The organism is Wolbachia endosymbiont of Nilaparvata lugens (assembly GCF_007115045.1).
In the GTDB taxonomy this organism is placed as follows: Bacteria; Pseudomonadota; Alphaproteobacteria; order Rickettsiales; family Anaplasmataceae; genus Wolbachia.
In genome coordinates this window covers 1-115,343 of sequence record NZ_MUIY01000002.1, presented here as the reverse complement: position 1 = coordinate 115,343, position 115,343 = coordinate 1, and the positions used below count along the sequence as shown (strand labels likewise).

83 protein-coding genes, 2 tRNA genes and 4 pseudogenes (1 of these 89 running past the window's edge) are annotated in these 115,343 nt (G+C 34.4%); 47 read left to right on the top strand and 42 right to left on the bottom strand.

Annotation, left to right across the window (positions count from 1 at the left end; all coding sequences use genetic code 11):
- From mnmG to BWZ41_RS06180, 6 genes are all read left to right on the top strand, one after another.
- On the top strand, positions 1-1,891 hold the 3' portion of the coding sequence (gene mnmG, locus BWZ41_RS06205; protein ID WP_143689799.1) for a tRNA uridine-5-carboxymethylaminomethyl(34) synthesis enzyme MnmG. 158 nt of this gene lie to the left of the window's left edge; the window shows 1,891 of its 2,049 coding nt (coding positions 159-2,049); its start codon lies beyond the left edge, outside the window; it ends in the stop codon at positions 1,889-1,891.
- Position 1,892: 1 nt separating this feature from the next.
- Entirely contained in the window at positions 1,893-3,689 is a 1,797-nt protein-coding gene (locus BWZ41_RS06200; RefSeq protein WP_143689798.1) for an aminopeptidase P family protein, read from the top strand.
- Positions 3,690-3,783: 94 nt separating this feature from the next.
- The gene (locus BWZ41_RS06195; RefSeq protein WP_143689797.1) at positions 3,784-4,149 is read left to right on the top strand and encodes a hypothetical protein; all 366 of its coding nucleotides are present in this window, start codon (positions 3,784-3,786) and stop codon (positions 4,147-4,149) included.
- A gap of 91 nt (positions 4,150-4,240) precedes the next feature.
- Positions 4,241-4,885, top strand: a complete 645-nt coding sequence (locus BWZ41_RS06190) for an alpha/beta hydrolase (protein ID WP_007302063.1) — start codon at positions 4,241-4,243, stop codon at positions 4,883-4,885.
- 5 nt (positions 4,886-4,890) lie between these two features.
- Entirely contained in the window at positions 4,891-5,670 is a 780-nt protein-coding gene (locus tag BWZ41_RS06185) for an SDR family oxidoreductase (RefSeq protein WP_143689796.1), read from the top strand.
- 91 nt (positions 5,671-5,761) lie between these two features.
- Entirely contained in the window at positions 5,762-6,835 is a 1,074-nt protein-coding gene (locus BWZ41_RS06180; RefSeq protein ID WP_143689795.1) for an ankyrin repeat domain-containing protein, read from the top strand.
- 222 nt (positions 6,836-7,057) lie between these two features.
- On the opposite strand, the gene BWZ41_RS06175 is transcribed toward BWZ41_RS06180, so the two are convergent.
- The 6 genes from BWZ41_RS06175 to BWZ41_RS06150 all read right to left on the bottom strand — a co-directional run bounded on the left by BWZ41_RS06175 (position 7,058) and on the right by BWZ41_RS06150 (position 15,765).
- On the bottom strand, positions 7,058-9,871 hold the full coding sequence (locus BWZ41_RS06175) for a hypothetical protein (protein WP_143689794.1): 2,814 nt from the start codon (positions 9,869-9,871) through the stop codon (positions 7,058-7,060).
- A complete protein-coding gene (locus tag BWZ41_RS06170; protein ID WP_143689793.1) occupies positions 9,852-12,206 on the bottom strand; it encodes a VirB4 family type IV secretion/conjugal transfer ATPase in 2,355 nt (784 codons plus the stop codon). Before BWZ41_RS06170 ends, BWZ41_RS06175 begins: the two co-directional genes overlap by 20 nt.
- A gap of 51 nt (positions 12,207-12,257) precedes the next feature.
- Positions 12,258-12,623, bottom strand: a complete 366-nt coding sequence (locus BWZ41_RS06165; protein WP_063630692.1) for a hypothetical protein — start codon at positions 12,621-12,623, stop codon at positions 12,258-12,260.
- Between the two features lie 104 nt (positions 12,624-12,727).
- A complete protein-coding gene (locus BWZ41_RS06160) occupies positions 12,728-14,110 on the bottom strand; it encodes a DUF350 domain-containing protein (RefSeq protein ID WP_143689792.1) in 1,383 nt (460 codons plus the stop codon).
- 132 nt (positions 14,111-14,242) lie between these two features.
- Positions 14,243-15,238 (bottom strand): NAD(P)H-dependent flavin oxidoreductase, encoded by a 996-nt coding sequence (locus tag BWZ41_RS06155; RefSeq protein ID WP_143689791.1) that lies wholly within the window; start codon positions 15,236-15,238, stop codon positions 14,243-14,245.
- Positions 15,239-15,243: 5 nt separating this feature from the next.
- The gene (locus BWZ41_RS06150; protein ID WP_143689790.1) at positions 15,244-15,765 is read right to left on the bottom strand and encodes a cytochrome b; all 522 of its coding nucleotides are present in this window, start codon (positions 15,763-15,765) and stop codon (positions 15,244-15,246) included.
- A gap of 264 nt (positions 15,766-16,029) precedes the next feature.
- Here BWZ41_RS06150 and BWZ41_RS06145 point away from each other — a divergent pair, with 264 nt between their 5' ends.
- Together BWZ41_RS06145 and BWZ41_RS06140 are read left to right on the top strand one after the other, a co-directional pair.
- Positions 16,030-17,202: an NADH-quinone oxidoreductase subunit D gene (locus tag BWZ41_RS06145; protein WP_143689789.1), complete on the top strand. Its 1,173-nt coding sequence runs from the start codon at positions 16,030-16,032 to the stop codon at positions 17,200-17,202.
- Between the two features lie 358 nt (positions 17,203-17,560).
- Complete coding sequence (locus tag BWZ41_RS06140) at positions 17,561-18,325, top strand: hypothetical protein (RefSeq protein WP_143689788.1); 765 nt, start codon at positions 17,561-17,563, stop codon at positions 18,323-18,325.
- Positions 18,326-18,582: 257 nt separating this feature from the next.
- Here the strand turns inward: BWZ41_RS06140 and recJ are convergent, their stop codons facing one another.
- Complete coding sequence (gene recJ, locus BWZ41_RS06135; RefSeq protein ID WP_143689787.1) at positions 18,583-20,322, bottom strand: single-stranded-DNA-specific exonuclease RecJ; 1,740 nt, start codon at positions 20,320-20,322, stop codon at positions 18,583-18,585.
- A 664-nt stretch (positions 20,323-20,986) separates the two neighbouring features.
- On the opposite strand from recJ, the gene miaB reads away from it, so the two are divergent.
- From miaB to BWZ41_RS06110, 3 genes are all read left to right on the top strand, one after another.
- Positions 20,987-22,309 carry a tRNA (N6-isopentenyl adenosine(37)-C2)-methylthiotransferase MiaB gene (miaB, locus tag BWZ41_RS06125; protein ID WP_143689786.1) on the top strand — a complete coding sequence of 441 codons (1,323 nt, stop codon included), beginning with the start codon at positions 20,987-20,989 and terminating at the stop codon, positions 22,307-22,309.
- A gap of 443 nt (positions 22,310-22,752) precedes the next feature.
- Positions 22,753-25,986 carry an isoleucine--tRNA ligase gene (gene ileS / locus BWZ41_RS06115; RefSeq protein ID WP_143689785.1) on the top strand — a complete coding sequence of 1,078 codons (3,234 nt, stop codon included), beginning with the start codon at positions 22,753-22,755 and terminating at the stop codon, positions 25,984-25,986.
- A 41-nt stretch (positions 25,987-26,027) separates the two neighbouring features.
- The gene (locus BWZ41_RS06110) at positions 26,028-29,051 is read left to right on the top strand and encodes a hypothetical protein (RefSeq protein ID WP_177429467.1); all 3,024 of its coding nucleotides are present in this window, start codon (positions 26,028-26,030) and stop codon (positions 29,049-29,051) included.
- 41 nt (positions 29,052-29,092) lie between these two features.
- On the opposite strand, the gene pheT is transcribed toward BWZ41_RS06110, so the two are convergent.
- Both pheT and BWZ41_RS06100 read right to left on the bottom strand, forming a co-directional pair.
- The gene (gene pheT, locus BWZ41_RS06105) at positions 29,093-31,432 is read right to left on the bottom strand and encodes a phenylalanine--tRNA ligase subunit beta (protein ID WP_143689784.1); all 2,340 of its coding nucleotides are present in this window, start codon (positions 31,430-31,432) and stop codon (positions 29,093-29,095) included.
- A gap of 110 nt (positions 31,433-31,542) precedes the next feature.
- Positions 31,543-31,812 carry a hypothetical protein gene (locus BWZ41_RS06100; RefSeq protein WP_143689783.1) on the bottom strand — a complete coding sequence of 90 codons (270 nt, stop codon included), beginning with the start codon at positions 31,810-31,812 and terminating at the stop codon, positions 31,543-31,545.
- A gap of 200 nt (positions 31,813-32,012) precedes the next feature.
- On the opposite strand from BWZ41_RS06100, the gene BWZ41_RS06095 reads away from it, so the two are divergent.
- From BWZ41_RS06095 to BWZ41_RS06070, 6 genes are read left to right on the top strand one after another with little or no spacing between them, the layout of a single operon-like run.
- A complete protein-coding gene (locus tag BWZ41_RS06095) occupies positions 32,013-32,738 on the top strand; it encodes a F0F1 ATP synthase subunit A (RefSeq protein WP_143689782.1) in 726 nt (241 codons plus the stop codon).
- Between the two features lie 60 nt (positions 32,739-32,798).
- Positions 32,799-33,020 carry a F0F1 ATP synthase subunit C gene (locus BWZ41_RS06090; protein WP_143689781.1) on the top strand — a complete coding sequence of 74 codons (222 nt, stop codon included), beginning with the start codon at positions 32,799-32,801 and terminating at the stop codon, positions 33,018-33,020.
- 10 nt (positions 33,021-33,030) lie between these two features.
- Positions 33,031-33,510 (top strand): F0F1 ATP synthase subunit B family protein, encoded by a 480-nt coding sequence (locus BWZ41_RS06085; RefSeq protein ID WP_143689780.1) that lies wholly within the window; start codon positions 33,031-33,033, stop codon positions 33,508-33,510.
- A 7-nt stretch (positions 33,511-33,517) separates the two neighbouring features.
- Positions 33,518-33,994, top strand: coding sequence for a F0F1 ATP synthase subunit B family protein (locus BWZ41_RS06080; protein WP_143689779.1), 477 nt, complete (start codon positions 33,518-33,520; stop codon positions 33,992-33,994).
- 5 nt (positions 33,995-33,999) lie between these two features.
- Entirely contained in the window at positions 34,000-35,589 is a 1,590-nt protein-coding gene (locus BWZ41_RS06075) for a glycosyltransferase family 2 protein (RefSeq protein WP_143689778.1), read from the top strand.
- On the top strand, positions 35,571-36,566 hold the full coding sequence (locus BWZ41_RS06070; RefSeq protein ID WP_143689777.1) for a COX15/CtaA family protein: 996 nt from the start codon (positions 35,571-35,573) through the stop codon (positions 36,564-36,566). The genes BWZ41_RS06075 and BWZ41_RS06070 overlap by 19 nt, the downstream gene beginning before the upstream one ends.
- Here the strand turns inward: BWZ41_RS06070 and BWZ41_RS06065 are convergent.
- Together BWZ41_RS06065 and BWZ41_RS06060 are read right to left on the bottom strand one after the other, a co-directional pair.
- On the bottom strand, positions 36,549-38,519 hold the full coding sequence (locus tag BWZ41_RS06065) for an acetyl-CoA carboxylase biotin carboxylase subunit (protein ID WP_143689776.1): 1,971 nt from the start codon (positions 38,517-38,519) through the stop codon (positions 36,549-36,551). The two genes, BWZ41_RS06070 and BWZ41_RS06065, sit on opposite strands and share 18 nt — an antisense overlap.
- Positions 38,520-38,580: 61 nt before the next feature.
- Entirely contained in the window at positions 38,581-39,246 is a 666-nt protein-coding gene (locus tag BWZ41_RS06060; protein ID WP_143689775.1) for an ankyrin repeat domain-containing protein, read from the bottom strand.
- Between the two features lie 151 nt (positions 39,247-39,397).
- Between BWZ41_RS06060 and gltX the strand changes: the two genes are divergently transcribed.
- A complete protein-coding gene (gltX, locus tag BWZ41_RS06055) occupies positions 39,398-40,750 on the top strand; it encodes a glutamate--tRNA ligase (protein ID WP_143689774.1) in 1,353 nt (450 codons plus the stop codon).
- A 683-nt stretch (positions 40,751-41,433) separates the two neighbouring features.
- On the opposite strand, the gene BWZ41_RS06050 is transcribed toward gltX, so the two are convergent.
- Positions 41,434-41,889 carry an Hsp20/alpha crystallin family protein gene (locus BWZ41_RS06050; RefSeq protein ID WP_143689773.1) on the bottom strand — a complete coding sequence of 152 codons (456 nt, stop codon included), beginning with the start codon at positions 41,887-41,889 and terminating at the stop codon, positions 41,434-41,436.
- A 371-nt stretch (positions 41,890-42,260) separates the two neighbouring features.
- On the opposite strand from BWZ41_RS06050, the gene BWZ41_RS06045 reads away from it, so the two are divergent.
- Positions 42,261-42,968, top strand: coding sequence for a pyridoxine 5'-phosphate synthase (locus BWZ41_RS06045; protein WP_143689772.1), 708 nt, complete (start codon positions 42,261-42,263; stop codon positions 42,966-42,968).
- Here the strand turns inward: BWZ41_RS06045 and BWZ41_RS06040 are convergent.
- The 3 genes from BWZ41_RS06040 to rplM form a co-directional block, all read right to left on the bottom strand.
- On the bottom strand, positions 42,961-43,272 hold the full coding sequence (locus BWZ41_RS06040) for an HU family DNA-binding protein (protein WP_143689771.1): 312 nt from the start codon (positions 43,270-43,272) through the stop codon (positions 42,961-42,963). The genes BWZ41_RS06045 and BWZ41_RS06040 overlap by 8 nt on opposite strands.
- Before the next feature lie 146 nt (positions 43,273-43,418).
- Complete coding sequence (rpsI, locus tag BWZ41_RS06035) at positions 43,419-43,820, bottom strand: 30S ribosomal protein S9 (protein WP_052264863.1); 402 nt, start codon at positions 43,818-43,820, stop codon at positions 43,419-43,421.
- A 47-nt stretch (positions 43,821-43,867) separates the two neighbouring features.
- Entirely contained in the window at positions 43,868-44,326 is a 459-nt protein-coding gene (gene rplM, locus BWZ41_RS06030; RefSeq protein WP_017532138.1) for a 50S ribosomal protein L13, read from the bottom strand.
- Between the two features lie 104 nt (positions 44,327-44,430).
- On the opposite strand from rplM, the gene BWZ41_RS06025 reads away from it, so the two are divergent.
- The 4 genes from BWZ41_RS06025 to BWZ41_RS06010 all read left to right on the top strand — a co-directional run bounded on the left by BWZ41_RS06025 (position 44,431) and on the right by BWZ41_RS06010 (position 47,804).
- A complete protein-coding gene (locus BWZ41_RS06025; protein ID WP_177429469.1) occupies positions 44,431-45,681 on the top strand; it encodes a TolC family protein in 1,251 nt (416 codons plus the stop codon).
- Positions 45,682-45,691: 10 nt separating this feature from the next.
- Complete coding sequence (locus BWZ41_RS06020; protein WP_143689770.1) at positions 45,692-46,237, top strand: PopZ family protein; 546 nt, start codon at positions 45,692-45,694, stop codon at positions 46,235-46,237.
- A 75-nt stretch (positions 46,238-46,312) separates the two neighbouring features.
- A complete protein-coding gene (locus BWZ41_RS06015; protein ID WP_143689769.1) occupies positions 46,313-46,891 on the top strand; it encodes an RlmE family RNA methyltransferase in 579 nt (192 codons plus the stop codon).
- A gap of 181 nt (positions 46,892-47,072) precedes the next feature.
- Positions 47,073-47,804: an SLC41A family transporter gene (locus tag BWZ41_RS06010; RefSeq protein WP_143689768.1), complete on the top strand. Its 732-nt coding sequence runs from the start codon at positions 47,073-47,075 to the stop codon at positions 47,802-47,804.
- Between the two features lie 589 nt (positions 47,805-48,393).
- Here the strand turns inward: BWZ41_RS06010 and BWZ41_RS06005 are convergent.
- Entirely contained in the window at positions 48,394-49,971 is a 1,578-nt protein-coding gene (locus BWZ41_RS06005) for a lysine--tRNA ligase (RefSeq protein WP_143689767.1), read from the bottom strand.
- 65 nt (positions 49,972-50,036) lie between these two features.
- Here BWZ41_RS06005 and BWZ41_RS06000 point away from each other — a divergent pair, with 65 nt between their 5' ends.
- From BWZ41_RS06000 to rsmD, 8 genes are all read left to right on the top strand, one after another.
- Positions 50,037-50,330, top strand: coding sequence for a type IV secretion system protein VirB3 (locus BWZ41_RS06000; protein WP_143689766.1), 294 nt, complete (start codon positions 50,037-50,039; stop codon positions 50,328-50,330).
- Positions 50,331-50,339: 9 nt separating this feature from the next.
- Entirely contained in the window at positions 50,340-52,745 is a 2,406-nt protein-coding gene (locus BWZ41_RS05995; RefSeq protein WP_143689765.1) for a VirB4 family type IV secretion/conjugal transfer ATPase, read from the top strand.
- A complete protein-coding gene (locus BWZ41_RS05990) occupies positions 52,738-55,311 on the top strand; it encodes a TrbL/VirB6 family protein (protein ID WP_143689764.1) in 2,574 nt (857 codons plus the stop codon). The genes BWZ41_RS05995 and BWZ41_RS05990 overlap by 8 nt, the downstream gene beginning before the upstream one ends.
- A gap of 17 nt (positions 55,312-55,328) precedes the next feature.
- Positions 55,329-57,728 carry a TrbL/VirB6 family protein gene (locus BWZ41_RS05985; protein WP_143689763.1) on the top strand — a complete coding sequence of 800 codons (2,400 nt, stop codon included), beginning with the start codon at positions 55,329-55,331 and terminating at the stop codon, positions 57,726-57,728.
- Positions 57,725-60,613, top strand: a complete 2,889-nt coding sequence (locus BWZ41_RS05980) for a TrbL/VirB6 family protein (RefSeq protein ID WP_143689762.1) — start codon at positions 57,725-57,727, stop codon at positions 60,611-60,613. The genes BWZ41_RS05985 and BWZ41_RS05980 overlap by 4 nt, the downstream gene beginning before the upstream one ends.
- A gap of 81 nt (positions 60,614-60,694) precedes the next feature.
- The gene (locus tag BWZ41_RS05975; protein WP_143689761.1) at positions 60,695-63,943 is read left to right on the top strand and encodes a TrbL/VirB6 family protein; all 3,249 of its coding nucleotides are present in this window, start codon (positions 60,695-60,697) and stop codon (positions 63,941-63,943) included.
- Positions 63,927-64,556, top strand: a complete 630-nt coding sequence (locus BWZ41_RS05970) for a WD_0853 family protein (RefSeq protein ID WP_143689760.1) — start codon at positions 63,927-63,929, stop codon at positions 64,554-64,556. The genes BWZ41_RS05975 and BWZ41_RS05970 overlap by 17 nt, the downstream gene beginning before the upstream one ends.
- A 104-nt stretch (positions 64,557-64,660) precedes the next feature.
- On the top strand, positions 64,661-65,209 hold the full coding sequence (gene rsmD / locus BWZ41_RS05965; protein WP_143689759.1) for a 16S rRNA (guanine(966)-N(2))-methyltransferase RsmD: 549 nt from the start codon (positions 64,661-64,663) through the stop codon (positions 65,207-65,209).
- On the opposite strand, the pseudogene BWZ41_RS05960 reads toward rsmD, so the two are convergent.
- Positions 65,206-65,445, bottom strand: a pseudogene (locus BWZ41_RS05960) (hypothetical protein); the annotation flags it as partial. The gene rsmD and the pseudogene BWZ41_RS05960 sit on opposite strands and share 4 nt — an antisense overlap.
- Before the next feature lie 98 nt (positions 65,446-65,543).
- Between BWZ41_RS05960 and tnpC (BWZ41_RS05955) the strand changes: the two are divergent.
- Positions 65,544-66,896: an IS66 family transposase gene (tnpC, locus tag BWZ41_RS05955; RefSeq protein WP_143689736.1), complete on the top strand. Its 1,353-nt coding sequence runs from the start codon at positions 65,544-65,546 to the stop codon at positions 66,894-66,896.
- A gap of 17 nt (positions 66,897-66,913) precedes the next feature.
- Here tnpC (BWZ41_RS05955) and BWZ41_RS05950 read toward each other — a convergent pair.
- The 6 genes and pseudogenes from BWZ41_RS05950 to icd all read right to left on the bottom strand — a co-directional run.
- Positions 66,914-68,041: pseudogene (locus BWZ41_RS05950) on the bottom strand (alpha/beta hydrolase family protein); the annotation flags it as partial.
- A gap of 89 nt (positions 68,042-68,130) precedes the next feature.
- Entirely contained in the window at positions 68,131-68,721 is a 591-nt protein-coding gene (locus tag BWZ41_RS05945) for a COQ9 family protein (protein WP_017532101.1), read from the bottom strand.
- A gap of 18 nt (positions 68,722-68,739) precedes the next feature.
- On the bottom strand, positions 68,740-70,272 hold the full coding sequence (murD, locus tag BWZ41_RS05940) for a UDP-N-acetylmuramoyl-L-alanine--D-glutamate ligase (protein ID WP_063630667.1): 1,533 nt from the start codon (positions 70,270-70,272) through the stop codon (positions 68,740-68,742).
- A 709-nt stretch (positions 70,273-70,981) separates the two neighbouring features.
- Entirely contained in the window at positions 70,982-71,620 is a 639-nt protein-coding gene (gene nth / locus BWZ41_RS05935; protein ID WP_143689757.1) for an endonuclease III, read from the bottom strand.
- Between the two features lie 21 nt (positions 71,621-71,641).
- Positions 71,642-72,816, bottom strand: a pseudogene (locus BWZ41_RS08730) (molecular chaperone DnaJ).
- A gap of 82 nt (positions 72,817-72,898) precedes the next feature.
- Complete coding sequence (gene icd / locus BWZ41_RS05925; RefSeq protein ID WP_143689756.1) at positions 72,899-74,317, bottom strand: isocitrate dehydrogenase; 1,419 nt, start codon at positions 74,315-74,317, stop codon at positions 72,899-72,901.
- Positions 74,318-74,462: 145 nt separating this feature from the next.
- On the opposite strand from icd, the gene BWZ41_RS05920 reads away from it, so the two are divergent.
- Positions 74,463-74,957, top strand: a complete 495-nt coding sequence (locus BWZ41_RS05920; RefSeq protein WP_143689755.1) for an RDD family protein — start codon at positions 74,463-74,465, stop codon at positions 74,955-74,957.
- A 78-nt stretch (positions 74,958-75,035) separates the two neighbouring features.
- On the opposite strand, the gene purD is transcribed toward BWZ41_RS05920, so the two are convergent.
- On the bottom strand, positions 75,036-76,307 hold the full coding sequence (purD, locus tag BWZ41_RS05915) for a phosphoribosylamine--glycine ligase (RefSeq protein ID WP_143689754.1): 1,272 nt from the start codon (positions 76,305-76,307) through the stop codon (positions 75,036-75,038).
- A gap of 33 nt (positions 76,308-76,340) precedes the next feature.
- A complete protein-coding gene (gene serS, locus BWZ41_RS05910; protein WP_143689944.1) occupies positions 76,341-77,621 on the bottom strand; it encodes a serine--tRNA ligase in 1,281 nt (426 codons plus the stop codon).
- 97 nt (positions 77,622-77,718) lie between these two features.
- Here serS and BWZ41_RS07640 point away from each other — a divergent pair, with 97 nt between their 5' ends.
- Together BWZ41_RS07640 and dusB are read left to right on the top strand one after the other, a co-directional pair.
- Positions 77,719-79,044, top strand: coding sequence for a hypothetical protein (locus BWZ41_RS07640; RefSeq protein WP_241653946.1), 1,326 nt, complete (start codon positions 77,719-77,721; stop codon positions 79,042-79,044).
- 5 nt (positions 79,045-79,049) lie between these two features.
- Complete coding sequence (gene dusB, locus BWZ41_RS05900) at positions 79,050-80,000, top strand: tRNA dihydrouridine synthase DusB (protein WP_143689753.1); 951 nt, start codon at positions 79,050-79,052, stop codon at positions 79,998-80,000.
- Positions 80,001-80,034: 34 nt separating this feature from the next.
- Here the strand turns inward: dusB and BWZ41_RS05895 are convergent, their stop codons facing one another.
- The 12 genes from BWZ41_RS05895 to rpsL all read right to left on the bottom strand — a co-directional run bounded on the left by BWZ41_RS05895 (position 80,035) and on the right by rpsL (position 95,941).
- Positions 80,035-88,554, bottom strand: a complete 8,520-nt coding sequence (locus BWZ41_RS05895; protein ID WP_143689752.1) for a DNA-directed RNA polymerase subunit beta/beta' — start codon at positions 88,552-88,554, stop codon at positions 80,035-80,037.
- Between the two features lie 58 nt (positions 88,555-88,612).
- Entirely contained in the window at positions 88,613-89,014 is a 402-nt protein-coding gene (rplL, locus tag BWZ41_RS05890) for a 50S ribosomal protein L7/L12 (RefSeq protein ID WP_143689751.1), read from the bottom strand.
- Positions 89,015-89,040: 26 nt separating this feature from the next.
- Positions 89,041-89,559, bottom strand: coding sequence for a 50S ribosomal protein L10 (rplJ, locus tag BWZ41_RS05885; protein ID WP_006014692.1), 519 nt, complete (start codon positions 89,557-89,559; stop codon positions 89,041-89,043).
- A gap of 12 nt (positions 89,560-89,571) precedes the next feature.
- On the bottom strand, positions 89,572-90,225 hold the full coding sequence (rplA, locus tag BWZ41_RS05880) for a 50S ribosomal protein L1 (RefSeq protein ID WP_143689750.1): 654 nt from the start codon (positions 90,223-90,225) through the stop codon (positions 89,572-89,574).
- Positions 90,226-90,229: 4 nt separating this feature from the next.
- Positions 90,230-90,670 (bottom strand): 50S ribosomal protein L11, encoded by a 441-nt coding sequence (locus BWZ41_RS05875; protein ID WP_143689749.1) that lies wholly within the window; start codon positions 90,668-90,670, stop codon positions 90,230-90,232.
- Positions 90,671-90,672: 2 nt separating this feature from the next.
- On the bottom strand, positions 90,673-91,509 hold the full coding sequence (gene nusG, locus BWZ41_RS05870; protein WP_143689748.1) for a transcription termination/antitermination protein NusG: 837 nt from the start codon (positions 91,507-91,509) through the stop codon (positions 90,673-90,675).
- Positions 91,499-91,699 carry a preprotein translocase subunit SecE gene (secE, locus tag BWZ41_RS05865; RefSeq protein ID WP_241653945.1) on the bottom strand — a complete coding sequence of 67 codons (201 nt, stop codon included), beginning with the start codon at positions 91,697-91,699 and terminating at the stop codon, positions 91,499-91,501. The genes nusG and secE overlap by 11 nt, the downstream gene beginning before the upstream one ends.
- Before the next feature lie 19 nt (positions 91,700-91,718).
- Positions 91,719-91,791: transfer RNA gene (locus tag BWZ41_RS05860), tRNA-Trp, on the bottom strand.
- An 11-nt stretch (positions 91,792-91,802) separates the two neighbouring features.
- Positions 91,803-92,975 carry an elongation factor Tu gene (gene tuf, locus BWZ41_RS05855; RefSeq protein ID WP_143689141.1) on the bottom strand — a complete coding sequence of 391 codons (1,173 nt, stop codon included), beginning with the start codon at positions 92,973-92,975 and terminating at the stop codon, positions 91,803-91,805.
- Positions 92,976-92,987: 12 nt separating this feature from the next.
- On the bottom strand, positions 92,988-95,063 hold the full coding sequence (gene fusA, locus BWZ41_RS05850) for an elongation factor G (RefSeq protein WP_143689747.1): 2,076 nt from the start codon (positions 95,061-95,063) through the stop codon (positions 92,988-92,990).
- Between the two features lie 21 nt (positions 95,064-95,084).
- Complete coding sequence (gene rpsG, locus BWZ41_RS05845) at positions 95,085-95,561, bottom strand: 30S ribosomal protein S7 (RefSeq protein WP_143689746.1); 477 nt, start codon at positions 95,559-95,561, stop codon at positions 95,085-95,087.
- A gap of 5 nt (positions 95,562-95,566) precedes the next feature.
- On the bottom strand, positions 95,567-95,941 hold the full coding sequence (rpsL, locus tag BWZ41_RS05840; RefSeq protein WP_143689745.1) for a 30S ribosomal protein S12: 375 nt from the start codon (positions 95,939-95,941) through the stop codon (positions 95,567-95,569).
- 753 nt (positions 95,942-96,694) lie between these two features.
- Here rpsL and ltrA point away from each other — a divergent pair.
- From ltrA to BWZ41_RS08120, 4 genes and pseudogenes are all read left to right on the top strand, one after another.
- Complete coding sequence (ltrA, locus tag BWZ41_RS05835) at positions 96,695-97,942, top strand: group II intron reverse transcriptase/maturase (RefSeq protein WP_143689374.1); 1,248 nt, start codon at positions 96,695-96,697, stop codon at positions 97,940-97,942.
- A gap of 91 nt (positions 97,943-98,033) precedes the next feature.
- A complete protein-coding gene (locus BWZ41_RS08300; RefSeq protein ID WP_019078684.1) occupies positions 98,034-98,156 on the top strand; it encodes a hypothetical protein in 123 nt (40 codons plus the stop codon).
- 80 nt (positions 98,157-98,236) lie between these two features.
- Complete coding sequence (gene prmC, locus BWZ41_RS05830) at positions 98,237-99,088, top strand: peptide chain release factor N(5)-glutamine methyltransferase (RefSeq protein WP_143689744.1); 852 nt, start codon at positions 98,237-98,239, stop codon at positions 99,086-99,088.
- 81 nt (positions 99,089-99,169) lie between these two features.
- A pseudogene (locus BWZ41_RS08120) lies at positions 99,170-99,591 on the top strand (transposase); the annotation flags it as partial.
- A gap of 205 nt (positions 99,592-99,796) precedes the next feature.
- Here the strand turns inward: BWZ41_RS08120 and BWZ41_RS05820 are convergent.
- Positions 99,797-100,396 carry a BON domain-containing protein gene (locus tag BWZ41_RS05820; RefSeq protein ID WP_143689742.1) on the bottom strand — a complete coding sequence of 200 codons (600 nt, stop codon included), beginning with the start codon at positions 100,394-100,396 and terminating at the stop codon, positions 99,797-99,799.
- Between the two features lie 256 nt (positions 100,397-100,652).
- Between BWZ41_RS05820 and BWZ41_RS05815 the strand changes: the two genes are divergently transcribed.
- The 5 genes from BWZ41_RS05815 (at position 100,653) to lon (ending at position 106,620) form a co-directional block, all read left to right on the top strand.
- Positions 100,653-100,734: transfer RNA gene (locus tag BWZ41_RS05815), tRNA-Leu, on the top strand.
- 155 nt (positions 100,735-100,889) lie between these two features.
- Positions 100,890-102,233: a trigger factor gene (gene tig / locus BWZ41_RS05810; RefSeq protein ID WP_143689741.1), complete on the top strand. Its 1,344-nt coding sequence runs from the start codon at positions 100,890-100,892 to the stop codon at positions 102,231-102,233.
- Positions 102,234-102,244: 11 nt separating this feature from the next.
- The gene (gene clpP, locus BWZ41_RS05805; protein ID WP_143689740.1) at positions 102,245-102,871 is read left to right on the top strand and encodes an ATP-dependent Clp endopeptidase proteolytic subunit ClpP; all 627 of its coding nucleotides are present in this window, start codon (positions 102,245-102,247) and stop codon (positions 102,869-102,871) included.
- Positions 102,871-104,148, top strand: a complete 1,278-nt coding sequence (gene clpX / locus BWZ41_RS05800) for an ATP-dependent Clp protease ATP-binding subunit ClpX (protein ID WP_010406852.1) — start codon at positions 102,871-102,873, stop codon at positions 104,146-104,148. The genes clpP and clpX overlap by 1 nt, the downstream gene beginning before the upstream one ends.
- 15 nt (positions 104,149-104,163) lie before the next feature.
- Complete coding sequence (lon, locus tag BWZ41_RS05795; RefSeq protein WP_143689739.1) at positions 104,164-106,620, top strand: endopeptidase La; 2,457 nt, start codon at positions 104,164-104,166, stop codon at positions 106,618-106,620.
- 100 nt (positions 106,621-106,720) lie between these two features.
- On the opposite strand, the gene BWZ41_RS05790 is transcribed toward lon, so the two are convergent.
- From BWZ41_RS05790 to BWZ41_RS05780, 3 genes are all read right to left on the bottom strand, one after another.
- Positions 106,721-108,277: a penicillin-binding transpeptidase domain-containing protein gene (locus tag BWZ41_RS05790; RefSeq protein WP_143689738.1), complete on the bottom strand. Its 1,557-nt coding sequence runs from the start codon at positions 108,275-108,277 to the stop codon at positions 106,721-106,723.
- Positions 108,232-109,068, bottom strand: a complete 837-nt coding sequence (locus BWZ41_RS05785; protein WP_143689737.1) for a polysaccharide deacetylase family protein — start codon at positions 109,066-109,068, stop codon at positions 108,232-108,234. The genes BWZ41_RS05790 and BWZ41_RS05785 overlap by 46 nt, the downstream gene beginning before the upstream one ends.
- A 185-nt stretch (positions 109,069-109,253) precedes the next feature.
- Positions 109,254-109,442 carry an ATP-binding protein gene (locus BWZ41_RS05780; RefSeq protein WP_241653944.1) on the bottom strand — a complete coding sequence of 63 codons (189 nt, stop codon included), beginning with the start codon at positions 109,440-109,442 and terminating at the stop codon, positions 109,254-109,256.
- A 576-nt stretch (positions 109,443-110,018) separates the two neighbouring features.
- On the opposite strand from BWZ41_RS05780, the gene tnpC (BWZ41_RS05775) reads away from it, so the two are divergent.
- On the top strand, positions 110,019-111,371 hold the full coding sequence (gene tnpC, locus BWZ41_RS05775) for an IS66 family transposase (RefSeq protein WP_143689736.1): 1,353 nt from the start codon (positions 110,019-110,021) through the stop codon (positions 111,369-111,371).
- Between the two features lie 415 nt (positions 111,372-111,786).
- Here the strand turns inward: tnpC (BWZ41_RS05775) and BWZ41_RS05770 are convergent, their stop codons facing one another.
- Entirely contained in the window at positions 111,787-113,868 is a 2,082-nt protein-coding gene (locus BWZ41_RS05770) for an AAA family ATPase (protein ID WP_143689943.1), read from the bottom strand.
- Positions 113,869-114,099: 231 nt separating this feature from the next.
- On the opposite strand from BWZ41_RS05770, the gene BWZ41_RS05765 reads away from it, so the two are divergent.
- Together BWZ41_RS05765 and BWZ41_RS05760 are read left to right on the top strand one after the other, a co-directional pair.
- Positions 114,100-114,594, top strand: coding sequence for an RNA polymerase sigma factor (locus BWZ41_RS05765; RefSeq protein ID WP_063630520.1), 495 nt, complete (start codon positions 114,100-114,102; stop codon positions 114,592-114,594).
- Positions 114,595-114,648: 54 nt separating this feature from the next.
- Positions 114,649-115,343 (top strand): ATP-binding protein (locus BWZ41_RS05760; RefSeq protein ID WP_143689735.1); only part of this gene is annotated, 695 nt, incomplete at its 3' end.

Below are 115,343 nucleotides of genomic sequence, written 5' to 3'. Positions count from 1 at the left end.
GGGTGTTGTGGTGAGGGAAGTTGATGCTCTTGATGGAATAATGGGAAGAGCTATCGACCGAGCAAGTATACACTCGGTCGTTTTAAATAGCAGCAGAGGCGCAGCGGTATGGGGCCCACGTGCACAGGCAGACCGAAAATTATACAAAAAAGCAATACAGGGAATTATTCTAAATTATAACAACTTGACAGTAAAAGAAGAGTCAGTTGACGATTTTCTTATCGAAAGTGATAGTAATGGAGAATCTTATATAAAAGCTGTAATAACAGACTCAGGTGAACGTATACTGACAAGCAGAGTTGTTTTGACTACAGGGACTTTTTTACGTGGTGTGATTCATATAGGAGAGCAAACAACTCCTTCTGGAAGAATGGGAGATAAACCTGCAATAGAGCTTGCAAATACGCTAAAGAAGTATGACTTTAAATTGGGTAGGTTACGTACTGGAACTCCACCGAGACTCAATCGTGGCACTATAAACTGGTCAGGATTACAAGAACAAGTGGGTGACAATTCACCTACACCGTTTTCTTATCTGACAGAGAAAATTAATCAGCCTCAGGTTCCATGTTTCATTACTCATACTAATGAAAATACACACAGAGTAATTCGAGAGAATCTTCACAGATCGGCTTCTTCATATTTAGATGACGTTATTGCACCAAGATACTGCCCATCGATTGAAGTTAAAGTTAAAAAATTTGCAGAGAAGAACAGTCACCAAATATTTCTAGAACCAGAAGGGGTTGATGATAACACTATATATCCAAATGGAATTTCAAATTCATTGCCCATCGAAGTGCAGTATGAAATGATAAAGAGTATAAAAGGGCTTGAAAATGCAGAAATATTAAGACCTGGATATGCAGTTGAATACGATTATATCGATCCACGAGAGCTATTTCATACTCTCGAAACTAAGAAAATTAAAGGACTATATTTTGCTGGTCAAATTAATGGTACCACTGGATATGAAGAAGCAGCAGGACAAGGGATTATTGCCGGAATCAATGCATCACTCTCTTTATCTCAAAAAAGTTTTGTTCTTCATCGTACAGATTCGTATATCGGTGTAATGATAGATGATCTGGTCACTAAGGGGATTGCTGAGCCTTACAGATTATTTACCTCACGTGCAGAGTATAGGCTGGCGATTAGGTCAGATAATGCAGATAGAAGATTGACACAAAAAGGTTATGACATTTCCCTTGTATCGCATGAGAGATACTCTATTTTGCAGAGTAAACTTAAATCCATTAAGCAACTTGAAGAAAAGATGAAGAGTCTGACAATTACCCCTGAACAGCTTAGATCCTATGGTATTAAAATATCTTATGACGGGATAAGAAAAACAGCACTAGATTTGCTCGGTTATCCAAATATTGACTGGAATAAATTACGAGAAATATGGCCAGAGTTAAACATGGATTCCAGTGTCAGCTACTTGCATAACACCAAAGCACCTCTTCCTGTCATCCCAGTGCTTGACACTGGGGTCCAGTACTTGAATAATGATAGAATGGATGCAGTTGACACTGAAAAAAATGTAGATTCCAGCGTTATGTGCTGGAATAACACTATAACTGATAGCATAGCCAAGAATGAAATATATGAAGCAGTTGCAATTGAAGCAAAATACAAGCCTTATTTAGTAAGACAAGAAGCAGATATGAAGTTTCTACAAGAGGAAGTTAATACTCAAATTCCAACTAATTTCAACTACTCACAGATTAAAGGCTTGTCAACTGAAGTGATAGAAAAGTTGCAGTCAATAAAGCCAGCAACAATTGGTATTGCGAAGCAAATACAAGGTATCACTCCAGCAGCGATAGTTAGCATATTAGTGTACCTTAGGAATAAGAAAACGAAAATAGCTGCTAATTCTGCGTAACATGTCAAAAATCGAAGAATTTCGCTCTTTTATGCACGAAATAAATGTTGATACATTTATGTTGAATACTAAAGACGAGTATTTAAATGAATATTCAAAAGAGTTAGCAGAGTTATGTGGCTTCACGGGAACAAATGGGCTACTTATCGTTACAAAGAGTAATAAGTGCCCATTTTTTACAGATGGACGCTATATCACACAAGCTCGCAGTCAGCTCGATCAGGGCAGTTTTCGAGTATATAATATACAAGAAGAGGATCCACACAAATGGGTAAAAGCAAACTTAACATTGACTACCTCACTGGGTTACTATCCGCAATATTTTACTATGAAGGACATAAGAAAATATGAAGGCATTTGTAAACTAGTACCATACTTAATTAAAAAAGATAGTAGTCATAAAGCACAAACAATAGTCTCACATGTATCTGGTGAGAGTGGTAAGGATAAATGTGAAAGAGTAGCTAAAAACATAGAGGCTGAAGCAGTGCTTCTGACTGATCCAAATTCAATTTCGTGGTTATTAAATTTAAGAAATGAAAGTTCTGAATATACTCCTTGTATATTGGGTCGTGCTATATTGTATAAAAATGCCAATGTTGATTTATTTATTCAAGATAAAGAACATTCAACTATAGAAGCAAATTTTGATAACCATATAAATGTTTTTGATATTAGTGAGCTAGAAAATTCACTACATAAGTTAAATTTGGTGGTGATAGATCCAAGCACGACTCCAATGAGCATTATGAATGCAATAGATCCCTTGTATAACCATTATTTAAATGAAAAATCAGCTTCGGTGTCATTCCAGTGCTTGACCAGAAATAAAAAAGCATGGATCCCAGTGTCAAGAACTGGGATGACAATAAGTAATGAAAGAGGTCTAATAGAAAATAAGCAGATAATTGAGAAGGAGGATCCTTGTTTGATTCACAAAGCAGTAAAAAATCAAACTGAAATAACTGGAGCTATAAGTGCGCACATCAAAGATGGAGTAGCAGTTATAAATTTTCTATATTGGCTTGAAAACAATATTGACAGTGAAATTACTGAGCTTGAAGCTGAAGAAAAAGTTTTAGAATACAGAAAAGAGCAGAATTTGTTTAAGCAACCGAGTTTTCCAACAATTTCAGCATTCAACGAGAATGGAGCAATCATTCATTACCGTGCAAGCAATAAGACAAATAAAGTCATTCAAGAAGATGGGCTGTATTTAATTGACTCTGGTGGTCAGTACCTTGATGGCACAACCGATGTTACAAGAACTATAGCAATTGGTAGTCCAACCAATGAGCAACGAGCTCACTACACAATAGTATTAAAAGCTCACATTGCGATAGCAAGTGCGGTCTTTCCTTCTGGCACTACTGGTGGAGAATTGGACATATTAGCGCGTATACATTTATGGAAATTTGGAATGGATTACATGCACGGTACAGGACATGGAGTAGGAAGTTACCTTTCGGTACACGAAGGACCGCAAGCAATATCAAGAGGAAATAAAGTGGAACTCATTCCAGGCATGATACTTTCTAACGAGCCTGGTTATTATATTCCAGGAAAGTATGGAATAAGAATTGAGAATCTGATGTATATTGAAAGGCGAGAAAACGTCTTTTTAAGCTTTAAACAATTGACCTCTGTTCCTTATGATAAAAAGCTAATAGATATACAAATGCTTACTGAAGATGAAGTTAAATGGATAAATAGCTATCACCAATTTGTTTATAAAAATATAGAAAATGGCATAAAAGATAAGGAATGGTTAAAGAGAGTATGTGAATCTTTAAAATAGTTAATTTGTCATTTAATAAAGTATTAATATAGTTGTTCTTGTATTGTTTTTAATTAAAAACAATATATAATATTAGTTTCAAATAGGTGTAATTATGACAGATAAAATGCAAGATGATGAATTTATGAAGCAGTACATGGATACTTGCAAAGAGCAAATAGAAAAATTGGCAAGCGACCCTAATTTGCTTCAACAGACCTTAAAGCCATTCATGCAAATGTCTCAGCAACTTATGGCTGGTGGTATGCTAGAAGGAAATATGCCTAGCATGATACCTGATATGGGTGGTATGGATATCAACAAGATGATCGCTCAGATGAAGGAAATGTATGATTACATAAAGAGTAATCACAAAGAACTCATGAGAAAAGATGCTTCACAAATTCAAGAGCTTGATGATTCTAGCAGAAGACTGAGAGGCATGGTCAAGAAATTGATAGAGAAAGTTGAAGCTAAGTAGTATTTATTCATATCAAAGAGCTATAGCAGTAGTGAGGTCTTGTTCCTCAAATTTAGTATTACCGTAAATATAAACATAAAGGGATGAAGAGATGATTGAACTTAAAAGCCAAGAAATTTGTCCAAATGGAAATAAGAAAAATTTGATTATTTTTTTTCATGGTTGGGGTTCAAGTGGCGATAATTTCGCTCACCTTGCTAAAGTTATGAGCAAATTTTTACCCGATTCATGTTTTGTGGTACCGAATGCTCCGTTTGAGAGGGAAATAGGTGATGGTTATCAGTGGTTTAGTTTAGAGGATCGTAGTGAAGAAGCACTATATAATGGGGTGAAAAATGCTGCATCAATTGTAAATCATTTTATTGATACAAAATTAAAGGAGCTTAATTTAAAAGATACTCAGCTTTCTTTAGTTGGATTTTCTCAAGGGGCAATGCTTGCAATGCATGTAGCTCTTACCCGGCTTCAGTCTTGTGCATCGGTTATTGCATATTCTGGTAGGTTTCTTTCACCTTCAAAAATTGCACCGGAGATCAAATCAAAACCCAGCATATGTGTTATTCATGGTGACGCTGATGATGTGGTACCTTTTTCTTCCCTTGATTTAGCGGTTAAAGCTTTGAAAGAAAATGGAGTAAACGCTCAAGGATACCCAATTCATGGATTAGGCCATATTATTAATGAAGAAGGAATAAGGTTAGGGGTTGAGTTTATCAAGAAAAATTTTGGAAATTAATTTCCATGCACTTGTTTTGCTTTGGTTACGGATATGTAGCTAAATTTCTATCGAAAAAATTGCTAAATTTAGGCTGGAAAGTTAACGGTACATCAAGAAATAAAGATATACAACTTTTTGATTATGAAAAGGTTGATCAAGATCTGCTTAAAAGCGTAACACATGTTTTAGTTTCTATTCCTCCAGACGGCGATGATGTTATGGAGAGATACGGTCATTGTCTGGAGAATATTAAATGGCTTGGTTATCTGTCTGCAACTAATGTTTATGGTGACCACTGTGGTAATTGGGTGAATGAGGAATCTGAAACAAAGCCTATAGAAATTAGAGGAGAAAAGCGCCTTGAGTCTGAAAAGAAGTGGCTAAGTAGCAAATTGCCTGTACATATTTTTCGTTTGGCTGGGATATATGGTCCTGGTAGAAATGCGCTAATTGACCTGCAGCTTGGCAAAGCAAGAAATGTGAAAAAAATTTTTTCTCGTGTTCATGTTGAAGATATATCTAATATTTTATTTTCTTCCATGCAAAATATAAAGCCTTATGAGATATACAATTGTGCAGATGATTTACCTGCTACGCAATCTGAAGTGGTCACGTATGCAGCCGAGCTTCTCAATATTAGCCCTCCAGAGCCAGTTGAGATTTCTTCCGTACCAAATTACGCACGGGGTTTTTATTTAGGGTCAAAAAAAGTAATCAATACTAAAATTAAAAAAGACCTTGGTGTCTCTCTAGTTTATCCTGATTACAAGGTGGGTTTAAAGAGTTTGTATATATTAGAATAGAGAAAATAGATTGCCAGATGCAAAAAATTTTTCTTGAATGTTCCTTGTTTTGATGTAGTACCACTAGGCATACTATTATATAGAGGTAAATATGTTCAGCACTCAATCGCTCCCGGTTGAAAATATTCTATTAAATCAAGCCGCTTATAACGGTAACATAAATGAAGTTAGGTTATTACTTAATGTAAAAACTGATATCAATATCAAGGATAAAAAAGGATTTACAGCCTTGCATTTTGCCGTTTGTTCAGGACATTTAGACGTAGTAAAGTTACTAATCAGTAAAGAAGCTAATATTCATGCAAGAACTACTAAAGGCAGTACAGTTTTACACTTTGCTGTTGCAGCTAAAAGCAAAGCTATAGTAGAGGAGTTAATTAAAGCGGGAGCTGATCCCAATATAAAAGACTGTACTGATGGTAAGACACCTTTACATATTGCTGCTCAAAATGGACTTGTAGAAGTTGTAAAGGTGTTACTTAATACTCAAGAAATTGAGATTGATGCTAAAGACAATAAATTTGGTATAACAGCTCTGTACTTAGCCTCTCAGAACGGACATACTGAAATAGTTGAACTATTAATTAGCACAAAAAATGCTGATGTTAACATAGTAGATAAAAAAAATAATGTCACACCCTTGTATCTAGCTGCTCAGAATGGGCATGCAGCAGTAGTTAAGTTGCTTCTTGATAATGGTGCTAAAGTCAATGGCTGTGATACCAGTATGAATCCTTTGTGTGTAGCTATTGATAATGACCATGACGAGGTAGCTCAATTATTACTTAGTGTAGAAGGGGTGGATGTCAATATTGGCAATCAGCTTGGCAATACACCTCTACATATAGCAGCTATGAAAGGTAATGAAAAAATGGCAAGATTACTGCTAGAAAAAGGTGCTGATCCTAATATTAAAAACCTTTCAGGAGATACTTCCTTACAAGCTGCTGAATACATAAGAAAAATTAGCTGGCATGATAATCCTCCAAATGTACAAGAAGGATTCTTAGTGTTAGTTGGCTCGAATGGAATATATTCATTTCAGCAATTTTATGAGCAAAAAAAAATTATGGAGCTTTTGGTACAACATATAAAGGACAGCAGACCTAGCTCATCAGTAGATGAAATTGACGTATCTGTTCAGCAGAGTAGCAAAATAAGATAGGTGAGAAGGCTAATTTGTGACATTGGCGTCCAGTTAAATTTACATGGATTCCAGTGTCACGCACTAGAATGACATCTTCAATTTCTATACAGCTGTGCATCATGCACTGAGATGACATTATGGAAGCTGTGATGACAAGAAAAGAAACACTGGTTTCACATGCATCTGTCTTAGTGATGTAAATTCAACTTTACCCCATTTGCAACAATCAGGGTCCTTTTACTATGATCCTAACAATTCGTTTTCGATTTCTTTTTTAATTGTCTCAATAATCTTTTTATCAAGTTTATTTATTAAGGAATCATTAATACCTGTGATGTCATCTGGATTTTGTATCATTTTTTCAATAGCATCATCTATTTTTTTTACTCTTCCTTTATTAATTTTATCAAATATAGGTTTAATCTTCACATAACCAGGAGCACCTTTACTGTAACTTTTGGTGCTTTTGTTAATACAACCGCCAGCACCGTATTTTTTATTCACATAGTTTTTACTACATTTTTTTACATTTTCATACCCAATCTCACCATTTCTTATGTATGCTATTTTATTATCCTCCCCAGAGTTTAGCTTATCTCCTCTTGTAACTTTTTCTTCTAATTTTAAACTTTCTTCATGAATTATTGTCTCTTTATAATCTATTTTTCCATAGGTTCTGTATGTACCACCACCTGCAACAGTAATTAAATCTTTACAAATTATTTCTGAAGGGTCTTTGCACATTTTTATTAAAGTTGGTCCCCCATCTTTGTTAAATTTATAATCTTCTTGCCCACCACCACCTTCTGTTACTTTTACTTTAATGTAGGGATAATCGGGGTTGATTTTTAGTTTAGCTTTAATGTAATCACCTGGCCTTCCTTGCTTGCTTACAGTAGACCGAGCTTTACCAATTATATGACCAGCTTCACCACCTCCCCATGCTTCTATTTCAACATAATCATACATCGATAAGTCATTTGTATAGCCATCTCCAAGCTCATAAGACTCTTTATTACTCTTTTCAAGCTCCTGCTTCCTACCTTTCAATTGTGCTACTATTATTTCACGCAATCTCTTTTTTAAACCGTCTAAATCGAACCTGCATAATTTATCAGCGTAAAAGACTTCTGTTCTATTTGCTTTAATTGGTTGATCTAACTTCTCTACAGCTCCATTTTTATCCTGTGAAACTCTTAAGTAAAATGGCTTATCATTCTTATCTACATACTGTGTTGAGCGACTACATACTTCATTAAAACAGAGGCAACCATCATCACCTTGCTTACATTCTTTTTTGTGTTTCCCATCTGTTAATTCATATACTATCTTGCATTTGTCACAATTTTGTTTTGTATCTACCTCTTTATCCTCTTTTGCCATGCAATTGTCTCTAGACTTATTTTCAGCAGGAATGGAAATATATCCTTTTTTATTGAATATTATTTCATTCAGTGCATCTTGTGGCTTTGCTAAAACCTCAATTGTTTCGTTACAGGGAAAATAATAAAGCTGATTAGACTCCTTTGAATAAACAGTATTGTATTTATTGTATCTTGCCCCCATTGATTTTAGCGATATTAGCTTACTTTCTTTTTTAAGAGCAAACTCCTCTGGTTCTGGTTGCCACCCAGAAAGGCAGAGCATTTTACTTTTAGAATTTTCTTTATATTTTATTTCTACTTTTGGATATCCTGAGCCATCTAGTTTGCACTTACCATTCTGAAGCTCTTTACATTCTGTTTCAATATCGGGAACATATCCATATTTTTCTAGAACTTCAAATTGCGAATTATTTTTTAATATACCTTCTATTACGCTATCGATGTCGCTTTTACTGTTACTGCTATCAGTTGTTTTTGCCACTATTGCTGGCTTTACTACTTTTAAAGGTAGATGGCCAACATATGTAGGAGAATTTTTATTAACATAAAAAGTACAGATGCCATTACTGTGAGTTCCACGTGCGTCATAAATACAAACGTTCTCACTCATCTTCATTTTTACTTTTAGCGTATTTTCGCCTTTACCCTCATTAGGCTTTGGTATGCTCACTTCTTCAATCTTTGGAGCAGGTGGCGCTGGGAAGCAGCGAGCAGGAAATTGTAATTTTCTTTTGGACTCTTCTCTCTCAGTACCATAATATTCAGTGCAGAGCTGACCTTTTTTTCTATAAGTTTTAAAGTGATGGTGGGTATCTTTATCTGGAATAGAGTATGTAGCACTTTGAATGTTTTTATTACTTGAAATAACGCGTGGAAAAGGTAGCTCTCTTCTTTCTTTCAGCTCACCAATAATGACTCCAACTCTTGGATGGAAATAATCATTTTCTTCATTTGTTATAGGAACAATTCTAACTTGTGGTGGTGACATCGCAAGTTGTTCACAAAATGCAGGTGGGCCAGGTGCAAGTTGCACAGGGGCACACTTTACTTTTGTTTGATAGCATGTATCACAAGCTTTTTCCATCTCTCCAGGACGAAAAATATTTTCCCCAGAAAATACTCTAGAGCCCCATGAAGAAATGCCTGACATACAAGCCCCCTTTTGACTACAAGCGCATATTTTAGGGGCATTAGCAAATTTTACTTTTTCTTCATCAGTAACACCATCTGCCCATTCCCATCCAAGACCTTGGGCAATTTCTCCTCCAGCTTTTGTTTTATCTCCTTCCCAATCTATAAAAGCTGCTGCAGAAACTCCAGCTCCTGTACTCTGCGTTCCATATATCTGGCGGCAGAATGTTCCACTGGATAATATATAACAGTTGTCGTTCCCTTCGTAATCGCAGACCTTAATCTTTGGATCGAAGTAACCTTCTGGTCCCTGATTATTTACTGCTGTAACTTTAATAAATTGCAATAATTTTTCGTCAAAATCTATATTGTTCCAATCAAAGCTAATAATCTTCCAAAAGCCTTTACCTACTTTACTTGCATTTGCCTCAATATCAGTATTACTTTCCACAAAACGCGGACAATCAGCATATCCTTGATAAGAAAGACAAAATATCAAGGAGAATATCAATAAAAAATTAAGCTTTACATTTTTCATAGAACACCGGTAACCACTTACTCACTTTTTCGCCTTTTTCCTTCATCGCCTCATACATATACTTTATCGTCTCTTTATTGGCTGAAAGTACATGTATTTCTTTCATATTCTTCAAATCTAGATTTAAAGTTACTAAACCTTTGTATTGCTTTATCAAAAATAAACCTTCCTGTGTTGGTGTTTGCAAAATGACATTCAGTTCCTCTTTCGACAGAGAAAATGCTTTCATGTATAACCTGTTTGCATTTATGTTCGGCATCAGGATCCTTGTATCGACATGCTTATCTAAATATTGAGTAAACTTGCTAGCAAATGCTAGGTTTAAGTTCTCAGTACTTAGAATTACTACAACGTTTAACTCTGTCATCCTCTGCATCCAATTATCAAACTCTTCCTCTGTAGGAAAAATATTACTTATCTCCCATGCTTCATCCAAAACAAGTATTGCAGGTGAGCCATCACATTTTGCTTCGAAAGAGTATAAGAAATAGTAAAGTATCACGGACATACATTCTTTTTGCTTGGTGAGATTTGCAGTATTGAGGGATATATTTTTTGTTCCCCAGTCAATATCTGACTCATCACCATCTTGGAATAAGTAAGCAAATTCACCATCACCACACCATTTACTTATTTTACCCCCAAGAAGTAAAAGCACTTCAGAAATTTGAGAAATAGAGCGCGATTCTCTTGGTATAGCAAATATAGAATCTACAATTTTTTTTGTCTTTTCTTCTACGTCTACCAAACTTGCATCTGCAACCATCCTTTTGATCAATTCAACAAGCATATTGCGATTAGAAGCACTATCTTCAATGTTCAGTGGGTTAAATTTTAGACTTTTATCTTTATATTTTGGATCAATTATGTAATATTGGCCGCTTACTGCTTTAGTAAATATTATTGATTTTCCAGTATTATCCAATATAACAATCCTAGGGTTAAATTTTCTTGACTCCGAAAGTAAGAAATTGATCAGTGAGGTTCTACCTGAATTTGGAGCTCCAAGTATTGTGGTATGACCATTATTTTTCTTTCCATGAAAGTTAAAAAAGTAAGGACTGCCTTTTTTTGAAAAAAAAACTGTTACTGCTTCTTTCCATCTTCCTCCTTTTAACGTACCTGATGTAAAATCATGCAACATAGCAAAGCTGCAAGCATATTTTTCTAATATATTTTTTGGTTGTGTAACAAAAGCAAAGTTTCCAGGAAGCTGTGCCCAAAAATGATTTTCCATGTGCAGATCAGTTCTAAACATCATCAACCCGATTAATGACATTACAGAGGATAAATCACTGATATTTTTAGCTAACCTATTCTTATCATCTGCAAAGATTGTAACAATAATTTTCTGTTGACAAAAATCCATAGCAGAAATTTTTTCAAGCTCTATTATTTCATTTATTCCTGAGTTTTGAAGTAAGGTATTGTCCTCACTGATTTGCAGTATATTAATTTGTTTTTTAAATTCTTTTACTGCTTTATTATTACTAGTAAATATTATTATTTCTGTGATGATAAGCTCAGAGTCAAGTTGCAAACACCTATCTATATTTTCTAAGGGGATTTCTCGATATTCCTTTATGCAAAAAATAGAACCAAACTTCTGTTGACCTTCAAACGATGTTTGAAATTTATTGAAACCAAAAGCTACTTTTAGGTTTTTCACATGCTGCGATAGATCCCTTTCACATATTGGATAATCTTTGTGCGTTAATGTAATAATGTAATGGAGAAATTCCATCATTTGAGAATATATTTTGCCTTCACTAGATCTAAGGCCCATTTTTTTAGCTCCAAAAGGTTCTAAATCTTTTTGAATCAGGTCAGTTATTTTTTGTAATTCTTGATGATTTTTTTGTAAAAATAACTTGTGCCTATTCTTTATCCCGCCAAAAAAAAATGTATTATTAATATGTTTGCCAAAATCACTAAGTAACACCACAATGTATAGCTCATTTATATACTGTAGTTTACTATCAACTAGTTTATTAAACCACGTTGAGTGTAGCTGATCGGAAAAGTCTGCAGTTTTATTCCACTGTAAGCTCAGTTTATTGCGTGTGCGGACAGTGTGAATCCAAACGGTAAAATATAAACTCTTGATATTTTTTGATATACTTTTTCTAATTTCAGTTCTAAGATCACCATAGTTATCAACTGAAGAATAGTCTTCTAATTTGATTATTTTTAATAATTCCCCCTGTTTTGTTAGTATAGTTTCTTCATCGTAGTGGCAAGCATAAGGGATAAAATCTAAATTAATACTTTCTAGTAACGCTAAATTGTTCTTTTTTTCAGAATTAGAGCTAGTGGCTGGTACTTTTGGTTGCATACAATATCATTCGTATTCAATAAAAAGATAATAAAGAATCATCTATCTTACTTAATCCTTATCTTCTTTTTTGTTATTGGATTGTAACTGTATGTCCTTTGCAAAGTTGAATTTTTCTTTCAGGTAATCTGTTGCCTTTTCTGTGCTTCCAAACATCATGACCAGTACGCCAAACATTATCATGAAAAAAATTAGGCCTCTGAACACTACTGCAAGTATCACTGTAGCTATACATAAACCTATAATTGTTGAGGGACTCATATTTTCTACAGTGTCTTTAACTGAAAATGAAGAAATAAGTTCTTTCAACGTTCCTGGTATATTTTTCAATTCATCACTTGCTTTGCTAGAACATGACATGAAGATAAAACTTAACAGGGCTACAATAGCAAAAACTCTACCCAATTGAATATGCATCAGCTAAATACCTTTAAGATACTCCTCAAATGTAACAATTTTTACATCAATAGGCAAGAACCGAATTCACTTGCTCACCATAAGTAACTCATATTTAACTTTTATCACTGTGTTAGCTCTTTATTATCAACAAGAGGACTCACACTAATGGATGTCAATTTACTTGACAGAATATTTGAACAAAATTCAGCAGCAGCTGCTGTAGCAAACACTGCAGCCACCACAAACAGTCCTGCTCCTACTAATCCTGATGTCATTGCTCCTGCAACAATGCACCCTATTGCTAAGAGAGCAGAACTTGTTACAAGTGCGACGTGAAGATTTTTGTTTTTGATTTTACTATTATTTTCATAATTATTGGATTGCATTGTATCTTTTACCTTACTGCCTGTCACTGAGATCACACAATGAGGCCCTTCTTCAGTCTTCTTATAATATTTAGAAGGGGATCTTCTTCCGCTTGGCCCTTTGGGCCTTGTTTTGTTCGGATGTGCTAATTTTGTTTTTCCTTCATCTTCTAGTTGCAAACCATTATCTTCCTCAGCAGGGTTTAATTTTAAGTGTACACTTTCCTCAGATGAAATTGAAGTTAAGCTGCTCCTTCTGCTACTTGATGCCAAGCCAGATGAATTTATTCCACTATCTGAGTCATTGCCACTACTGAGTTTAGAAGTATTTGCACCGCTTGGCACTTCTACAGCATTCACAGTTATGTTAGGCTTTTCATTTTTTAAATCTTTACTATCAATCGAAAGATCAGATTGACTACTCAATTGTGATTGTGCGATCTCCTTTCTTTCTTGCAGTTGTTTTGATATAAGAGCTGTTGAAGCATCATAACGATCTAAACTTCTCAAGGGATTATATATTCCAGGGGTTCCTTTTCCACTTACACCCTTAGCTAAAGAATCGCTTTCTAGAGCATTAACAACCGAATTTTCAGCAATTACAACTTCACTAGGAAAATTTTTTTTCTTAAATAATCCTATAGCATTATCTTGTCTATCTGTTTGATGACTTTTTTGATTTTGAATAGTGCTACTAGAATGATCTTTATTGTTGCTCTTTTTAGTAATCTCTGAAATTATTTTTAATATTTTTCCTTTTATTGTTGGTGATTTTTGTGATGATTTTTCTTCGTTGTTAAGTACTGAAGGTTTCATTAATTCCTCTGACTCTATCACTTTTGTTTTCAATGCTGGAAGGAAGTTGTCAATATAATATTTATAATATTCTTCTTGTTTTCTCAATGACTTTTCTAATTCAATTAATACGTTGGGATCAGCTCCTTTGTTGAACAACTCTATGCATTTTGCGATAGTTCCATCTCCCTTTTTTAGATTTTCATGATTATGTGTTTTTTTTGTGACCTTTTTGTATATATTGGTGAACAGTTTACGATCTTCTTCATTACTCAAAGATTGAATAAGCTCTTCTATTTGATAAGGTAAATCATTACTTCTAGATTTTTTTAAAGTACCTAGCATAACATTCCTCTCATACAAATAAAATGTATGAATACCTCTTTAGCGTTAATTTTACATTAAAACTGGGCAGTTATGCCTTATTGCGGATAATTATAGCAATTTGCTAACTATTTTCTTTGCTGATTACTGATTTTACATTTCAACATAATTGCTTGCCTGTTGAACTAGCATATCTATCACTTCTTTTACAGGCTTTTCTCTATCAACCATGCCAACACTTTGACCGGCCATTAAAGATCCTGTTTCAATGTCCCCTTCAATTACAGATCTTCTTAAAGCACCAGCCCAGAACTTCTCTATTTCAAGTTGCCCCTCTTCTTTTGAGATTTCTCCATTTTGATATTTATCGATAATATCTCTTTGATGCTTCATAAAATCGTCACTTGCTTTGTTAGCTATAGCCCTTACTGGAATTACAGGGAAATCAGCACTGATCTGTATAGAAGATACTGCATTACGCGCAGCTGATTTGATAAACACTTCTTTAAAATTTTTATGAGCGATTGACTCATTCGTGCAGACAAATAATGTACCTATTTGACAGCCACTTGCTCCCATCTCTAGGTAGTTCATTATCATTTCGCCTCTTCCTATTCCACCTGCAACAAAAATTGGTGTTTTCTCATTTTTAAAATAAGGTAGTATCTCTTGTGCGAGAACAGAAGTGCTAACAGGACCGATATGTCCTCCTGCTTCCATCCCTTCTATTATCAATGCATCTACTCCCATTTTTACTAACCTTTCCGCAAGGCTTAATGCTGGTGCAAAGCACATAACTTTAATACCTGCATTCTTGATTTTTTCTATATTAGGTTTTTTTGGTAATCCACCAGCGAGAACTATGTGGCTTACTTTTGTTTCAATGCATATATCTATTAACTCACTCAAATTTGGGTGCATAGTAATTAGGTTTACACCAAATGGCTTATGAGTTAATTTTTGTGTTTCTATGATTTCTTTTTTCAATAAGTCTGGAAACATTGCGCCACATGCAATTACGCCAAAACCACCGGCATTTGAAATTGCTGAAACTAAATTTCTCTCTGAAACCCAGCTCATAGCGCCACCCATTATGGCAAACTCACTACCGAGAAAATCTGTTCCTTTTTTCCAGAGGCTATTTAACATATAACCTATATCATACGTTTAAAAATATTTTGTTTATCTATGAATGTGTGTTTCAAAGCGCCAAGTATATGTAAGATTATAAAGAGTACCATAAAATACGCAAGTATCGAATGTAGCTGATTAGCTGCACTAGCTAGCTCTTTGTTTTCATTGATTAACAAGGGGATATGAAAAAAATATTTGATTTCTTTGCTAGAAGCAGAAGACATGACATAACCAGATAGTGGCATTAGCACCATCAAAGCATATAAACAAAAGTGTATCGTTTTGCTCGCATTGATTATGAATCGAGAAAAATTGGCTGGTAATGGAGGAACATAAGTAAAGACGCGAAAAAATATGCGTACTATAATTAGTCCAAGAACAGTGATACCGCAAGCCTTATGAATAGCGTATATGCTAAATTTAATTTCACTGCTAATCGGCAAACTTTTCATGTACAGCCCAGAACAAAGCATGCCAATGATTAAAGCAGACATTAACCAATGAATGATCCTTAAACCTAAACTATATTTATTGTCTTTCATTAATTTTGATTACTCTAAAGTAGAATTTATATAGTAAAAAAACTATTTCTCAATCAAAATTACCTATACATAATTTCGCTGTCTTAATCAACATAAGTATAATAATTGTACGTGCAACATAAACATTGTCTATCAGATCATAAGTAGGTGATGAAGTTTGTAAGGAGTTTTTCTATTGTAACGATAGTTATGCCGGTGCAAGAAGCCTATTGACTTTAAGCACATTTTACCCTATACAATTTCAATACCTTAAACTACCAAAGCATGCCTGATCTAAAGACAATGATGTTAAACTTTGGTCCTCAGCATCCAGCTGCACATGGGGTGCTACGCCTTGTTTTAGAGATGGATGGTGAAGTGATCAAGAGAGCAGACCCCCATATTGGGCTTTTGCACCGTGGCACTGAAAAATTGATAGAGCATAAAACATATCTTCAAGCTTTGCCTTATTTTGACCGTCTTGATTATGTGTCACCAATGTCACAAGAGCATGCATATTCGTTATGTGTAGAGAAATTATTGCAGTGCGAAGTTCCGATTAGGGCAAAATATTTGCGTGTTCTATTTTGTGAGCTGACAAGAATACTAAATCATTTACTAAATATCTCTTCCCAAGCACTTGATGTTGGGGCAATGACTCCTCTCTTATGGCTCTTTGAAGAGAGAGAAAAAATACTCGAGTTCTATGAAAGGGCCTCAGGTGCAAGATTTCACGCAGCTTATATAAGGCCAGGTGGACTTGCAGCAGATATCCCAGAAGGTTTGATTGAAGATATTGCAAAATTTATAGAGCAATTTCCAAAGTATATAGATGATGTTGATGATCTTCTGACAGAAAATAGGATATGGAAGCAACGCACTGTAGGAATTAGTGAAATATCAATAAAACAGGCGCTTGATTGGGGCTTTAGTGGACCAATGTTGCGCGCTGCTGGGCTTGCTTGGGATCTGCGAAAAAGCCAGCCATACGAGATATATGACCAATTAGATTTCGATATACCAATTGGCCAAAATGGTGACTGTTATGATCGTTATTTAGTAAGAATGGCAGAGATTAGGCAGTCTGTTAGCTTGGTGAAGCAATGCATAGAGAAAATCCCTGAAGGGCCAATAAAAACTGAAGATAGAAAAATCTCTCCACCGCCAAGAGCGGAAATGAAAGAATCCATGGAAGCTATGATTCATCATTTTAAGCTTTATTCAGAAGGATATCACGTGCCAGAGGGTGAGGCTTACGTAGCTGTTGAGGCACCAAAAGGCGAGTTTGGAGTATACATAGTTTCAGATGGTACCAATAGACCTTACAGATGCCGAATAAGAGCACCTGGCTTTGCGCATTTACAGGCCTTAGATTTCATGGCAAAAGGACACATGCTTGCTGACATTGCAGCAATTATCGGTTCACTCGACATAGTCTTTGGTGAGATTGATAGATAAAGTATTCGCAATTTCATATTCATTACATATTAACTTTCACCCTCTATATTGCACCTAAATAATTTATGAGAGGCTAATATGAGTTTTTTTTATTGATGAAATAAATCTTTTTTCAAGTATAGACCTTTTTAAAGTCAAACCAGACTATCAAGCAAGAGATGATATTGAAACTAAAATAAGCGCAATTCTTCCATCTAAACATACAATTAATGTTGAAGGAAGTGATATTAAAGTAGAGTTATTTCATTCAGATATCACTGATGCACAACTAGAAGAAATTGAAAAAGTTATAAATGACACTTTTAAACTATGTCAGAAATATAAAATTGTTCCAAACAATACAGATTTTAACTTCCGTATGTTTCTGTTTGAAGATAGTAGTCAATACAATAATGTACGTAAAGTATATTTAGGAAGGGAGGAAGATACATCGGACGAGATGGGACTTACTATTAGTAAACTAAGTGAACCATTTGCACTTCCTGATGTGTTAATGAAGTTTCTTCCCTCGTCTGAAATTAACTATCTTACTCTCTCTCATGAGTTTGTACACTGTATGCAAGAGATGACAAAGCATAAAGATTTACCTCCGTTAAAATTGCTGGAAGAGGGTACTGCAATGGGAATTTCATGTGAGCTCTTAGATGAAAATGTATGCAATACTCCATGTCAAAAAGGAATAATGGATGGTATTAAGACAGTCTTTGCTAAAGATATACGTTTTATAAATAATTCCCCATCTGATCTCACGGAAAGTGACAATTATTCAGTTGGGTTAGTAATGTTCAATTTTCTTCAAGATCAGCATCCTGAAATTATCAGCAAAATTTATGAGAATTACTTAACAGGAGGTACTGCTAAACTTACTAATATGTGGCAAAGGTTACACTGCATTGATTCAGAATTTCGATATTGGTTGCTTGGCACTACTGCAAAGAAAATACGTAGTCAAGATAAAATAAACTATGATCTAGAAAAAGAAATACTTCGTGATATTGAAGAGCATTCTTGTACACAAAATCCTGAATTTAAAAATATAGTGGATAAACTTTCTAAAATGTATAGCGGAACTCATGAAACATTAGAGTGGGCAGAACAGATCCTTGAAACTTATTTCATTTAATAGAAAGACTTCTAAACTTGATGTTACCTTGAGTTAAACTTTATAGATTTACAAAAGGTTAAAGGATAGAAAAAATGAGCAAAGCTGACAAGCATTTTTTATGTTAGCTCTGCTCATAGGAGCTTATCAAAAAAAAGCTAAGATAGGTCCATTTTCACTAATTTTTCCTATGAATTCATCGTCCATGATTTTTAGCTTTTACGATGAACACCTTGGACGTTAAGATGCTTAGTAACAGGATTTGCTTGTGAGATATGTTAATTACGTGTTAGCACATCTTCTATTAAAAACTGCACAAATTCATTGCCATTCCAGTAATTCATAGAGATTTTACCCAAAATGGCTTTAACATTACCCTGCATAATAGCAGAGCCAAGCTCAGTATTTGCACAGCGAAACGCAATAGCTTTGACCATAACATTATCGTCAGCAATAAAACATTTTATATGATCAACTCCTATAACTTCCGGCTTTCTTATCTTTGCTCCTTGGATGATAAATCTCGGTTCAGGATTGCCAACACCAAATGGCTCTAAGCGTTGCAATTGATTCCACAGGGATAAGTTTATTGCTTTAGCTGTTACTATACCATCAGCTTTTATGATTTTGTCATTTGTAGAGTTTGCAAATCTTTCAGTAAAAAAATCATGTAGATCACTTATTTTGTCTTCCTTAATCGAAAATCCCGCTGCCATACTGTGACCGCCACCTTCAATGATTAGGTTGGTAAATTTTGCAGAAAGAACCGCAGCACCAATATCTACTCCAGAAATTGACCTGCAACTTGCTTTTCCTATTCCATTGTTTAAAGATATCACTATTGTTGGTAGGTGAAACTGCTCCTTTAGTCTTGATGCAATGATACCAATTATTCCTTGATGCCAATTGCCACTTACCATTATAAAATTTACACCTAATAAGGTAAATTTTTCTGCCTGTGTTGTAGCTTCTAAGAGAGCCTCATTTTCTAACACTTTTCTTGCATTATTTAAATCTATTAATTTTAGCGCGATTGAATGCGCCTCTTCTTCATCATCGCTGGAGAGCAACCTTGCACCGAGTGATGCTTCTCCAATTCTTCCTCCGGCATTTATACATGGCCCAATATTAAACCCTAACCGTGAATCACTTGGTTTTTCAAGGATTCCCAAAGCGTCAAACAAAACACGTAAGCCAACATTTTTTCTTGCTGACATAACTTTTAATCCTTGTAAAACAAAAGCCCTATTTAGGCCTGTGATCTGCATAACATCGCAAACAGTTCCAAGTGCAACAAGGTCCAGTAGATCAAATAAATCTGGTTCTTTTTTGTTGGTAAAAAATCCTTGCTCACGTAGGCTTCTGTTAAGGGCAACAATTAGCAGAAATGATACTCCAACTGCTGCAAGATTAGTATAAGGAGAACTCTCATCAAGGCGGTTGGGATTAACAACTGCTACAGCACTTGGTAATTTTTCTATACCAAGGTGATGATCGACAACTATAATATCAAGTCCAAAAACCCTTGCCTCTTCTATTGGTTGATATGCAAGCGTACCGCAATCAACAGAAATACATAAATCAATACCATTCTTTTTAAGTTGTAATAAAGCATCTGTGTTCAATCCATAGCCCTCATCAACACGATCTGGAATATAGATTATAGAGTGTGTCCCAATCGCTCTTAGGTACCTATTAATCAATGCTGATGACGTTGCGCCATCAACATCATAGTCACCAAATACTGCAATATTTTTATTATTGTTTATTGCTTTTATTATGCGAGAAACAGCTTTATCCATATCAAGGAGGTGAAAGGGATCTGGTAATAGCGATCTGATTAGTGGATGTAAGAAGTCATGTGCATTTTCGATGTTAACACCACGAGCAACTAATATTCTTGCTAATATTTCTGGCAACTCAAATCTCTGTATAAGAGTTAAAATTTCCCTTTGATCTGCTTCTTGTAACTTCCACAGTGCATTTGTTATACTGCGTTTTTCAATATCAAGTAGCATATCCTTTGTAAATAAAACTACTTTACCAGAACTTTTAAGCTTGTTCTATAATTGTATTAGACTTCTGCGTAACCTAAAGAAAGATATAGGAGGGTGTCACCCGAAAGGAATCACATTTATTTTGACAAAGAGCATCTACAAAATCTGATACTTCTTCTTACATAACATGCTCTTTAATTAGTATTATATCTATATTAGCATATAAGTGTGAATATTATATTAGTGTAATTACTTTTTAGGTATGCATGGCAAATTTATGCCTGGAAATGGTTTTTAATTACTCGAACCTTTTCTACCTTTATTTTATATTCTTTAAAGTATTTCTATTTTTTACACTTTTTTATAAAAGCAATAGGCGCCTATTGTTTTTTTTAACTTAAAAATAAAAGTTAAGTATCTGGAATTCTAGACATAAAATCCTCCTGAAGATTAGAAAAAAATGCAGCGCACATACAACAGAATTTGAACGTGTGCTGAAGAATACGTTTTTTGTTGAAAAATTGACTGAAAAGTCTGCAGACGAAGATAGATTTTGAGCTCTTAAAATATCTCTGCTGTTGTAATAAGGAAAGCGAGAAGGTTTGTCAAGCAATCTTTATTGGCTGTTGTACTAGAATCCAGTTTTTCGTATAATTTGCTAGAATTTGTGTGAAGAATTTTAAATATGAAAGGCCTATACATTAAAACTTACGGCTGTCAGATGAACGTTTATGACTCTGTTTTAATGGAGAATATAGTTAAGCCTCTAGGGTTCAGTGTTGTAAGTGATGCAGAAAAAGCTGATTTGGTGATATTAAATACTTGTCATATTAGAGAGAAGGCAGCAGAAAAGCTTTACTCAGAGCTTGGAAGGATTCATTCATCACAAAAAAATAAAGAAATGACCATAGTGGTGGCTGGGTGTGTAGCACAAGCAGAAGGAGAAGAAGTGTTCAGAAGGGCTCCTTTTGTTGATATTGTTGTTGGTCCGCAGAGTATTGCTGCTTTACCGGAGTTGATAGTCAAAGCAAGTAGAAGTAAAGGTCATGTAATAAATACTGATTTTCCTGAAGTTGCGAAGTTTGATAAATTGCCAGACGAATGTTATGGTAATAATCAAGGGTCTTCTTCGTTTCTTGCTATACAAGAAGGTTGTGATAAATTTTGTACGTTTTGTGTGGTGCCTTACACTCGCGGGGCTGAGTATTCACGACCAGTAAATGAAATATTCCGCGAAACATTGAAGTTAGTTGTAAATGGAGCAAAGGAAATTACTTTGCTTGGTCAGAACGTCAATGCTTATCATGGGGAGTGCGAAGGAGAAGTGTGGGATTTAGGAAAATTAATTAGTTACATTGCTAAAATTGAGAAGCTAGAGAGGATTCGTTATACAACTTCTCATCCAAGAGATATGCATGAATCTCTCTACTTGGCACATGCGGAGGAATCAAAACTCATGCCGTTTGTTCATCTACCTGTGCAATCAGGTTCGAATAAAATATTGCACGCAATGAACAGAAAGCATACGGCAGAGGAGTATTTGGAAATAATAGACAGATTGTGCAAATTGAAACCTAAAATTGAATTTTGTTCTGATTTTATCGTTGGTTTTCCTGGAGAAACTGAAAAAGATTTTGAAGAAACTATGAAATTAGTAGAAAAAGTAAAATATGCTCAGGCTTATAGTTTTAAATATAGCCCAAGACCAGGTACACCGGGAGCAGAAAGAAAAGATCAAGTAACAGAAGAGGTTAAAACAGAGCGCCTTCTTCGATTACAGGAATTAATTAGCAAGCAACAACTTGAATTTAATCAGAGTATGGTGGGGAAAACTATTCCTGTTTTGTTCAGCGATAAAAAAGGTAAACACCACAATCAAATTATTGGTAAAAGCACGTATATGCAATCAGTATGCGTTGATGACCCTGATGATGAATACAAAGATAAAATAGTAAATGTAAGGATATTGGAAGCTCGGCAAAATAGTTTATTGGGATGCGCTGTCTAATAGAAGATGGTTTCTATGAAGAAAAAACGCTTCTATGTTGCTATTGTTTAAAGTTTTTCAGTTACTTAAGCTAATAATACTCAAAGAGCTATATTCCTTTATTCTACAAGTGCAAGAGGCCTTATCTATATAACTTCCAGGACTATTAGCTGTTTTTGGTCCCCATTTAAGGTGTGACTTTTTAATCTCTCCAGAATCATTGTATTCATAAAAACGTGAGCTCCAAGTAGGATTGTTTCTACTATTGCTTTTACTGGTATCATGAAATTTCTGATAAGGCCAATTGTTATTGTTTCTGTTCATCTTCAACTTAAGTAAATAAATCTGATCAATTAATATCTTGTACACGACAATGTCAATACCTTTTTATGTTTATAGAAATAGAGTTTTTGAATTTGTAATTTTCTGGAAAGCTCTATATTCTTTGATTTTATCCAGTTAAAATGAACATGAAGCATTATCCTGATACAAGCAGTAGTCCTGATTTTTCATTACTAGAAAAGGAAATCATAAAATTTTGGCAGGAAAATAAAATTTTTGAGCAGTCAGTCAAGAAACGTTCCAAGGATCATTGTTTTGTATTTTATGATGGGCCTCCGTTTGCAAATGGACTTCCGCATTACGGACACTTACTTACTGGTTTCATCAAAGATGCATTTGCAAGATATCAAACTATGCTGCAAAAAAGAGTTGAACGTAGATTTGGTTGGGATTGTCATGGACTGCCAGCTGAGATGGGCGCAGAAAAGGAGCTTGGAATATCTGGCAGAACTGAGATAGAAAAATTCGGGATTAAGAAATTCAATAATCACTGCCGTACTTCTGTGATGAAATTTTCATCAGAATGGGAGAGGTATGTAAATAGACAAGCAAGATGGGTAGATTTTCACAATGACTATAAGACTATGGATAAGTCATTCATGGAGTCGGTCATGTGGGCATTTAAGCAGCTTTATGATAAAGGTCTGGTGTATGAATCAATACGCGTTGTTCCCTATAGCTGGGCGTGCGAAACTCCACTCTCTAATTTTGAAACAAGGCTTGATAATGCATATAGAGAAAAAGCTAGCAAGGCTGTAACTGTTGCATTTGAACTTTTAGAAAACCTAAAGCAATTTAAACAAAAATGTAAGTTGCTTGCTTGGACTACAACCCCTTGGACGTTGCCAAGCAACCTTGCACTGGCAATAGGGAAAGATATTGAGTATTGTGCAGTGTTAGTAAATGATGAAATATACATTTTCGCTAAAAGCTATCTAGAAAAATTTATTGATCACTGTACAAAGAGCAATATTCAATATGAAAACTGTAATACAAAACTTAAAGCGAGTGATCTTGCAGGTCTTTCCTATAAACCACTGTTTGATTACTTTAAAGATACAAAGAATGCGTTCCGTGTTTTCATTGCTGGTTATGTTACAGGAGAAGATGGTACTGGTGTTGTGCACACTGCTCCTGGATTTGGTGAAGAAGATTTTTACCTTTGCCAAAGCCATGATATTCGAGCTGTTTGTCCAGTTGATAACGCTGGAAAATTTACTACTGAAGTTTCAGATTTGGCAGGAGTTTATGTTTTTGATGCCAATGATACAGTAATCAAGAAATTAAAAAGGCAGGGGAGCTGGTTGAAAACTGAGCAATATATTCACAATTATCCACACTGCTGGAGAACTGACACTCCTTTAATCTACCGCACTATGCTTTCTTGGTATGTTGCTGTGACAAAGTTTAAGGGAAGAATGACAGAGCTAAATAAGAGAGTTAATTGGATGCCAAATCATATAAGAGATGGTCAATTTGGAAAATGGCTTGAAGGAGCGCACGACTGGTCTATTTCACGCAATCGATTCTGGGGTACTCCAATTCCTGTGTGGAAATCAGACGATGCAAAATATCCAAGAGTGGATGTGTATGGCTCAATAGCAGAACTAGAGCGAGATTTTAATGTTAAAATAGATGACTTGCACAGACCGTTTATCGATACTTTGACGAGACCAAATCCTGATGATCCAACAGGAAAATCAGTTATGCGTCGTGTGCCTGATGTGTTTGACTGTTGGTTTGAATCTGGATCGATGCCGTTCGCGCAAGTTCACTATCCGTTTGAAAATAAAGAATGGTTCGAGAAAAATTTCCCTGCGGATTTTATCACTGAATATATAGCACAAACAAGAGGATGGTTTTATACGCTTTTTGTGCTTTCCACTGCTTTATTTGATAGTGAGCCATTTAAGAATTGCATATGCCACGGTGTGGTTCTTGATGTGAAAGGTCAGAAATTATCCAAACGTTTGAATAATTATGCAGATCCAATGGAGGTTTTTGACAAATATGGTTCTGATGCGCTGCGTTTTCTTATGCTGTCTGGTTCCATTGTTTGCGGTGGTAATTTACTACTCGATAAAGAAGGAAATTTAGTGCGTGATGTTCTAAAAAACGTAATAAAACCTATTTGGAACAGTTATCACTTTTTTACTATGTATGCAAATGCAGATGGAATTAAAGCTGAGATTTGTCAAGATTATCAAAGTACTATTGATCGCTACATGATTTCAAAATGTTTTGAAGCTGTGGAAGGTATCCAAGCTTCTATGAACAACTATAACTCCCAGGAGGCTTGCAAAATCCTGACAGATTTCTTTGAAGTGCTAAATAACTGGTATATTCGTCGCAGTCGTGAGCGTTTTTGGAAAGGTGATTTAGATCAAGACAAAACCGATGCTTATAATGTTCTGTACACAGTTTTTTATTACATGCTTCGAGCTGCAGCTCCTTTGTTGCCACTCATAACAGAGACTATATGGCAAGGGCTTAAGTACAAAGAAACATCTGTTCATTTGGCTGATTTTCCACAATCAGATAGATATGACAGTGAACTCATTGCCAAGATGGATTTGGTAAGAGAGATATGTAACTCTGCATTATCCATCAGAAATACGTTTAATATACGCATCAGGCAGCCACTTGGCAGTATGACTATCTACCATCAGTCTTTCTGTAGTTTTTTTGAAGGTGAGCCGTTTTCTGTCATCCCAGTGCGTGACACTGGGATCCGGTGTACTGCAGATTCAAATGAATACCAAGAGATGATAAAAGATGAGGTAAATGTAAAAAAATTAGAATTAGTAAATAGACTTGAAGATATTGCATCACTAGAGCTGAAACTAAATTTCCCTCTACTTGGCAAGAAGATTGCAGATAAAATCAAGAAACTAGTTCAATATGTCAAAGAAGAAAAGTGGAAGCAAATTGAGAATGAGCAAATATTTCTGGGGGATGAAACAGAGAACTATACTTTAGAAAAAGGTGAATATGAACTATTGTTAAAAGCAAACAGTGAATATTCTTCTGTATTTGATAACAATAAAGGGATTGTTGTTCTGAGTACTGAGCTCAATGACGAACTAATTCTAGAAGGACTCGCAAGAGATGTTGTGAGGCTTATTCAAGAAACTAGAAAACAAGCTGATTTTCATATATCAGATAGAATTAGAGTAACAATCAAAACAGAAGATGAAAAAATTAAGGAAGCAATAACTACATGGAATAAATATATAAAAGAGCAGACCCTTGCCTTATCTTTGGACACTAATAAAGAGATCGAGGCCGATTTCTATTCTAAGGAATATCAAGATTTGATAGTTAGTATTAAGTTAATAAAGTTGCAAAGTTACTAATGTTTATGCTATACTTAGATTGCTTAGTGTAAGGTAATAATATGAATCAAATTGTTGCAGATAGTCATAAAGAAGTTGACTTAAATGATAATAGTGATGGTTTAGATAAAGTACAATCTATCACTACTTTGGAAGAGGGAGAAGAGTTTTTCGATGCTATGGAAGCTGTTTCTAGTATAGAAGAAAGGAGTGATTTGGATCTTACTACTTTAGAAGAGGAGGAATTTTTTGATGCTGTGGAAAGGCAAGAACCGTTAGCTAATACTACTTTGGAAGAGGGAGAAGAGTTTTTCGATGCTATGGAAGCTGTTTCTAGTATAGAAGAAAGGAGTGATTTGGATCTTACTACTTTAGAAGAGGAGGAATTTTTTGATGCTGTGGAAAGGCAAGAACCGTTAGCTAACCTTAACATTCCACTGAGTATATTTCATTATAAAGATTACAATTCCGACTTTTTTACTTCTTGGTATAATATATCAAGCAAAATATTTAAGGAAATAAATAGAGCTTGCCCAGAAAGGAAAATATTAAATTTAGCTCTATCAGTTTTAGTACTTCCTTACATTGCTTTTACTGCAGTGGGGTTAGCCATATACAGTGGATTTAAAGTAGACAGCAAGGAACAAGAAGGTGTAGGTGAAGATAAGACAAAAAAGGGTAAAATAAGTGTACCAAAAAGATTGGCATATGGCTCTCTTGCTGCAATGGCAATTTTTGTTAATGTGACTGTGCTTGTAGCCTTAATCGTTCCTGCAACAGTTGCTTTGGCTACTTTTTATCTTTTGAATAGGGATTTATCTCACTCTTTAGTGGCTGCTCTTAAAATAAGTATGGGACAGTATTCTAATAAGCACCAAAATATTGAGGTATCTTTTCATGAAACAGAAGTTTCTGAGTCAAGAATTGAATATGATATGGAAATAAAATTTCCACCACAATTTAAAAAATTACTTAGAGATTTATGTGAGAATGAAAATAATAAGTGGTTTAGTGTAACACGGGATTCGGAGCATAATATTATATTGAAACTATCAACTAACATCAATTTAAAAAACGGTCTTAAGCCTTTACGTAATGAAATCAATGATGTGCTTACAACTTCCATAAAAGAACTTGCAAAAGCCATGGAAGAGCTGATGAAGCTAGAAAAGAAAGATATTACACATGATAAATTGAAGGAATTATTGAACGAATTCAGGTTGAAAGTGGTGAGTAGTATAGGTTCTAAGTTGACAACTCATTTGATAGAAAATGCTTATCAAGTTGCTTTTATACAAGCAATTAAATTTGCACAAAAAAGAAAAAAAGATTTTTCATTAGAAGATGCGCTAAGAGATATGTTAGTGAAACAAGAGTTGGAGAGTCAAGGTAAGGAATTACCCACTGAAAGAGAAATGATAATAAAAGATCTAAAAGGACTGCTATTAGGTGATGATGACCTTCTTGTGCTTAAAGCAAGGTGGAAACAGTTCATAGAAGAAGATGACATAGATGAAAGGAAAGTAATTGATATATATAAAGGTATGTATCCTAAAGAAACAGAGAAAGCTCTAGATAACGCTAAAATAGAGATTGAGTGTTTAGAAAAAGAAGGACAAAAAAGATATATTAGAGTACGCGAAAAATTGAAAGAAGTATATGATGAAGAAAAAAATAACTTCATAAACGATGATTTAGAAAAGAAATTAGAAGATTTTTTAGAAGAGGAGGAACCAAATGGGATATACGAAAAATTGAAAGAAATATATGAGAATATAAAAGGGAATGGTTCAACATATGGTGTTTTAGAAGGGAAATTAGGAAATCTTTTAAAAGAAGTAGGAGAAGGTGAGAGACATGAAAAATTGAAAGAAATATACGAGATTATAAAAAAGAATAGCTTAGCGGAGGATAATTTAAGAAGGAGATTAGAAGGTCTTTTTAAGTTCGAGTATGATAATCAAGAGGTTAAGCAAAAGCTAGTAAAATCAGTAATGAGAAAAGCCAAAGATGAGTTAAGCCAATTAGGTATATTAAGCCTGATAGAGGAGCAGTTTGTAAATTTAGAAAAGAAGATAAAAGCTTCTTTAAGTGAAGAAGCTTTAGATGAAGTGAATGATTTTGTAGAAAAGGTGTATTTAGAAATAACGAAATGTAAAATGCTAAATTTATTTAGAGGTCAAGCAAAGTCTATGAAAGGATTATGTGACCTATTAAAAGAAGATAAGCCGGAGCTAATAGAAAGTATTAATACACATCGAATAGAAATTGCAGAATGCTTAGAGCAACGTATATCGTTAAAGGAAGAAATAGAAGAAAATGAGAATTTATTAAACAAAGATTTAGAAGGTGAGCGAAAGGAAAAAGGAGAAGAGCATCCAAATACAAAATTAATAGAGAAGCACTTTAACAATAACCAAGAAATTCTAAAAGTACTAAAACAATTAGAATTAGAAGGATTATTGATAAATGAAAAAACAATAAATGATTATAGAGAAGAACTGGAATCTCGTGAAAAAATAAAATTTGCAATAATAGAAGATGATTTACTTAAAGCGTTCGAGCATGAAACTTTTGATGAAGAAGAAATTAAGAAGTTATTAGAGGAAGCGGAACTTGAGTACTACTTGGCAGAAAAGTGCATAAAAAGTCCTGTAATTAAAATGAAAGATAATATCAAGCACTTTTGTCAAGATTTATTGTCTCCTCTAGTAGATAGATTAGCAAATCTTATAATAAATAATGTACCAAAAGATAATGAGAGTGGTTTGTGGAGGATTTGGAACTCTTTCAAAGTTGGTTTTAATTATAATGTGATTGGATGGTCAGCTATTGTAAACAAAGATAATAGCACAGAAGGGAAAGCATTGAGTGTGGCACATGATACTCATAAGGAAGTAGAGACATTTCTTCAACATTTTCAATCAAGTTATGAAGGAGTTGGAGGCTTTTTAGGCAATTTATTTTCTGATGATGGAACGACATTTAAAAATGATGTCTGGCCTAAAGTAGAAGAGCATTTGCATGGAATGTGGGATAGGTTTTTCAAGGATATTGAATTCAAGATAGGGAATAAATTGGATTAAGTAAACGTGACACAGCAAAATCAGGAAACGGCGATTACGGCTTAATGATGAGCTCTCAAAGTTCCTTCAGTATTTTCACACACTAAGTTGACTATCATATTTGATTCTTTTTGGATTTCCTCTTCAGTTAAAGTGTGAGTTGGAGAGCAGAAAGTAACTGACAATGCTATAGACATCTTATTCGGCTCTATGTTATTTCCATGGTATACATCGAATATCAAAACTTCTGTGATGAGCTCTGAGCTTTTTTTCACCATATTGATTATACTGCCTGTTGCTACATCTTTATTTACAATAAATGCAAAGTCGCGTTTTACACTTTGATATTTATAATCGATAAATTTTTTTCTACTTATAGGTAAATTTTCGATATTTTCTAATATCAACTCAAAGCCTACAATTTTTTGTTTGATGTTAAAAAAATCCAATATACTCGGATGCAATTCTCCAAAATAACCAACTATTTTACTTCTAAAAGATAAGGAGCCTGATTTTCCTGGGTGATAATATTCTTTTTCTGCTCTCTCTATTGCTAAATTATCACAATTGACATTAAAAAGTTCCAAAGCTGTTATGAGGTCAGCCTTTGCGTCAAAAATATCTATTTTTCTATCAGTGTTATAGTGGTTTTTCGGCGAATTATTTCCTGATCTAATTCCACTTAAAACGTACTTAGATTGAGCTTCGTTATTATAAATTGGCCCAATTTCAAAAATTGCAAAATCAGGTGTACCATGGGCAGTATTATCTGCAGTAACTTTTAACAAATTTGGTATGATGCTTGGTCTCATTATATTAAAGTCATTATTAAATGGGTTGTCGATAATAAATAATTTATTCAAGTAACCAAACTTCTTAGCTGTTGATTCACTCATAAAAGACCAAGTTATCACTTCATGAAACCCTCTGCTTGTCATTAAAATGCGCAAATCATCTTGTGTCTCTTCTTCTACTGTAACGTCTTCTGCTAGTTGCTCTTCCTTTATTTTATCATAGCCGTATATTCTTACTACCTCTTCAACTAGGTCAGCAGGTATGGTTATGTCTGGTCTCCAGCTTGGTACATGTACGCTCCAATTATTTTCAGTTCTTTTATCAATACTAAACCCTAATTTTGTTAAAATATTGAGTACTTCATCAGGTGATGCAGATACACTTCCAAGTTTGTTTGCATTCTGATAATCAAAATTTATCTTGGCATCAGCCTTATTCAGATTACCAGCAGACACTACACTTGACACTTCTCCACCACATAACTCCAAAATCACCTGGGCTACAAGATTCAGCCCATCAAGAATGAATCCATGATCAACTGAGCGTGCAAACCTGTAACTTGAGTCTGTGGAGATGCTGAGCTGCCTTGAAGATTTAGTGATAGAGATGGGGTCAAACCAAGCAGACTCTAAAAAGATATCAGTAGTCTCAAGAGAGCATTCACTGTACTTACTGCCCATAATTCCAGCAATTGCATGAACATTTTTATTATCAGAAATAACGATTATGTCTTTGTTTAATAAGTACTCTTTATCATTTAAACCAATAAATTTTTCTTCGTCATTTGCTTTGCGTACTATGAGCTCTCCTTCTATTTTTTTTCCATCATACGCGTGCATCGGGCGCCCGAAAGATATCATAATGTAATTAGTAATATCAACTATTGAAGAAATGGAGCGCATTCCTATCGATTCCAATTTATCTTTTAACCATTTTGGGCTCTCTCTATTTTTTACATTGGTGATATATACTCCACTAATAAAACTCTCCCCATCGATGACTTTGACGTTTATTAGTGAGTTCATAGAAGCGGTAAGTTGTGGAATGATTAAAGTCTTTAACGTTCCAATTCCAGTTGCTGCTAGATCACGTGCTATTCCATAAACACCTAAGCAATCTCCACGGTTTGGAGTGATGTTTATGTCAATTACAGGATCGCAATTGAAAAATTTATCTCCTGTTTTATAATCATCAGAAAGCTCGATTATTCCTTCACTTTCATCTTGAGTCAGCGAAAGCTCAGAGGCAGAGCAGAGCATCCCTTCACTTAGCACTCCTCTTATTTTTGTAGGCTTAATTGTAAAGTTGCTTTCTGGCAATGTGCTACCAAGAGATGCAAGTACAGTCTTTATGCCTTCTTTAACATTTTTTGCTCCGCAGACTATCTGCAGAACTTTACTTCCATCATTTACTCTACATAATTTTAATTTATCAGCATTTGGATGAGGTGCGACTTCTAATACTTCTGCAACAACAAACCCGGCCAATCTGGAATTGTCGATCACATTCTCTACTTCCAACCCTATGTGAGTTAATTTATCAGTAATTTCTTCTAAACTAGCATTGGTTTTTAAGTACTCTAATAACCAAGATAATGTGAACTTCATTTATCTAACAAGAAACAAAAATTCATTGTAATGTAAAATGTGATGTTTTTAAAGTTTGTTGTAATAAGTGGCTTCTATATTGCAAGAAACAACAGAGAAGCCTACTCTTTCTACAAAGAAAGAATTTTCTTTATATCACCTTTGCAGTCCATTTCCATGCAGAGTTGAATGTTCATATTGTGATCATCTATATGGAAATTATAAATGTAAGCATCACCAGTGAAATTTCCTATAACATCATGGCTTTCATTTAGCATTTCACCTGCCATGTGGAAAAGACCAGTGTCTGAGTTAGAAGAATGATCTGTAAACTTGATGTACCCGTTACCACATTCCTGTTCTAAATTTAAAGGTGGATGAATAAAATCTATTTCGTTCATAATTGCCTCATATTAAAATTAAATTATAGTTAAAATAAGATGTTAAGTCAAGAATTTAGAATAAGATTGGTAGCTGACTATAATTTGCATTTTAATTGTATATTTTGTTAATAATACAGAGCTCCCTATCTTAACTCTTGACTTTATTCTATAAAATTTATACTTTATTTACTGCTGCAGTTTAAGTATACAGGGCCAAAATGGCGTTAAATCCGCTAGAACAATTTAAAGTATATACAATAATAGAGCTACCAAAGTTATTTGGATATGACATAAGCTTTACCAATTCATCTCTTTTTATGATGATTTCGGTAATATTGGCAGTACTCTTTTTGCTTCTTGGAGTAAGAAAAGGGGCAGTAATACCAGGGTATTTGCAGGCCGCAGTTGAATATGTATATGATTTTGTTATTTCAATAATAGAAAATAACACTGGAAGTAAGAGTCTAAAACATATTCCATTGATATTTACAGTATTTATTTTCATTTTATCATGTAATTTAGTTGGTGTTCTGCCTTATAGTTTCACGGTCACAAGTCATGTAATAGTCACTTTTGCTTTGTCGATGGTGGCTTTTATTTATATAACGATTGTTGGGTTTAAAGAAAGGGGAGTAGAGTTTTTACGCATATTGCTACCAAAAGGAACTCCTTGGTGGCTTGCACCTGTAATAATTATTATTAAGTTGTTTGCTTATTTAGTAAGACCGATTAGCCTATCAATAAGGCTTGCAGCAAATATGATTGCTGGCCATACAATCATCAAAGTAATAGCGGGGTTTATCGTAAATATGAACATATTTTTCACTCCTGCACCTTTTTTGTTTATAATTGCACTAATAGGGTTTGAAGTGTTTGTTGCAGTTTTACAAGCTTATATATTTACTATATTAACGTGCGTATATTTGTCAGATACAGTAAAGTGAGTGCTTGACTTACCTGTAGAACATTTTATAATATTATTAAGGAATAGTTAAAGGTAGTATATGGATTTAGTAGCTTTAAAATTTGTAGCAGTTGGTTTGATGGCGTTTGCTATGTTAGGTGCTGGTTTGGGTGTAGCTAATATTTTCTCTACTATGCTAAGTGGGATTGCGAGAAACCCTGAATCGGAAGGTCAAATGAAAACTTACGTTTATGTTGGTGCTGCTATGGTTGAGATTATGGGATTTCTTGCATTTGTAATTGCGATGATATTAATATTGTAGTGTTTGACACATGCCGCAGCTTGATGTTTCCACTTTCTTTTCTCAAGTTTTTTGGTTTTTAATTTTTTTCTCTTCACTTTTTTTTGTAGTAAGTTGTTTGTTCTTACCAAGGTTAGATGAAATAATAAACACTAGGAGTAAAGGGGTATTAGATTCTTTTAATAGTTCTGTTCACCTTTTAAGACTTACAGAAGAACAAATTGCCAAGTATAATGCAGCTTTAAACCAAGCTAAAGTACGGGCAAAAAAAATCATAGATGATGCACTTGCTCAGGTGGAAGAAATGAGAGCGAGTGTTAAGAATATATTAGAAGAGGAAGACAAAAAAATAGTCAAGCTTGTTGAAGAAAGAGTGGCGAAATTTAAATCTAAGCATATTAGTGAGTTAAAACAAATGGCTACTAGTATTGCTTTAATTTACTACACTAAGTTAACTAATTCTGAAATTGAAGAGGAATTTGTTGCTGACTTGGTATCCAAAGAATTTTAGGGTTTTTATGTCTACATTACTAGTTATCAGTCTTGCTTTTTTAGTAGGTTTTATCCTTTCGTATAAATTGCTAAGGAAGGTAATAAAAAACGCACTTAACAATAAACGTAACAAAAGCAAGTTTTCAAGTGAAGAAACTGAAAAATTCAGAAAAGATATGTTGGAGTATTACAAAAAATCTTCTGAAAAATACAAAAAATTAGATGCAGAAGTTAATAAAATGATGAATGAAGCACTTGATAAGGCTAATAGTATTATTAAGCATAATAGACAGCAACTCGATCAAACGTTAGATGAAAATACCCATTCTAATTTGAAGAAAGTTACTGACCAAGTTGAAAAAGCTCTTGGGGATTTACAAGCTAACACAGCGAGTATAGCTGCTGATGCTGTAAAAAAAATAATGCATGAACGTAAAGATGATAAGCGTAGTAGTGAGGTTATATCTTCGTTTTCACGTGACTTGAGCAAAAAGTTGCATTAAGTTTAATGCTTGTACTTCAAACTGATAATGTAGAAAAAATTAAATTTGATTCTAGTTTATGCAAAGAACAAGAGAAACTTTTCTACTATAGGTTTAATATAATTCCTTGGCAAAAATTAAATGATACTACTTTTTTTATGGTTGAAGACATAAGCCAAGATATCAATCTTTGGGTCGAATCTCATTACGGTATTGAATATGTATTGATAAAAGTAGATAGCAAACAGATTTTAAATCTTCTTAACTCACACTTTGGTATTTCAGAATTCGCAAGTAACTACTTATATTATAAGAATCCTAATTTTTCAGCTAAAAGCATTAGGCTCAGTTCAATCTTTTTTTCCTCTTTCTTTGTTATGATTTCGACTTTAACACTGACAAAAAAATATGCATATTTTGCTTTGATGTTGATATTTATAATCGAATGTTCTAGTTCTTTATTCAAATTTGTAACTAAAATTTTTGGCTTGCGTAAAATTTCTAACCAAAAAGCAGGTTATGATAAGATGAATGAACCTATATATACTATTTTATTGCCTGCTTTTAAAGAGAATGCGGTTATAAAGCAATTGATTAAGAGCATTGAAAGTTTGAATTATCCAAAATCAAAATTAGATGTAAAGCTTGTGATAGAGAGCGATGATCAAGAAATGTTGGCAGCTATAGAAAAATGCACTTTACCACAGTATTTTGAAGTAATAAAAGTGCCTCATTCTCTGCCGAGAACAAAAGCTAAGTCATGCAATTATGCTATGAGCTTTGCTAGAGGAAAGTATGTGGTAATATATGATGCAGATGACAAGCCAGATCCGTTCCAGTTAAAAAAAGCACTAATTGAATTTAATAAGGGCGACGAAAAGTTGGCTTGTGTACAGGCGAAATTAAATTACTATAACTTTGGTTGCAATTTTCTTACAAAATTCTTTTCTCTCGAGTATATGAACTGGTTTCAATATTTTTTGCCTGGATTTCAAAAAATGAACATGCCAATACCTTTGGGCGGTAGCAGTAACCATTTTTCAGTGGAAATTTTAAAGAAAGTGCTTTTTTGGGATGCTTACAATGTCACTGAAGACGCTGACCTTGGTTTGAGACTTGCGCAAATGGGATATAAAACCAGGATTATTGATTCAGAAACATTGGAAGAATCACCAACTACTGTGTTTGCTTGGATCAAACAAAGAGCACGCTGGATTAAAGGTTATATGCAAACTTATGTCGTTCATTTAAAAAATATAAAATTACTTTTTAAGCACACTGGGCTTAAGGGAGTTTTGCTATTAAACCTTTTTGTTGGTTCCTCAGCTTTTATATTTTTCACGACTCCTTTTTTGTTACTTTCATTGGTGCTGACTCAAATTTTGAATGAATTATTCTTATATTATTTTATAATAGTATACGGTATTAACTTGATTTTTTTGATAATAGCTATCAGACAACAAAAAATGCCTTTTTATTTTTATATAGTATCAATATTTTTTCCCGTCTATAGTCTACTACATAGCGTTGCAGCTTTTCTCGCTTTGTGGGAATTTGTTATTCACCCTCAGCAATGGAATAAAACTCAGCATGGATTATGGAAGCAAAACCTGTAGCTATTTGGCTTTTTCTCTGCTCTCTCATGGTGATTTGCATGGTGGGAATTGGTGGATTTACCAGACTTTCAAAAGCAGGATTGTCAATCACGGAATGGAAACCAATTACCGGAACATTGCCACCGCTGAGTGAACAAGACTGGCTAAAAGAAAAATCAAAATATGAAGCTACACCTGAATATAAAGCATTTAATTATGGTATGAGTATGGAAGAGTTTCGCACCATATACTTAATAGAATATGTGCACAGGTTAATTGCAAGGCTGACAGGTTTAGTTTTTATCTTACCATTTATATACTTTACACTAAAAAAAAGAATACCTAAAAATGCAGTAATAAGGTTATCTACAGCACTATTATTTGGAATTTTACAAGCTTTTGCTGGTTGGTATATGGTAAAAAGCGGTTTGGTAGTCAATCCTCATGTTAGTCACTATAAGCTCGCACTTCACTTACTGCTTGCATTGGTTATTTTTGCATTATTGTCATATCAATTTTTTGATTACCAAATCAAACCAAAACAGATAATTAAAATTAATAGCAACATTACATGTTACATATGGATAATTTTAATCCTAGTTACAATACAAATAATCTTCGGTGCATTTGTTGCAGGGCTAAATGCTGGTTTAATTTACAATACCTTTCCACTGATGGATGGACAAATTGTTCCAGAAGATTTATTTTACTTACATCCTGCTTGGCTAAATATCTTTGAAAATAGAGTAACAGTGCAATTCATACACCGGGCATTGGCATTGCTGGTATTAGTTCTGACAACAATACTCACAATAAAAAATGCCAGTATAAGACCATTATATGTTATGCTATTCTCTGTCATCATTCAGGTAATTCTAGGAATAGTCACTTTGTTGCTGCATATACCAATGGCTATTGCTATAGCCCATCAAATGTTTTCATTTATCTTATTTGGCTCAGGTTTATACTGCTTGTGTTATTTAAGAAACCAGATCTAATACTAAATCACCAGCCTGTACATTTTTCCCTTCTTTAACAGAGATATTTTTTATTACCATTTCTGATTCAGCACATATAATGTTTTCCATTTTCATTGCTTCCACAACAAATAAGGGTTGTCCTACCTCTACCTGATCTCCAGCATTGACGTGTAATTTAACCAATAAACCAGATATTGGAGATTTCACAGTATCTACTGAAATCCCTTCAGTTTTGTTGTTTAGCATTAATTTGCTTAGTTTAGCTATATGAGGTTTCAATACACAACATTCAGCTCTCATACCTGCGTGTCTTATGAAATATTTGCTGTCTTGTCTTTCTATTTTAAGTGCTATATTGGTATCATCATTAATTGTGATATATAGTAATCTGTAACTTGATTTCCACTTACCCACCACGGAGTATTTATTGTGGTTATATACTGTTGTTAATGTGTTATCTTGATACTTTGCATTTGCGGAGTACTCATTGTCATCTATTTTCACTGTGAATACTTCTTCTATTGACTTACTGTAATACCTTCCCTCATTTTCTAAGTGAGCATACAGTGCAGTAAAGATAAATATTTTAATATATTCTTCTGTAATAAAATCGCCGTGAAATCCACTAGGGTAATGATCTGGAATGAATCTCGTGTGGAGCTTTACTGCAATAAAATTTGGATGATGGAAGATGGATTCTAGAAATTCTATGTTGTTTGTTACTTCTCCTATATAGCACTCAGATAAAGCTCTTTGCATTCTGCTGATTGCTTCTATTCTATCTTTTCCATAGGTTATAACTTTTGCAATCATTGAGTCGTAGAACATGCTGATTTCTGAACCGCTAGCTACTCCATCGTCTATTCTTACATCATCCGGTTTATCGTAATATTTTATTCTTCCGCTAGAAGGAAAAAATTTTTTTGATGGATCTTCAGCGCAAATTCTGCTTTCTATTGCAGAGCCAGTGAGTTTAATATCATCCTGATTGAATCTCAATTTTTCTCCGCAGGAAATTCTGATCATTTCTTCTACTATGTCTATTCCTGTTACGAATTCTGTTACTGGGTGCTCAACTTGTAATCTAGTATTTACCTCAAGAAAATAGAAGTTTTGGTCTTTATCAACAACAAACTCGACAGTGCCTGCTGAAAAATAGCCGACTTGTTTTGCAAGAGAGACACATTGGGCATACATTTTTTGTCTTACTTCTTCACTAATAAATGGGCTTGGTGTTTCTTCTATTATTTTCTGATTATTTCTCTGTATCGAGCACTCTCTCTCTCCAAGACATACTACATTGCTGTATTTGTCTGCGATAATTTGTATTTCAATGTGTCTTGGCAGCTCTATATATTTCTCTATAAAAATACTACCATCTTTAAAACTTTTCTCTGCTTCATTTGTTGCTGATGTAAATGCTAGTTCAATTTCTTTTTTGGAATGTACAATTCGCATTCCTTTGCCACCACCACCTGATGCAGCTTTGAGCATAACGGGAAAACCAATTTCTTCAGCAACCATGGATGCATGGTCAGCGTTTTCGATCTTACCCATATATCCTGGCACTACATTTACTCCAGCCTTTCTTGCCTCTTCTTTTGCTGTTATTTTATTGGCTGTAGCTTCTATTGTTTCTGCACTTGGACCGATAAAATCTATATTATATTTTTGGAGAGCACGTGGAAAATCTGGATTTTCTGCTAAAAAACCATAGCCAGGATGAACCGCCTCAGCACCTGTTTCAACTGCTACTTCGCATATTTTTTCAATATTTAAGTAACTGAGGTAAGCAGGCGAAGGACCAATGTGCCTCGACTCATCTGCCTGCCTTACATGCACAGAATTTGCGTCTGCATCTGAATACACACATACACAAGATATACCCATCTTGCGCGCAGTCTTGATTATCCTGCAGGCAATCTCTCCTCTATTTGCTATTAAAATCTTACTATACTTCTTTCTTATCATCTTATAAGTATACTTTCTTAAGTTAAGAAAGTAAATTTCTATATTATTGCTTGCAAGTACTTCATGCTAGAGCTAAACCACCATCTACAAGTTGCATAACATCAGGATCTGTCAATGTAGTACTTTCGTTATTAAAGCTATATATCTCGTTACATGCCTTAAATAGCAGATATGAAGATCCTCCAGAAGCTATTGTTGCTATTGAAGCCAATGCAAGAGATTGAGAAGCTGAAAATAGAAGATACAAAGATATACACATAGCGATAGCACACACTATAGCCCCTACTATGTATAAGAATAGATGAAACTTTTTACTACATATAAAGCTGCATTTTATGTCTGCAATTTGTTTAACTTCCTTCCGCTCTGCAGGATCCAAGAAGTAAAGAGGTGATACTGCCTTACTTCCGTTATCCTTAATATAGCTTTTATCGCAGAGTGCTTCCTTAATATATTTCTTATTATTCTTAAGTTCTGCTTCTAATCTTTTTACTTCTTTCCAATCTTTAGCTTCTTTTGCTTTCTTAACTCTGCTCTCAGTATTTTCTTCTAAATCCCTCATAATCTCCTTGAGTGCAGGTAACAGAATTCCTTTATCTGCTGCTATATGAAATGGGTTCCCATCTTCATTGAGACTATGCTTAGCTACACAAGCAACTCTTTTCTTACAAGCGTTAACGAATTCATCTTTATTTCCTTTTCTTGCAATTTCAAATAAATTATCCATATATACACCTCACTGCATTCACTAATACTAAATTATACAATGCAGTTTGTTAAAAATAAATGTAAATTGATCTTTCAAATTTACTATAGTTCCACATTGTTGCAAGCACAAATTTTGGCTATCATAAATTACATTATTACAATAGATAAATATGCCAGGTATAGTCACTAGATTCGCTCCATCACCAACAGGATTTTTACATATTGGAGGAGCTCGCACAGCTTTATTTAATTGGCTCTATGCGCAGCGTCATGGTGGCCAGTTTTTACTAAGGATTGAGGATACCGACAGAAAACGTTCAACACAGGAAGCAATTGATGCAATAATAGATGGGTTAAAATGGCTTGGAATAAACTATGATGGGGAAATAATATATCAATCAAAAAAAATAGAGCAGCACATTGAGGTTGCAAATCTTTTAGTTGAAAAGGGTAGGGCGTATCATTGTTACTGCCCCGAGAATGAAGTTGCGGAGAAGAAAATAAGAGCAAGAGAAGAAGGAAAAATATATAAGCATAAGTGTACTCATTCGACATCAAATGCAGAGCCTGTTGTTCGCTTTAAAGTGCCAGACTCAGAAAATATTGTTGTTGACGATAAAATATACGGCCAAGTTAGAATAAGTAGCGATCAGCTTGATGACATAGTAATCTTGCGCTCTGACAATACTCCAACATATATTTTTGCTGTAGTGGTTGATGACCATGATGCCGGAATAACTGATATTATACGTGGCTCTGATCACCTCACTAATACCTTTAAACAATTGCTGATATATCAGGCTCTTGATTTTGATGTCCCACGCTTTGCACACGTACCCCTTATTCATGGAGAAGACGGGAATAAGCTATCTAAAAGGCATGGGGCTACAAGTGTTTGCGATTATGAAAAAATGGGAATATTACCAGAAGCAATGCGTAACTACCTGCTTAGACTGGGTTGGAGTCATGGTAACGATGAAATTATTAGCGATGAGCAAGCAATAGAGTGGTTTAATTTAGAAAACATCGGTCGTTCACCTGCACGGCTTGATTTTAAAAAATTAGAGCATTTAAATAATCATTATATTAGTAACATGAGCAATGAAGATATCCTTACTCTTATTTTTGAAGAAAATGCTCTAACTGATAAGAAAAAGAATTATTTATTACAAGGACTAACAGAGCTAAAAAAAAGAGCAAACTATCTGACTGAATTATTGGATTTAGCAAAATTTTATATTCAAGTTGATTTGAGTGAAGAAGCTCAGCAAATTGTCAAATCTAACCTCAATGTAATTAAGTTACTTGCATCATTTCTTTCGAGTGTAGGTAGTGAAGATTGGAATAAGAATTTTTTATCTTCTCAGATTAAGGAATTTTCAAAATTACATAATATAAAAATGAGCGATATATACCACTCATTACGCGCCCCTATAACAGGAGTAATGGATGCGCCTGGAATCATTGATATCATGGTAATTTTTGGTAAAGATGAGTGTATAAAAAGATTGCAACAAATTTAAATAAAAAATTACTTGACAGACTCTGTTGGCTTCATTATAGTGGAAAATGAAGGTTTTTTAGGATCCAAAATCTATCTTCACCTGCAGGTTTTTTCACCAAATAATCAAATTTCAGCAAAAAATATATAAGTTTATTTTTGCTAGCTCTTTATTCATATAGGAGGGTTTATGTCTAGAATTCCTGATACTTGACTTTTATTTTTAAGTTAAAAAAACAATTGGCGCCTATGGTTTTCACATTAAATCATTTTAAATTGTTAAAGTTAATACGGCCTTTTTTTATTGGTATTTTTTTCATATTTTACATATCTGTTCAGCAAAGTGGCAAAAAAGACAAGTAAATGAGTATCATGAAAGTAGCTTACACGTAGCTGTAGGAATATTCATTTTTTAAGGTAAATTAAACAGCAAATATTGTCATTCAAGTAGCTATTCCAGCTTCTATAATGTCATGCCAGTGCTCGACACTGGCATCCAGCAAAATTTATCACAAACAAGACAACATTTTCAATTAAAAAACCAGTGTCTGGATGCTAAGATGACACCTTCATAAGGAAGCCAGCATCAGCTACTTTCATGACACTCATTTAGTTGTCTTTTCTCGTTTACCTTATTTTGCCACTCTGCTGAACAGATATTAAAATAGCAATCCTCAAGGTCAGAAGCCTGCTATTACTTACTGGTTACTTTACATCAATTTTCTTGATGTGTTTCTCTGACTTAGGTATGGTTACATGCAATACCCCATCTAAAAAGTTGGCAGATACCTTATCTTGCTCTACATTTGTTGGAAGCTGAATGGATCTATAGAAAGAACCATAGTACCTTTCTTTATGGTAAAACTGCTTATCTTTTGATTCATTATCACATGTTTTTTCACCCTTCACTATTAAGTTATCGCCAGATATACTAATGTCTATGCTTTCTTTAGGAATACCTGGTAACTCTAATGATAGGCAATAGCTTTCCTTTGTTTCATAAAGGTCACAAACTGGTAGTAGGCTACTGCCTCTTTTAGAAAGCTCTGGGTTCCATCCTGTAAAGAAGCTATCAAATATGTCATCAACGGCTCTTTGTAACCCTCTTACACTAAAATTATCACGGTTATTGTTTTTATTTAAATGAACTATATTACCCATGTTGTACCTCCTTTTACTAATACATGAACTACATAATCACTCCACTTATTGATTTCAATCCTAAATCTAAAATTTTTGAGATGCGAAAAATTTTCCCCGTTTACTATAACCTGATTATGAAAAAAATCTTGTTTGGATTACCACGAGTAGTTCTATAAACTAGATTAACTGTAAAAAAGGGCAAGTGTACGCAAATTTATTACTTCTCTTTCCACTTCCACAATCAAACAATTTTGAATGTTTCTTATTTGACTTGCCAACAATGAGAATTGGTATAACTGCTAGCTCCGTCTTTCAGCTATGGCATTAAACAATGATATGCATAAGATCTAATAATATGTATAATTTATAAATAATTTTTGAGGTAAATTGTGAAATTGGGCGTTAATATTGATCACGTTGCAACCCTTCGCAACGCACGTGGAGCTTCTTATCCAGATCTATTAAAAGCAGCAAGAATAGCTATTGATGCTGGAGCAGATTTTATCACTGTACACTTACGAGAAGACAGAAGGCATATCAGAGATGAGGATGTATTCAATCTAAAACAAAACATTAGCACTGAGTTGAACCTTGAAATTGCAGCTACGGAAGAAATGCTCAAAATAGCAAAAGAAGTAAAACCCTACTCGATTTGTATAGTACCAGAAAAAAGAGAAGAATTAACAACCGAAGGTGGCTTGGATATCGTGAATATGCACAGTAAACTTTCTGGTATAATAGAGGAAATGCACAGCTTTGACACAAAAGTCTCACTGTTTATCGATCCAAATATTAATCAACTAAAATATCTTGAGAAGCTAGAAAGAAAGCCTGACATAATAGAAATTCACACGGGGAATTACTGTGATAATCCATCAGAAGAAAAATTAAAACTTATTACTAACTCTGCAGAATACATTAATAAGCTAGGAATAGAATGCCATGCAGGGCACGGCATAGATTATAAACATGCTAAAAGAATAAAAGAGATACCTCACATCTCAGCTCTTAATATAGGCCATTCTTTAATCAGCGAGGCTATATTTCATGGCTTACACAGTGTAACTAAAAAGATGAAAATGACTATATCTAAATAGCTCGTGCTTTCTCTTTGTTATTTAAAGCACTTGAAAGAGCTTGACTTGCTTTAAACTTTACCCTTTTCTTTTCAGGAACAGTCATAATCTCACCATTTTGAGGATTGCGGCATTGTCTTTCCTTACTTATAGCAGTAGAGAATGTCCCTATTCCATGCAAACGTATTTCACCTTTACGATTTAGATCGTTCTTGATTGTTTCCATAAAAATATCATGAAGCTTACTCAAACTAGCTTTTGTTATATCTATACCTTGACTAGAGCACTCTTGACTCAGTTGGTTTACTATATCTTCTTTACTCATAAATTACCTTAATATTGAAAAATTACATAAACAGCATATTATGCTAATACCAATAGTCAACTAAATTCGTCATAAAAAGAGAAAATGTCATAAACCCTTGTAAGAACTTGTATAATATTTACAAAAAAAATACCATTATGAAATAATTATCTCTTAGAAAACTGACATTTTTTTCGAGCTTTATGTTGACCATATTTCTTACGCTCAACAACACGTGAATCTCTAGTTAGGAACCCACCTTTACGTAATATAGAGTGTAGATCTTGACTTATACTACTTAAAGCTCTGCTTATTCCATGAGCTAAGGCACCTGCTTGGCCAGATAGTCCTCCACCTTTTACAGTTGCAAACACATCATACCTATCTAACATAGAAGTTACTATGAATGGCGCTTTAATCATTTGACACACTGATTCTCTTTTAAAATAAGAAATTAAATCATCTTTTTTATTAACACTAAATTTTCCACTTCCTGGCTTTATCCATACTCTTGCTACAGATTCTTTCCTTCGACCTGTGGCATATGAACGACCAAGTGAGTCAATCATTGCCTTTTTTGGCTGATCATTATTATTTATTTTCACTTTTTACTCCATTATTTCTTATTTTTACGATTTAAAGAGGCAAAATCTATTTTTTCAGGTTGCTGTCCTTGATGCTTATGTTCTGAACCAGAATAAACATACAAATTTTCAAACCGTCTACGTGCCATAGGACCATCATCAAGCATTCTTTTTACTGCCATTTTTATCACACGCTCAGGGAATTTGCCATTTAAAATATTATCTGGAGTAGTTTTCTTTAAACCACCAGAATAACCTGTATGCCTATAGTAGATTTTATCTTTAAGTTTCTTTCCAGTAAAATGTACCTTTTCTGCATTAACAATGATTACATTATCACCACAGTCCATATGAGGTGTATATTCAGGTTTATGTTTTCCACGCAACAGCATTGCTACAAATGCTGCAAGCCTTCCTACTACTAATCCTTCTGCATCTATAACAAGCCATTTTTTATCAATTTGCTTCTCTTTTAAGAAAAAAGTTTTCATATATCAATACATAACAGTAGATTATGATATACTAAGTTGCTTGATAGTGTCAACAACATTAGTTATTGATTATTAAAGTAATTTATGCTAATAACTTAAACAACATGCTAGAAAGCAAAATGTTTCGATTGATTATTATATTTGTAATTGCTTTTTGTACCATAGGTTGCTATGCAATTGATTTGGAGGAAGCTATAAGCAAAGCTATCAAAAACAGCTCAAAAATAAAGTCTCAATTTTACCAATATAAGAGTACTGAAAAACAACTAAAATCTTCCGGATTGGCTGGGTTTTTACCTGACATTAATTTACAATATAATTTCGATAGTAATTTTAATATTATTAACAATCTAGAAAACTCTGGAAAACGTCTAACATTAAGTCAAAGAATAATAGATGGTGGTGGCACTTTTGCTACATTCAGCCGATCAAATCATCTTCTTAAAGCAGCAAAAATTAGATTTCAGCAATCTAAGCAAGAAGTTGCACTCAGCGCTGTGAAAGCATATGTTAATGTTTTACAAAAGGTAGAAATATTAAAACTGAGAGAACATAAAGAGCGTGTTTCTTTAGAGCATTTGTCAGCTATGAAAAAACGCTTTTCCCTTGGAGAAGTTACTAATGCTGAAGTTTTATTCGCAAAAGCAAAATTTTCATCTTCTATATCCAAAAGAGTTGATGCTGAAGGTGAGTTGAAGCTGGCTAATATTGCTTACTATCATTTAATTGGTGAAGATGCCGATAATCTTTATGAGACTAATGGTAAACTACCTTCTATACCAGAATTAAATGAATGTTTACAGTTAGCAAAAACCAATAACTTATCCCTAAAAGCAGCAATTTATAAAAAAAGGGCTGCTGGAATGGAAGTGATTGCTGAAAGTTCCAAATGGCTTCCTTCTTTGAATCTAAGCGCAAGTAAAAATTTTGGAAAGGACAATATAAAATTAGACACGTTACTAGAGAATGCGAGTGTTGTCTTTACTCTTGATATTCCGATCTTTAAAAGAGGAGTTAATACCTTTGGTGTCAGTAGAGCTAAAATGGATGCAAAACAATCCACTTACGATTATTACGAAGCAGTAAAAAATATAGAACAAGCAGTTATAAATGCTTGGAATAACGTGCTGACAGCAAAAGCTATTATTAAAGCAAGTCAAGAAGCAGAAAAAGCGGCAGCTTTAGCATTAGAAGGAGTTGAGCAAGAAGTAAACTTGCATTTAAAGAGTACAACTGATCTTTTGGATACTGAAGATGAATTATTTAAAGCACGTTCCGATCTAATTCAGGCAAAAAGCAATTATGTAATTAGTGTTTACAACTTGCTTTTTATGATAAATAGTATAAACCTTTAAATTTAATGGTATGAGCGATAATCAATCTGTAAAAGATATACTAGAAGATATAAAAAAAGCTATATCGGGTAAAAATCCAAGTGGCGATAAAGCAGAAGTAATGGATGAAGATGATGAAGTATTATGCCTTGAAGAGGAATACCTAGAAGAAATTGAAAAAGATGTTGATGATAAAAAGGAAAATAGTGAAGAAGAGAACGATTGCCAAAGTGAGAAAATAGCTTTTAACAATAATCAATCTAACAGCCATAGTTACAACTCAGAAGAAAAAAATTTGTACAACGATATACAAATTAATAATAGCAAAGCGAGCCATCAAGTACAAAATAACGAGCATCTAATTTTAAAAGAGAATATGGAGGAAATTAAAACATTGCTTGAAAAGATGCAAAGCGAACTACGGCATAAACAACAAAAAAGAGCGGATCTTACTGTTGAAGAATTAGTTGTATCTCTTTTAAAACCTCAGCTTTCAGAGTGGCTGAATAAGTATCTACATGCATTGGTAAAAGAAGTAGTTGAAAAAGAGCTCAAAGATATAATTAATAATAAGTAGGTTATTAGTATAAAGACCAGAGTAAAAACAGCTAGAGGTAGAAAGTTATCTTCAACAAGATGGCTACATCGCCATTTGAATGATCAGTATGTGCAAAAAACCAATAAGGACGGTTATAGATCGCGCTCGGCATATAAGTTAATAGAAATAGACGATAAATTTAAACTACTCCAACAAGGGCAAAAAATTATTGATCTTGGCGCTTTTCCTGGTGGGTGGTCACAAGTTGCATCTAAGAAAGGAGCGAGTGTGATTGCTGTTGACATAAAACCAATAAACGCTATTAGTGGAGTAGGGTGTATACAGTGTGATATTATCAGCGAACTTGAAATTTTAAGAGAAAAATTCAAGGATCACAAATTTGATGTAATTTTATCTGATATGGCACCAGAATCTTGCGGTTTAAAATCGTTAGATCATATCAGAATTATGCTTTTATGCGAAGCAGCGCTCAATTTTGCAAAGCATTTTTTGAATCATGATGGCAAGTTCGTAGTAAAAATTTTTCAAGGAGAATCTGATAAAGATTTCTGCAATGAGCTAAAAAAAATGTTCAAAACAGTAAGATACTTCAAACCAAAGTCAAGTAGATCTGAATCTACAGAAATGTATTTAGTAAGTTTAGGCTTTATTGGTGGCAACTATTCTGTATAGCAGGTACTTACAGAAACGTTGACGAATCTTGCTTCCTTATTCCTTATAAAACTGAAGATTAATAACGCTCGTACAAAAGCCTCTTTTTCTTGTTTATGATACCTAGGTATAATTATTAAATTCTTGACTTTATTACTAAAACATACAATAATTAAAGTATATTATTACAGGAAAAGTTAATATGTCAAGGTACGAAGATTTAACAGAGAAGCAAAAGGAATTATATAATAAGTTAGAGGATGCGATAAAAGATAAAAACGATATTACTCCTATTCTTAAAGAAATTAAAAAAGAAGGCGCATTAAAAGAAGTTCTTACTACTGCAAATATAACTAAAAAGTTAGATGGTACGGAGTATAATCTAACACCGCTTGGCTATGCTATGAATTTCAATAATTTTGAGGAAGAAATCAAAGTTATTTTAGATGTAGCTCAAAAAAATAGTGTATTAGAAGAACTGCTTAATAGCATGCAGGAAAGTGATCGTGCAAATCTCAAGAAGATTTTAGAATCATTAAAAAGTAAAGAGCAAGATGAAGGGCAAGAAACTAAAATTGATAATTGGCTAGCAATAGTTGCAGATAGCATATCTAGTTGTGAAAGTAATGAAAAGCCTTTAGTGCCTGAAAGTAGCGTGCCTAGAACTGAAGAAAATATAGTAAAAACTACTAATAAATCAATAATGATTGGTAGTGTTTGTGGTGTTGTAGCTGCATTAGCAGTTGGTGGTGGATGTTTTGCTGCTGGTGTTGCATTACCAATATTGGCTTTAATTGGTATAGCTGTTGCTGCTTTCGTACTTACAGGACTTGTTACTGGTGGTATTACGTATGAAGTGTGTAAGCCTTGTAATGAGCTAAATGAAGTTGGTTCACAACTAGAAGTTTCTTCAAAGTTAGGCGCAACAGTGTAGTTAAGTAGAAGGAAGAAGTCCCTTCTTCCTTTTCAAGTAGCTGGCACTGATTTTCATCCAAAATAGTTTCATTCAAGTAGCTGACACTGGTTTCTTACCAAGAAAAACTTAGCATAACTTTTGTGCTCAAAAAAACTTCTGGATTCCAGCATCAAGTGCGGGAATGACATGGTGAAATATTATTAAAGTAGCCTCTGTCCCAGTGTCCATTTGGTGTCATTCAAGTCAGCTCTCTTCTTGTCATCCCAGTACTGGGATTCAGAAAACTGACCAGGTTGGTCACGCGCTGGCTCTCTAAAATTACTTTAGCTACAAATATTAAGAAATTTACTAAATAAAAAAAAGACAAAAGAATCCCCGTATAGCGAGTTTTAATAATGTAAATTGATAATGTGCTAACAAGCGCGATTTGGCTGAATGTAGAAAAAATAAAAAAAGCTGCTATAATTTTATGTAATTTACCAATAAACACCTGAATTTTGTCGTTGAGCCCAAAAACAAGGATAAATACTGTTATTGATATAATAAGGAAAGTGGGAAGGTTTGTCAAGTAATAAAACTAGAGAGCTCAAATGGAAGAAGGTAAACTCTAAAGTGTACGTTCAGTAGCACTTTCTATAAGAGAGATTGTATTATCTATCCCATAAAGCTTGATAAAAGATCCCATTCTTGGACCAGTTTTTTGGCCGAGCAGCGTTTCATACAGCAACTGAAACCAATCACGTAAGTTGCTGTAATTGTGCTTTTTTCCAATGGAAAAGACCTGAGATTGAATCTCTTCAGCAGTGGCGGTAATAGGCAAGGAATGTAGGTTATTCTTTAAATCTAGCAACGCTTCTTTCTCTTGTTCGTTTGAGGTTTTATATGCTTTTATTGGCTTGATAAAGTCATGATAATACCTAACTGCAAAATCCGAAAGCCTATCTAGCATTTTGTTGCTTTCTGTTGTAACGTTTGGTGCATAAGTTGATATAAAACCCCAAAGAATCTCTTTATTTTCAGCATTACAAGCTGCTGCCAGGTTTAAAAGTAACGAAAAATTTATGCCTGAAGTTTCTATGTTTGGAACTTTACCTTGATGGATGTGCCATACAGGACTGTTTACATCCTTTTCTTTACTTTCATTATAACGCTTAACAAACTCCAAATATTCATCAGTTGATTTTGGTATCACATCAAAATATAAACGTTTAGCTTTTTTAGGACTCTGAAAGATGTATAACGCTAAACTCTCTGTGGGTGCGTAAGTTAGCCACTCCTCAATTGAAATACCATTTCCTTTTGATTTTGATATCTTCTTTCCTTCTTTATCAAGAAATAACTCATAGCAAAACAAAAGCGGTGGCTTTTCTCCAAGTATTTTACATATTTGACTTGAAAGCACAGCAGATGGAGTCAAATCCTTTCCATGAGCTTCGTAATTAACTCCGAATGCAGCCCACCTCATCCCCCAATCAGGTTTCCATTGCAGTTTACATTTTCCTTTAGTCACTGTAACTTCTATTTTTTCCCCGTTTGGGTCTTCATACGTGATTGTTCCTTTATCTGTATTTGTTTCAATTACTGGAACTTGTAAAACTTGGGAAGTTTTTGGGCATATCGGCAAGAATGGACTGTAAGTCTGCTGCCTTTCTTCCCGAAATGATGGAAGCATTACTTCCATCACTTTATCATAATTTTTCAGCAAGAGTAAGAGCTTTTCATCGTAAACACCAGATCTATAACACTCTGTAGCGCTTCTAAATTCGTATTCAAACTCAAATAAATCAAGGAATTTGCACAGCAATGAATTCATATGATGGCCATAACTCTCATGAGTGCCAAATGGGTCAGGTATCATAGTTAATGGCTTGTTCAGATTCTCTCTTAGCATTTCCTGATTTGGTACATTATCTGGTATTTTTCGCAAACCATCCATATCGTCGGAAACTGCAATGATTTTGGTTTTTATACTAGGAGCTATTTTTTTTAGAGCGTTTGCAATGACTGTGGTACGAAAAACTTCCCCAAAAGTACCAATATGTGGCAAACCTGATGGCCCATATCCAGTCTCAAATGTTATCTCTTTTTTATTAGGGAATTCTTGTAGTATTTTTTCTGCTTCTTGAAATGGCCAGTTTGTCATAGTTAGAGTTAAATTGGTTATCTTACCTAAAGTGCTATTCATTTCAATAGATTTTTAATTAATGATGTAGTATTAGTGTTAGAGCTATTAATTAGAAGATCAAGGGTATGTCCACAGGTAATATACAAACGGATCCATTATTTAAAGGTCTTACAAGACCCGCGATGCTTTTTGGTGTGAGTTATATGTTTGCAATATTAAATGTTCTAATTTGCATGCTAATTTTCATTAATACAAATGATCTTAGAACTTTCTTGATGTTATTTGGGGTACACGGACTTGGTTATATAGCTTCTGCAAAAGAACCATTGTTTATTGAATTATTTATGGTAAAATTGGGAAAATGCTCCAAATGTTTAAATCGTTTTTATCATGGAGCTAATTCTTATGATATTACTTAAAGTAATGTGATGCTGAGATTTAGAGCTATTCAATCGAAGAATAAATCTACTCTAAGCAGGGAGGTTCACGCTGCTGAATTTATACCTTATTCTTGCTATTGGAATAGTACGACCCTAATAACAAAGCAGAATTGGTTGGTTAAGTTTATCAAATTAAATGGCTTTGCGTTTGAAACGGCCGATGATGAAGACTTGGCGATACAAAATAATATCAGAAATCAGATGCTAAGAAGCATTTCATCTCCAGCATTTAGTTTGTACTTTCATACCATCAGGCGTAAGAAGAATATCTTTTCTGATGAATTTGCAAACCAGAGTTTACCAAATTTTTTTGCTAACCATGTAAATCTAAAATGGAGAGAAAAACACGCAACTAGGCAATCTTTTATTAATGATTTATACATTACGATTATTCGTAGAGCAGATACAAAGGGAGTAGAATTTTTATCACATCTACTGAAAAAATTTGGGCATGTAACTTCAAAACATGCTTGGGAAAGTGATATGCGTGATACCTATGAAGATTTAGAGGAAACGACAAATCGTATAGTAACAAGCCTTAGGAATTATTCGCCTAAAGTCCTTGGAGTAAAAGAAACTCCAAACGGACTGTTTTGTGAAATGATGGAGTTTCTGTCTAGAATTGTAAATTGTGGCTTTGTTACAAATACGCTTTTTCCACTAAAAACTGAAATATCAAGATACTTACCAGTTCATAGGTTATTTTTTGGCCATAAGATGATACAGGTTGTGACTCATAATGAAAGTAAATATGCTGGAATAGTTAGTATCAAAGAATATGGAAATAATACTTCTGCAGGAATGCTTGATTCTTTTTTACAACTTCCTTATGAATTTATTATCACGCAGTCTTTTCAGTTTACAAATAGGCAAATGGCAATTGCGAAAATGCAGATACAGCAAAATCGTATGATACAATCTGCAGATAAAGCTATTTCTCAAATAGCAGAAATTTCTCATGCGCTTGATGATGCAATGAGTGGTAAAATTGCGTTTGGTGAACACCATTTAACTATCTTATGTATAGAAAAAAGCCCTAAATCATTGGACAATGCTTTATCATTGGTTGAATCGGAGCTTTCTAATTGTGGTGTTTATCCTGTTCGTGAGAGGGTTAATCTAGAACCAGCATTTTGGGCGCAAATTCCTGGTAATTTTGATTATATAGTAAGAAAAGGTACAATAAGTAGTCTTAATTTGGCCGGTTTTGCATCTCAACATAATTATCCTACTGGTAAAAAATTCAATAACCACTGGGGAGATGCTGTTACAGTTTTTGATACAACATCTGGCACTCCATTTTTCTTCAACTTTCATATAAGGGATGTTGGACATACTATGATAATTGGTCCAACAGGTGCTGGCAAAACTGTTTTAATGAATTTTTTATGTGCTCAAGCAATGAAATTTTCTCCAAGAATATTCTTTTTTGATAAAGATCGCGGTGCAGAAATTTTTTTAAGAGCACTTGGTGGTATCTATACTATAATAGAACCAAGAACTAAAACAAATTTTAATCCTCTGCAACTTGACGATACTCCTGATAATAAAACATTTTTGATGGAATGGATAAAATCTTTAATTTTAGTGTACAACGATAAATTCACTTCAGAAGATATTGCTAGAATTAATGATGCAATTGAGGGAAATTTTAAATTAAAAAAAGAAGACAGATTTTTGAGAAATCTTGTACCATTTTTAGGACTTGCGGGCCCTGATACTCTAGCTGGAGCAATATCTATGTGGCATGATGATGGCTCTCATGCTGCAATATTTGACAATAAAGAAGATTTGCTAGATTTTTCAAAAGCAAGAGTGTTTGGCTTTGAAATGGCTAGCTTGCTAAAAGATCCTGTTGCTCTTGGGCCGGTCTTGATTTATTTGTTTCATAGGATTAGTATATCACTTGATGGCACTCCATCTATTATTGTTCTTGATGAAGCATGGGCGTTAATAGATAATCCAGTTTTTGCACCTAAGATAAAAGACTGGTTGAAAGTGCTGAGAAAGTTAAATGCTTTTGTGATTTTTGCTACTCAGAGTGTTGAAGATGCAAGTAAAAGTGCTATTAGTGATACACTTGTACAGCAGACAGCAACACAAATTTTTTTGCCAAATCTGAAAGCTACTAGTGTCTATCGAGATGTTTTTATGTTAACTGAACGTGAGTACATACTGATCAAACACACAGATCCAAGTACTAGATTCTTTTTAGTAAAGCAGGGAGTTAATGCTGTAGTAGCTAGAATAGATCTGAAAGATTTGGATGATGTGGTCAACGTGTTATCTGGACGTGCAGAAAGTGTCCTATTGTTACATGATATACTGAAAGAAGTCGGAGATGATCCAAAGATGTGGTTGCCTGTGTTTTATCAAAAGGTGAAAAATGTTTAAAACTAAACTGTCATTACTGTTAGTTGCGATATTTTTGTTAAATATAGATTTTTTGCTCTCATATCCAGTGTTTGCAGATACAGTAAGTGGTACTGACAAAACGGAATTTGTTAGCAGATTTAATTCTACTGGCAGCTTTAGTCGTGCTTCTAATCCTGACTGTAAGGCGTTTGAAACAGCTGCAGCAGTTGCTGGGATAGCAATTGCTATTGGTGCAATATTTACTGGTATTGTTTTGATTGTCTCTTCTGCTGGTTTATTTACTGCTCTTGTTATCGTTGGAATGATAGCTGCAATTGTTGGAGTCTGGAAGGCAGTGGGGGGACTTATTGTTTGTCAGCATAGTTTTGTTAGGCATCCAGTTGCATACGATAATGATGGGAGATATAAAAATTTTAAACTAAAAGATACAGGTTATAGTGGTGACACAGATAAAAATTATCGAACAGAAGATGAATATTTTTCTGCATTACAGAAAAGATCAGGAAAAGATGGAAAACAAACAGAGAAAGATATTTTAAACTTTACTGATTGGGATGTTGTGAATGTTGATAGGGAACACTACTACTGGCCAAAAAATGGTGTGCAATATAGTGAATACATAGAAGTATGTCATCGCAATCCTTTAACATTTGGCAACCTTTTCAAGACGAATGACTTTAATTTCAGAGGGGAAGATGGATACATAGACTTTGATATCAGAGAGAAAGATACTGGATATGAAAGTGGGTCATGGTCTCCGAAGGTTGATGGCGATCTAGAATGTAAAGTGCTTAAAGCTGGACAGAGCGAAGACATATATGGATCAACGTTCAGGGCACTGAGAAAAATGGGTAGGTTATGTGTGGAATTGGCTGAAGTTAGGGCAGCTGGAACTGCTTGGCCGCAAGGAATTGATATAGGATGCACGGAATTACCACCTGATCCGATTGCTCCTATGTGTGAACAATCTGTGATATTATTCAAAAATAAAGATGGTACAGGTGGTGAAGAAAGGAGTTTTATCAACAGGGATGACGATTATAAAACTCTTATCAGGAAAAAAGAAAAAGAAGGAAAAATTTTTGTAGGTTATGACAATAAAAGCTGTTTTAGCTCGTATGTCTCTGAAGCTTGCTACAATCAAGCGGGAAGTAAGTCATTATCTCCTATTCCCATAACTTCTATGATAGTGCAATGTATTAAGGAGTCGTTAGATAATTTAGTGGCAGGTATTGATTCAAGTGGTAACTTACTTACAGACAAAAATGGACATGCTAAGGGTAGTTTTTTGTCTGTAGCACAAGGAAGGTTGAAAAATACTGTAACTGCTGTTCTAGTTTTAGCTTTAATACTGTTCTCTATAAAAGTTATGTCTGGTGGAGTGCGTAGTCCGCAAGAAATGTACATGTTGATCATTAAATTCGCTTTAGTGATTTACTTTACGACAGGTAGCACTATGTCTCATTATTACGGGGAATTAACAAAGCTTTCAAATGGTTTGTCAGAGATAGTGCTTAAAGCGTCATCTGAAAGTAAAAATATATGTAATTATGAGTCAGGTACAGATTATGAATACGATCGCGCAGGAAAGAGGGTATCCTACAGTTATCTTGCACCTTGGGATAGGCTTGATTGCAGAATTTTATTTTATTTAGGTGCCCCTTTAGATGGAATTGGTGGCAAAATTGGTACTGGAGGTGTTGCAACGTTAGCGGTTTTGCTTGGCGCTGCTCCTGTCTTGTTAGTTGCAGGTTCGGTGATTGGTATTATTTTCGCTGGTGGACAGATCTTAGTAGCTCTTGTCTGTATATTTATGGCCATTTTGATGATGATGGTTATTTTGTGGATGTGCTATGTATTTATCTTATCTTTAGTTGCGCTTAGTGTAATTATCATCTTATCGCCTTTATTCATTCCTATGGTTTTGTTTCAACATACTAAGGGATATTTTGATGGTTGGCTAAAAGAGTTAATTACCTACAGTTTATACCCAGTTATCCTTTTTGCGTTTTTATCCTTTATGTTCATAGCATGTGATAAAATCTATTTTAAAAATTTAAATTTTAAACTGGACGAGTCATATAAAAATGAACAACCAGACAAGTCATATGAAAAGAAACAAGCAGAAATCTCATATAGTAAGAAAAAACAGTGGTTTAAGTTGAAAGATAGGGAATGTGATAAAAATGAAACTACTCTCGCATGTATGATGCAAAATTATAGCTTTAAAAAGAGCAGCATACTTGGTCTATTCGACTTTACATACATGGAGTTTGGCAGCTCTCTAATCGGAGAATTATTAAAATTGTGTTTAGTATTATTCCTCTTTTACCACTTTTTAAACGTTCTTCCCGGCATGGCTGCTGAGCTTGCTGGTAATCACAGAGCAGCACTTGGTTCAGGTAGCACTCCTGCACAAATGGTGAATAAAGCTTTATCTGCTGCCAAAACTGCTGCTGGAGGTGCTGGTCAAGTTGCTGCTGCGGCTGTAAATAAGGCAAGAGGGGCTATTGGAGGAGGTGGAGATGATAATAAGGGATCGGGATCTTCCTCTAGTGAATCTATAAAATCCGGTGGAGAGTGAGCGCAGGTGAGTAACAGATGTTTGAACATTTGAGCAACCAAAATTTGGTTAAGCTATGCATAAGTTTTGTGATACTCTTTTTATTATCTGGGTGCGGGTGTATTAAGCCAGAAGATTCATCAGGCTTGCGTGAGAAATTGGATATAGTGTCAACAGAGCAGAAATGGGTTGATTCTGGAGTCTATATTTCGGATAAAATAAAAGTAACAGAGATTAATATAGTACCTAATAAGGTTAATTTTTGTTCGCAATATAAAGATTTTGCAATTGAACCTGGAGTAAGAAACGTTACATTACCGTTTGCGCTTAAAGCTGGCGATGCGATAAGCTTTAGTGTTGTTGGAAGTAAAATGTGTAAAAACAATAATGGCATGGTCACCTGCAAAAAAATTGACGAAAATTGCGGTGAAGGAGAGACGGAGTATTTTGCACATGTTTTAAATCAAAATGAATGTCAGGCAATATGGCAAAATGGAGAATACAGGTACACAATATGTCCTAATAAATATGAAATAGGCAATGCACAATGGTTAAATGGAAAAGAGTACTGGTCTTCAGAATTAGATCAAAGTGAAAGAGAGGAAATTAGAAATGTCATCGACTCTATAAAACAGCAAGGGGAAAATGTAGACTGTAGCAAGCTTTCAGAGAGCAGTGCAAGTAAGATGGATACGCGCATTTTAAATTTACTCTGTGGACGTATATGTAGATTTTCTTTCGGCAGCGGAGAAAAAGGTTGCGTATATATTGAATACAATAGTATAGAAGGTGAGATATTCAATACTTTAAATTCTAGAGGTGAATCTGTTATTGCTGAAATTATTGATAACGTATTAAAGGAAAAACGGGTAAAAACTGACATTACACTATTACGTGTTCGCATGGATAATGAGGAATTTGAACACATTCCAGGAGGCGGTATATGTATTAACTGTGATCATAAGATAGATCGTAACCATCCAAAACCAGAGTTAACTTTTAGTTTAGGTGATGGTAAGGGCAAGGGTGGTTTCAACATAAGAGTAACAAGAATCCCTAATTTAGAAAAAAGCTTATATATAAGCGTTTCTGACAAATTTCCTGAGCGTGAGCCCGATGAAACTCAGGGAGATATACCTGTAGACATTAGCAAAGTTTATAATACTCAATATATGGAAGGCTTAAAAGAAAAGCTAAAGGACAAGAGTGGCACTATATATTACGGAATAAGAGATCATGGCTGTGATTATAAGAAAAATGAGGGTCAGTTTAGCATTAACCTTACAACTAAAGAGCCACCTATAAGAACTTTTAGTGCGATATATAATTTTTTTGATGAAAAAGTAAAAACTGCATTTTTCGGTTCTAGCTACAAAGACACTAACGCGATTCACTCTGATACTAGCCCTGTGAAGTCTCTTTATCAAAGTTTTGTAGCATCAAATAGAACAAATACCATCAGATCTACAATAGTGTCGTTATTAGTATTATATATAGTTTTATACACCCTTTATTACTTTTTTGGATTGTCTCATGCTTCTATATATGAATTTTTAATTATATGTGTAAAGATAGGAGTTATTACCCAATTGCTGAACGATAACAGTTGGAGTTTTTTTTATAACAATGCATTTTCTATTTTTGTTAATGCTCCAAAACAGTTAATAGAAATAGCAAATTTCAGAGGTACAACATCAAATGTTTTTGAATTTCTTGATTTACCGCTCAATAGGTTTTTATCAGCACACTCAGTGTTACTAATAGTATCTCTTATATTCTCCGGTCCTTTGGGTATTGTATCGTTTTGCTTGGTGATTTGGGGTTTGATAACAGTGAGCTTATCGATGTTTAACGCCTTATTTTCTTTTATCACATCTATAGCAATAGTTGCATTATTGCTTTCCTTGGCGCCTCTTTTTATTATTTGCCTTCTATTTGGATATACTAGACAGATGTTTCACAATTGGATCAAAAATTTGGCAAGATCTGCAATTCATCCGGTAGTGCTTTTAATTTTTATATCATTAATAAGCCAGGTTATGGATTATATTGTGTATTCGGTCTTTAATTTTGAGGTCTGCCCTACATGTATACTTAATCTTAACTTAAAGATTTTTAATCCTTGTATTATTTATGGTTATGCTTCCAAACATGCACCTAACATCACAGCTATGATGGCTTTTGTGATTTTGGGACATGCTATGAAAGCTTTAGTTGAGGCATCTTCAACAATATCTGATTCGTTGTTTGGTGTTTATGTAGCAAGCGAACCAGGAAGGCAATATCAGCAAAGCTTAATGGGAACAGTAGGTTTAGATGAACAAAGTATCCAAAGAAGAGCAGGTCAGCAATCTGGTACACCAAGTCGAAGACCTCAAATACCACAATCAGCTCAAAGATCAGCACCTAAAATACCGACAAACACAGGAAATCAATGATGAGCAGAAAATCATTATTATTGATACTATGTCTTGTAATTACTGGCTGCACAATGGATTGTGTTGAACCTGGGTTGCAGAGCAGAAATACTAGTGTCAGTATAGATGTTCCAGTTCGTGAAGCTGGCGAAGGAGTTAAAATTCATTGGGTTGATTCTGGTCAAGTAATTAGCAAGGATGAGAAAATCAAATTTACTCTTGGTGGGTCAGTAAATCTTTGTCCTCTTAAAGAAGGGAAAAATCCAAAGAGAGTACTTGTGCCCGCTGTATTTTGTGCTAATGATTTAATACCAAATTACAGTAATAAGTTAACTGATAATGCTAGTCTTGATGAACGAGAAATATGTGGGGACATAGGCTTTGGAAATAATGAATTCTATAGCAATAGACGTTATGTAGATACTGGAATTAAAGCAAATCCTGGTGATAAGTTAAGCTTTAGCTTAATTCCCAGAGAGATAACGATTGATTATGACAATCCACAAGGAAAAGGAATCAGTTTTGATGACAATTGTTATAGAACTGAAAGAGGGGATGAGAAAGATAAAGTTACAATAAAAGACATGTTTGGTGGAGGAACATTCTTTTGTGGAGAAATTGGTAAAAGGACTAAAGTAGAATTTCCGTTGCTTAGCAAAGAAAAAATGAAAGTGTTAGTTGGTAACGGCTACACTCCATACGATAATAAAGTACATTTTAATGATAAAAGTCCATGGATGAATGGTGCGTTGTTAGATCTACGACGAACTAAAATAGGACTGAATGAATTATGTAATGGGAAAAGGTGTGATTTTAATGAGCTGAACAAGTACAGTTCTTATGAACTTAATTGTTACTATCAGAATATATGTTACAACGCAAAAGGTATAGGGGAGGATTGCGTCTCTTCTATAAGGTATGAGAAGTATGATGAAAGAAATACATGTGACATGTATTCTCACCTTAAAGGTATTGAGGATGAACTAAAAAAGATTGAAGAAAATAAGAGGGATTCTAAGCAGATTGACATTAATTTAATATCAAATTCTAAATTAAACTTCAAAGAGAACAGAGGAGATATTTCTTGGGCTGAGGCTCTTGTTGCAAAAGTTGGCGATCTTGATAATCAGAATACAGCTAAAGGTATTCAATGTTTTCCAAATGAGAAAGGTGCGGAAGGAGATAATGTATGTTCACAGATTAATTATAAATTTGAAGATTATTCTCTGAGATTAAATCATTACTATACAGTGAATAATAACGTAGTACCTGATAAAAATAGTCTGATGCTTGCTATTGCAGATTATGGTAATTATGGAGCTAACAGGGGAGGGTATCATGTTGAAGTGACTAGATCATGTGAATATATTAATGGCGAAAAACTGTATGTGTATTTGGGTGATGATCTACCTAAAGATTTGCATGTTGTAGGAACTGATAATTTTAAAGTAGTAGGAGTGAGAACAGCAAAAGATGAGTATAAGATATTAGATGTAATAGAAGGAAAACATCTTCAGGATGGAGAATCTAAAAAGATATATTTCGGTATCGATGTAAGTAATGTGGAGAAAGATGATATTACGGACAAAGACGGCAAATATTATGAAAATAATAAGTACACAGTAACTTTATTTGTCAAAAGAAAAATTAATGATTTTATTTCATCGAATGTAAACGAGGTATTTAAATTTATAAAAGAAGAAGTAATTGGGGACAGCGTTAAAGATTCATACAAAGGATATGCAAGAGGTCTTCTGCAAGGAGTAAGAGCTTTGCTTATTCTATACGTTATATTTACTGTTGTTGGCTATATGCTAGGAACAATACAGCTAAGTAAATTTGACTTTATTGTAAGGATGATGAAGATAGCATTTATAGCTTTTGCCTTTAGCGATAGAAGCTGGGAACTTTTTGGTACAACTTTATCCAGACTTTTTATAGATGGTAGCACTTATTTAGTTGATAGTTTTTCTGGCTATATAGGAGAAGGAGGTAAAAAATTTGCATTCTTAGATTTAACAGCGGGAGTATTATTTACAGGAGAAACATGGCTGAAATTTTTATCTTTAATGCTATCAGGACCTTTTGGCTTTATTGCATTTTTGGCAATACTTTATGCTACTTTTGTGTTTTTAAGATGCATTATTAGTGCTACGTTTAAGTATGTAATATCTACTGTTTTAGTGGCATTTTTATTGTCATTGGCACCTTTATTTATCGTATTTATTCTATTTCAACAAACTAAAACATTATTTGATAATTGGATAAAAACGCTGGCTCATGTTTCATTGCAACCAGTCATTTTATTTTCATCCTTGTCTCTTTTAAACCAGTTAATGTATTCAGTTCTATACAACCTCACAAATTTTTCTGCATGCTATCAATGCTTAATTAGTGTAAATTTTTTATCGTATGATCTGTGTCTTATGAAATCAATATTACCTCTTGGGTATAGTCCTGGTACTAGTGTTGATGTTGCGCTCAGTACTGGAGAAAGGGCTGGTGGGCACTTTGCAGCATTACCTATAGATCTAATCCAGGCATTTATATATCTCATCATTGCTAGTGCAATGGAAGCTTTTGTTTCTATATCAGAAACTATGGCGCAGGCGTTGTTCAGCTCTGGTTATGGAGTTGCCCAAAGTGTTAGTCATATTTCTAGGAGCGCATCACAAGCTATGCTGTCAACTGTTGGCCTTGATGATAGAACCCAAAATGTGATACATAACATCAAGCAGGGAATGAGTAAAGATCGTAGCAAAATTGAAGCTAAATTGCCTGATACACCAAAGCAAGCAGATGGGAAAGCGAGTACTGGCAGAGAAATGAGCAAATCTGAAACACTAAGCCAGCCAGATAAGCAAAAGGATTCTGATAAAACAAAAGGACAAGTCAAGGAAGATTGATAAGATATATGGAGTAACTAATTAAAAAGATATTTGAAGTAAGGTTTTAGAAATTTATTCTGTATTGGAAAAAGTTTAGGTATGCAATCACGCTTAGGCAAATGTTGGTTTAGGTTATTAATTTTGGTAATCTGTGTGCTGGTTACAGGTTGTAGTAAGAATGATATGCCTTTTCCAAGATGTATATCTGCTGATTATTTTGGTCCTGAACCGGTTGCAGTTGGTGCTCATTTTTCAAGAGATCATGATGCTTTTGTTCCAGAAGATAGAGAAATTATTGATCCTAATACTGGCGAAATTAATTATGGTTTTCACTCTAATCAAGTGGTGAAGTGGAAAGATACTGGATTTGAAACCAATGGAGATAGTTTAGTAGTACGAGTAAATTGTGCATGGACATCTTGGAGCAATAGTAATAAGAAGGAATCTCAAAATAGTTATAGTTTGGAAAGTTTGGAGCAGTTAAAATATGCAACCAAATTTGAAAGAGGGGAAGGTGACAACAGTCTGCCTGACTTTCACTTGGTTTGTAATGATTATAAACCTAGCATACAAAAATTTTCAAGTAAGCCTAATGCAAGTTGCACTGTAAATTGCAAATGCATTAATGAAGATGATAGCGCAAATACAGTATCACGTGGTGCTCCATGTTGGTTTACTAACGGCCATGGTGCTTATCTTTTATTTAAAAGGCCTAGCGATTCTAGTCCTAACGAAAATTTAAAATCCATGCGTAACCCTGAGTCTCCTACTGTACATCTAGGTTACAATTCCGTAGCGGAAGATGGAAGTGGGCTTTTTACTTTAGACAGAGATAACACCACATTACAGGACAGGAATTGTAATACGGTGAGGTTAGAAAAAGGATGGAAAATATATGTAAAGATATTAGATAGATATTATCTAGATAATGCAGGTGGCTACTCTTTTGAATTTTTGAGCGGAGTGCAGAAACCAAGTAACTTTGGATTTTTTGATTACGTTTATAACTATCTAAAATGTGTATTATTGATTAACGAAAATTGTAAAAAGCATTTTGATAGCAATGATCCTGCATCTGCACAGGCGATGTTCGAAAATATAGCTGAAAAAAGTACGAGCTTTCACAATTTTGTTCTTTCCTTGCTTGTTCTATTTGTAATGATTTCATCGCTTCTTTATCTTTTTGGCATGATACGAGAAACTAAGCATGATATGCTCATCAGAATGATGAAAATCACTCTAGTAATAGTGCTTATATCTCCTGGAAGTTTTAGATTTTTCTATGATCATTTTCTTGTTTTATTTGTCAAAGGTCTTGAACAATTGATAAGCATAATTACTAATTTTGCTCCCAACATGAACACCGGAGGTAATTCAAACGTTGCTCAAGGAAATGAAGCTAAATTGTTTAGCTTTATGGAGGATATGTTTAATAAGTTTTTTGCTTACTCTGTTTGGAAAAAGTTTGCAGCATTCTTACATTATCAAATGTGGGCAAGTCTCCTTATGATACCGGCAATTTTTATAGGGATTGTCTTATATTTCCTGCTGTGTATGTATGCTTACATAATATTCCTTTCTGGTTTTATGGGTATAGCTTTTCTTGTAGCTATAATGCCGCTATTCCTAATCTCTATTTTATTTTCACCACTGAAAAGTCTATTTGAGGGTTGGATAAAATTCTGTATTAGTTTCTGTTTGCAATCAATTATGATATTTACCCTGCTGTCATTACTTGCTGCGATGATAATGAATACCTTTTATAAACAGTTAGGCTTTACTGTGTGCTATAATAAATGGCTTGAAATAAAGTTATGTGCTCCAAAATGGGTATTTGGTGGTTTTTGTATAATTGATAAAGAATACTTTAGCTGGACTCCAGGGCAAATTTTTGTACCTTATGCTATTGGAGAGGCTTCTCCATTGAACGTAGATAAGAACATAGAAGGTATAGAAAAACTAAGCAGAATAGGTGGTACAGTAAAGTTTACTGGTGGCGCTGGATATATCCCTCTTCCACCAGATTACATTAATAAAGGTTTTCGTTATATAGATTATCCTTTCTTTAATCCAATTCCTGGAACTAAAGATAATCCAGCAGACCACTATATTGCGGAAAGTGATATGATAGTTAGTAATGGCTGTAGTGCAAAAGATCTAGTACGCTTAACAAATAGTTTATCTCATGCATCAGAGAGGGCTGACATTATATTACTGATCAACAATATAGAGAAAAGGATAGGTGATGTTAGTGAAATAATAAAACGCTACTGTCAAGATATAAATAAATGCAATAGTTATAGGGAAATAATTAATGAAATAAGATCTTTAGTGCGGAGTGCGGTAGAAAAACAAGGTTGTAGAATACTGAAACTTCATGATTTATATAAGGATCCCAACAGTGAATACTGTCAGAAATGTAAGGATTGTGAGGATTGCAAAAATTATCAAGAAAATAGTGATTACCAAAGGGTGCAAGACATACAGAGAGGTTATTTAATCAACGCAGGAGAGATCTTTGTATTGTTCTTGCTTTCGTTTTTGATGTTTTCTTTGAAGGAGTTTGTACAACAGATGGGCTCAAGCATTGCCGGTGGTGGGTTTGGTGTTTACAATATATCTAGTATGTATCAAGCATCACCTCTAACTGGTGTCACAGAGGGATTAAAGCAGCAGTGGCAGAACTTTGCTGGCGGAAAGTTAGAGTCTTTAGGCAGTTGGGTTACTCATTTACCAGATAGATTAGCTAAAGATGCGGCTAATCAGCTAGGTAAAATACCAAGAGTTGGAGGAGTGCTGAAATATGCTATTGATGTACCGCGTAAGCTTGTAGGTGCTACTATTGAAGCAACAAAATTTGCAACATCGCCTGAAAATGACGTCGATAAGCTTGAGGAAAAAATCTACAGGGCGTTTGGAATTGATAAAGAAGATATTGCACATAGAAGAATTGATAAATATTTAGAATATTATAAAGGATATGTAGGATCACATTTGGGCTATACAATAGAAGATGCTATGAAGTTTACTTGGGAACATGGTCTCGACTCTATAGGAATTAACCCTGCTACAGGAGAAAAGGATGGTTACCAGCATAATCTACTCTATAGAGCAAAAACATATAGACGGGAATTTCTTGAGAAGCTTCATGACTACACTATTGGCCGCAAGAGAGAACCAAAAGAAGATGAATCATCAAAAGAAAATAAGCCTAATCAATCAAATCGAAAATTAGGTGCGGAACCAGAAACCCTAAAAAATACTACAGAAGCTATACGTGTCGGAGAAGATAGAGAGCGTCAAGATAATGAAAGGAATGAGAACATAGAGAATGATGAAGAATCGTAATTTCAAAGGGCTAAGTTATTATGGTCTTCAGCAAGACGAAGATGGTAATATCAAGTTAAACGATTACAATGATGTTTTAAATGCGCGCAGAGCGAGGGTAGATTTGTTACTAGATAGCACTAAGCAAGGTGATGTTAGTCTTTCAAAGCTAAATAAAGCTCTGAATGAGAGACTTATAGATGATAAAGGGCTATCGTCAGAATTTGATAAAGAAGACAAAGAAATTGCACAGAAGGAGCTTAAGATGTTCTCTATTTTAGACGATCTTGATAATCTTGCAAACATTGAAAGTGAAGATCTATTAGAGGTTAGTTTGTTACTATCAGATCTTAGTTTTATAGAGAGAAATATTGTGTTGAATGCCGATCAGAGTTCTGATTTAGTAGGATTTAAAAGTCTATTTATAGAAAAAAAAGCATCTGGTGAGGAATATAGTGATGAAGAGTGTTACAATTTCCTCGATAGTATAGAGAAAATCAATACTTTAATTAAGTTAGAGTTAGAAAGTAGAATTGAAGGGATGGGTCATGATGAAAAAAACAACCATGATGATTTACAAGACGAGATTGGTCGTGCAATCAGTATAGAAAATAAATCAAAGAAAAGCGATTGATCTTGCGTTCCTCCACAAGCAACCTTCTTTCTATTAGACTGCTGAAGCTATGTTGACATTAAATGTGTATTATAAATAATTAGTTAACTTCGAACTTGTTTTATATGTTACGTGTTATTGCGGGTAAATATCGTGGAAGAAAAATAACTACAGGCAAGAATTTAGCTGCACGGCCCACTATGAGTATTGTCCGAGAAGCAATATCTAGTATACTTTCTTCAAGAAAACCTATTTATAACCTAAATGTACTTGATTTATTCTGCGGAAGTGGCTCTTTTTCATTTGAAGCACTTTCTCGAGGTGCTAAACATGCATTCATGGTAGATTCAGATTATTACAATTTGCAACTGCCTAAAAAAACAGCAGAAGATTTTGGAATTACGAACGATATCACGCTAATTTGTTGCAATACTAACGGATTACCAAGACCTATTTCAAAGTGCGATATAGTTTTTATGGACCCACCTTATAATAGTAATCTAGTTAACTCAACTTTAGACAGGCTAGCTCACTCAGGCTGGTTAAATGATGATGCATTAATAATTCTAGAGATTAGGAAGAACGAAAATTTTGAGTGCAATAAAAACTTCAGTGTAATTTTGGAGCGTACCTACGGTATTGCAAAAATAACTTTTCTTTCTCTATCAACTTAAACTTGTATAGGCTTTTCATTGACGAGTTTCAGTTCTATTTTCGTCAAGTTTCCGGAGAAATTACTTATTCTGTAGTGCCCTAGATCAAAATTTTTATTAAATTCAGAGTCTATTAAATATTTATGCGCTTCTTCAATAAATTTATTTTCTTTTTCTTCGTAACTGGTGTATTTTTTTATATCATTATTATCCTCACGATAAACTAAATGTTCTTTATGATCAGCATGAATATTTTTGTATCCATTCAGAGGTGTGGCAAGGATAAAAAACAATTGACATAATATATTAAAGTAGTAATAACACAAAATGTTGATAGTAAAGTAAGGCTAAATTGTTGATCAGTATTGTAGAGTTATGTAAAAACTTAGAGCAGAAAGTAGCAAAGCTTGAAGAAAAAAATAAAATCTTAGAAATAGAGAATGCTGAACTAAGAGAGAGACTCGGCTTAAACTCAAGGAATTCATCTTTACCAAGTTCAAAAGAGCTGTACAAAATAAAAAAAGACACACCAGAAGATAAGTCAGAGAGCGGCAGGAAGATAGGTGGTCAAGTTGGACATAAGGGAAATTGCCGAGCTAAAATGGAAGCAGATGAGGTGGTGAAGGTAGAGTTACCAAATAGATGCGAGTGTGGTGAAGAAATCGCAATATCGGAAAAACCATATGTCTATCAAAAAGTTGATTTACCAGAAATTAAGCCTTACGTAGTTGAGTATCAATTAGAACATGGTCGCTGTCGTAAATGCGGAAAAAGAAGGAGTAGCAAATTACCAGAAGGAGTTACACCGGATACCTTTGGTCCTAGAGTTAAGTCAGTAGTTGCATCACTAAGTGGGTTTTATAAGAATTCAAAGCGAGAAATAGCGAATATTATGAAAGACATCTTTAACATGAGTATAAGTGTTGGTAGTGTGTCCAATAGTGAAGCAAGGGTTTCGTCAAAATGTAAAGAAGCCTATGAACAAATAGAGGAAGAAATAAAAGCAAGCGAAATTTTGCATATTGATGAAACCAGTCACTACAACAAAGGCAAATTGGGATGGTGCTGGATGTTTGCCAACAATAAAGCAAGTCTTATGAAGTTAGCAGATACAAGAGGAATGAAATTTTTAAAGAATAGTGCATTTTGTGATTACAAAAACCTGGTAATTACCGACAGATATGCAGTTTACAACCACTTCAGTGATGAAAAACGACAAATTTGTTGGGCTCACTTATTGAGAAATTTCGAGAGGTTATCTCATAGTTGGAATAGTGAAGTAATGAGACTTGGCCATTGTTTAAAAGACGCAGCTAATGGATTGTTTGTATTAAAAAACGCTTTGTCAGAAAATGAAATTAGTATTTCAAAGTTCACTAAGCAAGCTAAAGAATTACGAAGATACATACAGTACTGCATGATAAAAATATCTTATATACTTGAAGCAAAAGGAGCTTCACGAACGGTAAAGGGTATTATAAAATCCGAGTCAATGATGTGGACATTTTTGGATGACCCAGAGAATATTCCATTAACGAATAACCATGTTGAGCGACAGATACGGCATTATGTTGTCTATCGTAAGAATTCATATTTTGCACAGTCAGAGCGAGGGAATAGATTTCTTGAGCGGATAATTTCGTTGTATCTGACTTGGAAACAAAAGGAATTAAACCCTTTTCAAAACCTGCTAGCTGTTGTTTCTTAAACCACACCTCTGAACGGATACATATTTTTGCTCTTACACTCCGTGTCTTGAGGATCGTGTTCAAGTACTATATTCCATCTAAACCATTCAGATGTGGATGAATCTGGAAGTTTAGCAACGAGTTGTGCTTCCTGTGGAATTACAGTATCGCCTTTCCTGCCAGCAATTAATACAGGGCATTTTGTATTCTCTATAATCTCTCGTGAATTAAATTCCAATCCGCAACGATTAAACCAAAAATTCAAGAATTTTGCAGGAAGCCGTCTCATGAAAAAATTCCCTATCCCATGAGGAAAGTTATTAGTTGCATCCTTAAGTGAGCTATAAGAATTACTATGAATTAATGTTAAATAGATACCTTGTTTTTCAAATCTTTTTAAAACTTCTGCTGCAATTCCTCCTCCAAGAGAGTTAGTATCCAAAATTATATTGTTTGGATGCACACCTTTTACAAGTAACGTGTTTACCATTGCCATTCCAGCTTGAACTAACTTTTCACCGTTTGTTAGAAACTTGTATAATGCTACAATTTTCTTTCTTTCCAAGAGGAACTCTACAATATCTTCTACATCTTTATTTTCTCCTAACTCTTGATCGTGAGCTTCTGCATCCACTTCCTTATCGTCACCTACAAGTTCTTTTTTGTAATTCTTTATCCACTCAGGGTTGACTTCATTTTCCAAAAAGTTTTTCATTCTATATGCAACAAACCTTCTCTTAACAAAGTCAAAAAACATCCATAAGCAAAGTACGACAAAACATATAGCAGCCAAAATTGATAGCACTACTGATGCAAAAGCTAACCCTGTAAGTACCTTTTTTGATTTTTGATTCTGGTATGCCAAGTATAACGATATAATAGAAGTAGTGGATAATATAGCAGAACATAACCATAATGATAATATTATCCTATTGAATTTTCTTTCTTCATCATTCAATTCTTTTTGAAAGAATTCTGGATTAACGATTCTAGAGAAATAAGGATAGTCAAAATAATGCTTAACTAACTTGCTTTCTTGTCCCTTAAGTGGATTTTTACCACGAGCATTAACCTTAATACACCCAAGTACTCCAAAAAAGTTTACCACGTGTTTTGTATTTTCTTCTCGCTTGATATTACCACTGGTGTAATAAATAACTTTCATTTCCTTTTTAATAAACATTAAATATTTGCACATAAAGATAAAAAAAACAAGATAATCTTAGAATATAAATAACCAGTGTGATGGAAAGCTTATAAGAAGTTTCTTATGATTCCTTTTAAGCGAGTTTTGAATTTTTGAAACGTCATGACATTGTTGATACGCCTGTCAAGAAATGAGAGAGTATCCACAAAATCTTCTGAGTAATCATTGATAAAAAAAAGTATCGTACTTAAGTACACTCCAGCTAATATTGCCCTTTTTGTATAATAATTAAAATCTGTTGATTGATCGTAAATACCGTACCAAATTGTGCTCACAGTTTTGTACAAGAGTTTACTAGAAAAGTATGTATTTTGGGGTAATATGGAGAATGATAAAACATTTTTTAAACACTCTCTGTAATTTGGTAACTTAGCGTAGTTTGAAAGGCGTATTTGAATAGCTAACTTTACCCGCTCTCGCACTTTCATATCTTCTAAATTGGAATTTCTTAGTTCAGCTTCCATTGAGCTATTTAAGTTTTCTGCTATGTACTCCAAAGCACTATATATTCCATTTTGAAATTTACAAAAACTATTGGCTAAGTTAAGGTTCGTGCACGCTTTCAATAAGGTTGCATCACTTATTCCTTCAAATGGAATAACCTTAATCAGCTCATCTACTATTAACTTTTGCTCCATACAACATTATACTAAACACTACATGTAATTGTACCTGAGATTTTCAAACATTCTGCAAAATGCTTCACCGCGTTCTTCAAAATTTTTCCACTGATCAAAAGAAGAACATGCAGGAGAAAGTAATATCGCTACTTCTTCTTTGCTATTTATGGCCTCTTCAAAAGCCAGTTTAAATGCGTTTTCTAGATTATAGCACTTCATATAATCTATTTTGTTCTCCATAATGTTTGCAAAAACTTCAGTTGATTCTCCAATAAGAAAAGCTTTTCTAATCTTGGTGAAATGCTTGCTTAATGATTCTATTCCGCCTTTTTTGCTTTTTCCGCCAACAATCCAATATATGTTTTTATAAGATAAAATTGCCTTTTCGGTCGATTCTGCATTGGTTGCTTTGCTATCGTTGATAAAAAGTACATTATGTATTTTGCCAAGAAATTCATTTCTGTGTCTTAGCCCTGGAAAGGATTTGATTTCATTGACAATAGTGCTGCTATCTACTCCAAGTAACTTGCACACAGCGTGTGCAGCTACTATATTTTCTACATTGGATACTAGGTTTACTTTCATATCACTCATTGATAAGTTGTGATTCTCTAGTTTTAGCGAGATATCCTGGATCTCAGCACTCCTTTTGTCATCCAAGTAGCTGACACTGGGATCCAGATAATTTCGATCTATACCAGTAATCTGTTCACTATAATCAAGCAAATTGTTATCTGCCAATGATATTAGATCTCTTGCACTACCCTCTATCATCTGAGTAGTTGGCAATGGTTTTTCTTTTCTGGTCATGCGCTGGAATGACACCAGGGAATATGTTACTGAAATTGGAATTTTGTTCCCAGTGAATTTATTGAATACATCAGCGGTAATTTTGTTATCACATCCTATCACGGCAATCTTGCTACCATTTATCAATTTTAATTTAGTTTCTATGTAGTTATTCATACTTCTATGTCTATCTATGTGGTCTGGTGTGATGTTGAGCAATACAGAAATGTCTACATTAATTTTATTTATTAGCTCCAATTGAAAAGAGGAGAATTCAATTACATAAATTTCTGCGTCTCTTTCTAAATCCAAAATAGGCACACCTAAATTCCCGCCAATAGCTACTTTTTTGCCTGTGGATTTTAATATGTGCCCTATTAATGACGTGGTGGTTGATTTGCCATTTGTTCCGGTGATGCCTACAACCTTCTGGCTTGTAGTTTTAGTTTCAAGAAATAGCTCAATGTCTGATTTTATTTTGCAGTTAAAGTTTCTTGCAAGTTTTACTATCCAATGTGGCTCTGTTGGCACTCCAGGGCTCAAAATTAGTGTGCTTATCTCATGCCAATTATACTCATTGGGATGAATAAAGTTACACTCTTTATATATTATTTTTGCATTTGCTCTTTGCTCTTCATTATCATCCCATGCATATATTTTTGCACTGCTTTTTGTTAGGGCATTAATGACGGACAAACCAGTTTTACCAAGGCCGAAAACCGCAACACTTTGATTTTTGTATTTGTTTAGTTGCACTTCTAGATAACTTATGCGAACCATTTTATAAAGATATAATACAAATTCTAATGACTTCTTCCATAGTTTTTGGCAGCGCTTAACTTTATTGTCACAACCTTAGCCAACAGAAAATTCCTTGACAGACTTCGCCAACTCCCTTACTCTTACAATAAGAGTATTTATTCTTGTTTTTGATCTGCGCAGATTCAATGACAAAATTCAGTAAAAAACTCAGATATTTATTGGCAAATTACATAAAATTATAGCGGCTGCATGTTTTTTAAATTTTTTCTACTTCAGCCAAAACACGCTTGTTAGCACATTATCTATTTACATTATTAAAACTCGCTATACGGGGATTCTTTTGTCTTTTTTAAATTAGTTAAATTTCTTAACATTTGTAACTAAAAGAGCAGCGCGTGACGCACAGCTGTACGAACATTGTGATTTGGGCTAAAAAGAGGGTGTCATGCGAGTAGCCCCTTAGGCGTCATCCCAATGCGTGACACTGGAATTCAGAAATTTTTGAGCACAAAAGAGGCCATCTTATGGTAAGTTTTTGTTGGTAAGAAAGGCTGGATCCCAGTGTCAAGCACTGGGATGACAAGAAGGAGAGTACCCTGATGATATTCCACCATGTCACTCAAGTAGCTGACACTGGAATCTAGAAAAAAAAGAACCAATATCTGGGAACTGTCATCATAAAGGAACCAACTTGGATGATAAAAGTAAGGAATATCGGAGTAGTGTGCTAGACTTTATATCTCTTGCATTCAAACTCACATAAATCATGAATTATGCACGTTTCACACGAAGGTTTTTGTGCTTTGCAAACATATCTACCATGTAAAACTAGCCAATGATGAGCATAAAGTAGGTATTTTTTTGGAACCACATTCAAAAGAGACTGCTCTGTTTTAAATACATCTTTTTCTTTCACAAGCCCAATTCTATTGCTTACTCTAAAAACATGAGTATCAACTGCCAATGTTGAAATACCAAGCCCTGAATTTAAGAACACATTAGCGCTTTTTCTCCCAACCCCTGGTAAAGATACCAAATCATCGAAATTAGTAGGCACTTTGCTATTGTACCGCTCAATCAATATTTTACTGAGCCCGATTATATTTTTTGCTTTGGAATTATATAAACCAATACTGCTTATGCATTTTCTCAGCTCACTTTGCCCAAGATTCAACATCTTTTCTGGCGTATCAGCGATACTAAATAGCTCCTTTGTAATTTTATTAACACTTATATCGGTCGTCCGCGCTGACAGAACTACTGCAATTAATAACGTAAAATGATTGGTATAATTTAGCTCTATTTTTGGCGTAGGATTTGATTGCTTGAATTTTTCAAATATCAATTCTACTTTTTTTGAATCCATGCATAGAGCTAAAAGCTTATACTACACTGTTTGTTGTGTAAATCCAATTTCTTGAGGTTTAAATTGCTGCTCAGTGTTGACATCAGACACATTAGTGTTCACTTCATCAAAATTCCTCTCAGCAAATTCACTTGCCACTTCTGCAAAACACTTTCTAACAAGAGGCATGATAATTGGCATTAACAGTTTTCGTGGATCATACCGTCCTAACAGATCAGTTTCCTTTTGCACTCTATCTTTTGGATCCTCTTCTAGTAAATCTTTTGTGTGCTTGTCGGCATATATTTCACAGCCTTTTGAGAAAACAGAAGCTAACGCTTCAATTAATACTGCCAATAACAATAGTGGACCAAGTATAGCCCCACCAACAGTTAATCCATTAGCAATGAAGTTTGTTGTAAGTAGATAAAAAGAAAAAGTAGCTAAAGGATAGAGCATAAGAAGCTTACTGCTTAGCATGATATAGCTCATTTTACTTGTGAATTCATCAGTGGAAATTTCTGAGTTTTTATACTTCTCCATATAATAATTTACTAATGAACCAATGACTTTATTACAAATGATATTAAATGCTATGATCCACCATGAAAAATAGCAACCTACAGTAACTGTGGTTAATAGACTTAAAGGCAGAAAACTTATTTTTGGGACAAGCAGTAGAAAATTTTTATACCCTATAAATTTCAATGCTAATTGTTTTTTATCCTCATTACTAGATCCTTTTTGTTCCCTAGAGGAGAAATATAAGAGCGTAATTGCTCAGTATCATCATTAGCACAACCCTCATAAAGTTTTTTTTGCAATATAGAATTCAATTTTTCGTAATCCCCACCTATAGCTTCTTCACCAATCCCTAGTGTACTAAATAGCTTCTTCCTATAGTGAAACTCTCTTGCCGTTAAACGTCCATCACTTTCAGCATCAATACTGACTTTAAAACAAGGATTTCCTGATTCCAAAGGCTCAATATATTTTTTTAGTTCTTGATAAGCTTTATAAATTTGATCAAATCTATTTTTATCTCCGCCCTTGTCAGGATGATTTACAAGAATTAATTTCTTATGCTGCTTCTTCAAAATTGCGCTAAGCTCTTCATAATTCTTGTCTACAACTTGCTCAGCTTTTATTTCTAATACTTTAAACAGGTCAGCGTTATCATAAAACTCCTGACTAGTTAACTTAAAATGTTGATTCATTACTGTGCCTCACATAAATATACCATGCTATTATCATACTACATTTTGTATTTTACACAAGCATAAACATGTTTAACTCTCATTAAGAGAAAAAACCCTCTTTCCCATCGTATAAATACAATTTGTCCATTCTCACTACATCAAAATTATGTTCCTCAAATTTGACTAGCAAGTTATTCACATCACTATTTGTAATTTCATTATTTGCAATGAACCTGCAGGTTATTTGGTCACTTAAAAATTTTGAGTTTCCTGGCGAAATCGCTAGCCCTTTTGAGTATATTGCTATAATTTGCAGATTACTTGATTCAAACAACTTCACTATTTGGTCAAAATCAGCCGGCTTACTCCAGGCAAGCGTTATATCGCTACCAACTAGCTTTCTAACTTTGTAGTCCTGTTCGTAGCTATTTTGTATTTCACTTCTTTTGCTATTTGTACTGCTACCGACTGTAAGCTCAGATAATATTGCAGACTTCTTTCCTAGATTATCTATAACAGCCTCTGCAAATTCTTTTGTACCAACTTTCTGTTTACTTTTTTTCTCTTTATATAAATCAGCAGTATGTATTCCATCCTCCAAAGTCTTCAGCCACGCATCATAAATTAGTTTTGCAGTACTCACTTGACCAATATAGACCAACATATGCACTGCAGCATTTAAAAGACCAGAAGGATTAGCTATGTCTTTTCCTGCAATATCAGGAGCAGAACCATGCACTGCTTCGAACATCGCATATTCGTTGCCGATGTTACTACTTCCGGCAAGCCCTATAGAACCTGAGGTTTGTGCGACTATATCTGATAATATGTCGCCATATAGATTCTCGGTTACTATAACATCAAAATTCTCGGGTTCTGTGGCAACACGTGCCATTCCAATATCAACTATATAATGTTCTGTCTTTATATCTTGGTATTCTTTTGCAATACGATCAAACGCTGCATGAAAAGCGCCGTCAGTCATTTTCATTATGTTGTCTTTAGTCAGGCAAGTTACTTTCTTTCTGTTGTGTTTTTTCGCATATTCAAAAGCGTACCTGCATATTTTTTCTGAACCAGATCTAGTAATAATTTTAGTGCATTGGTACGAGTCACCAGTGAGCCTATGCTCTATTCCGGTGTAAACGTCCTCTTCATTTTCACGTATTACTACAATATCAAACTTATCAAATTTATTTTCTATGACAGGATGATATGAAATGCATGGTCTGATATTTGCATACAACCCTAGATTTTTTCTGAGTGCAACGTTCAAGCTTTTGTGGCCTTTACCTTGCGGAGTTGTTGTTGGAGATTTGAGTAATATCTTTGTCCTTTCGATAGATTCCCAACCACTCGGAGAAATTCCATGAGACCATTCCTTACTATAAACACGCTCCCCTATTTCAATAATATCTATTGAGATCTCTGCTTTCGCTTCACGCAATATCGACAGCACCGCTTCCATAATTTCTGGTCCAATACCGTCACCATACGCAACTGTGATTGGTGTTGACATAACTTTCCTAACTATAAATAACTTAATGTTAATTCAAATAATAGAGTGGCACAAGCAGCTAGTATTGCCTGAATTAGAATATTTATGATTATTTAATAACATACTTTTATATTAGTTGGTAATATTGCAAAATGTAGGTGGGGTTATGGATACTGAAACGAATATTAAAGTAAATTATGCGAAAATTACTAAACGCGTTACAGCGTATGTAGTTGACCAAATAATATTTCTAGCCTTTTATTTATTCATTTTGTTCATGTTATCAGGTAAACACTATGCTGACTTTTTTAGCGATTTCTTTTCTGATACCAAGACAGCCCCTTCAGTGCAAAATGAAGTACTAGAAGCATTAATATATATAGTATTAGAAGTATTAATGATAATAAAACTTGGCTGGACTCCAGGAAAATTGTTATGTGGTATATATATAAAAGATGCAAATACACCTAAAAATGTTGCTTTAATGCAAGGAGTAATAAGAAGTACTTTTAAAGTGTTTTTATGGGTACCTTGCTATATTTCTGGTTGGTTTTTTATTTTACCAATTTTTGTTTTAATATTTGCAGTATTTGATCGACGCAAACAAACTTTCTATGATAAAATCGCAAAAACAGTAGTAATAGACTATAAACCTAGTTGATATTTTTCTTTAGTTGTCTTTATTACTGCTTGTAAAGTGATTTTTTTCGTTTCTATATTAGCTACCTGCTAGCTAACGTTAACTACCAATATCATATCTGAAGAACCCCCCTGGCCATTCTAGAGAATTTAACGCTGAGTACACTTTACTTTTAGCTTCTTCCACAGTGTTTCCTTCTCCTACTATATTTAGCACTCTTCCGCCATCGGAAATCCAATTACCACTTTCATCCAACTTAGTACCAGCATGAAAAACTAGCACACCAGGAATGTTTTCAATTTTATCCAATCCTTTAATTACCTCTCCTTTTTGATAATCACCAGGATAGCCTTTACTTGCAACAACTACACAAACTGTAGTTTTGTGATTAAACTCCACCATTTTTGTATTTAACTTGCCTTCTGCAACTGACAACATCAACTTTAGCAAATCACAATTTGGATCAAGTCTAGGTAACATAGATTGTATTTCCGGATCCCCAAACCTAACATTATACTCAAGAAGCTTTGGACTATCTTTGCAAATCATTAAACCAGCAAAGAGTACTCCTTTATAGGATGTTCCCATGTTAGTCAGTGCTTGAATTGTAGGATATATTATTTTTTGGATAATTTTTTGCTCCATCTCCTTACTTATAATCGAAGGTGATGAGTATGACCCCATGCCTCCAGTATTTTGTCCCTCGTTATTTTCACCAACTCTCTTGTAATCTTTTGCACACCCAAGGGTTACTACCTTCAACCCATCAATAAGAGCAAAAAAACTTACTTCCTCTCCAATTAAAAACTCTTCTATGATTATTTCTTCACCTGACTCACCAAGATTTTTCTCCACTAGCATTGAATCTATTGCTGAAAAAGCCTCATTTTCTGTGTGGCATATTATGACACCTTTCCCTGCTGCAATTCCATTTGCTTTAATTACAAGCGGCAATTTTATTTTATTACTACGGACAAAATTTTTCGCTAACCTTTCATCAATAAAACGTTCATACTTGGCGGTCGGTATACCATATTGTTTACATAGTTCCTTCGTAAAAGACTTTGATGCCTCAAGTTTTGCAGCTGCTTGACTTGGAGCAAAAACGTTTATCCCCTCCGCAGTTAAATCATCAGCAAGTCCATTAATTATTGGTTGCTCTGGACCAATAATTACTAGCTCTATATTTTCTTTCTTGCAAAATTGTGTAACATCCACTGAATCTTGAATATTTATATTCACAAGAACTCCAAAATTCTCCATGGCCGGGCGACCAGGAGTAACATATAACTTAGTCAAGATAGGAGACTTCTTTAGAGCCCAAAGTAAAGCATGCTCACGCCCACCAGAACCTATAACCAAAACCTTCATCTTTATTTCCTCGCTTTTCTATATATGTCAAAATTATTGTTTGCTTATAACAGTATCATTACTCATGTATCTTTGCAACACGTTTGGTATTGTAACTGACCCATCGGAATTTTGATAATTCTCCATTATGGCAACAATTGTTCTTCCTATGGCTAAAGCTGAGCCGTTTAAAGTGTGAACGTATTTTTTTGTTTTTCTGTCATTTTCTAAGAAGTATTTAGTGTTCATTCTTCTTGCCTGGAACGTACCGCAATTTGAGCAGCTTGATATTTCTCTATATTTATTTTGCTCAGGTAACCATACCTCTATGTCATAAGTCTTTTGTGCAGCAAAACCCATATCGCCACTGCAAAGTAGCATTACTCTGTACGGTAATTCTAGTTTTTTTAATATCTCTTCGGCAACACTAGTCATACGTTCAAGCTCGTCTTTTGACTGGTCTTCAGTTGTGATGCTTACCAACTCCACTTTACCAAATTGGTGTTGCCTTATCATACCTCTTGTATCTCGTCCTGCACTGCCAGCTTCTTTACGAAAACATTCTGAATATGCAGTAAAACGAATAGGCAGTTCTTTTTCTTCTATTATTTTGTCAGCAACTAAATTTGTTAAAACTACTTCACTTGTGGGAATTAATCTTAATTTATCGGTAGTTAAATATGAGTCATCAGAAAATTTTGGTAGCTGACCAACGTTATACATCGCCTCGTTTTTCACCAGGGCTGGGTGATACACCTCAGTATAGGCAAATTCATTAACATGTGTTTCCAGCATAAAATTTATTAATGCTCGTCCAAGCTTAGCTAACTGTCCTTTTAGTATTGTAAACCTTGATCCAGAAATTTTTGCTGCTTGTTCAAAATCCATCAAGCCTAACCTTTCTCCGAGTTCATAATGAAATTTTGGTGTAAAATCAAATTTTCTTCTCTTTCCATATTTTCTGATTTCTACGTTGGAGCTCTCATCTTCACCTGTTGGTACATTTTGTGCAGAAATATTTGGTAAGTTAGATAAAATATCCACTAACTTATTTTTTTCTGTTTGCTCCTTGAGGCTGATTGTCTCTATCTCACTTGTGATGCTTTTTGATAACTTTACTTGTTCTTCACATGGGCTTTTGTTCATTTTAAGCCTCTTTATTTCTTCCGTGACCTCGTTTCGTCGCTTATTTAAAGCTTGCAATTTAGTAGTCAGTGATCTTTTTTTATGGTCAATCTCTAATATTTCTTCTGTAGTAAATTCTTTCACCCCTCTGCTTTTTATTGCTTTTTCAAATCCTTTAGGGTTTTTGCGTATATGTTCTATATCATGCATATGTTGTGCTATTACTAACATCATTACTCTACTTCAAAAGCTTTGAATGCTCAATATTTTTACATATAAATGCTAATATTGATTTTACCTTCATAATTTGCTAGAATTAATAAACGTAAAATATAATATGTTAGCCATCATAGAAAGATACAATAAATCTAAAGAGAGTACTCACTTCACCAAACTTAAAGCTGGTGGAAGATTTGCCATTTATGCGCTTGGTATATACTTGGCAGCTACAGTTACTATTGGCTGTTTGGGATTAATAATAGGATCTACCTTCTTAACTTTACCACTTGCTATGCTAATTTTTCATCCTATAGCTTGGATTTTAATGGGAATAGTGCTTACAGTGACATACAAAATGGTCGTTGAGCCTTTATTTCACTTGGCAAAGAGTTACATCAATGAAAAAGTAGCTGTAAAGGAAGAAAAGAGTCCAAAAGAGCAAAAATTCACAAGAAGTAAATCACTGGATAGTGGACTAGATACCATATCAGGAAAAACAGATGATTCAGATGATAAAAGACGTAGAAATTCTTACTCTCCATCTATAGATAGTGGTGTGAGTGTGGGCTCAATAGAAAGTGAGCAACCTAAGCAAACAAAAATTGTTCGATATAGTACTGCAGGTGATGGCAATTGCTTTTTCCATGCAGTGTTTGGTGTCAACAGCTCTGGTACATATAAAGCTGAAAGAGCACAAGATATGAGAATTGAATGGCACAAATTTTTAAGTCAATTTAACTCTTTGAGTGATCCAAAGATGCCTGAGTTATTGAAAGAACAGATGCAGAAAGTTTTTGGTGCATTCTTAGAAAATCCAAATCATTTGATTGGTAGGTCTGATTCAATAAAAGATTTGGCTCAGCATACAAACAGACGAATAGAGAAGATTGAAAAAAAGACTAATAAATTAATAAAAAAGTTATGTTGTCTTACTACATTAGAAAAAAATGAAGTTATAGGTGATTTAAGAAATATTAGTGTTAGTAACCTCAATATTAGTGAGAAAAAATATGATAGAAATTACAATAGTGATACTGCAGCAAATTCTTTTCTCAATGGCAAATCCATTTATAGATCTTATCTAGAGGCAATTAGCAGTCAAAGTTACTATATTTTCATAGAAGAAATTCCTATCTTAGCTTCGCTGGCTAATATTGAAATTGACGTCTACTATAAAAATAATGGTAATGATGTAAATACATTGTTTAAGCAAAATGCAGGAATGATAAATGAAGGTTATCAGCGGAACAACGAACTATGGAGAAATAAAAAACAAGAAACTATACACTTAATACCTGGTCATTACGAGAGAGCTGAGGTAGTAGAAGTAGAGCCTTCTCTTATGGAAAAAGTAAGTTCGGCTATACAAGGTGCCGTAACAGTATGCGTAAATGCGCTAGGTTTGAACACATAGAATATATGTCTCTCCAAGTAGGAAATCTAACTATTGATTATCCAGTTATTTTAGCGCCAATGTCTGGAGTGACTGACTATCCATTTAGGAGTATTGTAAAGAAACTTGGTGCAAGTTTGCTAGTCTCAGAAATGATTGCAAGCAGAGCTATGATCATGCAAACTCGCCAGAGCATGCAAAAAGCAAAAGTCGATGAACTAACCGCTGTACAACTTGCTGGTTGTGAGCCTGATGTTATGGCGGAAGCTGCAAAGTTAAATGAGGGCATGGGTGCAAAAATCATAGATATAAATTTTGGTTGTCCAGTTAAAAAAGTTGTAAACGGTTACGCAGGGTCAGCACTTATGCGTGATGAAAAAAAGGCTGCTGAGATAATAGAAGCTGTAGTCAAGGCAGTGAGTGTGCCAGTTACAGTAAAAATGCGTACTGGATGGAATGACGAAAATCGCAATGCTCCGCGCTTGGCAAAAATTGCAGAAGATTTGGGAGCAAAGATGATTACTGTACATGGAAGGACAAGGGCACAGCTTTATAATGGTCAAGCAGATTGGAAATTCGTTAGAAATGTTAAAGAGCAGGTAAAAATTCCAGTTATAGTAAATGGGGATATTAAGAGCTTGGATGATGTTCAAAGTGCACTTAAAGAATCTGGGGCAGATGGAGTAATGATAGGTCGCGGTGCTTACGGCAAACCTTGGCTGATTAATCAAGCAATAAACTTTTTGAGTGGAAATAAAGTTTCTGAGCCAACAGCTTCAGAGAGATTAAGCATAATACTCAATCATTATGACAGTATTCTTGAGTACTATGGAAGCGACATAGGAATAAAGATGGCCCGCAAACATATAGGATGGTACAGTAGCGGGCTTCAAAACTCATCTGAATTTCGTGTAAGAGTAAATAATATAATAGACAGCACAGAGGTGAAAGAAAATATAATTGATTTTTTTAGTTAAAAACAGATTAAACATACTACCTCATTAGCTATATTCAACTTGACTGATCATAGTGCGATGCCACCACACTCTCTTCTTCATCAGAATGTAATTGATAACTATTATCACTCAGCAATTTTTCGTCATAAGTCTCAATATCAAAATATTTTTCATATTTATCTATATTTTCACAAAGCGAAAGTGCTTTCACCTTATTCATAACTAAACCCGTACCAGCAGGAATTAATCTTCCTACTATAACATTTTCTTTTAACCCATTCAAAGGATCACTCTTTCCACAAAATGCTGCTTCCGTAAGTACTTTTGTTGTTTCTTGGAAAGAGGCAGCAGAAATAAAGGAATTAGTTTCAAGGCTTGCTCTAGTAATTCCCTGCAGAATAGGAAGATAATGAGCAGGTCGTTTTCCAGAGTTATTCATAGCATCATTTTCTCTATCAATTTCCAGCCTGTCGATATTTTCTCCAATTAAGTACATAGTATCACCAGGATCGGTAATTTCTACTTTTTGTAGCATTTGCTTTAAGATCACTTCTAAATGCTTGTTATCTATGCGCACACCTTGCAATCTATAAACTTGCTGTATTTCAGAAATCACATAGTGTGCTAACGCTTCTAACCCAAGCACACGTAAAATATCATGAAGATCAGGATCGCCATCCATCAATAAACCACCTTTACGCACAAAATCACCTTCATTGACTATTACATGCTTACTTCTTGATACTAAATACTCAACTGGAGAAGCTTGCTCATCTACAGGTTTAATTACTATACTACGTTTTCCTCTACGATCTTTTTCAGAGAACGTTACATAACCGTCTATTTCGCTAACGATAGCATGCTCTTTAGGACGACGTGCTTCAAATAACTCTATCACCCTTGGTAAACCACCAGTAATATCACGAGTTTTAACTGACTCTCTTGGCGTTCTTGTGATAACATCACCTGCATGAACTTTTTGGCCATCCTGTACATTAAGCACTGCACCAACTGGTATAAAGTAACATGCTTCCACACCACTTGCAAGCGTTATTACTTTTTCATTATCATCAAGCAGTGCAATACGAGGACGTAAATTAGCTACACCAGAGTGCAATTTCCAATCTTTTACTACTCTATTTGATATTCCTGTAGATTCATCCATCACTTCAGTGATCGAAATTCCATCTTTTAAATCCTGGTAAGATATTGTACCACTCTTTTCCGTAATAATAGGTAGTGTATACGGATCCCATTCTGCAACTTTATCACCAATTTTTACTAACTCACCTTCATTTACATAAAGTTTAGCACCATAAGGCACACTGTGCTTCAATTTTTCACTACCAAGGCTATCAATTAAGATGACTTCACAGGAACGGCTTATAACAACTTTATTTCCGTTTTTATCTATAATTATATTACTGTTGTTTAATTTTATTCTAGCGTTAATAGAAGCTATAATATTTGAGGATTCAATACCTCTAGTCATTACTCCACCTATATGGAAAGTACGCATCGTTAACTGAGTACCTGGCTCTCCAACAGATTGAGCAGCGATAACACCAACTGCTTCACCTATTGAAACAATTTTACCAGTTGCAAGGTCTCTTCCATAACACAAAGAACACACACCATGACTTATTTCACAAGTTAAAGGCGATCTAATTTTTATAGCATCAAGACCTGCAATGTTGATTTGCTTTACTTTATCTTCATCAATTAATTCCCCTGCTTTTAATAATAACTCTTTGGTTACTGGGTTATATATATCATTTGCAGATGTTCTACCCAGTACAACACTCTCTAGAGATGCAACTATAGTACTCCCTTCAACTATAGCTCTTACAATAAGGCCATTTTTCGTTTTACAGTCATGTTTTATAACTATGCAATTTTGAGATACATCAACCAAGCGACGAGTTAAGTATCCAGAGTTTGCAGTTTTAAGTGCAGTATCAGCTAAACCTTTACGCGCTCCGTGAGTAGAATTAAAGTATTCAAATACATTCAATCCCTCGCGAAAATTAGAAATTATAGGTGTTTCTATAATTTCACCAGAAGGTTTGGTCATTAACCCTCGCATTCCTGCTAACTGCTTCATCTGGGAAGTAGAACCTCTTGCACCGGAGCTAACCATCATATATATTGAATTGTACTTACTATTTTCATCATACACAGATATCGCTTTTAACATATCATTCGCTATTATATCTGTGCACTTAGACCACTCATCTATAACTTTATTATACCTTTCACTTTTAGTGATTAGCCCGTCTTGATACTGTGCAGAGAATTTCTTAATTTCACCCCTTGTATAGTTAACGTGTGTAGCTTTAGTTTCAGGTATGACCATATCGCAACGACTAAAAGAAGTACCAGAAAATGTAGCATACTCAAAGCCAAGTGTCATCAATTTATCAGAAAATATCACTGTAGCACTTTGACCGCAGCTACGATATACTAAATCAACTATGCTAGTTATTTCCTTAACTGTTAATACCTGATTTATTAAATCGAAGCTTAGATTCTCATGTTTAGGAAAAATCTGCCATAATATTAAACGTCCAGGAGTTGTACAAATAGTTTTATACTGAATGTTTCCATCGCTATTGATGTATTCCATTTTGTACTTTATATGAGAATGAATATGTAGAGTGCCGTTGTTTAAGGAATGCTCAACTTCACAAAAAGCACAAAAAAGTAGTAAATCATCCTCCTTCAGTTGCTGTAAAGTTAGGTAGTATATACCAAGCACTATATCTTTACTAGGAACTATAATCGGTCTTCCATTAGAAGGACTTAAAACGTTATTAATTGACATCATCAACACTCTAGCTTCAAGTTGAGCTTCCAATGAAATTGGCACATGTACTGCCATTTGATCACCATCAAAGTCAGCGTTAAATGCTGTACAAACAAGTGGATGAAGCTGTATTGCTTTACCTTCAATAAGGACTGGCTCAAAAGCCTGAATACCAAGCCTGTGTAGCGTAGGCGCTCTATTTAGCAAAACAGGATGCTCTTTTATTACTGCTTCAAGCATATCCCAGACTTCTGGCTTTTCTGCTCTTATTAACTTGCTAGCATATTTTATAGTTGGAGCCATTCCATATATTTTAAGTCTTGAGTAAACAAAAGGTTTGAATAACTCAAGAGCCATTCTTTTCGGTAATCCACACTGATTTAGTTTCAAAGTTGGACCAACAACTATTACAGAACGTCCAGAGTAGTCTACCCTTTTTCCTAAAAGATTCTGACGGAAACGACCTTGCTTTCCTTTCAGCATATCGCTAATAGATTTTTTATATCCAGTAGCGCCAGCTTTATTTACCAGAGCATTACGACGACTATTATCAAAAAGAGAATCAACTGCCTCTTGTAACATTCTTTTCTCATTACGAATCATAATCTCAGGAGGATTTAAACTTAATAATTTTCTCAATCTATTATTCCTATTAATAATAGTTCTATAATGATGATTTAAATCAGAAACTGCAGGTCGACCACTTTCAAGCGATACCAAGGGACGCAAATCAGGTGGTAAAATAGGTATAGCTGTAAGTATCATCCACTCAGGTCTGTTTCCAGACTTGATAAAATTTTCAACAATACGTAATCTCTTTATAATTTTCTTTCTTCTTATTTCAGAAGCAACAGATTCTAACTCCTGTCTTAAATTCTTCCTAATTTCATGTAAATCAAGGCGTGTTAGCAATTCTCTTATAGCTTCAACACCTTGCATAGCTATAAAGCTATCGACCCCATAGCTATCTTTAGCTTCATTATAAGCTTTCTCACTAATAATTTCACCTTTTTCAAAAGAGGAAACAAGAGGATCTATTACAACATAATTATCACTATATAGAATACTTTCGATATCTCTAAGAGACATATCTAATAATGCTCCAATTCTTGAAGGAAGTGACTTCAAAAACCATATATGAGCAACAGGAGATGCAAGCTCTATATGACCCATTCTTTCTCTTCTTACTTTAGAAGATGTAACTTCTACTCCACATTTTTCGCATATACGGCCCCTATGTCTTCTTTTTTTGTACTTTCCACATAAACATTCATCATCATTGACAGGACCAAAAATTTTAGGACAAAATAATCCACCTTTCTCAACTTTGAATGTACGGTAGTTTGCAGTTGAAACATCTGTTATCTCTCCATAAGACATACGTTTAATACTTTCAGGGCTAGCAATGGAAATGCTAACCTCATTAAAAGATTGTGCGATATTAGTGTGAGATATATCTTCAATTACTATGTCATTTTGCTTCAAATCCACATTAAAACACAAGGAACGCAACTCTTTTATCATGACATTAAAGGATTCAGGAATTCCACATTCAAAGTTACTGTCACCTTTTATTACCGATTCATAAATCTTAACCCTGCCATTAATGTCATCAGACTTCACAGTTAACATTTCCTGCAAAGTGTAAGCAGCACCGTAGGCTTGCAATGCCCAACATTCCATTTCACCAAAACGCTGACCACCAAAATGAGACTTTCCTCCAAGAGGTTGTTGAGTAACCAAACTATAAGGTCCTACTGAACGCGCATGAATTTTACCATCTACTAAGTGATGCAACTTAAGCATGTACATGTAACCAACTGTAACTTTGCGATCAAACTTCTCACCCGAACAACCATCATATAATACAACTTGCCCAGAGTTATCCAATCCAGCAAGTTCAAATAGCTTTACTATTTGTTCATCTTTTGGACCTTCAAATACAGGTGCAGTAACAGGAATGCCATCACGCAACTTATACGCAAATTCAATGAGGTGATTATCATTAATATCGCGAATGTTATTACAAATAGATAAATTACTGCCACAACTATAAACCTCAATCAGGAAGTGACGTAAACTACTGTGTGCATCTTTACAAGAGTTGAAATAATTCTCTACTAATGTAGTCAATTCATTATTTAATTCATCCTTATTAGGCGTATCTAAAATAGAAGCCATTATTTCATCATCATTAATATCCTCAAATTTTTTATTATCAAGATATAATGCTGCAAATTTTTCAAAATCATCATCACTGAGAGATCTAATTGCCTCACAAAAAGCACGTTTGATTTTATTGATCTCATCAAGAATATTGCCTACTTTTTCTCCTAATTTTTTACAAGCCCAACCTACATGCGTTTCCAATATTTGACCTACATTCATTCGCGAAGGAACGCCAAGAGGGTTAAGAATAATATCAACAGGAGTACCATCTTCTAAATAAGGCATATCTTCTACTGGAACAACTCGAGAAATCACACCTTTATTTCCATGTCTACCAGCCATTTTATCCCCTGGCTGCAAACTATGTTTTACAGCAATAAAAACTTTTACTGACATCGACACACCTTGAGGCAGATCATAACCTTCATGCAATTTTTCTACTTTTCGCTTAAAGTTTGTTATTGCATGTGATACTTTTTCATCAAAATCTTTTTTTAAGCTCTCAACTTGCTTAGAAATAGATTGGTTTTTCAATCCTATATCCCACCATCTCTCACGTTCAATAAAATTAATACTTTCTCGATCTTGAGAGCCAGAATTAATAAGAATTTTTCTTAATTCATCATAGAAATATTGATTAATAACATTGATTATATGGTCTCGTTCTTTCTCAAAGTCGTTTGCCTCTTTTTGCTTAATAAGAAACGCCCTTTCGTTTTCTTCTTCCCCTCTGCGTGTAAAGACCTGCACATCAATCACTATCCCTTCAATATCTGGAGATGTATATAAAGAGGAATCCACACAATCGAATGACTTTTCACCAAAAATTGTCATTAACAATTTTGTCTCAGGAGGCAATGAAAGAGAATGCTTAGGTGTAACTTTCCCCACCAAAATATAACCTGGACCAACTCTTGTACCAACCTTTACTATACCACTATCATCCAAGTGATAAAGATTTTCTTCATTAACACCGGGTATGGCACGAGTTATTTTTTCCGACCCTAAAGGAGTGTCATGTACAACACATTCAAATTCTTCTATATGAATAGAAGTAAATAGATCTTTTTTAACAACTTCACTAGAAATAATGATTGAGTCTTCAAAATTATAACCTTGCCAAGACATAAAAGCGACTAGCAAGTTTTGGCCAAGTGCCAATTCACCGTTATTAATAGCAGGACCATCAGCTATCACATCACCTTCCTTAACACAATCACCTACATGCACCAGTGGTTTCTGGTTAATACAAGTATTATGGTTAGAACGCTGAAATTTTCTTAGATGATAAATATCTACATCCAAGTAGTTAATTCCTCCTTTGTCAAAAGCACGTATAACTATAGAGTTACTATCTGAGCTGTCAACTATGCCACCACGTTTTGCTAAAACTACAGCACCAGAGCCAGAAGCTACGAAAGACTCCATGCCAGTAGCAACCAAAGGAGCAGTAGGCTTCAATAAAGGTACAGCTTGACGCTGCATATTTGAACCCATTAATGCTCTATTAGCATCATCATTTTCTAAAAATGGAATTAAAGAAGCAGCAACCGATATTACCTGCTTAGGAGATAAATCAATGTAACTTACTTGATTACTATTTACCATTACAAAGGTACCAGCATACCTACAGTATAACATATCATCAACAAAGCAGTTGTTCTCATCAAGCTTTGCGCTGGTATCGGCTATATAATATAAACCTTCATCTATAGCAGACAGATACTCAATTTGATCAGTAACAACCTTATTAACTACTTTCCTATAAGGACTTTCAATGAACCCATATTTATTAATACGAGCGTATATAGCTAAGCTGTTAATTAAGCCTATATTCTGCCCCTCAGGAGTTTCAATAGGGCAAATTCTTCCGTAATGAGTTGGATGAACATCACGCACTTCAAATCCCGCCCTCTCTCTTGTTAAACCACCAGGACCTAACGCTGACAACCTTCTTTTATGTGTTATTTCAGATAATGGATTAGTCTGATCCATAAATTGAGATAATTGGGAAGAGTTGAAAAAATCTCTTAAGACATTGGTTAACACTTTTGGATTTATAAAATCAGATGGAGAGACTTTATCTAAACTAGAAGTAGACATAGAATCAACTACTGCCCGTCCCAATTTTAATAATCCAGTTCTAAATTGATTTTCTATAAACTCTCCAACTGAACGGACTCTTCTATTTGCTAAATGATCAATATCATCTACAGATCCTTGACCATCACGTAACAATACTATTTTTCTTATAATTTCAATAATGTCTTCATGTGTTAAAGTAGTTAAATTTTCCTCATAATTTAACCCAAGGCAAGAGTTAAGTTTCAATCTACCAATGTTAGACAAATCATAATATTCCGGACTGAAGAAAAGATTACGAAAAAACTCCTCTACTATCTTTAAAACAGGAACTTCACCTGGACGCAAAACCTTATATATTTCATATAGAGCGTTCTCATAAGACATGTTTTCATCTAAGAAAAGTGTGTTTAATATGTAAGGTCCAACAGAAACATTATCTATGTTCAACACTGATATTTTATCTATAGATAATAATTCAAGCTTTTTTATATCCTCTAATTTTATAGATTCACCAGCAGATAAGATTTTTGTAGAACTAGCACTATCTATTAAATCTTCTGCAAGAAATAAACCACATATAGAATCATAAGGAATTAGATACTCTTTCAACCCGTTATCATATAGATTTTTAGCTAATTTTGAAGTAATACGAACATTAGCTTTAAGTAACACATTACCTTCAACATTCTTTAAATCAAAAGGAAGCCTCACTCCCTTGAATTTATCAGGGAAAAAAGGTACTTTCCAGCCACTTTTATGTTTTATATACTCTATTTTTTCATAAAATTTATTAAGTATGTCATTATTTGATAAGCCTAAAGCCTTTAATAAAACTGATATTGGCAACTTTCTCTTTCTATCAATACGAAAATACAAATGATCTTTAACATCAAACTCAATATCAAGCCAAGAACCTCTATAAGGAATAACTCTAGCAGAATAGATCAATTTGCCAGAATTGTAAGTTTTTCCCTTATCACTATCAAAAAACACTCCAGGAGATCTATGCATTTGTGAAACGATAACTTTCTCTACGCCATTGATGATGAAAGTACCTTTATCAGTCATCATAGGCAGTTCACAAAAGCGAACCTCCTGCTCTTCAGCAGATTTTATAACAGTTGCAAGCTTAGAATGATCATCATATTCTTTAATCTCTTGATATTTTTCAAGAGAAACACCATCCTGCATAATAACAAGACGTATAGAAGCAATAACCTGAGCAGAAAAAGTTATACCACGTTTTATACATTCAGATTCACTATACTTAAGATCATCTACCCTACAATTCAAAAATTCGATAGTAGCCCTATGCAAAGGATCAGATATTGGAAAAATTGTATGAAAGATAGCTTCAAGTCTTTCATTACTCTCATTATTAGGAGTAAAGGAATTATATGACCCCTTTTGGACTTTAACCAAATCCAACAAAGAATCTTTTAAATCAATCGACCTGGAATAAGAAACTCTAGGAACAAAAGCACTAGAAGCACACATATAAGAAGAATCAACCATTAAAATACCTTCACTAATTAAAAGAGCTATATCAACATAAAATTAATATACTAACATTTTATTCAAGCTCAACTTTAGTTGCTCCTGCTTCAATAAGTTTTTGCTTTATTTTTTCTGCTTCGTCTTTAGAAACATTAGCAGTCAAATCTTTGGGTAAAGATTCAACTAATTCTTTCGCTTCTTTTAAATTCAATGTAGAATTAACTTCTCTAATAGCTTTAATCACTCCTATTTTTTTGCTTGCATCAATCTCTTTGATTACAACTTTATATTCAGCTTTTTCTTGAGCAACAGGAGCAGTAGCATTATCACTAATAGGCAACCCAGCACCAACAGCTCCACCAAGAAAAGAACCACTAGGCAACCCTATTTTTTCTTCTAGAACCTTTACAAGTTCAGAAGCCTCTAATAGATTTAAAGATAATATTTTATCAACCAAATCACTTGTTACATTATTCATACTTACCACCTTATTTAACAACAAATTTATTTTTTAGAACTACAGTAATCCAAAACTCTCATAAGCCTCATAGAAGATGAATTAATAGACAATGCTAACCTAGCAGGAATATCATAAGATATTAAACGCATAATTTTAACACGCAATTCATCCAAAGAGGGAAGCTTAGCCAATTTGTTAACATCTTCCACTGTTAACAATTCATTTATATGAGCCGCACAAATCACAGACATTTTTTCTTTGTTAGCATTAATAAAATCAACTATTAACTTTGCAGCTTCTACTATAGCGCTAGAGTATATAATAGCAACAGAACCAGAAAATTTATCTGATAAATAAGAAAATTTACCAGTCCTTTCCAAAGCCAAGCAAGCTAGAGTATTTTTAACTACTAACATCCCACCCATTACAGATTTTAGACTATTCCTAAGAATTAATGAATTGCTAACATTCATAGACTTGAAATTTACCAATATTAAGAAATCATTATTTACAAACACATTCATTATGTTTTGTATAAATTCATCCTTATCTTTACGCTTCACAACTTTGCTCCCTTAAATTATATCTTCTACTTTGTTTATTTTATGAGCTTTACCCATAGTTGAATTTAAAAAAACGCTTTTAAAGTAAACTCCTTTCACAGAAGCAGGTTTATTGTCTCTAATTACTTTAAGAAAGGCTTTTAAATTTTCCAGCAAATCATCAATATCAAATTTAATACTTCCTAATTTGCCATGAATAACCCCATTTTTATCCGTCCTGAATTTTATTTGACCAGACTTAATGGTTTTAGTAGCTTCCGCAATGTTAGAAGTCACAGTACCAAATTTAGGGTTAGGCATCAGCCCTTTAGCACCCAATACTTTTGCAATAGGAGTGATTTTTGCCATGAAATCAGGAGTAGTGATGCACCAATCAACATTCAACTTTCTACCTTTTTTTATCTCTTCAACTAAATCTTCTCCTCCTGTAATATCAGCACCAGCTTTTTCAGCTTCTAATAAATGTTTATCTTGAGCAAAAATAGCTACTTTAATATTCTTCCCGATACCTTTAGGCAAAACTACTGTACCACGCACCTGCTCTTCAGATTTACGTGAATCTACACCTAAATTGACTGCGATATCAACTGATTCATTAAATTTTGCTGAAGCAGACTCAACAATCTTCTCCAAACACTGCTTAGAATTATCATTATATGTACTCATTTACCTAACCTTCCACAACTTCTATACCCATAGATTTTGCAGTGCCTATAACCATCTTCACTGCTGAATCTTCATTATCCACTTTCATATCAACCATCTTACACTTTGCCACTTTAATGATAGCAGACATAGATAATTTAGCCACTAATTCTTTACCAGAATTACCAGAACCTTTACTTAATTTAGCTTCCTGCTTAAGCAAATAAGCCACAGGCGGACCGCTGACAGTAAAATCATGAGAACGATCATCCTTTATGGAAATTCTTACTGTTACTAAATCACCTACTTTATAACTAGCGTTAGCAGCGCTAGTGGCTTTATTAAAAGCTTCACAAAATTTAGGAACAGGTATACCACGCGGGCCAAGTACTGAAGCAATTTTCGGTCCTGGAACTGCTTTCCCAGCTTCCATAAGTAAGTTAATCTTAGCAACTATATTACTCATAATTAATCCTCTATTTTCTCTACTTGAGCCAAATCAAGCTCTATTATTGTTGGCTTACCTAAGATTGATACTTCAATATTAATAATTTTTTTCTCGTCATTTACCATATCTACCTTACCAGTAAAATTTTGAAAAAGACCATCATTAATTTTTACTTTTTCACCTTTCTCATAACCATAACTCAACTTTTTCGTTTCTTGAGCATTGTAAAGCGCACTACACATTGAGCGAATCTCATTATCCTCAATCACCTTTGGAACATTACCATTTTTCAAAAATCCATAAACCTTAAGAGATTTTGGTATATTATTAATAAAATTTAATACCTCATCGCATAAATTCATGTATAAAAAGACATAACCAGGAAAGGACTTCCTTCGTTTAGCATTTTTTTTAGATTTTAAATCCATCTCACTTAATTCTTCACAAGGAATAAAAACCCTATTAAAATAATTATTAATATTCAATCTCATAGAATTTTCTAATATATATTGGCGCACTTTCTCTTCATAATTAGAGGCAACTCTTAAAATGTACCACTTATATCTATTAAATTCCTTACGTTTTAAAATTACCTCATCATCTGAAATCATCTCAAAATGACCAGACTCATCACCACAAAACCCAGTCATTTGATTCAAAATATTTTTGCTTTCATCACACAGATGCATACATATATATACTTCACATAACTCTTTTATATCAGATTTTACATCACATACTGTCTGATAAGGAACAAACACCTCCTTAAAGTAAACAGTATTGGTTGCCAACTCGCATATATCCTTCTCATACCCGTAATCGACTTTAATGATATACCATTTATACTTATATTCCATAAATAATTCCAAATAAAGTCTTAATTACGTAAAGAGACATAAAATCTACGAAGCAAAAGAAAATCGAAAAGCATAATATAACAATTATTACAGTAAACAAAGATGACAATACCTGCTGTTTCTTTATCCAAGCAATTCTCCTTATTTCTTGCTTTATATCGCAAAAAAAAACATACAGGTTTTTTAACATTTCTACCATAACATTAATGCAGGAGCGATAGGAATTGAACCTACAACCTCTGGTTTTGGAGACCAGCGCTCTACCAATTGAGCTACACTCCTATAATTCAAATTTACTCTAAAATTTCCGAAACAACACCAGAACCAACAGTTCTACCACCTTCTCTTATCGCAAAACGCAATCCTTTATCCATCGCTATTGGTACTTGCAATTCCACTTCTATACTTACATTATCCCCTGGCATTACCATCTCCTTTCCATCTAGCAATTTTATGCTCCCAGTTACATCCGTTGTCCTTAAATAAAACTGTGGCTGATAATTTCCAAAAAATGGTGTATGCCTTCCTCCTTCTTCTTTCTTCAATATATACACCTCCGCATTAAATTTCTTATGCGGAGTTATTGTCCCTGGCCTTGCCAATACTTGCCCTCTCTCCACCTCTTCTCTCTTTGTTCCTCTTAGTAGTATTCCTACATTGAGTCCTGCACTTCCCTTATCTAGCAACTTCTTAAACATCTCAACACCAGTACATATCGTCTTTTGCGTCGCTTTCAAACCTATTATCTCTATCTCATCCCCTGTCTTTATCTCCCCCTTCTCTATTCTTCCTGTTACTACCGTCCCTCGGCCCGATATTGAAAATACATCTTCTATTGGCAATAAAAACGGCAAATCTATAGGCCTTGGAGGTACTGCCACATACTCATCTAACTTCTCCATCAATTTATCTATTGATTTCTTTCCATACTCACTACCATCATCCTCCAATGCTTTTAACGCAGATCCGACTATCACAGGCACTTCATCACCTGGAAATCCATACTTACTTAGCAATTCTCTCACTTCCATTTCCACCAAATCTATCATATCAGCATCAGCAACATCAGCTTTGTTTATATATACCACGATATATCCAACACCCACTTGTTTTGCCAGCAATATATGCTCTCTCGTTTGTGGCATTGGCCCATCAACCCCCGACACTACCAACACTGCTGCATCCATCTGTGCTGCACCTACTATCATATTCTTTACATAATCAGCATGTCCAGGGCAATCAACGTGTGCATAGTGTCTCTTTTCTGTTTGATATTCAACATGCGCTGTTGCTATTGTTATCCCTCTCTTTCTTTCTTCTGGCGCTTTATCTATCTGGTCATATGCTACAAAGTTACCATAATGCTTTGTTATCGCCGCTGTTAACGTTGTCTTCCCATGATCCACATGTCCTATCGTTCCCACGTTTACATGCGGCTTTCCAAATGCTTCTACTATCGCTGTCATAATTACTAACCTTTAATTATACTTTAACTTTAACTCATCAACCACATATTGTGGCACTTGCTCATAACAAGAAAAATGCATACTATACTGAGCTCTTCCCTGAGATATAGAACGCAAAACATTTATATAACCAAACATATTTGCAAGAGGAACCGAAGCAGTAATTATTTTGCTATTATTACCTAAATCCAGCATATCAACAACACTGCCTCTTCTACTATTTATATCACCCATAACATCACCCATATATTCTTCAGGAGTAATGATTTCCACTTTCATTATAGGTTCTAGCATTTTTGGACCAGCTTTATTTGCCATTTCCTTAAAAGCACCTTTAGCAGCAAGTTCAAAAGCCAAAGGACTAGAATCAACATCATGAAAAGCACCATCAAGAAGAGTAGCCTTAAAATCAATCAATGGAAAGCCAGAAATTATACCACCTTCTTTTATCAACTCTAAGCCATTTTGCACTCCAGGTATATACTCTTTTGGAATAGCACCGCCTACAATTTTACTTTCAAACTGAAAGCCAAAACCAGGCTCAAGAGGTTCGAATTTTATTTTAACTTTAGCAAACTGACCAGCACCACCTGATTGTTTTTTATGAGTGTAATCAATTTCAACAGATTTAGTGATAGTTTCACGATATGCAACTTGGGGCGCACCAACGTTAGCTTCAACATTAAACTCGCGCTTCATTCTATCAATAATAATCTCAAGATGCAGCTCACCCATACCTTTCAATATAGTCTGCCCACTCTCCGCATTTACTGACATCCTCAAAGAAGGATCTTCTGCAACTAATCTATTCAAAGCAACACCTAATTTTTCCTGATCTGAGGTAGTTTTCGGTTCTATAGCAGTTTCAATAACAGGATCAGGAAATTCCATACGCTCTAATAGTATAGGAAAATCAGATGAACATAAAGTATCACCAGTAATTGTTTTCTTTAATCCAACTAAGGCAACTATATCACCAACTTTAGCTTCGTTTATATCTTCTCTGTTATTTGCATGCATAAGTAACATTCTACCAATTCCTTCAGTCTCATTCTTTCCAGCATTTAACACAGCAGATTTAGATTTTAACTTACCGGAATAAATACGAATAAACGTCAAGCTACCTACAAATTTATCCGTCATCACTTTAAACGCAAGAGCAACGAATTTCTCTTTTTCTGAAGGTTTGATCTCAATTTTCTTTTCTGAATCTTTAGGATCAGTTCCAATAATTACATCAACATCAATAGGAGAGGGTAAAAAATCAACCACACCATCTAAAAGTGATTGCACGCCTTTGTTTTTAAAAGCTGACCCACATAATACAGGGACAAATTTTCCTTTAATGGTGCCTCTTCTCACACACTTTTTCAATAAATCAGTTGGCAGATCGTTAGATTCAAAGTAAATATTTATCGCCTCATCATCCATTTCAGCTGCAGCATCTAATAAAAGATTTCGATACTCTTGAGCCTTATCAAGCAAATCAGAAGGAATATCTTCATAAGAAAATTTAGCGCCTAATGTTTCTTCTTGCCATATAATAGCTTTCATAGAAATAAGATCGATTATGCCTTTAAAATCTTTCTCACTTCCTATTGGCAACTGAATAACTAAAGGTGATGCGCCAAGCTTCGTTTTTATCATATCGACACATCGATAAAAATTTGCCCCTATTCTATCCATTTTATTAACAAAGCAGATACGAGGAACGGTATATTTATCAGCTTGACGCCAAACCGTCTCAGACTGAGGCTCAACTCCAGCAACTCCATCAAATACAGCAACTGCACCATCCAAAACCCTCAAAGATCTCTCAACCTCAATAGTGAAATCAACATGACCAGGAGTATCTATTATATTAATCCTATGATCATTCCAAAAACATGTTGTTGCAGCAGAGGTAATTGTAATGCCACGCTCCTTCTCTTGCTCCATCCAATCCATAGAAGCCGCACCATCGTGCACTTCACCAATCCTATTTTGTTTACCAGTATAAAATAAAATACGCTCTGTTGTGGTGGTCTTGCCAGCATCTATATGAGCCATTATTCCTATATTTCTATACCTAGATATTAAAACTTCCATACCACAATCAATCAGCTAATATTAAAAACGAAGATGAGAAAATGCCTTATTAGCTTCAGCCATTTTATACTTTTCTTCACACATCTTAAATGCACCACCACATTTATTATAAGCATCTAATATTTCAGACTGCAAACAATAAACAGTAGTTCTACCACTCTTTTTTCGAGCAGCAGAAGTTGCTCTAGCAATCCACCTTAATGCCAAAGAAATTGCTCTATCTTGACGAATTTCAACAGGTACTTGATAAGTTGTACCACCAATACGTCGAGAACGCACTTCTATAGAAGGAGTAACATTTTCTACTGCTGTTTCAAAAATTGATAAGGCATCTTTGCCTATTTTCTTTTCAGCTAAGGACAAAGCACTATAAGCAATCTTTTCTGCAATAGATTTTTTACCACATTTCATAATTATATTAATAAAACGCATAAGCAAGACACTACCATAACGAGAGTCAGGGCTTGTTCTTTTTTTTGCTTTATTACGACGTGCCATAAATTTTAACCAGATTTCTTTACACCATATTTTGAACGAGCTTTCTTTCGATTTTGCACACCACGTAGATCAAGAGCACCTCTTATTATGTGATAACGTACACCCGGCAAATCCTTAACTCGCCCACCACGTATTAAAACAACGGAATGCTCTTGTAAATTATGACCTTCGCCAGGTATATAAGCCGTCACTTCACCGTATCCACTAATCTTTACTCTAGCTACCTTACGTAGTGCTGAATTAGGCTTTCTAGGAGTTGTAGTATATACCTTAGTGCAAACACCCCTTCTTTGAGGATTGCATTTTCCCAAAGCTGGTACCTTCTTCTTGCGAGCTAACCCTGATCTACCTTTACATATTAATTGATTTATCGTAGGCATATACTGTAAATTTAAAACTCTGAAAATAACTAAGTCTTAATTATAAAATAATAAACCTCAATAGTCAATATAAAAATAAACATTACTACTCTAATAATCTCAGCCTAATTGCTTTGAAAGCTACTGATAATTATATGCTAAAGCGCATATTGGTTTTAATATTAAGAAATTATCACTTGCTGTGGTCGAATTAATATAGATATGGAACAAGTAATATACTGAGATGACAGTGCGCTGTAGAGACACGGGAAGTGTTGAAGCTATGCAATAGATGAGGGAGGGTCCCTCGGAGTCGTTTTGCAAGAGCAGGCTTCAAACAGCCATAAGCTGCTGTGGTAAAGAGCTATGGTAGTGAGCGTTATGGAAAAGGTGCAATTATGCATCATGTGTAAAATAGAGAGGCGAATGAAAATGAACCACTGATGAAGTGTCGAAATTCCAAAGACGACGTCAAAACCATGGGCTCCTGAATCTCTTGGGATAAACCTATCAGGAACTTGTTTACTGGATAGGTGGCGTCCGGCATAGAGGTGGCGTGAACCTATTTTAGGCTATTGTGTGGAACTGCGGGAACCTGTCGTTTCGATGATAAGGAAGAAGTCCAAAGAGCCGATCTCTGAGGATGAGAGTACCGATGCGAAAAACAGGGGCGGATTAGCTCATAGTAGTGAAGAAGTTTCTGTAATGGAAATGGAGCGAAGGAGCTGAGTTATTTAGTTTTAATTATTTTGTCAACCGTAATGGGAGGAATTAATGAATAAAACAAAGTCTTTTGATATACCGAAACAACTTATTTGGAGAGCTTATAAACAAGTATCGAAAAATAAAGGTGCTGCAGGTGTAGATGAGGTTTCGATAACAAAGTTTGAGGAAAATCTAAAAGATAATCTATACAAACTATGGAATCGGATGTCATCCGGAAGTTATTTTCCAGAGCCAGTAAAAGCTGTAGCAATACCGAAGGATACGGGAGAAGGACAAAGAATTTTAGGTGTTCCTTCAGTATTCGACAGGATAGGGCAAACGGCAGCTTCTATGTATCTTGAGCCGCTAGTAGAGCCAAAATTCCACGAGGATTCATATGGTTATAGACCGAATAAATCTGCACTGGATGCGGTAAATACAGCACGCAAGAGATGCTGGAGGTACGATTGGACGATAGATCTTGATATATCTGGATTTTTCGACAATCTGGATCACGAATTAGTTTTGCAAGCTATCAAGAAATATACAAACTGCAAATGGGTCATACTGTATGTTGAGAGGTGGATGAAAGCCCCTATTCAACAAGCAGATGGCACTAGGGAAGTGAGGAATAAGGGAGTTCCGCAAGGAGGTTCAGTTAGCCCAATCATCTCTAATATATTCATGCATCATGTGTTTGATATATGGATGAAAAAGAACTACCCGACAGTACCATTTGAGAGGTATGTGGATGATGCGATAGTGCACTGCAGAACTAAGAGACAGGCAGAATTTATGAAAGTAATGATCGAAGAAAGATTGGCTAAGTGTAAATTGAGGTTACATCCCGAAAAGACACAGATAGTGTACTGTAAGGATGGTAATAGGAGAGATGAGTTTCCTACACAAAACTTTGATTTCTTGGGCTATACCTTTAGAGCTAGAGGAGCAAAGAGCAAAATAGGAGAATATTTTGTTGGATTTCTACCTGCAATTAGCAATAAGGCCAAGAAAAAGATCACTCAAACCATAAGGTCATGGAAAATACATAGATTTACAGGAAAGAAGTTGGAGGAAATATCAAAGGAAGTAAATCCAATAGTCAGAGGCTGGTGTCAGTATTATGGCAGGTTTTACCAAACGGAGATGTATACATCTCTCAGAAATATAGAGAGATACCTCATAAGATGGGTCAGAACCAAATATAAGAAACTTCGAGATCATGGAAGACTAGCAAAGCAATTTCTAGGAAAAGTGAGAAAGAGGTCTCCAAATATTTTCTATCATTGGACACTTGGGTTAGGATCAAAGGGCTAAATAATGGGAGCTGTATAAACCGAGAGGTTTCCGTACAGTTCTGCGAGAGACTGGTGGGGAAGTTCCGCTGGTCTACTCTCCATCAAAGAATATGCAGAAAATAATGCTTATAATAGAGCCAAGAGCTTCTAACATTAATGCAAAAATACCAACCGAACTAACCGAATTACCAGTAAAGCCGGATGATTTTTATAATCCTACTCTTGACACTTAGATTTAATGCAGCTACCCTAGGTTCAGAATTCTATACTCAATTTTGCTGTTCTTGCATACAAGGAACACGTTTTTAGAATAATGAAAACAATCAGCACTTTAATTAAAGAAGGGTCAAAGCTACTATCATCACATAGAATTGAATCACCACATTTGGATTGTGAAATCATCATGCAGTACGTACTTGGAGTAGAAAGATCATTCACAATCATGAATCACATCAATCAGGTACCAAGAAACAAAGAACTTCTATTCTGGAAATTAACAAAAAAAAGAGCAGAAAGATATCCAATATCGCAAATAATAGGTAATCGTGAATTCTGGAGTAAAAATTTTATAGTTAACCAACATGTTCTAGATCCAAGACCAGATAGTGAGACAGTAATTTCAACAGTGTTAAAATATTACCAAAATAAGAAGCAAAAAATAAAAATTGCAGATTTTGGCACAGGCACAGGCTGTTTGTTGATCTCCGTACTTAGTGAGTATGAATATGCTATTGGAGTTGGTTTTGAAAAAAGCCTGGAAGCATACAAAATTACCTGCCAGAACACAAAGAAACATAATCTTCTCAACAGAGCTAAAATATTTCCAAATTCGTGGACAGAATGCAGAGATTTATTTGATCTCATAATAAGCAATCCTCCATATATTAAAAGAAGTAAGTTAAAAGATCTGCAAGCTGAAGTGCAAAAAGAGCCAAGAATTGCTCTTGATGGCGGTATCGATGGATTGAGCTGCTACCTGAGTATTTTTCCAATATTGAAAAAGTGCCTTAAAAAAGATGGGTTTGCGATATTGGAAATAGGCGAAGATCAAAGCAATATTGACAAAATAATACCCTTATATGGACTGGCTTTTCAGGAATACGTATACGACTTGGCTGGAATGAAAAGATGCATTGTTGTAAAGCAAGATAAAGAACATAACTAGTAGAACGCTAGCTTTCTAAGAACCTGTTCATAATCTCAAGAAAGGCATAAAGTAAGAAATAGAGTGTATAAATTAGGATATATGAGGAGTGTATACCCAAGTGACATAAGTCGAGAGAAGTTTGAGATTATTTCACCAGATCTGGAGTCTTGTGGAAAAAACAAAACCAAAAAAACTTGATTTGTATGATGTATTTTGCGGAGTGTTGTATGCCCTAAAAAGTGTTTATCAGTGGAGGATGCTACCAAAAGAGTTTCCCAAAACGGCGCAATTGTTATGATTATTTCAAAAATGGAGTAAAAAAGTAAAAGGAAATAAAAAAAGTATTTTGGAGTGCATGTTAAAAAAATAGTTAGTGTGGTCCGACAAAACAATGTTTGGAAAGAAAAAACCAGCTTTTGCATAATTGACGCTCAGAGTGTAAAGAACGCAGACACTGATGAAGAAAAAGGCTATGACGCTGGTAAAAAATCTCAGGAATAAAACGCCATATCGCACAAGATATAGATGTTTGCTATTTATTCTTAAGCTTATTTAAATAGCATTTTACTTTTTTAGTATGTAGAGATTTTCTAGAAATTATTCTATTGAATTCTATGATATTATTTTTTGTAGCATTGTTATACATACCATAAGAGTGAACTGACGAAATTTGTAAAGTAGCTTTATGGCTTAGCTACATGATACTAACACTCAAGTAAATTTTCATCAATGGCGCAATTTGCTATGTCTATATCTCACATAGCTTACAACTTGCTTTACTCCTTTTACTTTTCTTGCAATTGCTATTACAGCTTTTAATTCCACCTTATTTTGAGCTATACCCATCAAATAAACGACTCTATCAACTGTATTAACGCTATAATTAATTGATTTAATATTTCTTTTTCCCAGAAGCCTCGTGCTTATCTCTGCTGTTATCATACCATCTACAGTAACATCTAGCATAGAAGCCATTTTAATTGGTGTGACTCTTATTTCATTTATCACTTCTTTAATCTCTTTTTGCTGCCAAGCTATTTTCTCTGCTGTGAGTTGCTTTTCATGATTATCAACATTTCCAATGAGTAATACTCTTCCTTCACTCACTTTAACTTTTATAGATGAGAACAGTCCGTGTTTTAAGAGTCCCTTATTGATTCTTATTACTATAGTTGTATCATCAATAATGTTTCCCAAGGATTTATCTTGCATTGTTATTGATGTAGCCGCTGCAGTTGCTGTTACCACTATACCACTTACAAGAGCCGTACAGCCACTCTGTGTAATCAGAAAAATTGCGAGTAAGAAGCTTGCTATTAATCTCATTATTAATTTCCAGAGTTTAGAGCCTTAATTAAAGAATATTAATAAGCTTTTTTTATTGTGTAAATACTATAAATTGAATAAGCCTTGAATATTTCTAAGACAGTACTTATCTTAATGGTGTTAGTTAAAGTAATTCAGGATTAGATTCATAGTGGAGTTAACCAGTATTATAAGTTCAGTCTGTGGTACTAAGATCTAATCTTTAAATTGTATAAGATGACAGAAGTGGTTATCTATAAGTTAATGAAGGGCTCTTGCGGATATGGCGAAATTGGTAGACGTGCCAGGTTTAGGTCCTGGTGAGCTTGCTCGTGGGGGTTCAAGTCCCTCTATCCGCACTTAAAGTCATGTAACTCAGGTTTTAAGAGAAAATTTATAATCACTAAGTACACTTTTGTTTGTATAAGAACCTGTTCTTAAGGATTGTATTTAACTTAAATTCTGGTAAAGTGGCTTTATTAAAACATAAATAAAATATTGATAACAGGTTGTAATGTCTAGTAATATACCTCAAAATGCAGTCGAAGCAGATACATTAAGTAATATATATACCTACAAGGAACTTAGTGTAGATAAACTAAAGTATGAGTATGAAATCACAGTTAGTAGTGATTATATAGAACAAAAGATAAACTCTAGATTACAAGAAATAGCGAAGAATGCAAAATTGCCTGGATTTAGATCAGGAAAGATGCCTTACGATCTTGTTGTTACAAATTATAAAAACGAAGCTTTGGAATATGTGATAAACGATACGATTGACTATTGCTCAAGTGATTTAATGAAAAAAATCGAAGTTAAGTCTCACATCCATCCTAAGGTTGATATTATGTCATTACCAAACCTGGATAAAAAGGATGAAAAAGGCGACTTTCTGTACAAATTATCTTTTGAATCGATGCCAAAAGTGCCAGTGATAGATCTTGATAAAATAAATTTGAAGAAAGTTAAGGCAAAAATCAAAGAGGGAGACATACAAGAATTTATTGATTCTATAAAAACAAAATTTCCTAACTTTGTCTCTGTTGATGATGTTTCTTATCAAGCAAAAAACGAGGATAAACTGATAATTGACTTTGAAGGGCGAATTAGAAATAAGCTCTTTCAAGGTGGAAGTGGCAAAAACTTTACTGTTAATTTAGGATCTGGAACATTTATAAATGGTTTTGAAGATCAATTAATTGGCATGAAAAAAGGGGAAACAAAAAGCTTTAAGTTGAGATTTCCTGAAGATTACCAGGTAATTTCCCTTGCGGGGCAGGAGGCTGCTTTTTCTGTTCGAATTAATGATATTCAGATTGCTGAAGACTTGCAAAGTGATGATGAAATAGCCAGGAGAATTGGTTTTGAAGATCATTCTTCGCTAATAAATCATATAAAAGAAGTAATTGATAATCAGTGTAAAGAAATGGGAGATCTCTTAATTAAGAAAGAGCTATTTGATTGTTTGGATGCTAGTTATAGTTTTGATTTGCCTATACAAGTAGTAAAACAGGAACAGCAGAGAGTTGAAAGAGAGTTGAATGCTAAAGGTGATTCTTGTAAAGAAGCTGAAAGACGTGTAAAGCTTGCAATGCTATTTATGGAGTTCAGTAAAGAACATGAAATATCATTAACTCAAAATGATATTATGAACGTTATTGTAAATCAATATGTCAGTAAAGATGTATCATTTGACAGAGTATTTAAACATTTTAAATCAGATGGACAATTTCAGGAATTAGTTAGAGGGCAAGCGCTTGAGTATAAAGTGACAGATTATATGATAGAAAAAGTTAGTAAAGAAGAACAGATTGTTTCTGTGAAAGAATTAAAGGAATTATTTGATAATATTTGATAGGAAAAGGTATGACTCTTATACCAATTGTAGTTGAACAAACTAGTCGCGGTGAGCGGGCTTATGACATATATTCAAGGCTAGTAAAAGAAAGAATAATTTTCGTAACTGGCCCTATTGAAGACAACATGGCCAGCGTAATAGTAGCACAGCTTTTATTTTTAGAATCGGAAAATCCCGATAAAGACATTTGTATGTATATTAACTCACCAGGTGGTGTTGTAACTGCTGGTTTGTCGATCTACGATACAATGCAGTATATAAATCCAGACGTTTCAACTTTGTGTATAGGTCAAGCTGCATCTATGGGTTCTTTGTTGCTTACAGCTGGTGCGGAGGGTAAACGTTACTCGCTACCTCATTCAAGAATTATGATACATCAGCCATCTGGTGGTTATCAAGGTCAAGCAACTGACATAGAGATACATGCTAATGAAATTTTGCGAGTTAAGAAAAAACTAAATCAAATTTATGAAAAACATACTGGAAATTCACTAAAGAAAATTGAGGGAATGATGGAAAGAGATAAATTCATGGATCCTGAAGAAGCAATGAAAATTGGCTTGATTGATAAAGTAATAGCTGAGCGTAAAGATATGAAGATTGAAAATATTAAAGTTAAACAAAAGGTAGTTTAATGGATAACAATAATGATTTACACTACTGTTCTTTTTGTAACAAGGCACAAAACGAAGTAGATAAATTGATTACTAACTCTTCAGATGGTTTAAAGGTGTTCATTTGTAATGAATGCATAGAGTTATCCCATAAAGCAATAAGTCAAAAGAAAGAGAGAGCCTTTAATTCAGATCATATATCTGATATGAAGCTATTACTAAAGAAACCTGAAGATATAAAAAATTTTCTTAGTAAGCATGTTGTAGGTCAGGAACATGCGCAACACGTTTTATCTGTGGCTATGTATAACCATTGTCAATCCATGGTGCAACTTCATTCTATAAGTGATATTGAAATTGAGAAGTCAAATATAATGCTTATTGGCCCTACTGGTTCTGGTAAGACTTTGCTAGCAAAAACACTTGCTAAAGTTTCAGATGTGCCATTTGCTATGGCCGATGCGACAACTTTGACTGAGGCAGGTTATGTAGGTGATGATGTAGAAAGCGTGTTGTCACGTCTATTACAAGCTGCAAATTATGATGTTGCAAAGGCACAGCATGGTATAGTGTTTATCGATGAAATAGACAAGATCACAAGAAAGTCTGAAAGCGCTTCAATAACCCGTGATGTTTCAGGTGAAGGGGTCCAACAAGCTCTACTAAAAATCATGGAAGGTACGGTTGCTTATGTTCCTCCACAAGGAGGGCGAAAACACCCGCAACAAGAGTTTATACAAGTAGACACTAGTAACATACTATTTATTTGTGGAGGAGCTTTTGAAGGCCTAAATAAAATTATTGAGGCAAGAAAAAAGGGAACATCAGTTGGCTTTGGAGCAGATATAAGTCAGTCTAAAGCACAAAAGAAAAAAAATGCTTTACGCGATGCTCAACCTGAGGACTTAATCAAATTCGGTTTGATACCCGAATTTGTAGGACGGGTTCCAATAACTGCTGTTCTAGATGAGCTGGATCACGAGGATTTAATACATGTGTTGACAGAGCCAAGAAATGCGCTAGTAAAACAATATAAAGCATTGCTTGCATTTAGTAAAGTAAACCTTGAGTTTTCAGATGAAGCAATATCAGCTATTGCTAAAAAAGCTATAAGCTATAAAACAGGTGCAAGGATGTTACGTGCTATCTTAGAGTCACTTTTACTTGATGTTATGTATATATCCGGCAACGGAGGTTTTGAAGGTAGCACTATAACGGTTACTAAGAAAATGGTAGAATTAGGCAAAGCGACGATTAATCATAATAATAAGGGTAGTGTTATAACGGTTAATGATTAATTTGAGGCATATATTATGAGTATTGGACGTGCTGTAAACTTTAATTCTACTGTATTACCAGTATTACCTCTAAGAGATGTAGTAATTTTTCCAAATATAATGCTGCCTTTATTCGTAGGTAGAGAAAAATCTGTTCATGCACTAGAGTATGCAATAAGTAGCAGTAGTCACCAAAACGAGATTTTTCTCATAGCACAAAAAGATGGTTCTATTGATAATCCAGAGCCAGAGAATCTTTATGAAGTAGGCGTGTTAGCAAACATTATACAACCATTAATAAAACTGCCTGACAATGCAGTAAAAGTCATGATTCATGGGGTAAGAAGGGGAAGAGTTATAGAATATATTAGCTCTCACACTTTGTTACAGGCCAGAGTAGCGTTAGATGGTCATTATGAGTATGGAGAAAATGAAGATAATATTGATTTAGAAGCTTTAAGGCGTTCTGTTATAGATGCATTCGACAATTGGTGTAAACTAAGCAAGAAAAGTCGACCCGAGATTATTATTGACCCCATTGATCAAGTTAAAGAGGTTAATCAAATTGTAGATATGATAGCTTCGCACTTAAATATAAAGGTATCAGATAAGCAAAACATACTTGAAGTTTATAACCCAAAAGAGCGTTTAAAAAAAGTTTTTGCTCTTATTGAGAGAGAAATAAGTATTTTGAGTGCACAAAACCGCTTGTATAAGACAATTAAATCACAGGTTGAAAGTACTCAAAAAGTTTACTACCTTAATGAGCAATTAAAAGCTATACAGAAAGAATTAGGTGAGTTTGAAAATGGAGATGAAGGGAATATACTCAATGAATTTGAAAAAAAGATAAATGAAACAAAGCTTTCTGAGGAAGCAAAAAAGAAAGCCATAACTGACTTAAAGAGATATAAGAAAATGAATCCCATTTCTCCTGAAGCAACAGTTATATCTAGTTACTTGCATTGGTTGCTTGATTTGCCATGGGGAAAGTACAAAGATGCAAAAATTAACTTAAATGCGGCTAAAAAAATCTTAGATGAAAATCATTATGGCATAGAGAAAGTAAAAGATAGAATAATAGAATTTTTAGCAGTATTAAAGAGAGTAAAAGAGATAAAGGGTCCTATACTTTGCTTAGTTGGACCACCTGGTGTTGGTAAAACTTCTTTAGCTAAGTCTATGGCAAAAGCAGTAGGAAGAGATTTTGTTCGCATATCTCTTGGTGGTATACGTGATGAGTCTGAAATACGAGGACACAGAAAAACTTATATTGGCTCAATGCCTGGTAAAATCATTCAACACATGAAAAAAGCTAATTCATGCAACCCGCTTTTTCTGCTTGATGAAATAGATAAGATGGGTTCTGATTCGCGTGGTGATCCTGCATCTGCATTACTTGAGGTTTTGGATACTGAGCACAATAAACACTTTACGGATCATTACTTGGAAGTTGAATTTGATCTTTCAAGTGTAATGTTTGTAGCTACGGCAAACAGCTTAAATTTGCCACATCCTTTGCGTGATAGGATGGAAATTATACAATTATCTGGATATAGCGAAGATGAGAAGATCAGTATTGCTACGCATCACCTTATTCCAAAATTAAAAAAAGAGCATGGTTTGCATCAGAAGGAGTGGAAAATAACTAATGAAGCATTATACGAGTTGATACGTTTATATACACGTGAGAGCGGCGTGCGAAGCATGGAAAGGGAACTTGCAAAGCTCATGAGAAAAGCAGTTAAAGCAATATTAACTGATAAAAATAAGAAAATATCCGTAGAGGTTGGTAATTTACAAGATTACCTAGGGGTACGTAAGTATACCTTTGGCATTGCAGAAAATGAGAGTTTGGTAGGGGTAGTAACTGGTCTCGCCTATACTGAAACAGGTGGTGATATTTTAATGATAGAGTCAGTCCTAATTCCGGGCAAGGGGGAAATAAAATACACAGGAAAGCTTGGAGAGGTTATGCAAGAGTCTATAAAAGCTGCGTATAGTTATGTGCGATCAAATTGTTTATTTTTCGATATAAAACCCGAAAAATTTCAAAATAATGATATACATTTGCATGTACCTGAGGGTGCTGTGCCAAAAGATGGTCCCTCTGCTGGCAGTGCAGTATGTACATCTATTGTTTCTCTTATGACAAATATACCAGTTAACAAAAGTGTTGCTATGACAGGTGAAGTAACATTGCGTGGTAGAGTGTTGGCTATTGGGGGTTTGAGAGAAAAATTGCTTGCTGCGCTAAGAGGATCAATCAAAACTGTGATTATACCAAGTGAAAATGAGAAAGATATGCAAGAGATTCCTGCAAATATAAAAGAAGAAATCAATGTAATTTTTGCTGAGAATATTGATGAAGTTATAAAAGTTGCTTTAATCCGCCCTATTACTTCAATTGATGGTGATAGTCAAAATAGTCTACCTTCCTCCATAGAAAATAAAGATAGTACCTTCTCTGCGTTAGAAACATTAAAGCACTAAATTGAAAAGGTTTATGCAATTTTCGTTTCTTTTTTTTTAACCTCAAAGCTCTGATTTGAATATATAAATTACAAGTAACATATATGGCAATTTCATAAGTTCATTTTTCAAGCATATATTGCAATATCTCACTAGCAATTGCAACATCTTGGCGTGGAGTTTTGCCATGTTCTATAAACACTGAGATTGCATAGCGCGGATCATGGTAGGGGCCATAAGCGATAAACAATTTATGACTTTCACCTTTAGAGTTTATCTCTGGTGTACCGGTTTTGCCAGCAATTTGTATACTGCCTAGTCCTTTTCTATAGTTAGAATTCACCACGTCAAACATAGCTTTTCGAACCACACTAAGATGCTCATGATTCACATCAATATCAAGAAAGTCTTGCCCTGGTTTACTCATCTCAATGTGGGGAATTACCTCCTTTCCTGTTGCAACCCTCGCTGCAAGAACCGCAAGCTGTAGTGGTGTTGTAAGTAAATACCCTTGTCCTATAACTAAGTTAATGGTATCACCTAAATACCACTCTGAATATAGCTTGCGTGCACGCCAATTCATGTCAGGCAACAATCCCGGAGCTTCTTCCTTAAACATTCCAATTAATGGTCCACTTCCTATACCAAATTTGCTAGCCATTTCTAGTAGAGAATCTACATTTATTTTTTTTCCTATATTATAAAAGTAAGTGTTGCATGAGAAGGCCATTGCCTCGTTTAAAGATACATATCCATGGACTTTGCTTTTTAGGCAACGAAATTTTCGTTCACCTATTTTCATATAGCCCCTACACGAGAACTTTTCTTCTGGTGTTATTATTCCATCTTTTAAACCCGCAAGCGCATCTATTATTTTAAATATTGAACCAGGTGGAATTTGATATGATAATGCACGGTTTACAAGCGGTAATGAAGGATTGTTTAAATTTTTCCAAGTTTCATTTGATAATCTGCTAGTGAAAAGATTATTATCGTAAGAAGGTGAATTATATAATGCTAAAATTTCTCCGTTATTTACATCAATTACCACTGTGGAACCTTGGTGATCTTTAAATATCTCTGCAATTTTCTTCTGTAAATCAACATCAATTGTCAGTTGTATATCTTGTCCATCTTGCTGCGGTATGCTAGATAACTCTCTCATGATACGCTTCTTAGAATTTATTTCCTGCTCAGATTTTCCGGTCTTGCCTTTTAATACATGGTCATATGTATATTCAATTCCACTAACCCCTGCTTCATTTATGTCTTGCTGTTTTTTTGTATATCCGATTATATGAGAACATATCGAACCAAACGGGTAATAACGTTTATAAAGAGCAGTTATTTTTGTATCTGATGATTTTGTTGTATCAGGTTTAATTTCTGATAACATCTGCAAATCAACTTCCCTAGTAAAGGTTTTTTGCCCATCAAATAAAACAATATACGAAATTTTGTTTACTGCGAGTTCAACGCTATTCCTATCCAAAATCCTGCCTCGTTTAGGTACAATAGTAACAACTTTTATCCTATTATTATTGGATAGCACTTCATATTTTTGTCTATCTCGTACTTGTAAAGTATACAACCTATAACTAAAAATAGCAGAAATAGTAAGCTGAATACCACCTAATATGAATGCCCTGCGGTTGAAGACCTTGTTTTTTGTCCACATAGAATTCCTTTAGAATGCACTCCTTCTCCTTTTATTGGCATATTTCTAGCTTTCACCACATCACAAATCCTCTTTTCCCAATCACTTAAGGTAACAAGCTCATAACCCCATTTTTTTAGTATTTTAATAATCTGAGGTAAAGATTCAACTGTATTTGATTTGTTATCGTGATCATGGAACAATATAATCGCTCCATTATGTACATTGCTCAAAACTCTTTCAACCAGAATCTCTGATTTATCGCCTTGCCAGTCCAGAGAATCAACTGTCCATAGTATGGAACACATATTTAATCGATTAGTATTTTCGATCAAATTATCATTGTGACATCCATATGGTGGACGAAACCATTTTACATTCTGTTCTGTTGCATTTTTAATTGCCACATTTGTCTTTTCCAGTTCTTGCAATTGCTCCTCACTTGAAAGTGATGTCAATTTCCTATGCGACCAAGAATGATTACCTAATTCATGACCTGCTTTATGGATTTTGTTTACTATTTCAGATGTTTTTTTATTTATACGCTCACCAAGCACAAAAAATGTCGCTTTTGTTTTATTGCTCTCCAGAATATTAATAATATCTCCTGCTCTATTATAAGACGGTCCATCATCAAACGTAAGTGCAACGAACTTATCTTTGTTATTCAATAATTTCTTTATATTACTTAAATTTCTATATGATAGATCAAAATCACAACTGAGCCCACGATATGGTAAGTTAAAGTTACAATCACTACAGAAAACTGCGCTTGAATATAGCAAAAGAAAAGCGATTATTCTTATAAACATATATAATCAGCAAAGTGATAGAGTACTACATTTTTTTGCTAAATTAAACCACTTTTAACAGCTACTGTTTACTTCGTTACTTTGTCAATATATTATATTAATAACTTTATATAATATAGTATGATTGCAAATATAAATACCGTTGCACTTCAGGGAACCAGCACAGTAAATGTTAATGCACAAATTCACATGGCAAATGGTATTCCAGCTTTTAAGGAGTAATATTGTTCAAAATACTTACCAAACTCTTGAATTAAACGACTTTTTCCTATACGACGCCTTCCTTTGACTACTACAAAAGATGCAGTATTTTTTTCTGTAAGCTCCAGTAATTGCTTTAACTCAGTTTTTCTACCAATAAATGATGGAGACATAAAATACGAAACATAAATCTTTGTCTCCGTTATACGCGATAAAATTGGAGACGTAAATAAATAAATTTAGATCTTTGTCTCCATTTTAAGCAGTTTACGAGCTCAGTAGCTTATGTTTATGGCAGCAACTTTTTTCCTTTAGCTTCATCTACAAATTATTTATAGAGATTACCTAAAGACTCAACTTAAGAATTTTAGATAAAGGTCGTTATATCTCAATAAGACCTCCAAAATAACCAGCTCTTGTTTCACCGAAATTACAAAAACTGTTCACCTTTTTGAAAAGATATTTTACAACAAATAAAAAACGTGATAAGCTAAAGTAAGCTTTTTTTTATAAGCAAGTAAAAGTTTAAAGTAAAAAATAATTTAGAGGTGCCTCGTGGTCGAGTTTTAAGCTACTCTACATAAGTAATTTAGGTCTTAGTGTTATATTTGTACCCTGAAGTTGTAGAATGGCTTTAAAACGCAATTACGGGTATCCATTCAGAGGTGTGGCAAGGATAAAAAACAATTGACATAATATATTAAAGTAGTAATAACACAAAATGTTGATAGTAAAGTAAGGCTAAATTGTTGATCAGTATTGTAGAGTTATGTAAAAACTTAGAGCAGAAAGTAGCAAAGCTTGAAGAAAAAAATAAAATCTTAGAAATAGAGAATGCTGAACTAAGAGAGAGACTCGGCTTAAACTCAAGGAATTCATCTTTACCAAGTTCAAAAGAGCTGTACAAAATAAAAAAAGACACACCAGAAGATAAGTCAGAGAGCGGCAGGAAGATAGGTGGTCAAGTTGGACATAAGGGAAATTGCCGAGCTAAAATGGAAGCAGATGAGGTGGTGAAGGTAGAGTTACCAAATAGATGCGAGTGTGGTGAAGAAATCGCAATATCGGAAAAACCATATGTCTATCAAAAAGTTGATTTACCAGAAATTAAGCCTTACGTAGTTGAGTATCAATTAGAACATGGTCGCTGTCGTAAATGCGGAAAAAGAAGGAGTAGCAAATTACCAGAAGGAGTTACACCGGATACCTTTGGTCCTAGAGTTAAGTCAGTAGTTGCATCACTAAGTGGGTTTTATAAGAATTCAAAGCGAGAAATAGCGAATATTATGAAAGACATCTTTAACATGAGTATAAGTGTTGGTAGTGTGTCCAATAGTGAAGCAAGGGTTTCGTCAAAATGTAAAGAAGCCTATGAACAAATAGAGGAAGAAATAAAAGCAAGCGAAATTTTGCATATTGATGAAACCAGTCACTACAACAAAGGCAAATTGGGATGGTGCTGGATGTTTGCCAACAATAAAGCAAGTCTTATGAAGTTAGCAGATACAAGAGGAATGAAATTTTTAAAGAATAGTGCATTTTGTGATTACAAAAACCTGGTAATTACCGACAGATATGCAGTTTACAACCACTTCAGTGATGAAAAACGACAAATTTGTTGGGCTCACTTATTGAGAAATTTCGAGAGGTTATCTCATAGTTGGAATAGTGAAGTAATGAGACTTGGCCATTGTTTAAAAGACGCAGCTAATGGATTGTTTGTATTAAAAAACGCTTTGTCAGAAAATGAAATTAGTATTTCAAAGTTCACTAAGCAAGCTAAAGAATTACGAAGATACATACAGTACTGCATGATAAAAATATCTTATATACTTGAAGCAAAAGGAGCTTCACGAACGGTAAAGGGTATTATAAAATCCGAGTCAATGATGTGGACATTTTTGGATGACCCAGAGAATATTCCATTAACGAATAACCATGTTGAGCGACAGATACGGCATTATGTTGTCTATCGTAAGAATTCATATTTTGCACAGTCAGAGCGAGGGAATAGATTTCTTGAGCGGATAATTTCGTTGTATCTGACTTGGAAACAAAAGGAATTAAACCCTTTTCAAAACCTGCTAGCTGTTGTTTCTTAAACCACACCTCTGAACGGATACAATTACGGGCCATTTGTTTTTTCTGAGCGTTTTCTTTCATTTCTTTTATCAGATAACTTTGAAAGAGAGCTTTACACATATACATAACTTATTATTGTAAGTAAAAGAGAAACGAACAGAGTAGTATGTTTTAAAGTCATACTACTATATTATTATTATATAATAATAGGAGTTATTCTGAAAACTGAAAGTTGAACAAAACCCTCTATATTCCTGAACTTTTTCCCTATTGCTCAGTCTGCAGCTATAAAATTCAATAATCCCTCTAAGTTGTTGAAAATCTCGCATTTCTTTCATCCTTACTAAATTCAGTCTGCATAGACTAAGCAAATTCTGAAGACAAACTGAGCAAATCCGAAGACTGAAATAACTCATATTTTCTATTTTAATTTTATTAATTGCAGATGCTATGATGAACCCAAGTATTCGGATTTTCAACTGGTAAAATGCTACCATTCTCCAGTGATTTATAGTCGGTTGGTAAGACCTTTTCATAAATTGTCACTTCTTTATTCAGTTGATGATCAAATACCTTACTTTTCTTTTCCATGCCTGCAACACAAAGCACCCCATATCTAGTTCTTGCTCCATTTTTATCTTCTCTGTTAAATTTTATATAGCCTTTTGTAGCTAAAGTATCAATACGTTCACGGATCGAATGTTGACTACCAAGACCTGCTTTATTCTCAAATGCCTGACAGAACGAATTTATTGTATATAGACGTCCCTTCCGTGCTTCATCATAAATTAATTGTAGAATAGTATCATACCTACGCGAACGTTCTGCATCTAACCTTTGACCATAATCTTTATTCACAAGTCTTTGCGATTCATAATCAACTACGTACCAGTTATTGTTAATTTTATCAACGTATTTTGATGCAATAGCATGACCATTGCGTAACTCAAATATTAGCTGACGACAGCTTTGTTGTTCATTTGGTCTAAACATTATCATTCCTGTAGTATAAAAACTTCGCAATGAACCAGCTCCACTAAAGCTTTGAAAGGGATCTTCTTCTAATGATTTCTTTTGAATCTTTTTTGTATGATGTACTAAAATAACCCCTGCATCTTGATTAGCCAGCTTTCTCAATTTACCAACCCTTTCTTGTAGAAAGAATAACATAGCATTGTTGTCATTTTCACTACTATTCTCGCCGGCATCAAAAATATTGCGTAGTGGATCTATTGCTATTATATCAACTGCATTCGAGCCAAATGAACTTTCTATTTTATCTAAAATAATCTCTATACTATCATCATTTAGAAGCAACTCCACTTGTGGTGTAATAACTAAGTTATATCCAGCAATTTCAAGAAGTTCTTCATTTAGTTTAATCTGCTGAAGACGTTCACGCATATAGTGATAGCCAATTTCAGTTTGTAAGTAAAAGATTTTCAAAGGTCTTGTGGGCATCATGTTCAAAAATGGAACTCCTCCTGCCATGTGTAATAACCAAGAAATAAGAAAATCACTTTTTCCAACCTTAGGTGCACCTGCAAACACCAATAGTCCTCCTGGAGTTAAAATTCTTGGAGCTATTATGTCTTTCGGCATTGGTGATTTATCGTTTAAATACTTTATTACTGGAATTGCTGAAAGTGAAATGCGACGTCCTGCTTTTTGAACTTTCGAGAATTCCTCGGTAGTTGATAGTTTTTTCACATATGGAACTTGAAGAATTGAAGATAAGAATTTTTCAACATTTATACCTTCTTTCACGCAATCAGCAGCGTCCCAACCCTTTGGTTTATCTTTAGGTATTTCCAAAATGCAAAGTTCTTCAACTCCAAGACAAGTAAGTTTCATAGCAGATTTTTCAGCGTATTTCTTACCTGGTTCATCATTATCTGGCCAAATAATAACATGTTTACCTTTGAGTGGTGTCCAATCTGTTTTATTTGGGTCTGCATTTGCTCCAGACATTGCAGTTGTGGCAGTAATACCTTGCTCTATGAGAGCATTTGCACACTTTTCCCCTTCTACAAGAAGAATTTTATCGGACTTTAAAATACCTGGAATATTATATAGTGGCCTTATCTCTGGTACACTAAAGGTGGATTTTTTGATATCAAAAGGAAGATATCGCTTTCCATTATTATCATCATAACGATAGACTCTAACAATAGCTTGGCCGTTTTCATCGTAATAATCCCAATATGCAGTTGAAGTTTTGAAATGACCAAGCCATTGAGCTATAGAAGTCATTACTTCAGGAAACTCTATTCTCGTACTTTTTCTATGTACTCCTGCCCAAAGATCAATGATATCACCACCTTCTCCTGTTGCAAAATCATGCCATAGGCCAGCTTCACTGCCACTTAATTCTACTACCAGACTCTTGCCTTTATCACCTTGTATATTGCCTACATAAAACTTATCACCACGAAAAGTTCCGTTAGGTAGCAAGTACAAAAGACAAGATCTTAGGTTTAATAGAAGTCGTTCTTTAAGTTCTTGAACATTATTCATGAAATCACCTGTAAGTTGAAAATCTTGTTCTATATATTCACCGGATTTACAAAAACTGTTCAGTTCATAGGTGCATTGTCTGATCAAAGTTTTGAGTGTCTGAGGTTTGAAAAAAGATTCTAGACTTTCAGAGGGTAAAAAACTCACGATTGTCTGAGGTATTTTTTTCATGTCCTACAATATTTACTAAGAAAGTTTCATCCTTAAGTCTTTCATTTAAGGATACATCTTATGAAATCTCGAAACTCTTATTCAGGTATTGATCCTAAAGTTGTTAATTTAATAAAATTTTACGCAAAACATTATAAGTCGCTTACTGATCAAGATATTGAAGACATAGAACAAGACCTCTTCTGTGAGTTTCTTTCATGCATAGATCAGTATGATAAAACTAAGGGCAGTCTTTCCACTTTCGCTAAGCAAGTTGTTAAAAATCGTATTAATAATCTAGTCCGTAAACACTCACGTACTACTCCTAAACTTGAAAATAATGTGCAACAGGAAAGTTACTGTTTTGAAGATGAAGCGATACTACGTATTGATGTTGAGCAAATTATTTCAAAATTACCAAAGAAATGGCAAGTTTTATGTGAACAATTAAAACACCACAGCATTGCTGAAGTTGCAGATATGAATAATATATCACGGACTACTTTGTACAACATTCTCAAGAAAATGCGATCTAAATTTGCACCTGTTTACGGAAAAAAGCATAAGAAAAATTGAACAGTTTTTTGAAATTTGGTGAATTTATATATAGTGGCAAATTAAGGTAAAAGCATGAAAATAATAAACAGCAAAGAAAGAGCAAAACTGATCACAGGTGTAAAGGTAGTAATCTTTGGACCTTATGGAATCGGCAAAACCAGTCTGCTCAAAACCCTCGATGAATCAACAACACTTTGCCTTGATTTTGAAGCAGGACTTCTAGCTGTACAAGACTGGAAAGGAGATTCAATCGAGATGCACACTTGGAATGAGTCAAGAGATATTGCTTGTCTTATTGGTGGTCCTAATCCTGCATTAAGGTCTGATCAGGCGTATAGTCAAAAACACTATGAGCATGTCTGTAGCAAGCACAAAGATCTTCTTTCTGAAGTTTCTAAATATCGCTCTATTTTTATTGATAGCATAACTGTTGCATCACGTTTATGTCTTTTATGGGCAAGAATGCAACCTGAAGCTTTTTCAGATAGATCGGGGAGAGAAGATAAAAGAGCTGCTTACGGATTACTCGCACAAGAAATGATGGCCTGGCTCAATCAGTTTCAACATATCAGAGACAAAGACATCATCATAGTTGGCACCTTAGGTCAATATCTCGATGACTGTAATCGTTCAACATGGCTACCTCAATGTGAAGGTGCTAAAACTGCTAGTGAAATTCCAGGTATTGTTGATGAAGTAATTAGCATGGTTGGAATCAAGAAAGATGATGGAACAGAGAAACGTTCATTTGTCTGTCAGACTATTAA

What these genes read in the sequence shown, in the direction of transcription:
- BWZ41_RS06200 (WP_143689798.1), top strand. Translation starts at nt 1,893, where the DNA reads ATGTCAAAAATCGAAGAATTTCGCTCTTTTATGCACGAAATAAATGTT.
- BWZ41_RS06195 (WP_143689797.1), top strand. Translation starts at nt 3,784, where the DNA reads ATGACAGATAAAATGCAAGATGATGAATTTATGAAGCAGTACATGGAT.
- BWZ41_RS06190 (WP_007302063.1), top strand. Translation starts at nt 4,241, where the DNA reads ATGATTGAACTTAAAAGCCAAGAAATTTGTCCAAATGGAAATAAGAAA.
- BWZ41_RS06185 (WP_143689796.1), top strand. Translation starts at nt 4,891, where the DNA reads ATGCACTTGTTTTGCTTTGGTTACGGATATGTAGCTAAATTTCTATCG.
- BWZ41_RS06180 (WP_143689795.1), top strand. Translation starts at nt 5,762, where the DNA reads ATGTTCAGCACTCAATCGCTCCCGGTTGAAAATATTCTATTAAATCAA.
- BWZ41_RS06175 (WP_143689794.1), bottom strand. Translation starts at nt 9,871, where the DNA reads ATGAAAAATGTAAAGCTTAATTTTTTATTGATATTCTCCTTGATATTT.
- BWZ41_RS06170 (WP_143689793.1), bottom strand. Translation starts at nt 12,206, where the DNA reads ATGCAACCAAAAGTACCAGCCACTAGCTCTAATTCTGAAAAAAAGAAC.
- BWZ41_RS06165 (WP_063630692.1), bottom strand. Translation starts at nt 12,623, where the DNA reads ATGCATATTCAATTGGGTAGAGTTTTTGCTATTGTAGCCCTGTTAAGT.
- BWZ41_RS06160 (WP_143689792.1), bottom strand. Translation starts at nt 14,110, where the DNA reads ATGCTAGGTACTTTAAAAAAATCTAGAAGTAATGATTTACCTTATCAA.
- BWZ41_RS06155 (WP_143689791.1), bottom strand. Translation starts at nt 15,238, where the DNA reads ATGTTAAATAGCCTCTGGAAAAAAGGAACAGATTTTCTCGGTAGTGAG.
- BWZ41_RS06150 (WP_143689790.1), bottom strand. Translation starts at nt 15,765, where the DNA reads ATGAAAGACAATAAATATAGTTTAGGTTTAAGGATCATTCATTGGTTA.
- BWZ41_RS06145 (WP_143689789.1), top strand. Translation starts at nt 16,030, where the DNA reads ATGCCTGATCTAAAGACAATGATGTTAAACTTTGGTCCTCAGCATCCA.
- BWZ41_RS06140 (WP_143689788.1), top strand. Translation starts at nt 17,561, where the DNA reads ATGTTTCTGTTTGAAGATAGTAGTCAATACAATAATGTACGTAAAGTA.
- recJ (WP_143689787.1), bottom strand. Translation starts at nt 20,322, where the DNA reads ATGCTACTTGATATTGAAAAACGCAGTATAACAAATGCACTGTGGAAG.
- miaB (WP_143689786.1), top strand. Translation starts at nt 20,987, where the DNA reads ATGAAAGGCCTATACATTAAAACTTACGGCTGTCAGATGAACGTTTAT.
- ileS (WP_143689785.1), top strand. Translation starts at nt 22,753, where the DNA reads ATGAACATGAAGCATTATCCTGATACAAGCAGTAGTCCTGATTTTTCA.
- BWZ41_RS06110 (WP_177429467.1), top strand. Translation starts at nt 26,028, where the DNA reads ATGAATCAAATTGTTGCAGATAGTCATAAAGAAGTTGACTTAAATGAT.
- pheT (WP_143689784.1), bottom strand. Translation starts at nt 31,432, where the DNA reads ATGAAGTTCACATTATCTTGGTTATTAGAGTACTTAAAAACCAATGCT.
- BWZ41_RS06100 (WP_143689783.1), bottom strand. Translation starts at nt 31,812, where the DNA reads ATGAACGAAATAGATTTTATTCATCCACCTTTAAATTTAGAACAGGAA.
- BWZ41_RS06095 (WP_143689782.1), top strand. Translation starts at nt 32,013, where the DNA reads ATGGCGTTAAATCCGCTAGAACAATTTAAAGTATATACAATAATAGAG.
- BWZ41_RS06090 (WP_143689781.1), top strand. Translation starts at nt 32,799, where the DNA reads ATGGATTTAGTAGCTTTAAAATTTGTAGCAGTTGGTTTGATGGCGTTT.
- BWZ41_RS06085 (WP_143689780.1), top strand. Translation starts at nt 33,031, where the DNA reads ATGCCGCAGCTTGATGTTTCCACTTTCTTTTCTCAAGTTTTTTGGTTT.
- BWZ41_RS06080 (WP_143689779.1), top strand. Translation starts at nt 33,518, where the DNA reads ATGTCTACATTACTAGTTATCAGTCTTGCTTTTTTAGTAGGTTTTATC.
- BWZ41_RS06075 (WP_143689778.1), top strand. Translation starts at nt 34,000, where the DNA reads ATGCTTGTACTTCAAACTGATAATGTAGAAAAAATTAAATTTGATTCT.
- BWZ41_RS06070 (WP_143689777.1), top strand. Translation starts at nt 35,571, where the DNA reads ATGGAAGCAAAACCTGTAGCTATTTGGCTTTTTCTCTGCTCTCTCATG.
- BWZ41_RS06065 (WP_143689776.1), bottom strand. Translation starts at nt 38,519, where the DNA reads ATGATAAGAAAGAAGTATAGTAAGATTTTAATAGCAAATAGAGGAGAG.
- BWZ41_RS06060 (WP_143689775.1), bottom strand. Translation starts at nt 39,246, where the DNA reads ATGGATAATTTATTTGAAATTGCAAGAAAAGGAAATAAAGATGAATTC.
- gltX (WP_143689774.1), top strand. Translation starts at nt 39,398, where the DNA reads ATGCCAGGTATAGTCACTAGATTCGCTCCATCACCAACAGGATTTTTA.
- BWZ41_RS06050 (WP_143689773.1), bottom strand. Translation starts at nt 41,889, where the DNA reads ATGGGTAATATAGTTCATTTAAATAAAAACAATAACCGTGATAATTTT.
- BWZ41_RS06040 (WP_143689771.1), bottom strand. Translation starts at nt 43,272, where the DNA reads ATGAGTAAAGAAGATATAGTAAACCAACTGAGTCAAGAGTGCTCTAGT.
- rpsI (WP_052264863.1), bottom strand. Translation starts at nt 43,820, where the DNA reads ATGATTGACTCACTTGGTCGTTCATATGCCACAGGTCGAAGGAAAGAA.
- rplM (WP_017532138.1), bottom strand. Translation starts at nt 44,326, where the DNA reads ATGAAAACTTTTTTCTTAAAAGAGAAGCAAATTGATAAAAAATGGCTT.
- BWZ41_RS06025 (WP_177429469.1), top strand. Translation starts at nt 44,431, where the DNA reads ATGCTAGAAAGCAAAATGTTTCGATTGATTATTATATTTGTAATTGCT.
- BWZ41_RS06020 (WP_143689770.1), top strand. Translation starts at nt 45,692, where the DNA reads ATGAGCGATAATCAATCTGTAAAAGATATACTAGAAGATATAAAAAAA.
- BWZ41_RS06010 (WP_143689768.1), top strand. Translation starts at nt 47,073, where the DNA reads ATGTCAAGGTACGAAGATTTAACAGAGAAGCAAAAGGAATTATATAAT.
- BWZ41_RS06005 (WP_143689767.1), bottom strand. Translation starts at nt 49,971, where the DNA reads ATGAATAGCACTTTAGGTAAGATAACCAATTTAACTCTAACTATGACA.
- BWZ41_RS06000 (WP_143689766.1), top strand. Translation starts at nt 50,037, where the DNA reads ATGTCCACAGGTAATATACAAACGGATCCATTATTTAAAGGTCTTACA.
- BWZ41_RS05995 (WP_143689765.1), top strand. Translation starts at nt 50,340, where the DNA reads ATGCTGAGATTTAGAGCTATTCAATCGAAGAATAAATCTACTCTAAGC.
- BWZ41_RS05990 (WP_143689764.1), top strand. Translation starts at nt 52,738, where the DNA reads ATGTTTAAAACTAAACTGTCATTACTGTTAGTTGCGATATTTTTGTTA.
- BWZ41_RS05985 (WP_143689763.1), top strand. Translation starts at nt 55,329, where the DNA reads ATGTTTGAACATTTGAGCAACCAAAATTTGGTTAAGCTATGCATAAGT.
- BWZ41_RS05980 (WP_143689762.1), top strand. Translation starts at nt 57,725, where the DNA reads ATGATGAGCAGAAAATCATTATTATTGATACTATGTCTTGTAATTACT.
- BWZ41_RS05975 (WP_143689761.1), top strand. Translation starts at nt 60,695, where the DNA reads ATGCAATCACGCTTAGGCAAATGTTGGTTTAGGTTATTAATTTTGGTA.
- BWZ41_RS05970 (WP_143689760.1), top strand. Translation starts at nt 63,927, where the DNA reads ATGATGAAGAATCGTAATTTCAAAGGGCTAAGTTATTATGGTCTTCAG.
- rsmD (WP_143689759.1), top strand. Translation starts at nt 64,661, where the DNA reads ATGTTACGTGTTATTGCGGGTAAATATCGTGGAAGAAAAATAACTACA.
- BWZ41_RS05945 (WP_017532101.1), bottom strand. Translation starts at nt 68,721, where the DNA reads ATGGAGCAAAAGTTAATAGTAGATGAGCTGATTAAGGTTATTCCATTT.
- murD (WP_063630667.1), bottom strand. Translation starts at nt 70,272, where the DNA reads ATGGTTCGCATAAGTTATCTAGAAGTGCAACTAAACAAATACAAAAAT.
- nth (WP_143689757.1), bottom strand. Translation starts at nt 71,620, where the DNA reads ATGGATTCAAAAAAAGTAGAATTGATATTTGAAAAATTCAAGCAATCA.
- icd (WP_143689756.1), bottom strand. Translation starts at nt 74,317, where the DNA reads ATGTCAACACCAATCACAGTTGCGTATGGTGACGGTATTGGACCAGAA.
- BWZ41_RS05920 (WP_143689755.1), top strand. Translation starts at nt 74,463, where the DNA reads ATGGATACTGAAACGAATATTAAAGTAAATTATGCGAAAATTACTAAA.
- purD (WP_143689754.1), bottom strand. Translation starts at nt 76,307, where the DNA reads ATGAAGGTTTTGGTTATAGGTTCTGGTGGGCGTGAGCATGCTTTACTT.
- serS (WP_143689944.1), bottom strand. Translation starts at nt 77,621, where the DNA reads ATGCATGATATAGAACATATACGCAAAAACCCTAAAGGATTTGAAAAA.
- dusB (WP_143689753.1), top strand. Translation starts at nt 79,050, where the DNA reads ATGTCTCTCCAAGTAGGAAATCTAACTATTGATTATCCAGTTATTTTA.
- BWZ41_RS05895 (WP_143689752.1), bottom strand. Translation starts at nt 88,554, where the DNA reads ATGGTTGATTCTTCTTATATGTGTGCTTCTAGTGCTTTTGTTCCTAGA.
- rplL (WP_143689751.1), bottom strand. Translation starts at nt 89,014, where the DNA reads ATGAATAATGTAACAAGTGATTTGGTTGATAAAATATTATCTTTAAAT.
- rplA (WP_143689750.1), bottom strand. Translation starts at nt 90,225, where the DNA reads ATGAGTACATATAATGATAATTCTAAGCAGTGTTTGGAGAAGATTGTT.
- BWZ41_RS05875 (WP_143689749.1), bottom strand. Translation starts at nt 90,670, where the DNA reads ATGAGTAATATAGTTGCTAAGATTAACTTACTTATGGAAGCTGGGAAA.
- nusG (WP_143689748.1), bottom strand. Translation starts at nt 91,509, where the DNA reads ATGGAATATAAGTATAAATGGTATATCATTAAAGTCGATTACGGGTAT.
- secE (WP_241653945.1), bottom strand. Translation starts at nt 91,699, where the DNA reads ATGTTAAAAAACCTGTATGTTTTTTTTTGCGATATAAAGCAAGAAATA.
- tuf (WP_143689141.1), bottom strand. Translation starts at nt 92,975, where the DNA reads ATGACAGCGATAGTAGAAGCATTTGGAAAGCCGCATGTAAACGTGGGA.
- fusA (WP_143689747.1), bottom strand. Translation starts at nt 95,063, where the DNA reads ATGGAAGTTTTAATATCTAGGTATAGAAATATAGGAATAATGGCTCAT.
- rpsG (WP_143689746.1), bottom strand. Translation starts at nt 95,561, where the DNA reads ATGGCACGTCGTAATAAAGCAAAAAAAAGAACAAGCCCTGACTCTCGT.
- rpsL (WP_143689745.1), bottom strand. Translation starts at nt 95,941, where the DNA reads ATGCCTACGATAAATCAATTAATATGTAAAGGTAGATCAGGGTTAGCT.
- ltrA (WP_143689374.1), top strand. Translation starts at nt 96,695, where the DNA reads ATGAATAAAACAAAGTCTTTTGATATACCGAAACAACTTATTTGGAGA.
- BWZ41_RS08300 (WP_019078684.1), top strand. Translation starts at nt 98,034, where the DNA reads ATGCAGAAAATAATGCTTATAATAGAGCCAAGAGCTTCTAACATTAAT.
- prmC (WP_143689744.1), top strand. Translation starts at nt 98,237, where the DNA reads ATGAAAACAATCAGCACTTTAATTAAAGAAGGGTCAAAGCTACTATCA.
- BWZ41_RS05820 (WP_143689742.1), bottom strand. Translation starts at nt 100,396, where the DNA reads ATGAGATTAATAGCAAGCTTCTTACTCGCAATTTTTCTGATTACACAG.
- tig (WP_143689741.1), top strand. Translation starts at nt 100,890, where the DNA reads ATGTCTAGTAATATACCTCAAAATGCAGTCGAAGCAGATACATTAAGT.
- clpP (WP_143689740.1), top strand. Translation starts at nt 102,245, where the DNA reads ATGACTCTTATACCAATTGTAGTTGAACAAACTAGTCGCGGTGAGCGG.
- clpX (WP_010406852.1), top strand. Translation starts at nt 102,871, where the DNA reads ATGGATAACAATAATGATTTACACTACTGTTCTTTTTGTAACAAGGCA.
- lon (WP_143689739.1), top strand. Translation starts at nt 104,164, where the DNA reads ATGAGTATTGGACGTGCTGTAAACTTTAATTCTACTGTATTACCAGTA.
- BWZ41_RS05790 (WP_143689738.1), bottom strand. Translation starts at nt 108,277, where the DNA reads ATGTGGACAAAAAACAAGGTCTTCAACCGCAGGGCATTCATATTAGGT.
- BWZ41_RS05785 (WP_143689737.1), bottom strand. Translation starts at nt 109,068, where the DNA reads ATGTTTATAAGAATAATCGCTTTTCTTTTGCTATATTCAAGCGCAGTT.
- BWZ41_RS05780 (WP_241653944.1), bottom strand. Translation starts at nt 109,442, where the DNA reads ATGTCTCCATCATTTATTGGTAGAAAAACTGAGTTAAAGCAATTACTG.
- BWZ41_RS05770 (WP_143689943.1), bottom strand. Translation starts at nt 113,868, where the DNA reads ATGAATAATGTTCAAGAACTTAAAGAACGACTTCTATTAAACCTAAGA.
- BWZ41_RS05765 (WP_063630520.1), top strand. Translation starts at nt 114,100, where the DNA reads ATGAAATCTCGAAACTCTTATTCAGGTATTGATCCTAAAGTTGTTAAT.